Raw genomic sequence first — 113434 nt, forward strand, 5'->3', positions numbered from 1 at the left:
GCACACCTACAACCACCACCGCAGCCACACCGCACTCGGCGGCCACCCACCCATCACCCGCGTCAACAACCCCGCGGGTCAATACACCTAGGGCCTGTTGCCGCTCACGCCCGGGTGCAGGAGTGCAGGATCCTCGCCAGTTCGCGCGGCTGGGAGAACATCGGCCAGTGCCCGGTGTCCATTTCGACGAGCCGCCAGCGCTCGCTCTTGAGCAGGTCGGCCACGTCGTCGTTCGGCTCCTCGCCGTCGAGCAGGCACTTGATGTACGTCGCGGGCAGTTCGCCGAGCGAGCGCTCCAGCACGGCGGGCTCCGTCAGGGTGGCGCCCGGGTGCGGTGTCGAGCCGCTCGCGATTCTGGCGACCTGCTCGCTGTCGAGGCCCTGCCCGTCGAAGTCGGCCGCGTTCAGGGGTGCCCAGTCGCCGCCGCCCTCCTCCAGTGCGGCCTCGAACACCGGCTGGCCCTGCCACCAGAGGGAAGCGAACGACTCTCCGTCGACCGGCACGTTGGCGTCGACGAGCACGATGTGGGCGAGCCGGTCGCCGATGCGCTCGGCGGCCTGGCCGACGGGGATGCCTGCGTAGCTGTGCCCGACGAGGACGACGTCACGCAGGTCGAGGCGTTCGACCTCGTCGACGATGTCCCGTACGTGGGTCTGCTGACCGGCAGGGAGGTGCTGTTTGTCGGCGAGGCCGGAGAGCGTGAGGGGGTGGGCGCCGTGTCCGGCGGCCCGCAGATCTCGCGCCACGTCCTCCCATGCCCAGGAGCCGAGCCACGTGCCTGAAACGAGTATGAAATCCGCCATGGCGGAGAACGTACACGCTCCGGGCGTAATGGGGCAGACCCCACCGGTCATGAGGATGCCCGCCGGATGGTGCGGGGCCTGGCCCGCGCGGGCCACGGACCCGGTCGCGGCGATCGAGCGGGCGACGCGACGGTGGCGGGCCTGGGTGAGGCGACCCACGGCTCTCACGAGTTCTTCACTATGAAGGAACAGGTGTTCCGCCACCTCGTCGCGGAGGAAGGGGTTCAGCACCTTCTCCCAGGAGGTCAGCTGGACGACGGAGCTGCGCTTCATGGGCAACGACGTCAACTACCCCGAACAGGGAGTGGAGTTGTTCGACGGCGTGCGGGAGTACGTGCGCGGCCACGAGCCGGACCTGCTGCCGCGCACCACCGAACTCCACGCGCCACTGCGCCTCCTCACCGACGGCGACACGCACATGGGCCGCCCCCTCGCCGAGCGGAAGGACCTGGACTACTTCGTGGACATGCGCGAGCTGCCCGCGACCACCAGGAAGTGGCTGAGCAGGGCGCGGGAGACCCGCAGCATCGGGTCGGGGTGGGCCGACGGGCCGTACAAGCTCCGCCTCGCGACGTCCCACGACATCCTCATCCACCTGCACGAGGTCACCGCGGCCCACCAGCAGTCTCAGTGACCGAGACCGGCCGTATCAACTATTGACTGCCCCCTACATCCACCACGAGAGTGCCGCTCGTGCACAGCGAAACGACAGCGACATCGAAACAGCAGGTCCGTGCCGCGGGCGGGGACCCGGCCGGGGACGCGAACGGGGACGGCAGCACCGAGAGCATGCGCCGGGTGGCGGTGGCCTCCTTCATCGGGACGGCCATCGAGTTCTACGACTTCTACATCTACGGCACGGCCGCCGCCCTGGTCCTGAACGAGACGTTCTTCCCGACCCTCGACCCGGTCAACGCCACCCTCGCCTCGTTCTCCACCTACGCGGTGGCGTTCGCGGCCCGGCCCATCGGGTCGGTGATCTTCGGGCACTTCGGCGACCGCGTGGGGCGCAAGTCCGTGCTGGTGGCCTCGCTGCTCCTGATGGGCCTCTCGACCGCCCTCGTCGGCCTCCTGCCCGGCTACGGCACGTGGGGCATCTGGGCGCCGCTGCTGCTGATCCTGCTCCGCTTCCTCCAGGGCATCGGGCTGGGCGGCGAGTGGGGCGGCGCGGCGCTGCTCGCGGTGGAGCACGCGCCGAAGAAGAAGCGCGGGATGTACGCGGCGTTCCCCCAACTCGGCCCGTCCGTCGGGTTCTTCGCGGCGACCGGCGTCTTCTGGCTGCTGTCGGCCACGCTCTCCGACGACGCGTTCCGCTCCTGGGGCTGGCGCGTACCGTTCCTGCTCTCCTTCCTGCTGGTCGGCGTCGGCCTGTTCGTGCGGCTGCGGATCAGCGAGACGCCGGTGTTCGCGAAGGTCATGGCGGCGCAGGAGGCGAGCAAGGTGCCCACGCTCGACGTGCTCCGCCGCCACCCGCGCGAACTGCTGCTCGGCGCGGGCGGCATGGTCGTCGCGTACGGCCTCTTCTACACCGCCACGACGTACTGCCTCTCCTACGCCACCGGCACCCTGCACATCTCGCGCAACACCATGCTCGGCCTCTCCCTGGTGGCCTGCCTCTTCCTCGCGGCCGGGACCTGGCTCGCCGCGACGCGCTCCGACGGTGCGGGACGCCGCAGGCTGGTCCTGGTGGGCTCGGCGCTCGCGGTGGTGTGGGGGCTCGTGCTCTTCCCGCTCCTGGACACCGAGCAGCCGGTGCTCGTCGCGCTGGCGATCGGCGGCGCGCTGTTCTGCATGGGGGTGGTGTACGGCCCGATGGGCGCCTATCTGCCCGAGCTGTTCGGGGCGAACGTGCGCTACTCGGGCGCCTCGCTCGCGTACAACCTGGGCGGCGTGCTCGGCGGTGCGGTCTCGCCGTTGGTGGCGACCCGGCTGCAGTCGGCTTTCGGTTCGTCGTCGGTGGGCTGGTACGTGAGCGCGATGGCGGTCGTGTCGCTGCTGTGCGTCCTCGCACTGCCGGAGACACGCGATCGGGAACTCACATGAACCGCGTCCGAATTCCGCGAAATACGCGAAATACGCGCGACGCAAGGCGTACCGACCGAATTTCTCCACACGTCTAGACCACTTTCGACACCTACTCGCGGACGCCGTCGTGTAATTGCGGGGAGCGGAATTCAGCGGCTGAGCCACCAGCGTTCGTTGTCCTTGGACAACGCCTCCCACAAGAGGTTCAACGGGTGCCCGGGACCGCACGAGGCACGGTCGCCGCGCCGCGTGAACACCCCCACGAGCACCTCGGTCCGCGGCCCGACGTCCCCGATGATGTCGAGCCGCCGCAGGCCCCCCGCCTCGGGGAGGCCGCCGTTCTCGGCCGCCTCCCCGATGCCCCGCGTGACCAGCATCGCCCCGCTGACCACGCCCGAGCGCAGCAGCTCGAAGCCGTAGTGCGCGGCCTCTATCTCGGCGGCCACGGACAGGTGCTGGCGGTAGTCGGGGCCGTACCAGGCGGTGAGGAAGCGGGCGATGAGGCCGCCCGCCGAGACCACCAGGGGCAGGCCCGGCAGGGTGCCCGCGGTGACGGACGAGCCCGGCAGGCGCTCCTCGGGCAGGTTCGTGAGCAGCGAGAGGCCGCTGCGGCGCCACTCGATGATCTCGTAGGGGTCGAGCTCGGCCTCCTGCCCCTCGGTCACCACGATGCTGCCGCAGACCAGGTCCAACTCCTTGGCCTGCAGCTTGGCGAAGAGGTCGCCGGTGCGGACGTGGGTGACCTTGAGGTCGACGCCTCTTCGTTCGTACACCTCGCTGACGCGCTCCACGGCGTCGAGGAGGAACCCCAGCGTGTAGCGGGTCGAGCCCACGGAGAGGGTTCTGCCGAGCCGTCGTCTGGCGTCGTGGATGCCCTCCGTCCACTGGTCGAGGGTGCGGCGCGCGAGTTCGACCAGGGCCTCTCCGGTGGGGGTGAACAGGACGTCCTTGCCGCGTCCGCGCTTGAGGACCAGCGCCTCCCCGCACAGCGTCCCGAACGTACGGTTCATCGTGTCCAGTTGCTTCTGCACGCTGGACTGTTCGCGCCCGAGCCGGCGGGCGGCGGCGAGTGCGGTGCCGCTCTCGTGCACCGCGAGCAGCGTGCGCAACTGGTCCATCGTGGTGTCAAGGAGATCCGTGGGGTACTGCTGCGGACCTGATAATTCCATGTGCGAGTTCTCGCTCTCCGGCTCCCTCTTCTTTTACGGCCATGCAGCATAACCACAGCGGGAAACTGATCCGGAGTTCAGCGCAAATTATCTGGGGATTTCTTCCAGAAAACGCTGGATGCGTTCCCGGTACCCGTGGAATGGTCGGATCAATCCCGCTCGTTCAATCATCTCTGCAAGGAGAGTTACGCTCGTGAGCCATTACCAGGCCGCCCCCGCGCCCGTCGCACCGCACGGTGCGGGCGCACCCCCCTCGAGGCGCGCGGCCAAGCGACCCGGCACCCTCGCCGCCCTGTTCTGGACGTCGGTCGTCTCGGCGGTCACCGCCGCGATCGGCGCGGTGCTCGTCTTCGCCGGTGGCGAGGACATGGCCGAGGAGAACATCAACGACGTCATCGCGGAGCACCCGGACGTCGTGGGCCTGCCTTCGGGGACGACCGCGGCCGACATCAAGGCCCTGAGCGGCCCGATGTGGGACGAACTGATCAGCGACCGGGCGGGCACCCTCTCGGCCCGTGCCGGGTTCGCCGTCTTCACTGCGGTCTGTGTGCTCGTCTTCGCCCTCGTCGCCCGCAAGGGCGCGGCGGTCTGGTCGCGTGTCCTGCTCACCGTCTCGGCCGTCGTCGCGCTGCTCCCGCACTTCCTCATCCTCGGTGACTACGAGCCGGATTCCGTGGTCGCGCTGAGCTTCGCCGCGCTGCTCACCGCGGTCGCGGTCGTCGTGCTGTGCTGGCTGCCGCCCGTGAACCGCTGGGCCAGGGAGCGCAGGGCCTAGGACCCGCCCGGAGCCCACGGCATGCCGGACCGGTCCCCCACGGGGGTGGGAACCGGCTCCGGCAGATCGTGCGCGGCATCTGGCCAGGTGGCCCGGGCGGCAGGACCATACCGGCGTGGAGCCCTACTGGGAATTGACCTTCGACGCCGACGGCGACGTCGACACCGCGCAGCGCGCGCAGCTGCTGTCCGGCGCGGAACGTGCCCGCGTCACCGATCTGCTGGTCTTCGCGCACGGCTGGAACAACGAGAAGAAGGACGCCCGGAAGCTGTACGGGCGTTTCTTCGCACCCTGCCAGGTCCTCGCCGGGGCGGGGGTGCGCCTCGGTTACGTCGGGGTGCTGTGGCCCGCCATCCGCTTCCCCGACGAGTCGATCCCCGACTTCGACCCGTCGGCGGCACCCGTCGCCGCGACGCCGCCGGGCGAGCCCGTGCTCGACGCGGCCACCCGGCAGGTGCTCGACCGCGCCTTCCCTGACCACACGGCGACCCTCGACCGGATCGCCGAACTGCTCGCCGAGCGCTCCGAAGTGCCCTCCCAGATTTACGAGTTCGGGCGGCAGGTGCGCGAGCTGGTCTCCCTGCGCGAGTCCCATCCGGCCCGGCACTTCGGCCAGGACACCGGGGCGGGCGAGCCCGCCATGCTCACCGACGACGCGGTCAAGGTCTGCGAGGTGTTCGCCGCCGCACGCGCGGACACCGGGCAGCCCCTCCTCCTGGGCGACCTGCGCCGCAGGCTGTGGGACGGCGCGTACGAACTGCTGCGCCAAGGCACGTACTACGCGATGAAGCGACGGGCGGGCGCGGTCGGTCAGTTGGGGCTCGGCCCGGCGATCGGTCTGCTCGCCGCCGACGTGCCGCGGATCAGGGTGCACCTCATCGGGCACAGCTTCGGCGGCAGGCTCGTCTCGTACGCGCTGCGCGGGATGCCCGCCGACGTGCGCGCGGTGAAGTCGGTGACGCTCCTGCAAGGCGCCTTCTCGCACTACACGTTCGCCGAGCGGCTGCCCCACGACACGTCACGGGGCGGGGCCCTGCACGGGATGCAGAACCGGATCGACGGGCCCCTCGTCGCCTGCTACTCCCACTACGACGACGCCCTCGGCAAGATCTACCCCCTGGCCTCGAAGCTGGCCGGGGACTCCTCCGCCTTCCTGAACCTGTGGGAGCGGTGGGGCGCCATCGGCTACAACGGCGTCCGGGCCGTGGACGGCACCAAACGCATCAAGCTCGGCGAGAAGGTGCCCGCCAAGGGGTGTGTGAGCATCGACGCGGCGTCGGTGGTGCGCCGGGGCGGCCCGCCCTCCGGCGCGCACAGCGACGTGTGCCACGAGGAGCTGGCACGCGTCGTGTTCGCCGCAGGGCGGATCGCCCGGTCCTGAGGGTTTCCGGTCTACCGGTGCCGGGGGAACTCGACGACCTGCTGGTACGTCGGGCGGTTCTGCCACTGGATCGGCTTGTGCGTGATACCGCCCAGCGCCCGGTGGATGACGGAGTCCGCGCACCACTGGTCGCCCGCCTTGCAGGAGTCGTCACCGGGATAGACCTCGGTGGCGGGCTTGGCGACGGCCTGCCCCAGGGTGGCGAGCAGGGCGTCGCGGCAGGCGTCGAGCTTGCCGCCGCCGCAGTAGGTGTCGGCGAGCTCGCCCTTCACCGGCTCTCCGAGGACCTTGCGCAGGTCCTTGTCGGCGTAGCCCCACCAGCCGTACTGGAAGGCCGATCCGGCGTGCGCCCCGGTGGGGCCGTGCCCGGCCGACGGTGCCTCGTCGGTGGCGAGCTGCGAGGTGAGGGCCTCGTACAGCTCCTTGCCGAGGCCCGGCTTGAACTCGGCCTCGACGAGCAGCGGCCACCAGGCGTCCATGATGCGCACGGCGTCGGGGTGGGCGTACGTCTTGGAGTCCGCCGCCGTCTGGTTGCGCTGCGCGCCCGCCTTGCGCCAGGCCTCCAGCTGCTGGACGGCCTTGGCCTGTTGCGGGTCGGTGACCGGCTTGCTGCGCAGCACCTTCAGAAGCTCGGGCAGCACCTGTTCGCCGCGCAGGTCGGTGACGGCCGCCTCGGACATGGCCTGGGTCAGCGAGGCGCGGGTGACGCCGCCCTCCTCGGTGAGCTTCTTGACCCGGCCGTCGAGCAGGTCGCCGCGGTGCACGGCGCTCACGCCGAACCCGGCCGTGCTGAAGTCGTCGGCCTGCTTGTTGTTCCAGGAGATGTAGTAGTCCTGGTTGACGGACTGCGGGTGCTCGGCGGGCGGTGTCTGGGCCGAGGTGTTGTCCGCCGGGTCGAAGTCCCGCCATTCGTAGGCCTGTTGGGCCTTGACCGGCAGGGCGGGGTCGATGCTGTCGGCGCGCTCCGGGTTGGCGCCGCTGTTGTAGTACGCGATGTCGCGCGAGTCGGCGTAGAACCAGTTGAAGGCGTAGCTGATGTGCTGCGCCGCCTTCTTGAACGTCGCGGAGTCCTTGACGTACGAGGGGTCGTTGAGCATCTGGAAGCCGATGATGGAGTCGGCCTCGTGGCGGTAGGTGGAGCGCAGCGAGACGTACGCGACGGGCTTGCCTTCGACGCTCGCGCGGTGCGTGACGATGCCGTACTTCGTGCGGAAGACCTGCATGCGGTAGGAGCCCGCGGCCGTGGAGTCGGCGAGGGTCGGCTTCCAGGCGTTCTTGCGCTCCATCTTCTCCATGGGCGTGCAGGTGCCGCGGTAGAGGTAGCCGGTCGACTGCTTGGTGGGGGCGCCGCCGCCCGGCTCGCAGAGCTCGACGGCGTACGTGTCGGTGATGTCCTGTCCCGCGGACGTGGCCGACCAGGCGTAGTCCTGGCCGCGCCCCAGCTGGACGTACATGCCGACGCCCGCGAAGGAGACGCCGCGCGAGCTGATGCCGGGCCCCTGGAGCTCCTGCTGCATGAGGAGCTGGGGCGCGAAGTAGCCGGTCTGCGGGCCGAAGACGGCGACGGGGTTGCCGCTGGCCGTGTGCTTGCCGGAGACGAGCAGGGCGTTGGACATGCCCTTCTTGTGGCCGTCGGCCTTGAACAGGTCCGACGGCAGGACGCCCTTGTCGTACATGCCCTGCAGCGGCTTGAGCTTCTTCGGCGCCTTCACCGGGTCCTTGGCACCCGTCTTGGCGCCGCCCTCGCGGTCGTAGACGAGCTGTTCGCGCTCGACCGAGCCCGGGTCGGGCAGCGCGGTACCGCGCGCCTTCTCGGGCTTGCCCGCGTACGGGAAGCTCGTGCCGTCGTGGATGGTCTGGACGGCCTCGGGGTCGTTGCGGGCGCGGAAGGACTCCCAGACCTCCGTGCCCTTCTCGACGCCGTACTTCTTCTGGGACTCCAGGAGGGAGAGGGCGGACTCGACCTCTCCGCCGCCGCCGTTGCCGAAGAGACCGCCGACCACCGAGGCCAGGGCGATCATGTCGGTGATCTTGAAGGGCTCGATCTCGCCGACGTTGGTGACCGCGTCTATCTTGCCGGTCAGGACGTACTCACCGGGGAAGTAGCGGCCGTCCTTCGACTTCGTGCGGTAGGCGTTGAGGCCGTCGATGTAGGCCTGCGCGTCCTCCATGGCCTGCTTGCCGCGCTCGCCCTGGGTCGACCTGATGTAGTCGACCTGCTTCTCCAGGTCCTGCTCGGTGTACGGGGCCTGCGGCCAGAACTGCTGCTCCAGACCCTGGTTGGCGAGCGCGCCGCCCGCGAACGAGGTGAGCTGGCCGCGCCCGATGTGCCGGAAGAGGTCGATGAGCCAGAGCCGGTCCTGCCCGGCGGCGAAGCCCGCGCCGAACTCGGTGCCGTAGCGCGTGGTGCCCTTGATGTGCGGGACGCCGTACTTCTTGTCCCGGGTGATCGACACGTCGTCGCGCGGCTTGGTGACGGAGGCGACCTGGTCGCCGGGCACCCCGAAGGAGGCGTCGTTGAAGAAGTCGGTGAGCTTGTCGTCGGTGAGCGACGGATAGCCGGAGGACAGTGCGCTGTACGGGCCCAACTGGTCGTCAGCATGGGCGGGTTGGGTGCCGAAGACCCGGTGGGCGAGGATCTCGGCGAGCGTGGCGTTGCCGCTGGCGCCGGGCGGCAGGACGTCGGCGCACTGGTTCCCGCAGTAGTCGGCTTCTTCGGCGGCCCCGACGGCCTGCTCCCGCGGGGCGGCCGCCGCGCCCGGCAGGGGTGCGAGCAGGGAGGCGCCGAGCGCGAGCGCCGCTCCCGCCGTGAGAGTTCTGAGTCTGACGATGCGTCGTCGCATGGGTGCTCCTCCGGGTGCTGCGGAAGACCGATGCGGCGGAGGCTACTGGCGGGTCGGCGAACCCGAAAGATGAACAAGCGTCGCCTTTTCCGAATCACCACAACGCGCCCCCCGTGCGCCCGCATCACCGCAGCTCAAGCGGGCAGGCGAAAAACGGTCGCGCGATGAGGGAGCCGAATCGCGTGTCGATACGTCTACTCGGCGACGTCGTATCGAACTCGATGGACTCGACTCGACATCGACGCCGGCGAATGCGGAACACGGTTACCAGTACGGAAGTACGTGTGACGGAGGTGCAGGGCGATGGCCGGATTCCGGAGTCTCGCGAGACAGGTGCGTGATCCGAAGAGCGATCTGGCACTGCGGCGGTACTCGCTGCGCAAGTGCCTGGAGAGGTTCGCCCCCTACGGTCACCGGGCGACCTGGGACCATCTGTGCACCCGGGCGGGGTTCGCGCCCGAGGATAGGTCTCCGGACCCGATGCGGCTGGTGGCGGCGCTGAACGAACTGGAAGCCGCACGGGCGGTCTGGCTCTCCTACGAAGCGGACTTCGCGGAGCGCCGCCGCAAGGAGAAGCACGACGGGCTCAGGCGCCCCGGCAGCGTCGACGACTGGCACCGCTGCACCTGGGGCGGGTTCGGGGTCGCCTGGTGCGACGACCCGGACATCCACCCGCACGAACCCCTCGCCGAGGTCCTGAGCCGCCTCATCGCGGCGCTGGAGCGGGCGCCGGGCGCGACCTGCCCCGTCTGCGCGGACACCGCCCTCACCTGGAAGCACGGCCTGGCGCACGAGCCGTCGGCGGGAGCGGTCTGCACGGGCTGCGGCATCGTCGTGCCCGGCCCCGTCCTCACCACCGACGCGGTGGCGCGGGCCCGCGCGAGGCGGCTGCGCCCCCTGGTGTCGGCGTGAGGAGCGCCGCGGTCAGGGCGTGACCACGTCCGTGTGGATGGCCAGCTTGAACTGGGCGTGCATCAGCGGCGTGGCGAGCTTCACGTCTCCCGCGCCGCGTGCCGAGACCTTCAGGCCCAGGGGCGTCCCCGGGTGCACGAACATCTGCCAGAGGTAGGTCCTGTACTGCCCTCCCCTGGTCGGTGCGGAGTCGGTCGTCGCGGTCGAGTCGTACCCCGGGCCCGCGTTCAGCGGGTCGCGGACGTAGCGCGAGCGGTACTCGACCGCCTTCGTGTCCGACTCCCAGAAGACCATCGCGGAGAGCAGGCCCCAGCCCTCGTGGCTGGGCCAGATCAGCCCCGAGCGGGCGTCCGGGTACTCCGACGGGCTGGTGAGGCCCTTCGCCGGGTCGTGCATGTGCCACGGATCATAGGACTCCGCACCCGTGCCGTACGGAAAGCGCACCAGGTGGTAGCCGTCACTGTCGTACTTGACGGTCTGCTTCCCGTGGCGCGCGGCGTCCCACAGCAATGAGCAAATGGCGACGGACATCGACTCTCCCCCGTTCTGTGTCGACGTGCTGGATGCGTACTTCCTTACGTAGAACACACGTTGGTACTCCGCGCCCGTTGCGGCCAGACGTAGCACAGCGAAATTCCGGTGGTCATGCCGTTTTGCCGCACGGCAGAGTGACCGGCGACGACGTACACCGGAAGTTGCCGAGGAGAACAGAGCCATGTCGACGCTGCGCGTCACCGCCGAAGTGCTGACCATCCACGAGCACCCGGGCGCCGACGCCCTCGAACTGGCCCAGGTGGGCCTGTACCGCGCGGTCGTCGCCAAGGGCGTCTACCGCACCGGCGAGAGCGCGGTGTACATCCCCGAGCAGTCGGTGCTGCCCGCCGGGCTGATCGAGGAGCTGGGGCTCACGGGACGCCTCGCGGGCGGCAACCGCGACCGGGTCAAGGCGGTGCGGCTGCGCGGCGAGCTGTCGCAGGGCATCGTGTGCCGCCCGGCCGCGCTCGAGGGCGTCGACCTGGCGGGGGCCGCGGCCGACGGCACGGACTTCGCGGAGCTGCTCGGCGTCACCAAGTGGGTGCCGCCGATCCCGCCGACGATGAGCGGTGACGTGGAGGCGGCGCCCGACCTGCTGCACTGGGTCGACATCGAGAACATCCAGCGCTATCCGGACATCTTCGCGCCCGGCGAGCCGGTCGTCCTGACCGAGAAGCTGCACGGCTCCGCCTGCCTCATGACGTACGTGGCGGGGAGCGGCCGCGTCCACGTCTCGTCGAAGGGGTTCGGGGCCAAGTCCCTGGCCCTTCAGGAGGACCCGCGCAACCTGTACTGGAGGGCGGTGCACGGGCACGGCGTCGCGGCCGTCGCGGCCAAGCTCGCGGAGCGGCTCGGGGCGCGCCGGGTCGGCGTCTTCGGCGAGGTGTACGGCGACGGGGTGCAGGACCTGACGTACGGCGCGGACGGCCGCAGGGACACGCTCGGGTACGCGGTCTTCGACATCAGCGCGGACATCGATGGGCAGGTGCGGTGGTTCGACCCGGCGGAGCTGCTCGACGGTGAACTGCCGCTGGTGCCGCGGCTGTACGAGGGTCCTTACGACACCGACGTCGCCCTGGGCCTCGCGACGGGCCGCGAGTCGGTGTCGGGGCGGGACCTGCACCTTCGTGAGGGTGTGGTGATCAGGCCCGCCGTGGAGCGGTACAGCCAGGTGACGGGCGGGCGAGCCATCGCGAAGGCGGTCAGCCCTGCGTACCTGACGCGCAAGGGCGGCACGGAGTACGAGTGAGCCGCGGGCGGGCGGTGACGACTGAGCCGCGGGCGGGCGGTGACGGCGGGGGACGTCACCGCCGTGGCTTGCGGTCCACCAGGAGCCGGGAACCGCTGTGCCGCTCGCCGAAGACGTCGTCGGGGTTGGAGAGCACGCAGGTGTCCAGGGACAGACAGCCGCAGCCGATGCAGTCCGTCAGGTGGTCGCGGAGCCTGCCCAGCTGTTTGATGCGCTTGTCCAGCTCCGAGCGCCAGCCCTCGGAGAGCCGCGCCCAGTCCTCGCGGTTGGGCGTGCGCTCCTCGGGGAGCGAGTCGAGGGCCTCGCGGATGGTGGTGAGCGGGATGCCCACGCGCTGGGAGGCGCGGATGAAGGCGACCCTGCGGAGCGTGTCCCGGTGGTAGCGGCGCTGGTTGCCGGAGGTGCGGCGGCTGGTGATGAGGCCCTTGGACTCGTAGAAGTGCAGGGCGGAAACGGCGACGCCGCTGCGGTCGGCCAGCTGGCCGACCGTGAGTTCGTGGACCTTCTCCGGTATCTGGGGCACGCCTCAAACCTACTGGCTGGTCCGTTGACACGCGTCGGCACACACCCCATGCTGAGCAAGCGCTTAGTCTGCGTACGTTTCCCCGTACGCTTCTGCATACGTCTAGGAGGCCAGGGACATGGCGGAGCCGAGGATCTTCACGTCGCCCGAGGAACTGCGCGCCGGTGTCGGCGAGCAGCTCGGACCCAGCGACTGGCTGGAGATCGACCAGAAGCGGATCGACCTCTTCGCCGAGGCCACCGGCGATCACCAGTGGATCCACGTGGACGCTGAGAAGGCGGCGCAGGGCCCCTTCGGGGCGACCATCGCGCACGGCTATCTGACGCTGTCGTTGCTCCCCGTCCTGGTGCCGCAGACGATGCGCGTCGAGGGCATGAAGATGGGCCTCAACTACGGCACCGAGAAGGTCCGCTTCCCCTCCCCCGTGCCGGTCGGCTCGCGGCTGCGCGCGACCGCCGTGCTCACGGACGTGACGCCGACCAAGGACGGCGGCGTCCAGGTGACGGCCAAGGTCACCGTGGAGCGCGAGGGCGGCGACAAGCCCGCGTGCGTGGCGGAGTCGGTGTCGCGCTACTACTTCTGAGACTCCCGGGGCCGCGCGCCCACCATCCGCAGGACGAGGTCGGCGTAGAGCGCGCCGACCTCGGCGGGCGTCCGGTGTCCCGCCGCGTTGAACCAGCGGGCCACGTCGATGCAGAGCGACAGCACGGCGAGCGTGGTGCCCGGCACGTCCGGGACGTCGAACTCCCCCGTCCGCACCCCGTCGTTGATGATGTCCCGCACGGCCGCGTCCGACTTGCGGCGCAGCGCGACGATCTCCGTGCGGTGCTCGTCGCCGAGCGCGTCCAGCTCGTACTGCACGACGCGGGCGGTCATGTGGTGGGCGGCGTGCCAGCCGACGAATGAGCGCACGGCCGCCTCAAGCCGCTCGGCGGCGCCGCCCTCGCCGTCCGCGGCGGTCCGCAGGATGGCCAGGGCCTTGTCGTGGCCGATCCGGCTGATGCGGTGGAGCAGCTCTTCCTTCGTCTTGTAGTGGATGTAGAGCGCGGCGGGGCTCATGCCTGCGCGGCCCGCGATGTCCCGGGTCGTCGTCGCGTGATAGCCGCGCTCGGCGAAGGCCTCGACGGCGGCGACCAGCAGCCGCCTGGCCGCGTCGGGGCTGACCTCGCCCCACGGCTGCTCCTCGCCGGGCGTCTCCTCCGCCGTTCCCATGTCCACTCCTTCAGCGTTCCGGAGGGACACCATACCCCTGACGGTGAGCAAGCGCTTAGCGCTCCGGTCAGGGCTTGGCGAACGGGTCGTGCTCGGCGAGCAGCTTGTCGACGCGGGCCTGGTCGACCCTGCTCACGATCTGCACCACCTCCTGCCGGTCCCTGATCACCTTGGCGAGGGTGAACGCGGAGGTCGTCAGATAGAGCACCGCGATGGCGAGGAAGCCCCGCACCCAGGCCGAGGCGTCCAGATAGCCGATGCCGACGGCGACGGCACCGATGGAGACGGCGAAGGAGGCCACGGCCTGGCCGTAGAAGGCGTTGGTGGTCTGCTGCTTGACGGGCGGCTCAGTCATGGACACAGCTTCGGCGGGGGAGGGCCCGCGCCATATCCGCTCAGGTACTCAGGTGCGTACTCAGTGCCGCCGTTCCAGGCGCTCAGAAGGCCGAAATCCCCGTCAGCGCACGGCCGATGACGAGCTTCTGTATCTGGCTCGTGCCTTCGTAGAGGGTCATCACGCGGGCGTCGCGCAGCAGTTTGCCCGCCGGGTACTCGTCGATGTAGCCGTAACCGCCGAAGACCTGAAGGGCGTTGTTGGCGGCGCGCACGGCGGCCTCGGAGGCGAACAGCTTGGCCTTGGAGGACTCCGTGGCGAAGGGCTGCCCCCGGTCGATGAGGTCGGCGACCCGCCAGGTCAGCAGGCGCGCCGCGTCCACGTCGACCGCGATGTCGCTGAGCAGCTCCTGCACCAGCTGGTGATGGGCGATGGTCTTGCCGAACTGCTCGCGCTCGGTGGCGTACCGCACCGCGGCGTCCAGGGCGGCCTGCGCGATGCCGACGCAGCCCGCCGCCACCGACATGCGCCCCTTCGCCAGGGCCGACATGGCCACGGAGAAGCCCTTGCCCTCGGGCGCCATCATGGCCGACGCCGGGACGCGCACGTCCTCCAGGACGAGTTCGGCGGTGGCCTGGCCGCGCAGGCCGAGCTTGCCGTGCAGGGTGCGGCGGGTGAGGCCGGGGGTGTCGGTGGGAACCAGGAAGGCGGAGACGCCCTTGTGCCCCGGAGCGTCACCGGTGCGGGCGAAAAGGAGCACGACGTCGGCCCAGGTGCCGTTCGTGATGAACATCTTGGTGCCGTTGACGACGTACGAGTCGCCGTCGCGCACGGCCCTGGTGGTGAGGTTGCCCGCGTCGGATCCGGTGCCCGGTTCGGTGAGCCCGAAGCACCCGACGTACTCGCCGGAGGTGAGCCCCGGCAGCCACTGCCGCTTCTGCTCCTCGCTGCCCCAGGACGCGATGGTCTTGGCGACCAGGCCGAGCGAGACGGAGACGATGCCGCGCACGGAGGAGTCCCCGCGCCCGAGCTCCTCGGTCACCAGGCAGTACGCGAGGTGGTCGCCGCCCGAACCGCCGTACTCCTCGTCGATGGTGAGCCCCAGGAAGCCGACCTCGCCGAGCTTCTTCACGAGGGCGCGGTCGACGCTCTCCGCGCGGTCCCACTCGATGACGTGCGGAGCGATCTCGCGCGCGACGAAGTCCTCGGCCAGCTCCCGGACGGCGGCCTGCTCGTCGCTGAGCTCCAGGTTCATCGTGGGCACCTCTCCGGTCGGGAACGTGACGTCTAGTTTTAAATTAGCACTGCTAGTTTGTTGCGGCAGCCCTACTATGTGCCGCATGGCCCGACCGCGCAAGCCCCTCCTCAGCCGAGAACGCATCGTCGGGACGGCGCGCGCACTCGTGGACTCCGAGGGGCTCGCGGCCGTCTCGACCCGGCGCCTCGCCGCCGAGCTCGGGGTCAGCGGGCCCTCCCTCTACAACCACTTCCGCACCAAGGACCAGATCCTCGAAGCCGTCGCGGACTCGGTGAGCGCACAGGTCGACCTCTCGATGTTCGAGGCCGCCGACCCGCGGGACTGGCGTACGGCACTGCACGACTGGGCGGTCTCCTACCGGGCGGCCCTCACCCTGCACCCGAACATCGTGCCGGTCCTCGCGCGCGGCCCCGGGCGCAGGCCCGCCGGACTGCGGCTCGCGGACGCGGTGTTCGGGGCGATGGTCGACGCGGGCTGGCCCGCCGCGCAGGCCACGTCGATCGGCGCGCTGATGCGGTACTTCATCATGGGCTCGGCGCTCGGCTCGTTCGCCGGGGGCTTCGTGGACGACGAGGCGGCATACGACCCCGCCGACTACCCGCACCTCGGCCAGGCCCATCTGCTCGCCGACCGGCAGCAGGTCATCGACGAGCGCGCCTTCGAGGTGGGCCTGCAGGCGCTGCTCGACGGGCTTGCGCTGCAGTACGAACAGGTGGCAGCGCGCGCCTGACGGTTCCGCCCCCGCCGGTCCCGACGGTTCGGCGCACACCGACGGGGGCGCGGGCCTTCGCCGCGCACCTCGGCATCGACACCTTCTGAAGCACCTTCTGACTGGGCGCCAGGACCGCTCAGTCCGTGACGATGCGCTCCACCGCGGCCGCGACGAGGGCGTCGCGCTCGGCGTCCGAGAGGAAGTCGGGCAGGGTGAGCTGTTCGACGATGAGCCAGTTGAAGGCCAGGTACAGGAGCTTGACGGCCGTGGCGTCGCCCGGCAGCCCCGAGGCCTCGTGGTACGCGAGGTTGGCGGCGAGGTCGGCCCGGACGCGCTCGGTGAGGACGGCGCGCAGCTCCGGCCGCCGGGTGGCCTCAAGGCGCAGTTCGAGCAGTGCCAGATAGCCCGTACGGAAGCCGCTGACGCGGCCGACGACCTCGCGCATCAGCTCGACGTAGGTCTCCTTGTCCGGCTTGGCGGCGCGCTGTCGCTCGACCTCCGCCGCGTCGGGCGTCAGCCGCTCGTAGACCCGGGCGCCCGCCTGGGTGAGCAGGTCGTCGCGGCTGCTGAAGTAGTTGGACGCCGTCCCTGTGGGCACCCCCGCCTCGGTGTCGACCGCCCGGAAGGTCAGCCCGCGGGCGCCCTCCTTGGCCAGCACCTCGATGGCGCCGTCGACCAGGGCCGCCCGCCGACCGTCATTCCTGCGCACCATTGACACCACTCCATCCGAAGTACTACGTTCCGACCACTACAGCAAGAGTACTACAGGGGGAGTTACCAGATGCGCAAGCTCGTGTACTACATCGGCGCCTCCGTCGACGGATACATCGCGGGCCCGAAGGGCGAGTACGACTTCTACCCCGTGGGCGACCCGGACCAGGCCGCCGAGTACGCCGCCCGGGTCAACGCCCGCTACCCCGAGACCGTCCCCACCGCCCTGCGCCCGCACGTCGGCCTGGCGGACGCCGCCAACCTCCGCTTCGACACGGTCCTGATGGGCCACAACACCTACCGGCAGGCACTGGCCCACGGCACTCCGAGCCCTTACGCGCACCTGCGCCAGTTCGTGCTGTCGAACTCGCTCGCCGCCTCCCCCGACCCGGCGGTGACCGTGACGGGCGGCGACCCGCTCGCACTGGTCCGCGACCTCAAGCGGCAGCAGGGGCAGGACATCTGGCTGTGCGGCGGCGGCCGGGTCGCGGCCGCGCTGCTGCCCGAGCTCGACGAGCTCGTCATCAAGAGCTATCCCGTGGTCGCGGGGTCCGGAATCCCGGTCTTCGACGGGCGGTTCGACCCCACGCGGTTCCGCGTGACGGCCCGCGAGTCGTTCGACAACGACGTCCTGATGACGTGGTTCGAGGCGGCTCGATAGACAGCGGCCCAGTAGATGTAGTCTGCATCCGTCCTGCCGCCCGCCCGGACGGACGAAACAGGGACGTAGCACGGGGGTGGCCGTGGGGCACGCAATAGACACGCTGGACGCCGGTGGCTCAACCGGACGCGGAGGGCGGGCAGTCGGGCCGCGCCGCGCCCGGCTCTTCGTGGCGCAGGTGCTGCGCGGCCAGGCCCAGGTCACCTTCCTGCCGAGCGCCGCCGCGGGCGCCGTCTTCAGCGTGGCGCTCTTCGCGGCGGGCTGGGAGTACGGGGTCTACGGACTGGTCGGCACCGCCGTGGGCACGGCCACGGCACGGCTCCTCGGCGTGGACCACGAACGCGTCTCGCCCGGCCTGGAAGGCTTCAACGCCTGTCTGACGGCGCTCTGTTTCGCGGTCTTCCTGGGCGCGGACCATGTGTCGACGGCTCTGGTCACGGTCGCGGGCTGTGTGGTCGTCACGGTCGTGACGGCGGCCGTGGTCCGGCTGCTCGGCGTCTGGGGCCTGCCCTCGCTCACCCTCCCGTACTGTCTGCTCGCCACCGCGGTGACCATCGCCGCGCCCGGCTTCGGACGGCTCTGGCACACCGGCCAGGGGCAGGCCGCGCTCCCCCTGCCCGCGTCGGGCACGACCGTCGTCGAACCGGCCGAGCTCGCACGGGGGTTCTTCGCAGGCTTCGCCCAGATCTTCTTCATGCCGCAGTGGTACGTGGGTGCCCTGCTGCTGCTCGGCCTCGTCGTCGCCGGGCCCCGCACGGCGGCCGTCGCGTGCCTCGGCAACGCCGTGGGCGTCGCGACCGCGTGGGGGCTCGGCGCGCCCGCGGCGCGGATCGCCGACGGCACGATGGGCTACAACGCCGTGCTCGTGTCCCTCGCCCTGTGCGGCGTCTTCCTGCCCGCCCGGGCGGCGACCCTCACGTACGCGCTCGTGGGGGCCGCCGCGTCGACGGCGCTCGGTCCCGCGGTGTCGGCGCTCTTCGCGCCCTCCGGCGGGCACACCTTCACCTGGCCGTTCGTCCTGACCACGTTCGTGTTCCTGGCCGGGGCCAAGTCCTTTCCGCGGCTGACCGGTTCGGACGACGGGGACTGATCAGAAGACGACCAGCGCCCGGCCGCCCTTGCCCGCGATCATGTTCTCGAAGGCCGCCGGAATGCCGTCGAGCCCGATCCGGTCGGTCACCATGACCCCCAGGTCCAGGCGCCCCGCCCTGATGTGTCCGGCCAGGACGGGCAGGTCCACCGTCGGATCGCAGTTGCCGTACACACAGCCCGACAGGGTCCTGCCCCAGTGGAAGAGCTCCAGGGCGTTGAAGGTGACCTGCTGGTCCTTGCCGCCGATGCCGACGACCGTGGTGCGGCCGCCGCGCCGCGTCGACTCCCAGGCCGTACGGATCGTCACCGCGCGGCCCACGCACTCCACCGCCACGTCCACGCCCTGGCCGCCGGTGAGCTTGCGGATGTCGCGGGCGGTCGTCTCCGACGCCACCACGTAGTCCGTGGCACCGGCCGAGCGGGCCAGCTCCTCCTTCTCCGGGGAGACGTCGACGGCGACGATCTGTCCGGCGCCCGCGATCCTGGCCGCCTGCAGCGTGGCGAGGCCCACCCCGCCGACGCCGAACACCGCGACGCTCTCGCCCTCGCGGACCCGCGCCGAGTGGTGCACGGCGCCGTACCCGGTCAGGACGGCGCAGCCGAGCAGCGCCGCGTCGGTGAGCGGGACGCCGTCCGGCACCGGCAGGACGCAGTGGGCGGCGACCACCGTCTCCTCGGCGAACGCGGCGACGTTCAGACCGGGGTGGAGGCCGCTGCCGTCCTGTCGCCGGGCGTAGACGTCCGCGGCGCCCGCGAGGGCGTTTCCGCAGAGCCACACCTCGCCGATCGAGCAGGCGTGACAACTGCCGCAGGACGGCGCCCAGTTCAGGACGACCCCGGCGCCGGGTGCGACGTGCGTGACGCCCTCGCCGACGGAGACCACGGTGCCCGCTCCCTCGTGACCGAGGACGGCGGGCACCGGCACCCGCATCGTGCCGTTGGTCAGGGACAGGTCGGAGTGGCAGACCCCGGCGGCGGCGAGGCGCACCCGGACCTGGCCGGGCCCCGGCTCCGGCAGGTCGATCTCGGCGATCTCCAGCGGGGAGCCGACGGCGGGCAGGATGGCGGCGCGGACCACGTTCACGTACTCCTTGGGTCGGAAAACTGCACGGACGGCGACGGGCGGGTCAGAACTGCAGGGACTTCGTCTGGAGGTACTCGGTCAGGCCGTGCGCGCCCAGTTCGCGGCCGACGCCCGACTGCTTGTAGCCGCCGAAGGGGGCGAGGGGGTTGAAGCTGCCGCCGTTGATGTCGACCTGGCCGGTGTCCATCCGGCGGGCGAACGCCACCGCCTCCGCGTCGTCGGCCGCCCACACCGCGCCCGCGAGCCCGTACACGGTGCCGTTGGCGATGCGCAGGGCGTCGCCCTCGTCCTCGTACCGGATGATCGAGACCACCGGGCCGAAGATCTCCTCCTGGGCGATGGTCATCTCGGGGGTCACGTCCGCGAAGACGGTGGGCTGGACGAAGTAGCCCTTCTCCTTGGGCGATTCGGGGCCGCCCGCCACGATCCGGGCGCCCTCCTGGACGCCCTTCTCGATGTAGCCGCGCACGCGCGCCTGCTGCTTGGCGTTGACGACGGGGCCGATGCGGTCGCCGTACTTGGCGGCCGCGGCCGCGGCGAGCTCCACCGCCTCGTCGTACCGGTCGGTGTGCACCAGCATGCGGGTCCAGGCGCTGCATGTCTGGCCGGAGTTGGACATGACGTTGGCGACGCCCACGTTGACGGCCTTGGCGAGGTCGGCGCTCGGCAGGATGACGTTGGCCGACTTGCCGCCGAGCTCCAGGGCGACGCGCTTGACGGCCGCGCCCGCGGTGGCGCCGATCTGCTTGCCGACCGCCGTCGAGCCCGTGAACGAGACGAGGTCGACGCCCTCGTGCTCGGCGAGCGCCTGCCCCGCGACCGGGCCGAGGCCGGTGACGAGGTTGAACACGCCTGCGGGCACGCCCGCCTCGTGCACCGCCTCGGCGAAGAGCTGGGCGGTGATCGGGGTGTCCTCGGCGGGCTTGAGGACGACCGTGCAGCCCGCGGCGAGGGCGGGGGCCACCTTGTTGACGATCTGGTGGAGGGGGTAGTTCCAGGGGGTGATCGCGCCGACCACGCCGACCGGCTCCAGATAGACGGTGGAGTTGCCGACCTTCTCCTGGAAGGGGTGGTTCGCGGCGAGCTCGGCGTACGAACCGGAGACCAGGATCGGCACGCCCGCGTGCACGGCCTGCGAGAAGGGCAGCGGCGCGCCCAGCTCGGCGGTGACGGTCTCGGCGACCTCGTCCTTGCGGGCGACGAGCCGGTCGCGGACCGCGCCGATCAGGGCGGCACGCTCGGCGGGCGGGGTGGCGGCCCAGCCGGGCAGGGCGGCGCGGGCGGCACGGACCGCGGTGTCGACGTCCTCCGCGGTACCGGCCGGGACCTGGCCGACCGGCTGTTCGTCGGCCGGGTTCAGGACCGTGATGGTGTCGGTGCCCGCGGCCGGTCGCCAGGCACCGTCGATGTACATCCCGTCGTGGGCCTTCATGGCATTCCTCCAGGTAGACGTCCGCGATACAAACTAGCGCTGATAGTTTTCTGACACCAGGGGCATCAGGGGACCGGGCCCGCGCAGCGCCGTACCGTGCCGTGCCGCCGCGCGCCGCTCCGTGCCGGGCGCCGCTGCCACCTGGTGTGCGCGGCTCCCCTGTGCTGAGGTGCACGGGACCCCGGAACACTCGCGACACGCCCCCCGGAGAGTGACCTTGCAGAGCCTGACCTTCGTCATCGGCACGGGCCGCAGCGGCTCCACCGCGCTGTCCCGCATCCTCAACAGCCACCCTGACGTACTCAGCCTCAACGAGTACATGGCCTCGGTGGGTGAGGCGTCCTTCCCCGAAGGCCCGCTGTCGGGCGCGGAGTTCTGGGAGACCCTCTTCCGGCCCACCTCGTACTTCGCGGGCATGCTCCGCAGCGGAGTGCCGATGCCGGAGTTCCTCTACACCCGCGCCCCCGGCCGGTACGCACCGGAGACCACCGGCATCCCCGCCCTCTCCCTCATGGTGCTGCCGCACCTCACCGACGACCCCGACGGCCTGCTCGACGAGATCCGCGCGGCGGTCGTCGAGTGGCCCGAGCGCGCCGCCGCCGCACACCACGAGGCGCTCTTCGAGTGGCTCGGCGCCCGGTTCGGCCGCACGGCCGTCGTGGAGCGCTCCGGCTACTCGACGGGCTGGGTGCCGCAGTTGCGTACCGCCTTCCCGTACGCGAAGTTCGTGCACCTCTTCCGGGACGGTCCTGACTGCGCCCTCTCCATGAGCCGCCACTCCGGGTACCGCGTGATCAGCCTGCTGCGGGAGATCGGCGAGCTGACGGGCGTCGAGAGCCCCGGCGACCTGACGGCGGAGCAGGTGCGCGCCCTGCCGCCGGAACTCGCGCCGCTCCTCGGCGAGCGCTTCGACCCCGCCCTCGTGCGGGACCGCAGCTACCCCCTGCCGCGGTTCGGCGACCTGTGGTCCGAACTGGTCGCCCAGGGCGTGCGTTTCCTCGACGACCTGCCCGAAGGCCAGCACATGACGCTCGGCTACGAGGACCTGCTCGACGCCCCGCACGAAGAGCTCGCCCGGCTCGCCGCGTTCGTCGGGGTCGAGCCGGATCCCGGATGGCTGGCGGGCGCCTGCGCACAGCTCGACCACGGCCGCCGCGGCTCCGCCCGGAAGCAGCTGACGGACGCCGAGTTCGACGAGCTGCGGGAGCGATGTACCGCGGGCACCCTGGCGCTCCGGGCGGCTGCGCGCCATTCCGGTTGAGCCGCCCGACCGGCTCGACGAGGACTCCCCCGGAGAGGAATCCGACTCCACGTCGAGCCGCGCTCCACCCCTCCTTCAGATGCACGCAAGGCCTCCGACCAGCGCCTCGTCCGCTCAGCGGACGGTGCGGGGGTGCGCGCGGCCCATGCGTCCCGCCCCCGCCCCGAGCTGTTTTCCGGACACACCCCACGCATTCCTCCCGTATTCGATTTCAGATACGTGAAAGACGCATGACAAGGCGTCAACTCTCTTGCTCCGGGCGGGTGGAGCGGCCACGCTACTCATCGCGACGGGAGCGGCACTCACCGCTCCCATCTGTGTGTGCGATCCCGCGCACACCCCCCACAGTCGCGTCGCCCGACTCCGGGCACGCCGCCTATGAGGAGGACTCCCTCGTAATGGCCATGCTTCGCAGCAAGAAGACTGTGATCGCCGCGGCGATCTCGACCGCCACCGCCGCCGCGGTTCTCGGTGCGGTCACCGCCCTGCCCGCCCAGGCCGCCCCCGCCGAGGGCCATGTGATCGCGGCGGGCTCCGCCGACGCGATCAAGGGCAGTTACCTCGTCACGCTGAAGGACGACTCGGGCCTGAAGGCCGCCACGAGCCAGGGCAAGGGCCTGATATCCGAGTACGGCGGCTCGGTGCAGAAGACCTTCAAGTCCGCGCTCAACGGCTACTCCGCGAAGCTGAGCGCGACGGAGGCGAAGAGACTGGCCGCCGATCCCGCGGTCGCCTCCGTCGAGCAGAACCAGAGACTCCACGTCGATGCGACCCAGTCCAACGCCCCCTGGGGCCTGGACCGCATCGACCAGCCGAAGCTGCCGCTGTCCGGCACCTACACCTACCCGGACAGCGCGGGAACCGGCGTCACCGCGTACGTGATCGACACCGGTGTGCGGATCACGCACTCCGAGATCAGCGGCCGCGCGGTGAACGGCTACGACGCCGTCGACGGCGACAACACCGCCCAGGACGGCAACGGCCACGGCACGCACGTCGCCACGACCATCGCGGGCAAGACGTACGGCGTCGCGAAGAAGGCCAAGATCGTGGCCGTCCGCGTGCTCGACAACAACGGCTCAGGCACCACCGCCGGTGTCGTCGCGGGCATCGACTGGGTGACGAGCAACCACGCCGCGGGCGCCCCTGCCGTGGCCAACATGTCGCTCGGCGGCGGCGCCTCCACCACGCTCGACAACGCGGTGAAGAATTCCATCGCCGACGGCGTCACCTACGCGGTCGCGGCGGGCAACGACAACTCCAACGCCGCCAACACCTCGCCCGCCCGCGTCCCCACGGCCATCACGGTCGGCGCCACCAGCAACACGGACGCCAGGGCCAGCTTCTCCAACTACGGCTCGGTCCTGGACATCTTCGCGCCCGGCGTGAACATCAAGGCGGGCTGGAACACGAGCGACACGGCGACCAACACCATCTCCGGTACGTCGATGGCCACCCCGCACGTCGCGGGCGCGGCGGCGGTCTACCTGGCGGGCCACACCTCGGCCACCCCGGCGCAGGTCTCCTCGGCCCTGACGAACGGTGCCACGCCGAACGTGGTGACCAGCCCCGGTTCGGGTTCGCCGAACAAGCTGCTCAAGATCGTGTCGTAACACTCCGCTCCACACGGTCAGCAGTGCCCCGGAGGCGGCCGGCGCCGTCTCCGGGGCGCTTGCGTGCGCCGAGCCCGGCCGCGACGAACAGCAGCCCGCCCAGCATCACGAACGGCGCCGCCACGCCCGCGACACCCGCGATCAGGCCCGCCGAAGCGGGCGCCGCGACCTGCCCGAGCCGGTTGCCGGTGAGCCGCAGCGCGAGCGCCGTGGAGCGCGCGCCGTCCGGCGCTGCCTGAACGACGGTCGTCATGGAGAGCGGCTGGCCGACGCCGAGGCAGAAGCCGAGCACCGCGAGCACCAGCGCGAGGGCCCACACCGGAACGGGCAGCGCGATGCCCGCGCAGAGCAGCCCGGCGAGCATGCAGGTGGAGGTCAACAGGGCCGTCCTGCCCAGGACTCGGATCAGCGGAGTCATCACCAGACGGCAGGCGATGGTGGCGGCGGCCCGCAGGGAGAGCAGGAGCCCGACGGTGGCGGGCGCGATGCCCCGGTGTTCGCCGACCACCGGCAGATAGGCCGTGAGGATGTCGGTCGCGGAGAGCACGGCGAGGCTGATGAAGATGCCCGCGGGCACGCCACGGGTGCGCAGGATCCCGAGGACCGGTACACGCTCACCACGCTCGGGGGCGGAGTGCTGCCCCTTGTGCTCGATGCGCCACAGCGAGGCGAGGGAGACCGCCGCGACCGCCGCAGAGACGAGCAGGGCGAGGGCGCTGGTGCGGTCCATGTCGGCGCCGATCAGGGCACCGGCGGCGATCGGCCCGACCAGCTGGCCGAGGGAAGCGCCGATGGTGAAGTGGCCGAAGTTCCGGTCCTGTTCGGCGGGCGCGGACTGCCGGGCGACGAGCGACTGCGCGCCGATCACGAAACAGAGGTGCCCGAGCCCCATCACACCGCTCCAGGCCGCCATCGCGGCGAGCGAGCCCGCGGTGCCGCTGAGGGCGCAGCCACCGGCGATCAGGACGACGCCGACGGGCAGCAGGGGCGCGCACCGCCCGTGGTCGGTCCTGCGCCCGAGCGGTACCGCCGCGAAGAGCGGAAGCAGCGCGTACACGCCCGCGATGACGCCGATGGCCCGCTCGTCGGCGCCCAGCGCGAGAGCCCGGTAGGAGACGGCGGGCCGCGCCATCGACACCGCCCCCTGCGCGAAGCTGAAGGCGATGACGAGACGGAGCAGCCAGCCCCTGCCACCGGGCCCGGATGACGCGGTCGGCATCAGATGATGCCGAAGAGGATTCCGGCGCCGAGCACGACCAGCGAGGTGAGCACGGCCCATTTGACGGTGAACTTGGTGTGGTCGCCGAACTCGACCTTGGCCATGCCGACCAGCACGTACACGGCGGGCACCAGCGGGCTCGACATGTGCAGGGCCTGACCGGCGATGGAGGCGCGGGCGATCTCCAGGGTGGAGACGCCGTGCGCCTGGCCCGCCTCGGCGAGGACCGGCAGGACGCCGAAGTAGAAGCCGTCGTTGGACATGAAGTACGTGAGCGGGATGGAGAGCAGCCCGGTCACCAGGCCCATCTGCGGTCCCATGCCCTCGGGGATGGCGTCGACGAGCCAGTCGGCCATGTGGTCGACCATGCCGGTGCCCTGGAGCACGCCGGTGAAGACGGCGGCCGCGAAGACCATGCCGGTGACGTTGAGGACGTTCTCGGCGTGGGCGCCGATGCGGGCCTTCTGGTCGGGCATGTGCGGGAAGTTGACGGTGAGGGCGAGCGCGGCGCCGAGCAGGAAGAGCACCGGGATCGGCAGCCACTCCATGATCATGGCGGTGAGCAGCAGGACGGTGAGGCCCGCGTTGAACCAGTAGAGCTTGGGGCGCAGGGTGGGGCGGTTCGGGTCGAGCCCCTGGAAGCCGTCGTCGTCGCTCTCGCTCGCTCCCTCGCTCTCGGGTGCGCCCGCGTCGGTGCCGCCGCCCGCGCCCCCGGTGGTCTTCTTCGTGAGCGACGTACGGCTGTCGCCGTCGCCCCCGGTGCCGACGAGGACCGTCTCCGTCTCCTGCTCCTTCTCCAGGACCTCGTCCAGGGAGAGGATGCCGAGCCGCTTGCGCTCCCGCAGGCCCAGTGCGTACGAGAGGACGAAGACGGCGACCAGGCCCATGGCGAGCGCCGGGATCATCGGGACGAAGATGTCGGACGCGTCGACCTTCAGGGCGGTGGCGGCGCGGGCGGTCGGGCCGCCCCAGGGCAGGGTGTTCATGACGCCGTTGGCGGTCGCGGCGACGCCCGTCATCACGACCAGGCTCATCTTGAGGCGCTTGTACAGCGGATACATCGCCGAGACCGTGATCATGAAGGTCGTCGAGCCGTCGCCGTCGAGGGAGACGATCGCGGCGAGCACGGCGGTGCCCACCACGATGCGCACCGGGTCCGCCTTGCAGAAGCGCAGGATGCCCCGGACGATCGGGTCGAAGAGGCCGACGTCGATCATGACGCCGAAGTACACGATGGCGAACATGAGCATGGCCGCCGTGGGCGCCAGATTGCCGACGCCTTCGAGGACGTAGTCCCCGAGATGGGCGCCCTTTCCGACGAATACGCAGAAGAGCGCGGGGATCAGCACCAGTGCCGCGATCGGCGACATCTTCTTCATCATGATCAGCACCAGGAAGGTGGCGATCATGATGAATCCGAGGATTGTCAGCATGGGGGCTACCTAACGTTCACCATCGAACTCCCACCAGGTCTGGCGGTCCGGATGACGTTAGGACCGGCCATCAAGCGTTAACAAGATGTTGACGCGCGAGCAATAAGCGCAAAACTCCTGGTCACGGCCGTGTGTCGGGGACGTCAAGGAGGATCACGCCGTTGGCGGGTCAGTCCGTCGGCGAGCGCGGGGCGCCAGGAGGCGTACAACTGGCTCTCGCCCACGTGCTGTTGACCGATCCCGTGGACGCACACCACTCGCCCCATGTCCCCCCCTCTGCCCACCGTCGGGTGCGATCACCTCAGTGTCGGGCCCCGCCCCCTCCTCAGTCCAGCGACCGTGCGAAGTAGGCGTGCAGCAGGATCCGTGCCTCGTCGACGAGCGCCGGGTCGCCCGAGGGGACGGCGCGGAAGGCCAGTTGGAGGACCGCGTCGACCGCCTCGACGCCGACGAGGATGGTGCGGCGCAGGGCGGCGTCGAGCGGGCGGTTCAGATGGTCGGCGAGCACGGCGGCCACCCGCTCCGCCACCTGCGAGTTCGCGTCCGGCATCGCGTCCGGCGCGGAGGGGACGCCGAAGTCGACGAGGCCGAAGCCGGGGACGGTGCGCATCATCGCCAGGTACTCGTCGAAGGCCGCGTCGACGGCGCCGCGCCAGTCGCCGTGCTCGACGCCGGCCACACGGGCGGCCACCCGTTCGGCGTACGCGTCGAGGTTGCGGTGGGCCAGCGCGTCCGTGAGCGCCCTCTTGTTGCCGAAGAACCGGTAGACCGAGCCGATCGGGACGCCCGCGCGCTGGGCCACGGCGCGGGTGGTGAGGCCTTCGTAGCCGGTCTCGTCCAGGACGGCGGCGCAGGCGTCGAGGATCCGGGTCAGCCGCTCGGCGCTGCGCTCCTGCACGGGGACGCGCCTCATTGAGGCCGGGGCAGCTGGGACGGCCGGGGCAGCCGGGGGCCTCGGGTCCTTGGGCGGGTTCGGGTGGGGCATCCCGGGAGAGTAGAGCATCGCTCACATTCCCGCTTCCCCTTGCGGAAGGAAAACACGAATCCTACGGTGTTCCATAGGAATCACTGATGAGGGAGCGGTGTGATGAGCGGGGACCACGCAGGTAACGCGGGCCGAGCGGATGCGAACCGGACGGACGCGGACGCCCACGACGCACGCAAGACCGCCGAAGGGCTGACCTACCTCTCCGGCTTCGGTAACGAACACAGCTCCGAAGCCGTGCCCGGCGCACTGCCGCACGGCCGCAACTCGCCCCAGCGCGCACCCCTCGGTCTCTACGCCGAGCAGCTGAGCGGCAGCGCCTTCACCGAGCCCCGCGCGCACAACCGCCGCTCGTGGCTGTACCGCATCCGCCCCTCGGCCGCGCACCCGCAGTTCACGCGCGTCGACAACGGCGCGGTGCGCACGGCCCCCTTCGCCGAGTCGGTCCCCGACCCGAACCGGCTGCGCTGGAACCCGCTCCCCGAGCCCGCGCCCGGCACGGACTTCCTCGCGGGCCTGTGGACGCTGGGCGGCAACGGCGACGCGACCCAGCGCACCGGCATGGGCATTCACCTGTACCACGCCAACTCCTCGATGACGGACCGCGTGTTCAGCGACGCCGACGGCGAGCTGCTCGTCGTGCCCGAGCAGGGCGGGCTGCTGCTGCGCACCGAGTTCGGGCTGCTGCACGCCGAGCCCGGTGAGGTCGCACTCATCCCGCGCGGCGTCCGCTTCCGCGTGGAGCTCCTCGACGCGACCGCCCGTGGGTACGTGTGCGAGAACTACGGCGCCCCCTTCCAGCTCCCCGACCTCGGCCCGATCGGCGCCAACGGCCTGGCGAACGCCAGGGACTTCCGCGCTCCCGTCGCCGCGTACGAGGACGTCGAGGGCCCGGTGGAGGTGGTGAACAAGTTCTGCGGCAACCTGTGGCGCGCGACGTACGACCACTCCCCGCTCGACGTCGTCGCCTGGCACGGCAACCACGTCCCGTACGTGTACGACCTGCACCGCTTCAACGTGATCGGCTCGATCAGCTACGACCACCCGGACCCGTCGATCTTCACCGTGCTCACCTCGCCGTCCGACACCCCGGGCCTCGCGGGCGTCGACTTCGTGGTGTTCGCGCCGCGCTGGCTGGTGGGCGAGGACACCTTCCGTCCGCCGTACTTCCACCGGAACGTGATGAGCGAGTACATGGGCCTGATCGAGGGTGCGTACGACGCGAAGGCGGAGGGCTTCGTCCCGGGCGGCGGCTCGCTGCACAACATGATGTCGGCGCACGGCCCGGACCGCGAGACGTTCGAGAAGGCGTCCGCCGCCGAACTCAAGCCGCAGAAGATCGACGACGGCCTTGCCTTCATGTTCGAGACCCGGTGGCCGGTGACGGCGACGGAACAGGCGGCCGGGGCGTCCCACCTGCAGCGCGGCTACGACGACGTGTGGCAGGGTCTGGAGCGCCACTTCCGTAACTGATTCGGAGAGACCGTGACCGCTTTCGCCCCGGACTCGATCGTCCTGAATCGGAAGTTGCCGCTCTGGTATCAGGTGTCGCAGTCCCTGCGCGCCTCGATACTCGGCCGCACCCCTGACGCCCCGCTCCGGCTGCCCACCGAGGAGCAGCTTGCGGGGCACTACGGGGTGAGCGTGCTGACCATGCGGCAGGCGCTCAAGGAGCTGGAGGACGAGGGTCTCATCACCCGCCACCGGCGGCGCGGCACCTTCATCGAGCCGAGCGCCCGGCGCGGCTCCCCCGTCCGCCTGCTGGGCTCGGTCGACGCGATCGTGGCCCAGCAGTCGGGCATGACCACCCGCCTGCTGGACCACGGCACCACCCCGCTCCCCGGCGAACTCGCCGGGCACTTCCCCGGCGCGGCCGAGGTGGCGACGTACCACCGGCTGCGCAGCGACGAGAAGACGGGCGAGCCGACCAACCACGCCCGCAACTACATCCGGCCCGAACTCGCGGCCCGCATCGACCTGGACGACCTGGTGCGCTGGCCCATGACGAAGGTCCTGCGCGACGTGGTGGGCGTCCGCATCAGCCGCATCACCGACACCGTCGAGGCCACGCTGGCCGACCCGGAGACCGCGCGGCTCCTCGAAGTCCCGCTGCTCAGCCCGATCCTGCACTACACCGGCGTGACGTACGACGAGGAGGGCCGCACGCTGGACGTGGCCCGCATCCACTACCGCGGCGACCGCTTCTCCTTCTCGGTCACGCTCGACGCGACGTGACGGGACCGGGCGGGCACGTCGTACGATGCCGGGCGTGACGCACGACGAAGCGCCGCTGCTCGCGGACCTCATGCCGTGGTCCGTCGCACCGCTCCGGCCGGGCCGCGGGTGGCCGATGGGCCCTGACGCCGCATCCCTGAAGGCCCGTTGGGACACCTTCGTCCGCTCCCGGGGACCGGACCGCGAGGCCCTCTTCCGCCCCACGCGCGCCCGCACCCTGCACACCGCGGTCGCCCAGCTGCCCGGCCACGGCGGCGGAACGGGCCGCCTGGCCAAGGAGACAGGGCCCTGCCCCGAGCCCGTGCGCGTCCTGCACGGCCCCTTCGACGAGCAGTGGCTGATCCCCGACCACCGCCTCCTCGACGTCGCACGGCCCGAGCTGTGGCGGGTGGCGGGCAAGGGGCAGCTCTTCGCCGTCGAGCAGGGGTACGTTCCCGGGGCCGCGGGACCCGCCGTCCTCGCGTCGGGGGTGCTGCCGGACGGCCGCTCCCCGGCGGGGCGGCCGGGGCGGATCCGGCCGCTGTTCCGGCGCCCCGGGGGCCAGGAGCCGAATGTGGCGCCGGGGCTGCTCACCCATCTGTCGGACCTGCTCGGCCGCGAGGTCGCCGCGCGCGATCTGCTGGCGTGGGTGCTCGTGACCGGCACCGGCTCCGCGGCGGGCTGCCGGGTGCCGCTCACCCGCGACGCCGGTGTCTGGGCGCGGGGCGTGGAGCTCGGGCGGCGGCTGCTCTGGCTGCAGCTGCGCGGCAACGGCGAGCGGCCGAAGCTGCCCGGCGGCCGCAGGCCCTACGTCCGGGCGCCGCTGCCCGCCCGGCCCGCCGCCCTGTCGTACGACACCGAGGACGAGGTCCTCCGGGTCGGCGACGAGGGCGTCATCTCGCCGGTGCCGCGGGAGGCGTGGGAGTACGAGGTGAGCGGTGTGCGCGTCGTCGAGCGCTGGTTCGCGCTGCGCACGGAGGCGGCCGAGGCGGGGACGCTGGCGGCCGTCCGGCCCGGCACGTGGCCCCGGGCGTGGACGTCGGAACTGCTCGAACTGATCACCGTGCTCGCCCTGCTGGCAGAACTCGCGCCCGACCAGAAGGAGTTGACCGACTCCCTCGGCTCAGGGATCACCGGGGACGAGCTGCGCGGCGCGGGCGTCCTGCCCGTGCCCGACACCGCGCGGCGGCCCGCGTCCGTCCTCGACCACCACGAAGAGGGCCCCGACGGACAGTTCGCCCTGCTTTAGGGCCCCGGGCTCCAGGGCTCCGGACCCTAGGACTCCGGGCGGAACGAGTCGAGGAGCCTGCGCAGCGCCCGCTCGAAGCTCTCGTCCGCGTCACCGGGCGGCGGCGCCTGCGCCAGCATCCCCGCGAGCCGCGGATACGCCCCGTCCGCCAACTGCCCGGCCAGATAGGCGAACCGGGCCTCCTGCTCCTGCTCCGGCGACCAGGGCAGACCCCTGGTGCGCTCGGCGACGGCGATCTCGTTGGCCACGGACGTCATCGCCGTGCCGTTGACCACGGCGATGAGCTCCATCTTGGTGCCGTAGGGCACGTCGAGGCCCTCCAGGACGCCGAGGCAGTGCTCCAGGTACCGCAGCGCGTTCGGGCTGAGGCCGTAGACCGTCGACATCACGCGCACCATCCACGGGTGCCGGTGCAGGATCACCCGGCTCTGCCGTCCGATGCCGAGCATCCCGGCGTACCAGTCGCCGCCCACCGCCTCCTCGGCCAGCTCGTACTCACCGCTGACCGCGTCGACCATCAGCTCGTACAGGTCCTCCTTGCGCGGCACGTAGTTGTACAGCGACATCGTGCCGCAGCCCAGCTCACCCGCCACCCGCCGCATGGAGACCGCGTCGATGCCGTCCGCGTCGGCGATGCGGACGGCCGCCGCCGCGATGTCGGCCCTGCTGTACGCGGGCTTGGGGCCGCGGCCCGCACGCTCGGGGCGCGCCCAGATCACTTCGGGAGTGGCCGATCGGCCCGCCATTGATCATCACCTCGCCCCCCATGTTAGTTACGTACAGCGTACGCAGTGAGGTACCGTGCGGCACATGACTTCTACGTACGCTGTACTTAGTGAAGGTCTGGAGAAGCGCTTCGGCTCCGGCGACACCGCCGTCAGCGCCCTGCGCGGCCTGGACCTGGCCATCCCCGAGGGCACCGTCTGCGGACTCCTCGGCCCCAACGGCGCGGGCAAGACCACCGCCGTGCGGGTGCTCACGACGCTGCAGACCCCGGACGCCGGGACCGCCCGGGTCGCGGGGCACGACGTGGTGCGGGATCCGGCGGGGGTCCGGCGGCGGATCGGCGTCGTCGGCCAGTACGCGTCGGTCGACGGCGATCTGACGGGCCGCGAGAACCTGCGGCTCTTCGCCCGGCTGCTGCGGGCGCCGCGCGGGCGCGCCGATGAACTCCTTGAGCGGTTCGGACTCGTCGAGGCGGCGGAGCGGCCCGCCCGCACCTACTCGGGCGGCATGCGGCGCCGCCTCGACCTCGCGGCGGGCCTGATCGTCCGGCCCGCCGTGCTCTTCCTCGACGAGCCCACGACCGGCCTCGATCCGCACAGCAGGAACGACATCTGGGAGGCCGTGCGGAAGCTGGCCGGGGAGGGCACGACGGTGCTCCTCACGACCCAGTACCTGGAGGAGGCCGATCAGCTGGCCGACGACATCGTGCTGATCGACGGCGGCCGCGCGGCGCACCGCGGCACGCCCGCGGAGCTGAAGGCGCAGATGGGGAGTTACGCGGAGGTCGTCGTCGCGGAGGGCGCGGCGCTGCCCGGCGCGGCGGCGGTCCTCGACCGGCTGACGGGGGCGGAGCCCGTGCTCGACGCGGAGTCCCGCACCGCGGGGGTCGTCACCCTCGATCCCGCGCTCACGCTGCCCCGGATCGTCCGCGAACTGGACGCGGCAGGGGTTCCCGTCGTCGACGCGAGCCTGCGCCGCCCCTCACTGGACGACGTCTTCCTGCGCCTCGTCCCGTGACCCCGACACCCCCTCACGCCCTCCCCCGACCCCCGGAGATCTCCCCCATGAGCGCCATCCTTCACGACGGCACCGCCATGCTCGGCCGACACCTGCGGCGCACCCGGCACGCGCCCGCGATCCTGATCATGACCCAGACGATGCCCATCGTCTTCCTGCTCTTCTTCGGATACGTATTCGGCAGCGCCCTCGCGATGTCCGGCTCCGACTACCGCGCCTACCTCGTGCCGGGCATGCTCGTCGCGACCGCCGCCAACGGCATCATGACCGGCATGTTCACCGCCGCCCAGGACACCCACCGGGGCGTGATGGACCGGCTGCGGACGCTGCCGATGAGCAGGGCGGCGGTGCCGCTCGGGCAGGCGCTCGCCGATCTGGTGACCACCGCGGTGGGGCTCGTGCCGCTGGTGCTCGTCGGGCTCGCCATGGGGTGGCGGATCGAGGGCGGGCCGTTCGCCGCGGCGGGCGCGTTCGGGCTCCTGATGCTCTTCCGGTTCGCGACCACCTGGATCGGGATCCTGCTCGGGCTCGCCTCGCAGAGCGAGGAGGCGGCGGGCCAGCTGGGCGGCGCGACGTTCATGCTGCCGTTGCTCTCGAACGCCTACATCCCGACCGACGGGCTGCCGTCCTGGGTGCGCTTCGTCGCCGAGTGGAATCCGATCAGCGCGGTGGCGACGGCGGTGCGCGACCTGTGCGGCAACGCTCCCGTCCCGACGGACGCCGCCTGGCCGGTCGCACATCCCGTGGCGGGGGCCGTCCTCTGGTCGCTGGTGCTGCTCGCGGCCTGCGTCCCGCTGGCCGTCCGCCGGTACGCGCACGGCACGCGGTAAAGGGTGCCGGACCTTCCCGCTCCAACTACAGCAAAACCGCACCGACCGGGGGAGTTTGGGCATATCGGCCCAGCGGTCGCTGCGGTTTGGCTGAATCTTTGCGGTGTCAACAGGTGCACACGGCACGGGTGTTGTGTGCGGGGTGGTGGATGACTACGGAGCGGAGCGGAGTGGGGGGAAAGATCCGCCGCGGAGCGGCGGTTCAGTCCCGGGGACCACCCGCGGTCAGCGTCCGCCGAACAGCGAACGCCGCAACCGGCGCAGCGGCGCGAAGAGCGAGACACGGCTCACTCGTGCACCCCTGCTGCTGCGGGCGTGCGCGGCGTCACGTGAGGTCAGCTCACGCATCAGCAGCGTCGCCTCGTGCGCCTCGCGCTGCGGGACGGCGGGGCCGCCCAGCACCGAGAGGTGACGGTCGAGACGCGAGCTGCTCGCGCTGCTGCCACAAGTGATCGCAGGGACACGCGCCCTGCTGCGCACTGTTATCTGTTCCATGTCACTCCCCACCCGTACGAGGGCACCCGGCCCAGGGCAGGTTAACCCTATCGCCCCATCGGTACACGCGTGTATCCCGGTCACAGGATTCACCTACCCCGCAAGGAGGTTGACGATTACTCTCCGAATCCAACTGATTCCAGGGCGAGTTGGACAAACACCCTGACAGTGGGTCGGACGGAGGCCGATCGCCCCGTGGGAGGGCGGCGGCAGCCCGCCCTCCGTGCGACCGGTCCTGGCCGGACGTGGGCTATCTCACGTGCGGTTTCCCTCTCCTGTGCGACGGTGGATGCGGCGGAGACGGGAGGCGGTGACCGGCTCGGGCCCGCACCCCTGCCGGTGCCCTTCGGGGCGTTCGGCGTACGGCAGCCCGCACCTGTTCCCGCACGGCGGGCGGCGCCGGGGCGGAGGCCGCGCACGCCAGGCGTACGGCATCGGCCGTGAGCTGTCGGGCCCGCATTCCGTCATGTCCCGCTCCTCGGCGCGGGGTCCTCGAAGGCGGCCTCCAGGCAGTCCCTCAGCCGAAGCATCCCGTCGCGCATGCGCGTCTTGACCGTGCCGAGGGGCACGGACAGGTGACGGGCCACCTCCCGATAGGTGTAGCCGTCGTAGTAGGCGAGCACGACCGCCTGGCGCTGCAGATCGGTGAGGCTCGCCAGGCAGCCGCGCACCCACTCGCGCTCCAGACGCGCCTCGACCTCCTCCGCGACGTGGTCGAAGGCGGGGCCCTCGCCGCGCCGTGCCGCACGCGCCTCGCGGTCGGCCGCCGCACGCACGCTGCGGACCCGGTCCACGGCCCTGCGGTGCGCGAGCGTGAGGATCCACGGCAGCGCACGGCCGCGTGCCGGATCGAACCGGGGAGCGCTGCGCCACAGCTCGATGAGCACCTCCTGGGTCACTTCCTCGGACTGCGCGCGGTCGCGCAGCACTCTGCGCACGAGCCCGAAGACCTGTCCCGACACCAGGACGTACAGCTCCTCGAACGCCTGCCGGTCCCCCTTCGCAATCAGCGGCAGCAACTCGTCCGCTTCCATCGGCTCCCCCGTCCCCCGACGTCTCCCGGCCGCTCGTGCGGCCGTCCGTGATTCGGCGTGGGGGTCCCGGCGGATGGGAGACGCGGCGGAGCCCGGGGCGGACAGGGGCGGGCGTCGGTTGAAACCCGGGCCAATCCGCCCGTGCGCCCGCCCCGAATGGCCTGTGTCAGTCGGCCTGTGCCAGCCAGTCAGCGACCAGCTGGTCGGCGGTCCTGGCCGGGCCGGGTTCATCAGACGCTCAAGGACGGATGCGATGACAGCACATGCCAGGAGGCGGACGGGGCGGCGCGGCCTCGCCGCGCTGGTCTGCGGCGCACTCGCCGCCGGGGGGCTCGCAGCCGCCGGGGTGAGTGCGCTGGCACCGGGAGCCGCGCAGGCCTCCAGTCACCGGGAGGCCCCGCTGATCTCGGGCCAGCCGCAGTACGACAACACGGACGTGTACGCGTTCGTCAGTCCCGACAAGCCGGACACCACGACACTCGTGGCGAACTGGACCCCGTTCGAGGAGCCCGCGGGCGGGCCCAACTTCTACCCGTTCCCCGAAGACGCCCAGTACGACATCCACATCGACAGCGACGGCGACTCGCAGGGCGATCTGCTCTACCGGTGGACGTTCGACAACAAGGTCAGGAACGGCAACACCTTCCGGTACAACACCGGTCAGGTCACCTCCCTCGACGACCCCGACCTCAACTTCAACCAGACGTACGACATCGACCTGCTGAAGCTGAAGGACCAGAAGGTCGTCTCCACCAAGAAGATCGCCAACAATCTGCCGGTCGCGCCGTCACGCGTGGGCGACGCCTCGATGCCCGACTACAAGAAGCTCCGCGACCAGGCCGTGCGGAAGGTCGCGGGCGGCACGTCGTACGTCGGGCAGGCCGACGATCCCTTCTTCCTGGATCTGCAGGTCTTCGACTCGCTGTACGGCGGCGACCTCTCGCAGGTCGGCAACGACACCCTCAAGGGCTACAACGTGAACACGGTCGCGTTGCAGGTCCCGAGCGCCGACATACGCCAGTCGGAGAAGCAGCCGACGGTCGGGGTCTGGTCGACGACCCAGCGCAAGAACGCCAAGGGCGACTGGACCCAGGTCTCCCGGCTCGGCAACCCGCTGGTCAACGAGCTCGTGGTGCCGCTGCGCGACAAGGACAAGTTCAACGCGTCCGCGCCGTGGAACGACGCGGACTTCGCGCCGTACGTGCAAAAGCCCGAGCTGCCGAAGCTCCTGGAGAAGGTCTACGGCATCAAGGCGCCTGCCGAGCCGAGGAAGGACCTGGTCTCCGTCTTCCTGACCGGGGTGAAGGACCTCAACCAGCCGCCCGATGTGCGTCCGGCCGAGACCCTGCGCCTCAACACCTCCATCAAGCCGACGGCCGATCCCAAGCGGCTCGGTGTCCTCGACGGCGACAACGCGGGCTTCCCGAACGGGCGGCGGCTCGCCGACGACGTCGTCGACATCGAACTGCAGGCCGTGGCGGGTGAACTCGTGGGCGCCAAGAACGACCTGGGTGACGCGGTGAACGCGAACGACCAGACGTTCGGCGGGTCCTTCCCGTACGTGGCACTGCCCACGTCACCGACGCACGCGCCGGCGGCCAAGGGCGGCGGCGACAACACCTCGGCGCGCGGCGAGCTCGGCGGGGCCCCGGTCCCGGCCTCCTCGTCGTCCGACGGGGCCGACGACTCGGTGCTGATCGCCTCCGCGGCGGCCGCGGCCGGGGGCGTGCTGCTGGTCGGGCTCGGTCTCGCGTGGTGGCGGGCACGGAGGCGGGGGGTCGGCAGGACCTCCTGAGCCATCCTCCGGAACGGACGCGGGTCTCCCACGTCCCTCCCGAACGGGCGCGGTCCGCACGTATCCCCCTGCGGGCCGCGCCTCCCCCTCTTCTCGCCTCTTCTCTGCCTCTTCTCTGCCTCTTCTCTGCCTCTTCTCTGTCCTTTCTCTGTCCCTTCTTCTCCGTTCTCCTTCTCGAACGATTGGTCTTGTTCATGGCACGCACCTCCGTACGAAGCGCCGTGGCCGTCGTCGCGCTCGCCCTCGTGCTCACCTCGGGTGCCGTCGTCATCAGCGGCGGCGACGGCGACCGGGCGGCGGGGCGGTCGACGCCCGTCGCCGTCGGGCCCGCCGCGCCGCTCGACGGTCTGCGCGGCGGCGATCTGGACCGGGGCGTGGAAGCGCTCCGGTCCGGGCTGCGCGACCGGCCCAAGGACTTCAGGTCCTGGGCCACGCTCGGCACGGCCTACGTCGAACAGGCCCGCACCCGCGGCGACCCCGCCCTCTACCGCGCCGCCGACCGCGCCCTGGACCGCTCACTGGAGCTGCGCCCCGGCTACGACGCGGCGCTCGCGGGGCGCGCCGCCGTCGCCGCCGCCCGGCACGACTTCCACGGCGCCCTGCGGTACGCCACGGACGCCCTCGCCGAGAACCCGTACGGCGAACGGGCCCTGGCCAGCCGCATCGACGCCCTCGTCGAACTCGGGCGCTACGACGCAGCGGCCCGCGCGGCCGACGAGGCGGACTCGCGGCGGCCCGGCGTCCCCGTCTTCACGCGGTACGCGTACGTACGGGAGCTGCGCGGCGACACCGCGACCGCGCGGCGCGTCCTGGAGCGGGCGCTCGACGATTCGACCGTGCCCGGCGACATCGCGTACGTGTCGACCGCGCTCGGCCAACTGGCCTGGCGCCAGGGCGACTACAAGGCCGCGCTGCGCCACTGCGGGGCCGCGCTGCGGGCGGACGCCACCTACCTCCCCGCCCTGGAGTGCCGGGCCCGCGCGCAGGCCGCGCGGGGCAGGACCGCCGCGGCGATCGCCGGACTGCGCGAGGTCGTCGGACGGCAGCCGCTGCCGGGTCCCGTGCTCGCGCTCGGCGAACTGTACGAGGCGCGGGGCGACAAGGCGCGGGCCCGTGAGCAGTACCGCCTCGTGGACGTGTGGGCCGAGCTGGCCCGTGCGAACGGGGTCGACCCCGATCTGGACACGGCACTCGCCTCGGCCGACCACGGAGACAAGAAGGTCGCGCTCCGGGCGGCTCGTGCCGAGTGGGAGCGGCGCAGGACCGTCCACACCGCGGACGCGCTCGGGTGGGCGCTGCATGTGAACGGGCGGGACGAGGAGGCACTGCGTTACGCGCGGCGTGCCACGGCCACCGGGTTCCGGGAGGCGTCGTTCCTCTTCCACCGCGGAATGATCGAACGGGCCGTGGGCGACAAGAAGGCGGCGCGGAAGTCACTGGCGTCCGCCCTGCGGCTGAACCCCGGCTTCTCGCCGGTGGGTTCGCGCGAGGCACGGGAAGCGCTGCGGTCGCTCGGGGGTGATACCTCGTGAGGCGCTGGGGGCTGCGGGGGCTCTGGGGCGGCGTGGTGCTGGGAGTGGTCATCGCGCTGGGCGCCCTCGGCGGCACCGCGCACGCCCATCCCCTGGGCAACTTCACCATCAGCCGGTACGACGGACTCGTCGCCGAGCCGGGGCGGCTGACGGTCGGCCACGTGGAGGACCTCGCCGAGATCCCCGCCGCCCAGGCGGCCCCCCGCATCCGTGAGGAGGGCCGCGCCCGCTGGGCCCGGCAGCGCTGCAGGGAAGCCGCCGACGACGCCCGCGTCACCGTGGCGGGCCGGTCCGCCGAACTGACCGTGGGCAGCGCGCGGGCCAGGGTGCGGCCGGGCCAGGCGGGGCTCGACACCCTCCGCGTGGAGTGCTCCTTCACCGCTCCCCTGCCCCGGAAGGACGGCGTGACCGTCCAGTTCCGCGGCAGCGTGCAGGACCGCACCGGCTGGCGGGAGATCACCGCCCGCGGCGACCGGATGACCCTCGCCCGCTCCGACGTGCCGGAGAAGTCCGTGTCGCAGCGGCTCACCCGGTACCCGAAGCGGCTGCTCTCCGACCCGCCGGACACCGCGTCCGCGTCGCTGCGGATCACGCCGGGCGGCCCCGCCCTCACGGCCGACCGCCCCGCGGACGAGGACGGGGTCGCTGCCGTGCTGCCTCGTGGCGCCGACCGGTGGGCGCAGGCCCTCACCGGCCTCGTCGGCCGCCATCCCCTCACCCCTGCGTTCGCCGCGCTGGCCCTCGGCACCGCCCTGCTCCTGGGCGCCCTGCACGCGCTCGCCCCGGGGCACGGCAAGACGCTGATGGCCGCCACCGCGGCCGCCCGCGGCCGTGCTTCCGTACGCGACGTGCTGCCGCTCGCCGCATCGGTGACGGTCACCCACACCCTGGGCGTGCTCGCCCTCGGGCTGCTGGTGAGCGGGGGCTCCGCAGCGGCCCCTTCGGTGGTCGCCTGGCTCGGCGTGGCGAGCGGGCTGCTCGTCACGGGCGCGGGCGTGCTGCTCATCCGCAGGGCGTGGCTGCGACGGCGCCTGGCAGGTCACGGGCACACGCACGATCACGGCCACGCCCACGAGCACACCCACGATCACGGTCACACGCACGGACATGCACGCGGGAGCAGCCTGCGCGGCGCGCTCTTCCTCGGTTTCGCCGGTGGGCTGGTGCCCAGTCCCTCCGCCGTCGTGGTGCTGGTCGGCGCCGCGGCGCTCGGGGAGGCGTGGTTCGGGCTGCTGCTCGTGGTGGCGTACGGGGCGGGGCTCGCCGCGACGCTGACGGCCGCCGGGTTCCTCGTCGTGCGCGTGGGTTCGTTCGCGGGGCGGCGCCTGGGGCCGGAGTGGGTGCGTCGGGGCACCGGACGGTTCCTGCCGCTCGGCTCGGCCTGCGTGGTTCTCGCTCTTGGGTGTGGATTGGTGTTCAAAGGGGCCGCAACAGCGCTCGGTTGAGCTACTTTTGTGGAGAATCGCACCGCTGCGGATGGGGGCGCCCCGTGAGCCAGCCAGAGCGCGTGATCGCCGGGCGGTACCGCCTGCTGGCCCCGTTGGGCGAAGGCGGCATGGGCACCGTGTGGCGGGCCCGTGACGAGGTGCTCGGCCGCGAGGTGGCCGTCAAGGAAGTGCGCGCCCCCGCCGGGCTCCCAGCGGACGAGGTCGAGCGGCTCTACGCCAGGCTCGAACGGGAGGCGTGGGCCGCCGCCCGCATCCCGCACCGCAACGTCGTCACGGTCTACGACGTCGCGAGCGAGAGCGGCCGCCCCTGGATCGTCATGGAGCTGGTGCGCGGCCTCTCCCTGTCCGACGTGCTGGAGGCGGAGGGGGCCCTGACCCCGCAGCGGACCGCCCGCATCGGCGCCGAGATCCTCGGCGCCCTGCGCGCCGCCCACGACGCCGGGGTCCTGCACCGCGACGTCAAGCCGGGCAACGTACTGATCGCGAACGACGGCCGCGTCGTCCTGACGGACTTCGGGATCGCGCTGGTCGAGGGGAGTTCGGCGCTGACGATGACCGGCGAGGTGGTCGGGTCGCCCGAATTCCTCGCCCCGGAGCGGGCGTTGGGACACCGGCCGGGTCCCGCGTCCGACCTGTGGTCGCTCGGCGTGCTGCTGTACGCCGCGGTGGAGGGCAGCTCACCGTTCCGCCAGGAAACTCCGCTGAGCACCCTGCGCGCGGTGGTGGACGAGGATCTGCCGCCCGCCACGGCCGCCGGGCCGCTCACGCCGGTCATCGAGGGGCTGCTGCGCAAGGATCCGGACGAGCGGATGTCCGCCGCCGACGCCGAGCGCGATCTGCGGACCGTGGCGGCGGGCGGCACCCCGAGCGCCACCACGGCGCTGCCCTACATGCCGACGACCACGGCCGAGCGCCCGCCTTCCGAGCCGACACCGCCCGGCGCCCTCCCCCTTCCCCCGCCGTCCGGACCCGCGACCGTCGTCGGCACCTCGACGGCCGCGCCGCGCCGGGACCGCCGTGCGGTGATCGCCCTGGTGGCGGGGATCGTCGCGCTGCTGCTCGCCGTGGGCGGGGTCACGTACGCCCTGGTCGGCCGGGGCGACGACGGCAAGGGCGGCGACAGCAACGGCAGCGGTTCGGGGACCGGCGGGTCGAACGGCTCGTCCGGCGGCAAGGACGGGGGCGGCAGTTCGTCGGGGGGTTCGGGCAACGGGTCCGGCGGCTCCAGCGGCTCGTCCGGCTCCACGGACGGGAAGGACAACGGGGGCACCACGGGCGGCGGCAGTGGAGGCAACGGCGGCAGCGGGGGGAACGGCGGCAGCGGAGGCACCACCAAGCCGCCCGCCCAGAGCGTGCAGGCGCACGTCGTGGGCGCCCACACGCAGTACGAGGGAGTGTGTCCGCCGACGGCCGGTCAGGCACCGTCGTTCACGGCGACGTTCACGGTGGGGCGGGTGCCCGCCACCGTCGAGTACCGCTGGGTCACGGCGTCGGGCGAGCCGGGCGACCCCGGCTGGAAGACGCTGTCCTTCTCCTCCGGCGGCGGCAAGACCCGCCAGGTCAATCACGTGGAGACCGCCTACGACCAGGGCGGCGGGACGTATCAGAACTCGATCCACGTCGAGGTGCGCAAGCCCGTGGCGGCGACGTCGAACTCGGTCGCGTACGCGGTGTGGTGCGCGCAGGAGACCCCGACGGGCGGGGCCTCCTACACACCGAACGGGTAGCCGAGGCGGGCGGGGGTCAGGCCGCCGCGGTGAACACGGGGAGGTAGCCACCGGACTGACCGGCGGCGGTGGGGTGGTAGGACTCGCCGATGTTGGTCCAGTTCACGCTGTGCAGCCAGGGGCTGCCCGAGCAGATCTCGTGCCCGGCGAAGGCGGACGCGACGTTGCCGTACGCGAAGCCGTGGTCGGCGGCCCGCTTGGCGGTGGCCGTGTTGAGGTAGTCGGATGCGTCGTTGATGGCGGTCCGCTCACGCTCGGAGAGTCCGGCGAGGCAGCTGCCGCCCAGCTTGTAGAAGCGGGGGTAGCCGAGCACCACCACGCGGGCGGCGGGTGCCTTTGCGCTGATCGCGTCGTAGACCTTGTCGAGGTTGCCGGGGAGCGTGGAGTCGACGTACTGGCGGGCCTGGTTGATGCGGGCGATGCAGTTGCTCTCGGACTGCAGCACGCAGGTGGTCATGACGTCGGCGAAGCCCGCGTCGTTGCCGCCGATGGAGATCGAGACGAGCCCGGTGCCGCTGCCGAGCGGGCCCAGCTGCTTCGCCAGAACATCACCCGTACGAGCGCCCGAGCAAGCCGTGAAGTTGAAGCTGGAGGGTGAATGCGCGGCCGCCCACAGAGCGGGGTAGGCGCGGGTGCTGCGCTTGCAGTCGCCGCTGCCGCTGTCGTAGCTGCCGGAGCCGACGCCCGAGGAGTAGGAGTCGCCGAGGGCCACGTAGCCGGTGGCTGCGGCCGATTGTTCGGCCGACTGGTCTGCGTGAGCCGCTGCGGCGCCGGTGAGCGCGAAGGCGGACGCAAGGAGGAGCGAGGACATGTATGCCGTGATTCGGGACAATTTCATGGAACCTCCCTTAGCAGGATTTCTGCCTCGACTGTGGTAGCACGCACCCCCAGCCGCCGATAGTGTCCATGTCAATGAATTCCTCAACAATCCCCTTTCCCACGTGGGGAGTTCACCTATCCCGGAGGGGTGTGGCGGGGAACATCTGCACACTCCCTCCGCATCTTGACGGGCCGCCGGGGACTGCGCGACATTGAAGCCCGGCATCCGGCGCGTCGGGGGGCAAAGTCGCCAATGCAGACCATCTGGAGCAAGGCACCGTCATCAGACACGGGGCAACAGACCGGACAGGCCCCCGACAAGGACCTGCTGCCGCTGCTCGCCGGGGCGGCCGTCGCCGTGGGCGCCGTCGGCGCGATGCTCGCGCTGATCGATCTGAGCTCACCGCTGCGCGGCCCGTTCACCCTGTTCTTCCTGCTCGCCGCGCCGGGCGCCGCGATCGGCGCCGCGCTGCGCGCGCTCACGCCGTGGGGCCGGGCCGTGGCTTCCGCATCCGGCGCCCTCGCGGTCAATCTGCTGGTCGCGCAGAGCATGCTGGCGCTGCACGTGTGGTCGGTGCGCGGCGGTGTCGTGGCGGTCGCCGTGCTCAGCGCGCTCATCCTCCTGCTCACAGCGGGACGGCAGCTTCGCCGCCGAGCGGCGAGAAGGTGGACCTCCTGACGTGAACATCACCGTGCACCGCCCCGGCGAACTCACCGCGGCCGACCGGGCGGCGTGGACCGCACTGCAGTCCAAGGCGCACCTCGACGGCTCACCCTCGCTCGCCAACCCCTTCCTCTCCCCCGAGTTCGCACTCGCGATCGGTCACGAGCGGCGCGGGGTGCGGATCGCCGTCGTGCGCGAAGAGCGCGAGCAGGCCGCGTTCCTGCCCTTCCAGAGGTCCGTCGCCGGAGTCGGCAGGGCCGTCGGGCTCGGCGTCTCGGACTGCCAGGGCCTTGTCCACCGGCCGGGCTTCGACTGGGACGCGAGGGAGCTGCTGCGGGCCTGTGGTCTCTCGGTGTGGGAGTTCGACCACCTGGTGGGCGGACAGGCACCGTTCGAGGCGAGCGCCTCGGGCACCTTCCCGTCCCCCGTCATGGACGTCGACCAGGGCTACGAGGTCTATCTCGGCCAACTCCGGGCCCAGTCACCGAAGTTCACCCGGACCACACTGGCCAAGGAGCGCAGACTCGGCCGCGACCACGGGCCGGTCCGCTACGTCCACGACGAACGCGACCCCAAGGTTCTCGCCACCCTGATGGGCTGGAAGTCCGCGCAGTACCGCAGGACGGGCCGCAGCGACCGCTTCGCACATGCGTGGATCGCGCACCTGGTGCGGCGGCTCTTCCACACCCGCTCCGACTCGTTCGCCGGGATCCTCTCGGTCCTCTACGCCGGGGACGCGCCGATCGCCGCGCACTTCGGACTGCGCTCCGAGCGGATCCTCGCCTGCTGGTTCCCCGCGTACGACCCGGCGTTCGCGAAGTACTCGCCCGGTCTGGTCCTGCATCTGCGCATGGCCGAGGCCGCCGCGGCCGACGGCATCGTCCAGCTCGACCTCGGCCGTGGCCAGAAGGCATACAAGGACTCCCTCAAGACACGCGAACTCACCGTGTCGGAGGGGTGGGTGGCGCTCCGCCACCCGGTGGCGTTCGGACACCTGGCGAGGCGGATCCCGGTCAGGGCGTTGCGGAACACCGTGCAATCACGACCGGAATTCTTCGAACCTGCCGACAAAATGCTCAAGAGCATGGGTCGAATTCGATCTAGAAGCCGGGAATAAGGCAGTCCGAATATGACCGAATAGATTACTCAAATCATGTGAAACGTGGGACCACGTTCCAGGTCTTGCCATACAGTCTCAATCATCAATACCGTTTCACATCCACCCGCAACGGTCCATCACGCAATGCGATCTAGGGGAGGGCTCAAGATCGCGACGGTGCCGGTGCGGGGCGCGGTAGGGGGGTGCCGTGCTCGGTGACCGCTCTTCGACCGAGTCACGTCCCGCGTTATGCCAGCTCACTCGGCATGCACGGAGATCTATTTCGTCATGCTCAAGTGTGAACCCCCCTTTCGAACCGGATCAATTGACGGACCGCCCGGGGGCGGGCGGTCCACCGGACGAGAGGGACCACCGGACTCATGACTTCGTCTGTGCGCCCGGCAAATGCCGGACAAGACCCGCTGAAAGAGATCGCCAGGAACTACCGTCCGATCTCCACTCACTTGGCGATCACACCGCCGGTGAGTGTGGTCATACCCGCGATGAACGAAGCGGAGAACCTTCCGTACGTCTTCAAGACACTTCCCGACTGGATCCATGAGGTCGTCCTCGTGGACGGAAACTCCACCGACGACACGGTGGCCGTGGCCCGTGACCTGTGGCCGGACGTGAAGGTCGTCCGCCAGCTCGGCAAGGGCAAGGGCGACGCCCTGATCACCGGCTTCGCCGCGTGCACGGGCGACATCATCGTGATGGTCGACGCCGACGGCTCGGCCGACGGCCACGAGATCGTCTCCTACGTCTCCGCCCTCGTCTCGGGCGCGGACTTCGCCAAGGGCTCCCGTTTCGCCAACGGCGGCGGCACGGACGACATGACGCCGATCCGCAAGCTCGGCAACCACGTCCTGTGCTCCGTCGTGAACACCAAGTTCGGGGCCCGCTACACCGACCTGTGCTACGGCTACAACGCCTTCTGGCGGCACTGCCTCGACAAGATCGAGCTCGACTGCACCGGCTTCGAGGTCGAGACCCTGATGAACATCCGGGTCGTCAAGGCGGGGCTGAAGGTCCAGGAGATCCCGAGCCACGAGTACCTGCGGATCCACGGCACCAGCAACCTGAGAGCCGTCCGGGACGGCTTCCGCGTCCTGAAGGTGATCCTCTCCGAGCGCTCCAACCGCGCCAGGCGCGGGGCACGGCGCAAGAGCGCGCGAGGGCTGCCCCTGCGCACCGGGCAGGGAGAGGCGTCTTGAGTCCGGACATCTCCGTCGTCATCTGCGCGTACACCGAGGACCGCTGGGAGGACATCCTCGCGGCGGTCTCCTCGGTGCGCGCGCAGTCACTGACGGCCCTGGAAACCCTCCTCGTGGTCGACCACAACGCCACGCTCCTGGACCGGCTCACCAGGGAGTACAAGGAGCCCACCGAGACCAACACCGTGCGGGTGCTCGCGAACGCGGGCCCCCGCGGCCTCTCCGCCGGACGCAACACCGGCATCGCCGCGGCCCGCGGCGGCATCATCGCGTTCCTCGACGACGACGCCGTCGCCGAGCGGGACTGGCTGCGGCACTTCGCCGAGGGGTTCGAGGACCCACGGGTCCTCGCCGTCGGCGGCCGCACCCTGCCCGCCTGGGAGTCGGGGCGGCGGCCGGTCTGGTTCCCCGAGGAGTTCGACTGGGTCGTCGGCTGTACGTACAAGGGGCTCCCCCGGGGCCGGGTCAGGGTGCGCAACGTCCTCGGCGGGAACGCCTCGTTCCGGCGCACCGCCTTCGACGCGGCGGGCGGCTTCGCCACGGGCATCGGACGGGACGGCGACAAACGCCCGCTGGGCTGCGAGGAGACGGAGTTCTGCATCCGCCTCTCCCGCGCCCGGCCGGACGCGGTGCTGCTCATCGACGACCGCTCAGTGATCCACCACCGGGTGCCCGCCTCACGGGAGCGGTTCCGCTACTTCCGTACGAGGACGTACGCGGAAGGCCTCTCCAAGGCGCTCGTCGCCCAGAGCGTCGGCGCCTCGAAGGGCCTGGAGTCCGAGCGGCGGTACACCACGCGTGTGCTGCCCGCCGGGGTCGGTCGCGGCCTGCGCGACGCGGCGCTCGGCCGCCCGGGCGGCGCGGGCCGCGCGGGTGCCATCGTGGCGGGAGTGCTCACCGCGGCCGGGGGGTACGTACTCGGCACCGTCCGTGCGCGCAGGGGAGGCACCGCGTTCTCGGTGCTTCCGGTGGACGCGAGGAGCGCGGGTGGCGAGGGGGCTGCCGCATGACCACGGAATCCGTGCCGATCCTGATGTACCACTCGGTGGCGCGCGTGCCGAGCGCCGCGACGCACGGGCTCTCGGTGTCGCCCGACGACTTCGAGCGCCAGATGGAGGTGCTCGGCGAGCAGGGGTTCACGCCGCTCACGACCGCACAACTGGCCGCCGTCTGGCGGACGCGGGAAAAAGCACTGCCCGAGCGGCCCGTCCTGATCACCTTCGACGACGGCTATGAGGGCGTGCACCGGTACGCGCTGCCCGTGCTCGCCAAGCACGGCTTCGCGGCGACCCTGTTCGTCTCCACCGGCTGGCTGCGCGGGGAGTACGACACCGGGGGCGCCCTCGACCGCATGCTCGACTGGGACCAGGTGCGCGAACTCGCGGCCGCGGGCGCGGAGATCGGCGGGCACAGCCACACGCACCCCGAGCTCGACCAGCTGTCCGACGACGCGCTCCGGTTCGAGCTGCGGCGCTGCCGCGACATCGTCGCCGACCAGCTGGGCACCCGGCCCGCGTCCTTCGCGTACCCCTACGGCTACTCCAGCCGACGGGTGCGCGAGCGGGTCCGCGAGACGGGCTTCCGCCAGGCGCTCGCCGTCGGCAACGGCCTGGCGCGCCGCGCCCAGGGGCCGTACGCACTGCGGCGGGTGACCGTGCGCCGCAGCACCGGTGCCGAGGAGTTCGAGCGGCTGGTGGCGGGCCGCGCGATCGGCCGCAACTTCGCCGAGGACCGCACCCTCACCAAGGGGTACGCCCTGATCCGCAGAGCCCGACAGGTCCGCCGGAAGGCAATCCGTTCCCGTGTCTGACACGACCACGGCCCAGGCCGGCGTCTCCGGTCCCGCCGACGGCACGGGCAAGCCGCCGTCCGGCAAGTCCGGCAGGCCTCGCAGGATGCGCCTGCCGGGCCGGGGCGGCGGCAACAGCCCGCTGTTCCGCAACGCGTACGCACTGATGCTCAACACCGGCATCTCCGGCGTGCTCGGCGTGGGCTTCTGGCTGGCGGCCGCCCGGTACTACTCGGAGTCGGCGGTCGGCCAGGGATCGGCGGCGATCGCGGCGATGAAGCTCCTCGCGGGGCTCACCGCCGTGACGCTGACCGGCGCCCTCGCGCGGTTCATCCCCGTCGCGGGCCGCGCCACGGGCAAGTTCATCTTCCGTACGTACGCGGGCAGTTCGGTGGCGGTGGCGTTCGCCGCCCTCGTCTTCCTGCTCACGCTCGACCTCTGGGGACCCTCGTACCGCTTCCTGCACGGGCCCGTCCACGGCATCGGCTTCGTCCTCGCCGTCGTGGCCTGGTCGGTCCTGACCCTGCAGGACGGCGTCCTGACCGGGCTGCGCAACGCGCTCTGGGTGCCCGTCGGCAACACCGTCTTCTCGGTGGCCAAGCTGGGCCTGCTCATCGCGATGGCCGCGGCGATCCCCACCGCGGGCGTCTTCGTGTCCTGGGTCGCCTCGATCCTCGTGTCGGTGATCCCGCTCGGCTGGCTGGTCTTCCGGCGCCTGGTGCCACGGCACGTGAAGGCCACCGCGGGGAAGGCGCATCCGCCCACCCTGCGCGAGATCGGCCGCTTCCTCGCCGGGGACTACACCGGCTCGCTCTTCTCGCTCGCCGTGGTCTATCTCGTCCCGGTCCTCGTCGCCTCGCAGGTCAGCTCGGTCGACAACGCGTACTTCTACATCACCACCACCATCGGCGGCACGGTCAATCTGCTCGCCATCAACATGGGCGCCTCGCTGACCGTGGAGGGCGCGCACGATCCGGCGCTGCTCGCCGCCAACACCCGCTCGGCGCTGCGCCGGATGGCGACGATCATGCTGCCGGTGTGCGGGATCCTCTTCCTGGCCGCGCCGATGATCCTGCGCATGTTCGGTCAGGGATACGCGGACGCGGCCACTCCGCTGCTGCGCTGGTTCGCGGTGGGGGCGCTGCTGCGGGTCGTCATGGAGACGTACTTCGCGGTGCAGCGCGCCCAGAGCAAGACCTCAGGGATCGCCTGGCTGCAGGGCCTGTTGTGCGTCCTGGTACTCGGTCTCACACTGCTCCTGCTGCCGCGGATGGGGCTGACCGGCGCGGGCATCGCGGAGATCTCCAGCCTCGCCGTGATCGTGGCCATCGCGGCGCCGAAGCTGTACCGCGTGGTGCGGGCGGCGCCCTCGGACAGGTCCGAGGACACGGCGCCGGACGGGGACCTGGCCGACCTGGGGACGCCGGACACCCCCGCGGAGCAGGTGCGGGCGGGGGCGCAGGCCGCCGGGGCGACGGGCGGGGGCGGAGCCGGGGGCAAGGCGCACAAGGAGCGCCACGGGCCCGCCTGGGCGCTGCGCGAGTCGCTCGACTCGGACACCCTCCACCTCGCCGTGCAGCTCGACTTCGAACACCAGGAGCGCAGGCCCGACGTGCGGCCGGGTCCTGGCACGCCCGCCTCAGGAACGCCCGCGGCGCGGAGCGAGGGGGACGACATGGACCACCGGCCGACCTGGGCACTGAGATCCCCGGCCGGACCGGTGGAGGAGCCCGCTCCCGCCAAGCCGACGTACGCGCCGACACCCGCCCCGACACCCACGGAACTGCTGGAACCTGTGGAGCCGGAAGTACAGGAGAAGCAAGAGGAGCAAGAGGAGCAAGAGGAGCAAGAGGAGCAAGAAGAGCTACGGGGCCCGGCAGAGCCCGCCCCGCGCCGCCACATCCTCGTCATGGCCCTGCTCCTCGCCACCGCACTCGCCCTGTACTGGCTGCCCGTCCTCGGCCTCGGCGAGAAGGACCTGGACGAGATGGGCGGCCTCGGGCTGATCTCCGTGCTGCCCATGCCGACGCTGATCGGCGCCGCCCTCCTGGCCGTCGTGTTCGCCACGCTGCTCTGGATGGACCGGCCGATCAAGAGCCTCCTCCTGCTCACCCTGCTCGCGACCGTGGTGTCGCTGCACGCGCTGCCCGCCGTCATCGAGACCGAGCCGCGGTTCGCCACGGCCTGGCAGCACCTGGGCTTCATGGAGTACATCGACCGGACCGGCAGCGCGGTGCCCGATCTGGACGCGCGCTGGAGCTGGCCCGGCTTCTTCGCCGCGGCCACCTTCGTCGCGAAGGCGTGCGGCGTCTCGGACATGACCGAGGTGATCCGCTGGTGGCCGACGGCCATGCAACTGCTCTACCTGGCGCCGATGTTCCTGCTCGTGCGCTCTATGCGGGCGGCCTGGCGCGCCAAGTGGGCCGGCCTGTGGATCTTCGTCCTGAGCGGCTGGGTGGGACAGGACTACTTCTCCCCGCAGGGCTTCACGTTCCTGCTCTACATCGCCTTCGTCGCCGTGCTGATGGTGTGGTTCCGGGCGCCGCGCATGCTGTGGGCCAAGCGGCGTCCCGGGGAGGTGGAGGTCGAGCCGACCGGCCGCAAGGAGCGGGCCGTGCTGCTCCTGGTCCTGATCGGCCTCTTCGCCGCGACGGTCCCCGCCCACCAGCTCACGCCGTTCGTGATGCTCGGCGTGCTCACGGTGCTCGTCCTGGTCGGCCGCTGCGAACTGCGCGGCCTGCCCATCCTGTTCGGCGTGCTCGTCGTCGTATGGCTCGGCTTCCTCGCCGAACCGTACTGGTCGGGGCACTTCGACGACCTGTTCGGCGGGGTCGGCGGCGTCGGCGGGAACGTGTCCTCGTCGGTCTCCGGGCGCATCGAGGGCGGCAGTTCGACCCACCAGCTCGTGCTGTACGCGCGCGTGGCGATGGCGGGCAGCGTGCTGGCGTTCGCCTGCTGGGGCTGGTGGCGACGGCGCTTCTACAAGTACAGCGAGCGCTCGCTGCTCGTCCTCACCTTCGTGCCGTTCCTGGGCTTCGGCATGCAGTCGTACGGCGGCGAGATGGCCCTGCGCGTCTTCATGTTCGCGCTGCCTGGCGCGGCCCTGCTCGCCGGTCTTGCGCTGTTCCCGCGGGCGGGCATCACGCGGGACGAGCGCGACCGCGACCGGGTGAGCCTCGCGCCGCTGGCCGCGCTGATGGCCGGTCTGGTCCTGATGGGCGGCTTCCTGGTGGCCCGCTGGGGCAACGAGCCCTTCGAGCGGATCCGTCCCGGCGAGGTCGCGGCGATGGACTACCTGTACGAGCACGACGACCCGACGGCGCGGCTGCTCTGGATGAGCAACGACACGGTCGACAACGTCACCCCGTCGATTCCGTGGGGCGCCCGTGACATGGAGAAGCTGGAGTACGTTCCCACGCTCGCGCCCGCCGACCCCGTCCTGGTGTCGGGCCTGGTGAAGTCCCTCAAGGACGCGGGCCCCCACTCGTATCTGATGATCAACCGCAGCCAGACGACCTATCTGCAGATGGACGCCGGATACGCCGCGTCGTGGGAGCCGCGCATCATCCGCCACCTGGACGACCGCAGGGACCTCAGGAAGGTCTTCACCAACGCCGACGCGACCATCTACACCCTGACCAGGCAGCCGGACGGCAGGGCCGCGAAGCCCGATCCGGGGCCCGTCGGGCCGAAGGTGACGTGGACGCCGTGGTCGGTCGTGGGCGGGCTCGCGGCGGTGGCGCTCATCCTGCTGCTCGGGGCGCGCGAGATGGTGCGGGTCGGCGCGGCGCCGAGCGTGCGGCAGCAGCGGTGGCTGCAGGGCAGCTTCTGGTTCTCGCTGCCGCTGCTCGCGGTGCTGCTCGCCTCGCTGATCCAGCGGTTCCTGACGATGGCGTGAGCGGGTGGGGTGAGGTGGGACGGGGCGGCTCAGCGCTTGAGCCACTTCACCTCGTACCCCGCCATGTCGAACCGTCGGCCGTCGATCTTCGCGCTGATCCGCCGGTCGAGGGTGTTGACCACGAGTACGGCCCGGTCGTCGGCGAGGACCCGGACGTTCGGCCGGTCGTCGGCGGCGACGGACACCTTCGCGTACTTCGTGCCGGGGCCGAACTCCTTGCCGAACCGTCCGATGAGCTTCATCATCGGCAGCTCGGCCCCGCCGTCGCGGAGTTGGGTGGCGGACCAGAGGCAGCCCGCGCACTTCGTCCCGCGCTTCTGCGGGTTCCAGTAGAAGCCGCTCGTGGCGCCGCCGCGGACCATCGCCATCAGTCCTGACGCCTGGACGGCGACGCGGTGCGCCTCGGACCAGTCGTCCCGGTCGTCCTGGCCGTCGCCCGGCTCCACGTAGTACTCGGCCCACCACAGCGGCAGGTCGCCGGTCCGCTCGCGCACCCACGTGCCGACGTCCGTGAACTTCTCGGTGGCCCGGAACTCGTCGGGGAGCAGCTCGTCGTCCACGGTGTAGCTGGAGCCGTCGACGACGACGAAGTCGGCGCCCGCCTTGTACTTGTTCCAGTGGTCGAAGGCGTCGATGATCCGCTCATCCATGCGCCCCCACGGGCCCTTCGGCTCTGCCGGGACACCCTCGGTCTGGCGCGGGTCGACGCTGTTCATGACCAGGTAGGGGCCGCCGACCATGATGTCCTTGTCGACCTTCTTGAGCGCCTTGTAGACCAGGTTGTAGAGCTCGGTGTACCCCTCGTAGTCCCAGCGGCCCTTCTCGTTGTTCCAGAAGCCCTTGAACTCGTTCCAGACGACGAAGTGGCGGACGTCGGGATAGCGCTTGGCGACGGTCGCGGCGAGCTCCGCGAAGTCCTTGTAGTGCGCGCGGTCCGGGGCGGTCTCCAGGGACCGCTTGCTCCAGTCCGTCTTGTCCGCGCCGGGTTCGCCGCCCTTCATCCAGTCGGGCGCGCAGCACAGCGTGACGACGGGGATGCCGTCGCTCTCCCGGACGAAGTCCATCCGGCGGTCCATCGCGGAGAAGTCGTAACGCCCCTTCACCGGCTCGGGATTGCCCGCGCCCCAGCCCATGATGTGCTGGATCTGCGGGACGGGCCTGCCCTGGTCCGCGAGCTCGGTGCGGACGCGCCCGACGGCCTTGTCCTCGCCCTCGTCCGCGCTGTACTGGGTGTGGGTGAAGCCCCAGCCCACCTGCGGTCTGGCGTCGCCGGGCGGGACGGCGGGGGTGCCGTGCACCTTGTCCCCGTCAGGAGTGGTGCCCGCGGTGCTGCCCGTGTCACCGGGCAGCGTGTTGACCAATGTGATCACCAGGGTCAGTGCGACCAGACCGACACCGAGCAGGGCGGTGAGACGCCACCGCCGTGCGTCCGCGTTCCACTCATGACGTCCCATCAGCGGCAACAATATCGGGACAAGTCGGCGGTAGGACAGGTTCCGGACGACAGCTCGGTGACAACGGTCTCCGAATCGGGCGCACGGAACACACCGCGGAAAGCGGATGCACAACGGCGTGCGCGTGCCGGATCATGTCGGCATGTCTGCGAACCCACAGGACGCCCTGCCGATCCGGCTCAACGTCGACGACAGCGACTCCCCGTCGGATGTCGTGGACGCCCTCTTCCTCGGCCGTTTCGCGACGGGCGAGCAGCCCTTCTCGCACAGCGCGAACATCGACCGCGTCAAATCGGGTTCCACCCTGCTGCCGCCCGGCGCCGCGGTGCTGCGCGCGGCCCGCGACGACGACCGCAGCGCCACGCTCGCCGAGGGCGACGGCTGGACGCTCCTGGTCTCCCGCTGGAACCGCGGCGCGGACGTCACGGTGACGGCGACCACCGCCGAACTCGCCGAGAAGGTCCTGAAACAGGCCACGGACGGCGCGCAGGACGAGCCCGAACCGCAGCCGGAGAACGTGACCATGGGCTTCTGGTACGTCTCCCCGCGCCGCGGCCCGCACCGCACCACCCGGCAGATCTCGGCCGGTACGTGGGAGGAGGTGCGGACCAACTACACGGCGCCGGTCGCCGACGCCATGGACACGCTGATGAAGACGGTTCCCGAGGACATCTCGGGCCGCCTGCTACTGCTCCACGGCCCGCCGGGCACGGGCAAGACGTCGGCGCTGCGGACGCTGGCGCGCTCGTGGCGGGACTGGTGCCAGGTGGACTGCGTGCTCGACCCCGAGCGGCTGTTCAACGACGTCGGCTATCTGATGGACATCGCGATCGGCGAGGACGACGGGACGGCGAAGGGCCGCTGGCGGCTGCTGCTCCTGGAGGACTGCGACGAGCTGATCCGCGGCGAGGCCAAGCACACGGCGGGCCAGGCCCTGTCGCGGCTGCTCAACCTCACGGACGGCCTGCTCGGCCAGGGCAGGAACGTGCTGGTGGGGGTCACGACCAACGAGGACCTGGAGCGCCTGCACCCGGCGGTGGTCCGCCCCGGCCGCTGTCTGGCCCGCATCGAGGTGGGCCCGCTGACCCGTCCCGAGGCGGTGGAGTGGCTCGGCACGGAGGAGGGCGTGTCCCGCGAGGGCGCCACCCTCGCGGAGCTCTTCGCCCTGCGCCGGGGCACGTCCCCGACGTCGGTGCCCGACCAGCGCGAGGGGGCGGACTCGGGGCTGTATCTGTAAGGCCCGTATCTGTAAGGCCCGTTGCGGGCGGCCGTGCCGCTCCTGCGACGTGGTCTAGCCGGAGGTTCCGTAGGCCGCGCGCAGGGCGTCCCGCACCGCGGCGAGTGCGGCCTCCTGCGAGAGGCCCAGTCTGCGGGCCCGCTCGGCGTAGGACTGCGCCTCGGCCGACGCGGCCTTCGCCGCCGCGTCCCCCGCCGCCGCGACGAACGTCCCGTTCCGCCCCCGGGTCTCGATGACCCCGTCGGACTCCAGCGCCCGGTAGGCCTTGGCCACCGTGTTGGCGGCGAGCCCGAGGGATTCGGCGAGCCCCCGCACGGTGGGCAGCTTGTAACCGGCGGGCAGCGCCCCGGACCTCGCCTGCTCGGCGATCCGGGCCCGCACCTGCTCGTACGGCGCGTCGCCCGCGCCCGCGTCGATGTCGATCTTCAAAGTCACGGGGTGATTGTCCCGCACCCCGCCGCTTGCGGCACCGCTGCGCGCCGTGGCCGCGGAAAAGCCGTGGCTGCGGAAGCGGCCGCGAAAAATGAGGAGCGGCTCGACTCACCCCACGCGTACCGTGCGGCTCCATGACAGTGATCGTCCGAGCCCTCGACCGCGAGGGGCCGAAAGCCGCCGCGGACGACGCGGGTTTCGCCGCCGTACGCCGGGCCTGCGTGCCCGCCATGCTCGCCACCTCCGCCTCGGTCGCCTTCGACCGCGCGCACGCCCATCCGGACTCCGGCTACCGGCAGTTGATCGCGGAGACCGACGGCGAGGTCATCGGCACGGCGCAGGTGGGCATCGCCTACGACAGCCCCGAGCCGGGCCAGGGCTTCGCCAACATCTACGTACATCCCGAGCGGCTCGGCAGGGGCGCGGGGACGCTGCTCCTGCGCACGGCGGAGGAGTACCTCGCGGACGCGGGCGCGCGGACCGTCTACTCATGGGTCCTCGACGAGCCCGCGAACCTCGCCTTCGCCGCCCGCCACGGCTACCGGTCGCGGCGCAGCGCGCACTTCCTCCGCCTTGACCTGGCGCACGGCACGCTGCCGCCCCGCAGCGAGCCGCCCGCCGGAGTCGAGCTGGTAGACGGGTCGGTGTTCGCGGACGACGCGCGCGCGTTGTTCGCACTCGACGCGGAGACGGTGGCGGACGAACCGAGCGACGTGGCCGCCGAGTTCTCGGACTACGAGCACTGGCTCGCCGAGACCTGGCGCCATCCGCTGGTCAGCCAGGAGCTCACCACGGTGGCGCTGGTGGCGGGCCGCCCCGCGGCGTTCAGCCTGGCCCGCGCGGACGGCGCGGGACGCTACTCGTCCAACATGACCGGCACGGCGCGCGCCCACCGCGGCCGCGGCCTGGCCAAGCTCGCCAAGAACGACTCCCTGCACCGGGCCCGCGCGGCGGGCTGCACGGAGGCGTTCACGGGCAACGACGCCGGGAACGGGCCGATGCTGGCGATCAACGAGTGGTTCGGTTACGAGATCTGTGGAACGGAGGTCCGCCATGTCCGCACCCTCGGCTGACGCGTCGGAGTCCCTGGAGGTCGCCCTGGTGAAGGCGGGCCGGACCAAGATCCGCTACCCCGCACGGCTGCTGCACGACGACGGGACCCGCCTCGCCGTCCGGGCGCCCTGGGCGGCTCCCGGGGTCCGTGACTTCGGCTTCGTGCGCTTCGAGCCCGGCGACGTCTTCGTCGAGCACTACTGGCGCGACCGCTGGTACGCGATCAAGGAGGTGTACGCGGGGGACGGGTCCCGCAAGGGCTGGTACTGCGACGTGACCCGCCCGGCCGTCCGCGACGGCGCCGTCCTCACGGTGGAGGACCTGGACCTGGATCTGTGGGTCTCGGCGGACCGCGGGACCGTACTGCGCCTGGACGAGGACGAGTTCGCGGAGAGCGGGCTCGCCGCCGAGGACCCGGCCGCGGCCGCCGCGGCGGTCCGCGCCCTGGACGACCTCGAAGCGCTGGCCCGGGGCGCCGGGTTCGACCTGGACTACTCGGCGACCAGCTCCACTTCATAGCCCCACGCGTCTTCCAGATAGGCCGCGTACCGCCCCTCACCGCCTGCGTGGGGGTGCCGGTCCGCGAAGAGCAGGGCCCATCCGTGGTCGGGCGCGGCGGCCACGAGCCGGTCGAGCACGGCCCGGCCCGCCACGTGGAACGCCAGGTGGTTCAGGCCGGGGCGGTGCCGGTCGTGGCCGCCGGGCCGTAGGTCCGGCGACTGTTCGAGCACCACGTACGCCTCGTCGCGGCGCCAGCTGCGGCCGTGGCCCCAGCGCTGGAACGGCACATGGCCCAGCTCGCCGAGGAGCCACCCCCACGAGACCGCGGCCGCCGCCAGGTCGGGGACCCACAGCTCCACGTGGTGTACCCCGCCCGCCCGCACCGGGGCGAGGGACTCCGGCGCCGTGGTGCGGTCGCCCTCATAGGCCACCGCCTCCTCGTCCGACTGCCAGTGCACGATGAAGCGCTCGCCCGCGCGCCAGGCGGCCAGGCCCGCTCTGCAGTACGCCACCATGTCGTGCGGCAGCGCGGACAGGGGGTGCCAGACGAGCTCGGCGCACTTGTCCGGCTCCGCGTTGACCGGCTCGCCGCCCGCGCCGTGCTCCGCCGAGAAGAACCAGCCGGTGCGCGGCGCCTCGCCGGGGCCGCGGTGCTGGACGACCGCCTCCACGCGCAGGTCGGCGGGGGCGAGGTCGAGCCCGACCTCCTCGCGCGCTTCCCGGATCATGGCCGCGCGGACGTCCTCGCCGTCCTCCACGTGGCCGGAGGGGAGGTGCAGGAGGCCGTCCCCATACCCCGTACCAGAACGGCGGGCGAGCAGGACGTTGTCGCCGCGGCGCAGGATCAGATGGACGTCGACGACCTCGGTGTGCCGGGCCGGGGCGTCCGGCACCACGCCCACCAGCGCATACCGCTCGTCCCCCGGCAGCCGCTCGGAGTGGAGGCGGGCGACCAGGGGTGTCAGGGCCGACACCGGACGGGACATGGGGAGGCCCGCGGGGCGCACGGTCCCCCGCTCGCCTTCGACGAGAACCAGCCTTCCGCCGGGCCGCAGCAGGCCGCACCAGCGCCGCAGGGCGGCCTCGGGGTCCGGCAGCGTCCACAGGACGTCGTGGGCAAGCACGACGTCGAACCGCCGCCCCTGGACCGGCGGCCGGTCCGCGTCGCCGACCGGCACCTCGGTGACGCGGTGGCCGCGGTCGGCGGCGAGCCGGGCGAGGCTGCCGGTGCCGAGGTCGAGGACGTCACCGGGGGCGTCCGGCAGCCAGTCCCGCAACCGGTCGGCCCAGTCGATCGCCTCGTTGCTCGTCATGCCCCGATGGTCGCAGCTGCCACTGACATTCGGCCCTCGATCAGAAAGCGGGCGCCAAGAGGTCTACGACACGCCTTGAATGGACATCGGTAAGGCAGGAAGCAGAAGGCAGGGAGGCCGCCATGCGCCGAGTGACCACACACAAACCCGCCGCCAAGACGGTCAGCCGTCGGGTGCGGGAGCGTCAGGAGGCGGAGGTCAGGCCGCAGGAGAGGCCCGAGGTCCGCAAGGACATCCAGCGGACGTGGTGGCCGGACGGGTGAGGAGCCGCGGATGAGACGCGATCAGCGCTCCTGGAGCCGCTTGCGGTAGTGGATCCGGTCGTACGGCCCGTCCACGCGCCGCTCGACGACCTCGTACCCGTACCGCGGGTAGATCTTCTGGTTCTCCCACATCAGGGCGTTGGTGTAGAGCCGGATCTCGGGGAGCCCGAGGTCACGCGCGTGGGCGTCCACGAAGGAGAGCAGTCGGCGGCCCACCCCCTGCCCCGCGGCATCGGGGTGGACCGCGATCGACTCCAGGAGGAGCCTGCCTTCGTAGGGGCGCGGGACGAGCACCAGGAGACCCACCACGGGGTCCCCGGTGACGTACACGAAACCCGCCGCCACATCGGCCGCGTGGTCGGCCTCCATCGGGCTGGGGACGCGCCCGATGCGTTCGATGTAGCGGTGGTACGCCGCGTCCGTGACCGCCCGCACGGCGGGCACGTCGTCGGCGGTGGCGAGGCGGATGTCCGTGGAACCCTCGATGGTGGTCATGCCTCTACGTCTACGTCACGGCGTCGCGCCCGCACCACCGCCTTCTTCAACAAGGGCCAGGCCACGATCAGGACGATGAGGCCATAGACCGTCGTGGAGAACGGCGTGAGGAGGCCGCTGACGTCGCCGTCGCTGATCTGCAGGGCGCGGCGCAGCTGTTGCTCGGCGTTCGGGCCGAGGATGACGCCGATGACCGCGGGCAGGATCGGCAGTCCGTAGCGCCGCATGCCGAAGCCGATCAGGCCGATGACCAGGAGGATGACGAGGTCGAGCGGTTCGCCGCCGACCGCGTAGGCGCCGACGGCCGCGAAGAAGAGGATGCCCGCGTAGAGGTAGGGCCGCGGGATGCGCAGGAGCTTCGCCCAGACCGGGGCGAGGGGCAGGTTGAGTGCCAGCAGGAGCACCATGCCGACGAACAGCGAGGCGATGAGGCCCCAGACGAGGTCCGGTTCGCGTTCGAAGAGGAGCGGCCCGGGCTGGATGCCGTACTGCTGGAAGGCGGCGAGCATCACGGCGGCGACGGCGGTCGTAGGCAGGCCGAGCGTGAGCATGGAGACGAGGGTGCCCGCGGCCGATGCGGAGGCCGCCGACTCCGGGCCCGCGACGCCCTCGATGGCGCCCTTGCCCCATTCGTCCTTGTGCTTGGAGAGGCGCTTCTCGGTCACGTACGAGAGGAAGGTGGGGATCTCCGCGCCGCCCGCGGGGATGGCGCCGAACGGGAAGCCGATGAGGGGGCCGCGCAGCCAGGACTTCCAGGTGCGCCGCACGTCCTTCTTCTGCAGCCAGGGGCGGCCCACGGGGATCGCCTGCCCGCTGCTGCGGCGCAGGTGGGCGGCGACCCACAGGGCCTCGCCGATGGCGAAGAGCCCCACCGCGACGATGACCACGTCGATGCCGTCGGCGAGTTGGAGCGAGCCGAAGGTGAGCCGCTGCTGGCCCGTCATCTGGTCCAGGCCTACCAGGCCGATGGTCAGGCCGATCAGGAGCGAGGCGAGGCCGCGGATGCGGGACGAGCCGAGCACGGAGGTGACCGCGATGAACGCGAGCACCATGATGGCGAAGTAGTCGGGCGCGCCGATGTCGACGGCGAGGTCGGCGACGGTCGGCGCGAGCGCCACCAGGAGCAGCGTGCCGATCATGCCGCCCGCGAAGTGGCCGATGGCGGCGGCCGCGAGGGCCTGGGCGCCCCGCCCGGCCTTGGCCATCGGGTGGCCTTCCATGGCCGCGACGACGGCGGCGCTCTCGCCGGGGGTGTTGAGCAGGATCGAGGTCGTCGAGCCGCCGAACATCGCGCCGTAGTAGATGCCCGCGAACATGATGAACGCGCCGGTCGGTTCGAGTCCGTACGTCACCGGGAGCAGCAGGGCCACCGCCATCGCGGGGCCGATGCCGGGCAGCACGCCGATCGCGGTGCCGAGCAGGACGCCGACGGCCGCCCAGAGGAGGTTGATCGGGGTGAGGGCGGTGCCGAAGCCGTCCATGAGGGAGGTGAAGGCGTCCATGTCACAGCACTCCCATCAGGGGGCCGCCCGGCAGGGGCACGCCGAGCAGGTTGTTGAAGACTTCGTACGTGACGACGGAGAGCCCGGCGGCGATGAGCGGGTCGCGGTCGAGGTGGCGGCTGCCGAGTGCGTAGGCGGAGCCCCAGAAGAGCAGGGCTCCGGCGATCGGGAAGCCGACCGGTTCGATGAGGACGGCCGTGGCGAGGAAGACGCCCGCCAGGAGCAGGACGGTGCGCCAGTCGGCGGGTTCGGCCAGGTCGATGTCCTCGCCGCCCTCGGCTTCGCCGCGGCCGCCGCGCAGCACGTCGACGGCGAGCAGCAGGGCGACGACGAGCAGCCCGATGCCGACGGCGATCGGCACGGTCTTCGGGCCGATGGGGCCGCGCTGGGCGATCTCGACGTCCATGGTGAGGGCGTCGGTGAGGACGAGGGCGCCGAGGGCCAGGAGCAGTACGCAGACGCCGAGTTCGGAGTGTTCGCGCAGCCAGGAGCGGCTCGGCTGCGGCTCGTGGGGGACGTCGGTGGTGGTCACAGTCCCAGCTCCTTCAGTACCGACACGACGCGCCTGTCCTGGGCGTCCAGGAAGTCGCCGAACTTCTCTCCGGTCAGGAAGGCGTCGTCCCAGCCGTTCGTCTTCAGGGACTTGCGCCACTCGGGCGAGTCGTGGAGCTTCCTGATCAGGCCGGTGAGCTTCTTGCGCTCGGCGTCGCTGAGTCCGGGCGGGGCGACGATGCCGCGCCAGTTGGTGAAGTCCACGTCGTAGCCGGACTCCTTGAGGGTGGGTCCGTCCAGGCCCTTCACCCGCTCGGGCCCGGTGACGGCGAGCAGCCGCAGCTCGCCCGACTTGATCTGGTCGAGGTACTCGCCGACGCCGGAGACGCCGAAGGAGACCTTGCTGCCGAGGATGGAGGCGAGCAGTTCGCCGCCGCCGTCGAAGGGGACGTAGTTGACCTTCTTCGGGTCGATGCCCGCGGCGCGCGCCATCAGCATCGGGGCGAGGTGGTCGGGTCCGCCGGGGGACGAGCCGCCGCCGACGGGCACCTTGCCCGGGTTCTTCTTCCAGGCGTCGACGAGCTGCCCGATGGTCTTGTACGGGGAGTTCTTGGCGACCACGACGACGTCCTGCTCCTCGGTGAGCCGGGCGATGGGTGTGGTGTCGGCGAGCGTCTTGGGCGAGTCGTTGGAGCGGGCCGCGCCGACGACGCCGAGGCCCATGGACATGGCCAGCTTGCCGTTGCCGTGCTCGCCGACGAGCCGGGTCAGGCCGACGGTGCCGCCCGCGCCCGGCAGGTTGAACACCTCGATGTTGTGGGTGAGTTCGGCGTCCTCGGCGTTCTTCGCCGCGGTGCGTGCGGTGATGTCGTAGCCGCCGCCGGGCGTGTTGGGGACCATGAAGCGCAGGCCGGGGATCTGTGTGCCGGTGTCGGCGCCGCTGCCCGTGGTGAGCAGCGGCGGCGCCACGAGCACGAGGAGGGCGGCCCCGAACAGGGCGAGGGGGGTGCGCAGGCGCACGTGTGCCACCACCTGTCGGTCACGTCGGAGTGGGCATGGGTGTGAGGTGGCCCACATGTTGCCCGGGCGTTAACAACCTGTCTCTCTTCCGGAACCAACGGACGTTGTGGTCCTTGTGGTCGCGCCCATAGCCTGCGGCGATGACAAGGGTGCTGGTCGTGGACGACGACTTCATGGTCGCCAAGCTGCACAGTCGGTACGTCGCCGCGGTGGAGGGTTTCACCGTGGTCGGGGCCGCCCACAGCGGCGCCGAGGCGATCGACGCGGCGCGACGGCTCCGCCCCGACCTCGTGCTCCTCGACGTGTACCTGCCCGACATGGACGGCATCGCGGTGCTGCGCGAGCTGCGGGCGGCCGAGGAGCGCGATCCGGCGCGCCGCCCGGTGGACGCCCTGTTCATCACGGCGGCGCGGGACGCGGAGGTGGTGCGGGCGGCGCTGCGGGCGGGCGCGCTGCACTACCTGATCAAACCGTTCAACCGGACGGCGCTGCACGAGCAGTTGCGGCACGTGGCGGCGCTGCGGGCCCGCCTCGACGGCCTCGACGAGGCACGCCAGGAGGACGTGGACCAGCTCTTCGGCACCCGCCCGCCGGGCTCCCGCGAGCTGCCGAAGGGCCTCGCCGCCCACACGGCGGACCTGGTGGAGCAGACCCTGCGCAACCACCCGTCCGGCCTCTCGGCATCGGAGTGCGCGGAGGCGGGCTCCCTGTCCCGCGTGAGCGCCCGCCGCTACCTGGAGTTCTTCGCGGACACGCGCCGCGCCGAGGTGACGCTTCGGTACGGGGGAACGGGGCGGCCGGAGCGGCGGTACCGGTGGGTGGGGTGATCCGCCCCGGCGCGCATTCGCCTGGCTCTCCCCCTGGTTGAGCCTGGCGATCCCTGGCGAATGGTGGCGCTGGGTCGAGCGGGCACCTGGCGCGCCGGTAGGTTCGAGAGGACCGGCGATGTCTCTCCCGGAACGCCCGCCCGGTCGGGGCGGGGCCCAACTCGGTTGGGTACGCAGAGAGACAGGAGCCGGACACGATGGACGGATCAAGGCGGAAGGGCAGGTGCCGCAGGCGCCCCCGGTACGAGTGGGTGCAATTAGCGGCGCTGTCCCTCACGGCTGTCACCGCCATCGCGGGGTGCGTCGAGCGCTTCATGTGACGCATGAGGTGTGAGCCGGACGGCTGGTCGGGCGAATGAGCGAGCCCGGCCGACGGATGCTCGGCCGGACTCACCCGCCCCGCGCACGGGCCTGGCTCCGGGCTGCATTCCCGGAGCCAGGCCCTTGTGCGTGCGCAAGGAGCATTCGGCGCCCCGGCCGCGGGCCTGCGCGGGCGCTCCTGAACGAGATAACCCCATGTCACGGCATGCATCAAGCCGCTACGACCACCCCGTTCGGCAATTTGCGGCTTTTGCCGGTGGCGAATGATCTTGCTAACCCTGGCGTCTGGGTGGCGCGAAAGGGAGAACTCCCAGGTGGCGAACTGCCGGGGGTAGCGAACCCTGGCGTATTGGCGCCCCGGTCGGGCCAATCGCCGGACGCGCGGGACATACGCGTGGTATGGCGTGGCACGGATCCCTTCGGGATCGCACGGATCCGCCCGTAGCTCGTGTAGCGGTCAAACAGGGGCGTCCGAGGACCCAGTCTGAGCCCCCGGTTAGCCCTCCCTTAAAGCGACCATAAGGATCACCATCCCCCGCCCCCAGCAGGGGATTTCGCGGATTTCAGGGGCTAGTTTTCTGGTCGCCGGGGCAGTGACGAACCGTCGGTGCCGCTGGTGATCGGGGGGCCGTGCCGCCCGTTCGCCACCGCCCCGTGTCCCCCCCCCTGAACCGCCGTTTGAGGAGAACCGCCATGTCTGCACGCCGCAAGGTCGCAAGCCTCGCCGCCGTCGGTGTCGCGCCGCTCGCCCTGACCGCCCTTTCGGTCACGCCCGCCGCCGCGCACGGCTCGATGACGGACCCGGTCAGCCGGGTCTCCGCCTGCTTCCAGGAGGGCCCGGAGTCGCCCAAGTCGGCCGCCTGCAAGGCAGCCGTCGCGGCCAGCGGCGCGCAGGCCTTCTACGACTGGAACGGCGTGAACATCGCCAACGCCGCCGGGAAGTCGAAGGAGATCATCCCCGACGGGAAGCTGTGCAGCGCCGGGAACGACAAGTACCAGGGCCTGGACCTGCCGCGCGCCGACTGGCCGTCCAGCAAGCTCGCCGCGGGCAACCACACGTTCCGCTACAAGGGCACCGCCCCGCACAAGGGCTCCTTCGAGCTGTTCGTCACCAAGGAGTCGTACAACCCGTCGAAGCCCCTGAAGTGGTCGGACCTGGAGGAGAAGCCCTTCGTCAAGGTCACCGACCCGAAGATGGAGAACGGCGACTACGTCTTCGACGGGAAGATCCCCGCCAGGGAGGGCCGCCACCTGATCTACTCGATCTGGCAGCGCTCGGACTCCCCCGAGGCCTTCTACACCTGCTCCGACGTCGTCTTCGGCAAGGACAGCGGCGGTTCGGGCGCCGCCGCCCCCGCTCCGGCCGCGTCCGCCCCCACCGACAAGGACATCGCGGCGGGCGCCGACAAGTCCTCCGTCGAGCACCACGGCCACGGGGACACCGACGCCAAGACGGGCGCCGAGGCCACCGGGGCCGCTCCGGCCGCGGACACGGCAGCCGGCGACAACCAGCCCGAGGTGAACGGCGGCGCCGAGAAGCCGGTGACCACGGCGAACGACAACCTCGCCGAGACCGGCGGCGACAGCAACACGCCGTACATCGCGATGGGCGGCGCCGCCGCTCTCGCCGTCGGCGCCGCGGCGATGTTCGCCACGGCCCGCCGCCGGGCCGCCGGACGCCACGGCCGCTGAGCCCCGGCCGAGTCAGCGGAAACGACGCCGGGCACGTGTCAGGACAGGCACGTGCTCGGCGTCGCGTGCTCCGGATCCAGCGCGTTCGCCACCTCGTGGTGGGCGACACGGTCCAGGGTGCCGATCGCGACGTGCTCCGACAGGTCGACGGGGCAGAGGTCCTGGACGGTGACGTTGTGGACGTTCGGACCGTTCAGGAACTGGCTGCGGTACGGGGTCACCACCTCGTCGTACTTGCTGGAGATGACGGTGTAGCGCACGCCGGGCACCGTGTCACCGCCCTCGTTGAGCTTGGTGAGGAAGGGCGATCCGGCGATCTGGTCGGCGAGGCCCGGGGTCTTCGTGGTCAGCAGGTCCTCGATGCCGGGGAAGTACGGCAGCAGCTTGGTGAGGCCGAGCAGGGTGGTGCCGTGGTTGTCGGGGGCGAGACCGATCAGGGCGTTCACCTTGGCGGCGCCGCCGAGGAACTTGAGGTACTGGCGCGGCATCATGCCGCCCTGCGAGTGCCCGACGAGGTCCGCCTTCTTCGCGCCTGTCGAGGCGAGCACCTTGTCGACGAAGACGTCGAGCTGCTCGGCGGACTTGTCGATGGGGCCGAGCCCGTTGAAGAACGGGACGCCCGGCAGCTGGCCGTAGTCCAGGGAGTAGACGCAGTAGCCGCGCTTGACCAGGTAGGGCGCGAGGACGAGCCAGTTGTCGACCGAGTTGCCGAACGTGCCGTGCACGAGGACGACCGGGCGGGGGTGCGCGGCGGACGGCTTGCAGTCGTAGTCGTTCCAGCCCCGCGACGTCGTCGCCGTCGAGGCCTGCGCCGTGTCGGCCGCGGCCGTCGCGGCGGGGGTGAGGGTGGCCGCGCCCGTGACGAGCAGGGCGGCGGCGAGCGCACGCAGCGCTCGTCTCCAGGGCAGCATCGTGTGATCTCCTTGCGGCTCAAGGGAGTTGCGATGGCGGAATGCAGTGCCGTGATCCGGATCACCAGATGTTGCGTGCACGACAAGCTACGCGCGAGTAGTGCAAGAGTGAAGTTACGCGTCGGTAAAAGTTCCAGCGATCACTGGCACGGTCGCTCCACGCCTGGTCACGCTATGCCGCATCACGCCACCCCGGGTCACGCCACGCCGCATCACGCACCCCGCGTCACGCCGCCAACGTCCCCGGCACGATCGCGCCCGGACCGAACTTCGCCCGCGCCCGGTCGGCGACCTCCTCGATGCGGCGGGTCTTCTCGTCCACCGGATCGAACGACAGCTGGTGGGTGGCGTGCTCGGCGGGGGCCAGGCCCTCGGCGCGCAGGGAGAGGGCGCGCACCCGGGCCCGCTGGAGGCCCAGCGCCTCGTACATGCGGTACGCGGTCTTGGCCAGCTCGGTGGAGTGGGCGGTCTGTTCGGGGAGGGCCTTGGAACGAGTGGTCGTGGACCTGTCGGCGTACCGCACCGTGAGGACCAGCGTGCGGCACACCTGGTCCTCGCCGCGCATCCTCGCGCCCAGCTCCTCGGCGCCGGAGAGCAGCGCGCGGCGGTGCCGGAAGGGGTCCAGCTCGTCGCGGGGGAAGGGGCGCTCGACGGAGAGCGAGCGGGCGGCGGCGTTCGGCACGACCCGGGCGCGGTCGACGCCCCGCGCCTTCTCGCTCAGCTCACGGCCCGCGCGGGCGCCGACGAGCCGCTGCAGGGTGGACAGGGGCGCGGCGCCGACCTTTCCGAGGGAGTCGAGGCCGTACTCGCAGAGGGTGCGGGCGGTGGCGCGGCCGATGCCTGGCAGCTCGCCGACCGGCCGTTCAGCGAGGAACTCCCGTACGCCGTCCGCCCCTTCGGGCACCGAGCGGGTCACGCCGGGGGCCGCGCCGCGCGCGGCCATCCGCGCCAGCATCGGCCCGGGCCCTGCGCCGACCGCGCACTCCACCCCGTACAGCGCGAGCGCCCGCACCCGGATCAGCGCGGCGAGGTCGACGGCGCTCCGGCCGAAGTACCGCCGCGCGCCGCGCACGTCGACGAGGGCGGCGTCGGGCGGGAGCGCCTCGACCTGCGGCGTGAACTCACCGAGCAGGTAGAGGAGTTGGGGCAGGGCAGCTTCGTACATCGGAGGCAGCAGGAAGCGGACGTAGAGGGTGGTGATTGCGTCGTTCATCCCGCGCTCCCAGGGCTCTGATGCCACAACTTCCTTGTCGCCGCGGTTCCTTCACCCGCTGGACGCAGGTCTGCCCAGGGGTGCATCTCGTAGCCGTTGGCCATGCGGATGCGACGACCACCGGCCGGGTCCTCCCCCTTCTCACCCTTCTCGTCCTTCTCCCCCTTCTCATCCTTCTCATCCTTCTCCTCCGGCTCCGCCAAGCGCAGCGCCACCGCGTCGAGGCCGCCCTCCGCGCGCACCTCCACCAGCTCCGCCAGGTTCCAGGCCGCCGCGCCCACCACGCTGAGGCTGCGCGGTCCGCGACGCTGCACCACGCCCCGTACGAGCAGCAGCCAGGAGTGGAAGACGGTGTGCGCGCACCGCTCATGGGCGTCGTCGAAGAAGGCCAGGTCCACCAGGCCCGTGCCGTCGTCAAGGGTGGTGAAGATGACGCGCTTCCCGGAGCGGATCGGCGGGGTCTGCGTGGCGGCCTTGGCGCCCGCGACCAGGACGGTCGCGCCGTGCTCGGCCTCGCGCAGACGCCGGGCGCTGAACACGCCCAACTCCGCCAGGAAGGCCCGGTGGTCGCCCATGAGGTGGCGCGAGGAGTCCATGCCGAGGACGCCCAGTTCGGCGCTGAGCCGCTCCGCGTCGTCCAGGTCGGGCAGACCCGCGGGCGCCGTCCGCCGCCCGCCCGCCAGCGGCAGTTGGGCGCCTGCCGCACCCCGCGCGCCGCGCCGCAGCTCGGCCAGGTGGAGCTGCAGGTCGCGGCGGTTGGCGCCGAACGCGTCGAGCGCGCCGACCTGCGCGAGCCGCTGCGCGACCGGCTTGGAGGGCCTGGCGCGCTCCCAGAAGTCGACGAGGGAGGCGTAGGGCTGCCCGTCGGCGATCCGGGCGGCCTCGGCCTCGCTGATGCCGTGCACGTCGGAGAGCGCGAGCCGCAGCCCCCACCGGTCCGGAGCTCCCTCGGAACCGGACACCAGTTCGATACGGTGAGCGACCGCGGACCGGTTCACGTCCAGGGGCAGGATCGGCACCCCCCGCCGCCGCGCGTCCGCGAGCAGCAGCCGCTTCGGGTACATCCCGGGGTCGTGCGTGAGCAACCCGGCGTAGAACGCGGCCGGGTGATGGGCCTTCAGCCACGCCGACTGGTACGTCGGCACGGCGAAAGCGACCGCGTGCGCCTTGCAGAAGCCGTACGAGCCGAAGGCCTCGACGATCCCCCAGGTGCGGCCGATGGTCTCCGCGTCGTACCCCCTGGCCGCCGCGTGCTGCGCGAACCAGAAGCGGATCCGGCCCTGCGACTCGGGGTCGGAGAGCCCGCGCCGCACCCGGTCCGCCTCGTCGCGCCCGCAGCCGGTCATGATGTCCACGATCCGGATGACCTGCTCGTGGAAGACGACGACGCCGTACGTCTCCTTCAGCGGTTCGGTGAGGTCGGGGTGCGGGTAGCGGACGGGCGCGCGGCCGTGCCTGGCCTCGATGAAGGGCCGCACCATGTCGGCGGCGACAGGACCCGGCCGGAACAGCGAGATGTCGACCACCAGGTCGTGGAAGGTCGCGGGCTGCAGCCGCCCGACCAGGTCCCGCTGGCCCGGCGACTCGATCTGGAAACACCCCAGCGTCTCGGCGGACTTGATGAGCCGGTACGTCGCCGGGTCGCCCGGCGGCACCTGGCGCGGGTCGTCGAGGTCCACGGCGGCGCCCGTGGCCCGCTCGACCTCCGTCACCGCGTGCGCCATCGCCGACTGCATCCGCACGCCGAGCACGTCCAGCTTGAGCAGGCCGAGGTCCTCGACGTCGTCCTTGTCGAACTGCGACATGGGCAGCCCCTCGCCGCTGGTCGGCACCACGGGGGTGCGGGCGAGCAGCGAGGCGTCGGAGAGCAGCACCCCGCACGGGTGCATGGCGACACCGCGCGGCAGCGCGTCCAGCGCCTCGACGAGGTCCCACAGACGGCCGCGGTCGCCCAACTCCTCCGCTATCTGCCGCAGTTCGGGCAGTTCCGCCATGGCGGAGCGGGCGTCACGGGCGCGGATGTGCGGGAAGGCCTTGGCGATCCGGTCGATGTCGGCCGGGTCCATGGACAGGGCGGCGCCCACGTCGCGCACGGCATGGCGGACCCGGTAGGTCTCGGGCATGGCGACCGTCGCGACCCGCTCGGTCCCGAAGCGGCCGATGATCGCGCGGTAGACCTCCAGACGGCGGGCCGACTCCACGTCGATGTCGATGTCCGGCAGGACGTGCCGCCGCTTGGACAGGAACCGCTCCATGAGCAGCCCGTGCTCGACGGGGTCGGCGTGCGCGATGCCGATGAGGTGGTTGACCAGGGACCCGGCGCCCGAGCCGCGCGCCGCGACCCGGATGCCCAGGTCGCGCACGTCGTCGACGACCTGGGCCACCGTCAGGAAGTAGGAGGCGTAGCCGTGGTGGTCGATGATGTCCAGCTCGTGGTGCATCCGTTCCCAGTACGCGCGCCGGGAGTCGTAGCCGCGCAGCACCATGCCCGCCGCGGCCCGCGAGGCGAGGACGCGCTGCGCGGTGCGGCGCCCCGCGCCGACGAGGTGCGGTTCGGGGAAGCGTACGGAGCCGATGCCGATGTCATCCTCGGGGTCGACGAGACATTCGGCGGCGGCCGCCCCGGTCTGTTCGACGAGGCGGTGGGCGGTGTCGCGGCGGAAGCCCGCGGCCTCGACGACGCGTTCGGCGACCCCCAGCATGTCGTCCGCGCCCTTCAGCCACCGCTCGCCGCTGTCGAGTTCCTTGGTCGGGTCGACGGGGACGAGGCGGCGGGCGGCGTCGAGGACGTCGGCGACGGGGCCCTGGCCGGGGTCCGCGTAGCGCACGGCGTTGCTCAGGACGGGGCGCACGCCCTGCTCGGCGGCGAAGCCGACGGTGCGCGCGGCCAGCCGCAGGGAGCCGGGGCCCGTGCCCTCGCGGCCGTGCCAGACGGACTCCAGGCGCAGCGCGTCGCCGTACCGCTCGCGCCAGGGGGCGAGGAGGCGGGCGGCCCGGTCGGGGCGGCCCGCGGCGAGCGCGCGTCCCACGTCGGATGCGGGGCCGAGCAGCACGGTCAGGCCCTCGCCATGGTTCTCCTGCCAGGGCAGGACGGGCCCGCCGCCGTCGGCACCGCCGGCGCGATGCGCGGCGGTGACCAGGCGGCAGAGCGTGGCCCAGCCGGTGGCGCCGTCCCTGGCGAGGAAGGTGACGCGCGGGGTCGACTCGTCGATGAAGGCACCGCCGCGCACGGGGGCCCGGCGCCGCTCGCCCCTGGCCGGGGCGGGCTCCCCCACCGCGAGCTCGGTCCCGAACAGCGGCCGCACGCCCGCCTTGGCGGCGGCCTTGGCGAACCGGACGGCGCCCGCGAGGGTGTCCCGGTCGGTGAGCGCGAGGGCGTCCATGCCCCGCTCGGCGGCGCGCTCGGCGAGCCGCTCCGGGTGCGAGGCGCCGTACCGCAGGGAGAATCCGGAGACGGTGTGCAGATGCGTGAACCCGAGCACACGCACCTCCTGAAACCCTGAACCGATCCGATCTCACATCCCCCGCCTCCACCATAGACCAGTTTCGAACTTACGTACGACACATACGTTCGATTCACTCGCAAGGGCTGTTCCAGCCACCCGGCACGTCGTCCGTTCGGCCCATCCCACCTGCGCAAACGCCCCGCACACCGGAGCGTGGAGGCATGAGGTTCGCCGACGAATTGAAGAGCGCCGTCACCCCGCGAGCAGCCCTGCTCGTCATCGGCGTACTCGCCCTGCAGCTGCTGTTCATCGCCTCCTACGTAGGGGCCCTGCACAACCCGAAACCGACAGACGTGCCCTTCGGGGTCGTCGCCCCCGGGGCCGCGGCCGAGCAGACCGCCGACCGGCTGAAGAAGCTCCCCGGCGACCCGCTCGACCCGCGCGTCCTCAAGGACGAGGCCGCGGCCCGCCACCAGATCATGAACCGCGACATCGACGGCGCCCTGCTCGTCGACCCGCGCGGCACGACCGACACCCTCCTGGTCGCCTCCGGCGGCGGCACCGCCCTCTCCAGGACCCTCACCACGCTCGCCACCGACGTCGACGCGGCCGAGAAACGCACGGTGAAGACCGTCGACGTGGCCCCCGCGTCGGGCCAGGACTTCAACGGGCTCTCGTCCTTCTACCTGGTCGTCGGCTGGTGTGTCGGCGGCTATCTGTGCGCGTCGATCCTCGCGATCAGCGCGGGCTCCCGGGCCTCCAACGTGCCGCGCGCGGTCATCAGGCTCGGCACCATGGCGCTCTACTCGATCGTCGGCGGGCTCGGCGGCGCGATCATCATCGGGCCGATCCTCGGCGCCTTGCCCGGCAGCGTCATGGGCCTGTGGGGTCTCGGCGCCCTGGTGATCTTCGGGGTCGGCGCGATCACGCTCGCCCTGCAGTCGCTCACCGGCATCGTGGGCATCGGCCTTGCCGTCCTGCTCATCGTCATCGCGGGCAACCCGAGCGCGGGCGGCGCCTTCCCGCTGCCGATGCTGCCGCCGTTCTGGGAGGCGATCGGGCCCTGGCTGCCGCCGGGCGCGGGCACCTGGGTGGCCCGCTCCATCGCGTACTTCGAGGGGAACTCGGTCACCCGGCCGCTGCTGGTCCTCTCCGCCTGGGCGGTCCTCGGCGTCGTCGTCACCCTCGCCCTGTCCGCCCGGCGCAGGACGGCGCACAACGGCTCGATCGACCTCAGCGGCACCAGCTACGGCCAGGGCGGCAGCCACCTCGCATGACGTGCGCGCACCCCGTCGCGAGGAGCATTGTCAGACCCGGGTGCGAGGCTGAGACGCATGATCCGCACACTCGCCGTCGAGAACTACCGCTCCCTGCGCAAACTGATCGTCCCGCTGGACCGGCTGAACGTGATCACGGGGGCGAACGGCACAGGCAAGTCCAGCCTGTACCGCTCCCTGCGGCTGCTCGCCGACTCCGCCACGGGCGGCGCGGTCGCGGCCCTGGCCCGTGAGGGCGGCCTGCCGTCCGCGCTCTGGGCGGGCGAGCGGAAGGCCGAGCCCACGGGGTTGAAGCTCGGCTTCGCGGGCGACGAGTTCGGGTACGCGGTGGACTTCGGCCTCCCCCAGTCCAGCGGTTCGGGCCCGCACGGCGCGCCGTCCCTCTTCCAGCTCGACCCCGAGATCAAGCGCGAGTCCACCTGGGCGGGCCCCGTCCTGCGGCCCGCGGCGCTGCTCTGCGACCGCGCGGGCCCCGCGGTGCGCACCCGCACGGCCGACGGCGGCTGGCACCGCGCCCAGGGCATCCGTCCGTACGACAGCATGCTGAGCGAGTTCGCCGACCCGCAGCTGGCACCCGACCTGCTGCGGCTGCGCGAGCTGATCCGCTCCTGGCGGTTCTACGACCACGTGCGCACCGACGCCGACGCGCCCGCACGCGCCGCCCGGATCGGCACCCGCACCCCGGTCCTCGCCCACGACGGCGCGGACCTGGCCGCCGCCCTGCAGACCATCCGCGAGATCGGCGACGACACGGCACTGGACGACGCGGTGGACGACGCCTTCCCCGGCAGCCGGGTCCGCGTCGTCGACAACGGCGGCCGGTTCGAGCTCCAGCTGCACCAGCACGGGCTGCTGCGCCCGCTGGGCCCCGCCGAGCTGTCCGACGGCACGCTGCGCTATCTGCTGTGGACCGCCGCGCTGCTCACCCCGCGGCCGCCCGCGCTGCTCGTCCTGAACGAGCCGGAGACGAGCCTGCACCCGGACCTCCTGCGCCCGCTGGCCGACCTGATCGTGACGGCGACGAAGGACACGCAAGTCGTCCTGGTGACCCATGCCCGCCCTCTCGCCGAGGCGGTGGCCAAGGGGGCGGCCCGCCACCGGGTCGACGTCAACTCCATAGAACTGACAAAGGAGTCGGGCCGAACAACGGTGGCGGGCCGAGAGAGCTTCCTGGACGAGCCCCTGTGGTACTGGCCCAAACGATGAGGCGCCCCCTTAAGGGGCGCTTCATCAGGGGCGCGGGGAACTGCGCGACAAGCCACAGCGAACCCGCAGACGGCAACCCGGATCAGGCCCCTCCCCCGTCCCCGTAATACGCCTGCCGCATCAACCGCTCCATCTCGGAGAGCATCGGCATCCGCGGATTGGCGGGCGCGCACTGATCGGCGTACGCGTTCATCGCCTGCTGCGGCAGCGCCGCGAGGAAGGCCTCCTCGTCCACGCCCTCCTCGGCGAAGGACGCGGGGATCCCGCACTTGGCGCGCAGCTCCTCGACCGCGCGGGCGTAGGACTCGACGCCCTCCTCGGGGGTCGCGGCCGGGAGGCCCAGCATCCGGGCGATCTCCTGGAAGCGCTCCGGCGCCCGGTAGACCTCGGCCTTCGGCCAGGGCGTCGCCTTGCCGGACACCGTGCCGTTGTGCCGGATGACGTGCGGCAGGAGGAGCGCGTTGGTGCGGCCGTGGGCGACGTGGAACGTGTTGCCGAGGGTGTGCGCCATGGCGTGCACCAGGCCGAGGAAGGCGTTGGCGAAGGCCATGCCCGCGACGGTCGATGCGTTGTGCATCTTCTCGCGCGCCTCGGGGTCCTCCGCCCCGTTCACGACGCACCGCTCCAGGTTCCCGAAGATGAGCTTGATCGCCTGGAGGCAGAGCCCGTCGGTGTAGTCGTTCGCGTACGCCGACACGTACGCCTCGGTGGCGTGGGTCAGCGCGTCGAAGCCGGAGTCGGCGGTGACGGTCGCCGGGAGCCGCATCGGCAGGACGGGGTCGACGATCGCGACGTTCGGGGTGAGCGCGTAGTCGGCGAGGGGGTACTTCTGCGCGGCCTCCGGGTCGGAGATGACCGCGAACGGGGTGACCTCCGAACCGGTGCCCGACGTGGTCGGGACGGCCACCAGCTGCGCCTTCTCCCCCAGCCCCGGGAACTTGAACGCCCGCTTGCGGATGTCGAAGAACTTCTCCTTGGTGTCCGCGAACTCGACCTCCGGGTGCTCGTACATGAGCCACATGATCTTGGCCGCGTCCATCGGCGAGCCGCCGCCGAGGGCGATGATCGTGTCCGGTCCGAAGTCCCGCATCAGCGCGGCGCCCGCCCGCACCGTCGAGAGCTCCGGGTTGGGTTCCACGTTGTCGATGACCTGGACGGTGACGGCGTCCGGGCGGGCCGCGAGGATGTCGGTCACGCGGGCGACGAAGCCGAGCTTCGACATCGTCCTGTCGGTGACGATCGAGACCCGCTTGATGCCGTCCATCTCACCGAGGTAGCGAAGCGCGTTGCGCTCGAAGTAGATCTTCGGCGGGACCTTGAACCACTGCATGTTGTTGTTGCGCCGTCCGATCCGCTTGATGTTGACCAGGTTGACCGCGGAGACGTTGTTCGACACCGAGTTGTGTCCGTACGAGCCGCAGCCGAGGGTGAGTGAGGGCAGGAAGGAGTTGTAGACGTCGCCGATGCCGCCGAAGGTGGAGGGCGCGTTGACGATGACGCGGACCGCCTTGACGCGCCGGCCGAACTCCTCGGCGAGCTCCTCGTCCTCGGTGTGGATGGCGGCGCTGTGCCCGAGTCCGTGGAACTCGACCATCCGGGCGGCCAGTTCGAGGCCGTGCTCGGTGGTTTCGGCCTTCAGGAGGGCGAGGACCGGGGAGAGCTTCTCGCGGGTGAGCGGCTCGCCCTCGCCGACCTCGGCGCACTCGGCCACGATGACCGACGTGCCCTCGGGGACCTCGAACCCGGCCTGTTCGGCGATCCACCGCGGGGACCTGCCGACGACGGCCGCGTTCAGCTTGGCGCCCGAGCAGTTGTTGGCGAAGGCGGTCGTGCCGAAGACGAACTCCTCCAGCTTGGTCTTCTCGGCCGCCGTGACGACGTACGCACCGAGCCGTTCGAACTCCGCGAGCCCCTCGTCGTAGATCTCCTCGTCGAGGATGGCGGCCTGCTCGGAGGCGCAGATCATGCCGTTGTCGAAGGCCTTGGAGAGCACGATGTCGTGCACGGCCCGCCGCAGCTTGCCGCTCCGGGTGACGTACGCGGGCACGTTGCCCGCGCCGACGCCGAGCGCGGGCTTGCCGCAGGAGTAGGCGGCCTTGACCATCGCGTTGCCGCCGGTGGCGAGGATCGTGGAGATGCCCTCGTGGTGCATGAGGAGGCCGGTGGCCTCCATCGAGGGCTCCTCGACCCACTGCACGCAGTCCTCGGGCGCGCCCGCCTCGACCGCCGCGTCCCGCACGATCCGCGCGGCCTCGGCGGAGCAGCGCTGGGCGCTCGGGTGGAAGGCGAAGACGATCGGGTTGCGGGTCTTGAGGGCGATGAGCGCCTTGAAGATCGTGGTGGAGGTCGGGTTGGTCACCGGGGTCATCGCGCAGACGACGCCCACCGGTTCGGCGATCTCGGTGACGCCGTTCAGTTCGTCGCGGGAGACGACGCCCGCGGTCTTCAGGCCGCGCAGCGAGTTGACGACGTGCTCGCAGGCGAAGAGGTTCTTGACGGCCTTGTCCTCGAAGAGGCCGCGGCCGGTCTCCTCGACCGCCTGCCGCGCCAGCTCGCCGTGCTGGCTCAGCGCGGCGAGGGAGGCCTTCTTGACGATGTGGTCGACCTGCTCCTGGTCGTACGCCGCGAACCTGTCGAGCGCCGTCAGCGCCCTCTCGACCAGTCCGTCCACCATCTCCTTGGCCTGCATGGCGGGCACTCCTTCGTTGAGAGCTTTTCGCTACGCCTCCAATTCCACACCTGCACGCCCCACAAAAGACGCCGAAAAGGGCCCCACCCGCCGGGCAGAAGGTCCTTTCGGGGAATCTGAACCCTCCCGTAAACCAGCTCTGACCTGCATGAAACTCAAGGGACTTTGGACCCTTGCGCGCTTGTGAAAGTTTTCACAAGGAATCCCAAAAAAGCCCCGCCCCCACATTTGCGAGGGCGGGGCTCCAAGCGTCCCGCAGGCTCAGCCGATTTCCGCGCCGTAGGCCGAAAGGGCCTCCGGAACCGGCTGGAAGAAGGTCTCGCCACCGGACGAGCAGTCGCCGCTGCCGCCCGAGGTGAGACCGAGCGCGGTGTCGTCGGCGAAGAGCGCGCCGCCGCTGTCGCCGGGCTCGGCGCAGACCGTGGTCTGGATCAGACCGTCGACCTGGCCCTCCTGGTAGTTGACCGTGGCGTCGAGCGCGGTGACGTCACCGTCGTGGACCTGGGTGGTGCTGCCGCTGCGCTGCACCTTCTGGCCGACCGTGGCGTCCCCGGCCTTGCTGATCGCCTGGGTGCCGCCGTAGAGGTTCACCTCGCTCGGGTGCGCGGTGTCGGCCGTGTACTTGACGATGGCGTAGTCGTTGCCCGGGAAGCTGGACTCCTCGGTGGCGCCGATCTCCTGGCCGCCCTGCGAGTCCGACCAGCTCTTGACCGCGTTGCCGCAGTGCCCGGCCGTCAGGAAGTACGGCTGGCCGCCCTTGACGACGTTGAAGCCGAGCGAGCAGCGCGAACCACTCCCCCAGATCGCGTCGCCACCGGCGATGAAGGGCTTGTACTCGCCCTTGCTGTGCTTCAGTTCGACCTTGCCGCCGAGGCTCTTCACGATCGAGTCGACCTTGTCGAGCTTCGCGCCCTTGACCGTGCGGTCGGCCGTCACGACGACCTTGTTGGTGGCCGGGTCCATCGCCCACGAGGTGCCGGGCACGGCCGCCTTGTCGTCGAGCGTCGCGCGGGCGCTCTTCAGCTCGGCGAGGGAGTTCTCGACGATTCTGGCCTTGCCGCCCGCCGACTCGACGGCGTCCGCCGCGCTCTCGTTCAGCACGTTCACGACGAGGGTCTTGGCCTTCGCGTCGTAGTACGTGCCCGCTGCGTCCGCGCCGAGGTCCTTGCCCAGGGACGAGGCGAGCTTTCCGGCCTTCGCCACGGACAGGGTGTCGGGGGTGGGGGTGGGGGAGTTCTCGCTCGCGTTCGCAGTCTGGAAGGTGACTCCCGCGGCGACCAGCGCGGCGATGCCCGCGCCTGCCACGGCAACACGCCGCTTGGGTATGCGTCGGTGCTTCAAAGCTCACGACCTCCTGTGGGGGGATCGACCCGTCCGGCGTGGGGGCCTGACGGACCGCGAGGCTTACGCGGCACGGAATTGCCACGCTGAAGTAGCCGCGTCCATGCCAAGTTGGCCCGGCTAACTATCCCGATGCATTCCGGTAGCACACAAGGTCTACTTCAGGTCGCGCGCACGAGAACTCCTGTGCGCCCCCTGTGAGTCGAGTGAGCCAGGTCACGCCACGTCGGTTCCCGTTGCAAACACCCCGCGCAAGGAACGATCGTCGGTCTGTAAGGTCTAGTCCTGTCCGGATTTCACTCCTCCGGATGGCCCCGGCTCTCCGACTTCCGCGTCCCGCGCTCCGGAATCCGGCAGCTTCACGGGCTCCGCGCGCGCCACGGAGGGCGCCTCCGCGTGATTCCCCTGCGCCTGCGGCTGTTGCTGTTGCGGCTGTTGCTGAGGCTGCTGCGGTATGGCCTGCTGGGCCCGCTCCAGGAAGCGGAGGAGCTCCACGGGGAAGGGCAGGACGAGGGTGGAGTTCTTCTCGGCGGCGACGGCCACCACGGTCTGCAGCAGCCGGAGTTGGAGGGCCGCGGGCTCCTCGGACATCTCGTGGGCGGCCTCGGCGAGCTTCTTGGAGGCCTGCAGTTCGGCGTCGGCGTTGATGACGCGGGCGCGCCGCTCGCGGTCGGCCTCGGCCTGGCGGGCCATGGACCGCTTCATGGTCTCGGGCAGCGACACGTCCTTGATCTCGACGCGGTCGATCTGCACGCCCCACCCGATCGCCGGGGAGTCGATCATCAGCTCCAGACCCTGGTTGAGCTTCTCGCGGTTGGACAGCAGGTCGTCCAGATTGCTCTTGCCGATGATGGAGCGCAGCGACGTCTGCGCCATCTGCGAGACCGCGAAGCGGTAGTCCTCCACCTCCACGATCGCCTCGGCGGCGTCCACGACCTTGAAGTAGATGACGGCGTCGACGCGCACCGTGACGTTGTCGCGCGTGATGCCGTCCTGGGCGGGCACCGGCATCGTCACGATCTGCATGTTGACCCTGTTGAGCCGGTCCACCATCGGCACGATCATGGTGAACCCCGGTCCACGCACGTTGCGTTGGAGCTTTCCGAGCCGCAGAACCACACCGCGTTCGTACTGTTTGATGACGCGCGCCGCCGCCATCGCGTAGACCGCTCCGAGCGACCCGAGGGTCACCCCCACCGCCACCAGCTCCTCGACCATACCGGCCCCCCAGGGTCCGAATTGGGCGTGTTGCGCGCTCCCTTCGAAGGTAGCTCGCCCCCCGGGCAAGAGCGAGCCCCCGCCCGGTGTCCGGACGGGGGCCTGTGGCGGTGGAGCTTCGGCGGCAACCGCCGTATCAGTGGCCGCTGACCGTGGCCACTGTCGTGTCAGTAGACGCTGACGTTGTACGCGCGCAGCGCCTCGGTGACCGGCTGGAAGAACGTCGTGCCGCCCGACGAGCAGTTGCCGCTGCCGCCGGAGGTCAGACCGAGGGCCGTGGAACCCGAGTACAGCGGGCCGCCACTGTCGCCGGGCTCGGCGCAGACCGTGGTCTTGATCATGCCGTAGACGACGTCGCCGCCGCCGTAGTTCACGGTCTGGTTCAGCGCGGTGACGCGGCCGCTGTGCGTGCCGGTCGTGGAACCGCGCCGGGTGACGTTCTGCCCGACGGTGGCGTCGGCGGCGCGGGTGATGTCCTGGCTGCCCACGGTGCCGGACTTGGTGACGGAGGTGTTCGTGTACTTCACGATGCCGTAGTCGTTGGTCGGGAAGCTGGAGCCCGACGTGGTGCCGAGCACGGTGGTCTTCGCCGAGTTGGACCACCAGGTGGTCGCCCCGTCGGTGCAGTGACCGGCGGTCAGGAAGTAGTAGGTGCTGCCGTTGCGCACGTTGAAGCCGAGCGAACAGCGCCAGCTGCTCGCGTAGATGGCGTCGCCGCCGGAGATGTACTTCTGGAACGTGCCCGGTGTGCGCTCGATCTTCAGTGCGTCGGCGTTGGGCCCTGCCGCGTCCTTGAGCTCGGCGATCTCGGCCTTGGAGACCGTGCTGTCGGCGGTCACGACGACTTGGTCGGTCTTCGGGTCGACGCCCCAGGCGGTGCCCGCGACATCGGCACCGAGGAGGGCGTCACTGGCCTGTTCCAGCTGTGCCGCGCTGAAGGCCGCCGCGCCGTCCTGTGCGGTGGCCGCGGGCACGGCCAGCGCTCCGGCGGCCACGAGTCCGGTGGCCACGGCCAGCAGACGGGTGTGTCTCGATATGCCACTGCGGGAAGTGGTGCGCTTGATCCTCACGTTTGTTCCTCCCGAGGGAAGTCAGTGGGTCCTTGTGGGTTGAGGACCCGTGAGGCGCAGCCAAAGAGACAGCCCTGATTCCGCATACGCCGTGCTCCTGACAAGCGCTGCTCGGGAGTATTGAGGGGCGGGGACGAGCCGCACAAGGGCGCCTTTCGGCCGTCGACCGATCCATGTCGGCCAGCCCCGGTGGGTCGTACCTCTCGTACGCCACCGGGGCTCGCTCCACTTCTCCGGGTGCGCCGGCACCCGTTCGAGTGCTCTGACGTCTCAGTGGTCGCGAAGGTTCCGCTCGCCCGCCGCGATCTCGCTGAGCAGGGTGTTGCCGGGCGGTGGGAAGGGGCAGATGAAGTGGTCGGCGAAGGCGCACGGGGGCAGCAGCGCGCGGTTGAAGTCGACGGTGGTGCGGCCGTCGGCGTCGGGCGCGGCGGGCCGCAGGAAGCGGAAGCGGTAGCTGGAGAGCCCGCTTGAGGCGTCCGCGAAGACCGCCCACAGCGACCCGTCGCCCTCGACGCTCACCTGGAGGGTGTGCTCGACTCCCCCGAGCCGGAAGGAGAGTTCACCGCCGAGTCCGAGCCCGCGCTCCTTGCCGTCCGCGTTGCCGACCGTGACGGTGCGGTCCTCGTCGTACGGGGTGAAGCGCCCCGGCACGGCCCACCGGGCGTCGTACGCGGTGGCGTCGATGCCCCGGAAGACGCGGCGCGCGGCGGCGTCCGGGTCGAAGTCGCGCACCGCCCAGAGGCCCTCGCGCCGGAAGACGACGAGACGCCGCCCGGCGAGCGCGACCCGGGCGTCGGCGACCGGGCCGCTGTCGGCACCGAGCCGGACCTCTCCGGTCAGGGGCTGCCCGTCCACGATGAGGCCTTCGTCGGGGCGCGCGGCCAGGACGACCGCGTCGGGCGTCTCCACCCAATGCCCGGGGATGCCTGGAAGGTGTCCCTCCGGATAGTCGGCGAGCCAGTGCGTGCCGGTGAGGGCGAGCGGCCCGTAGGGGGCCGACACCGTCTCCGTCCGCTGCTCGTGCCAGTGCTTCCAGTCCTGTGCGGCGTCCGTCATAGTGATCAACCCTTCCATACGGGCTCGCGCAGCCCGAGATGGGAACGGAGTGTCGTGCCCTCGTAATCCGTCCGGTACGCGCCGCGCTCCTGGAGCAGCGGCACCACCTTGTCGACGAAGTCGTCGAGCCCTCCGGGGGTGAGGTGCGGCACGAGGATGAAGCCGTCGGCGGCGTCGGTGCGCACGGACTCCGTCAGATCGGCGGCGACCTGGTCCGGGGTGCCGATGTAGGACTGCCGGGCCGTGGTCTCGATGACGGTCTGGCGGATGGAGAGCCCCTTGGCCTCGGACAGGGCCCGCCACTTCGCGGCGACGGCGAAGGGGTCGGTGATCTTCACCCGGCCCTGGACGAGCTCCGAGTCCGGGTCCGGGTCGATGTCGGGCAGCGGCCCGTCCGGGTCGTACGCGGAGAGGTCGACGCCCCAGACCTGCTCCAGGGCGAGGATCGCGTTCTGCGGGGAGATCTGCGCGCGGCGGATCCCGGTGGCCTTCTCCTGCGCCTCGGCGGCGGTGTCGCCGAGGACGACGGTGACCCCGGGCATGATCTTCAGGTCGTCGGCGGAGCGCCCGTACTTCGCGAGGCGGCCCTTCACATCGGCGTAGAACTCCCGTCCGGCCTCCGGCGTGCCGTGCCGCGTGAAGATCACGTCGGCGGCGGACGCGGCGAACTCCCGCCCCTCCGGCGAATCGCCCGCCTGGATCACGACGGGGTGCCCCTGCGGGGAGCGCCGCACGGGGAACTCGCCCTCGATCGAGAAGTGCCGCCCCCGGTGCGCGAAGGGCCGCGGCCTGCCCTCCGGCGACCAGGAGTCCCACAGTTCGCGCGCCGTCGCCAGGAACTCGGCGGCGCGGGTGTAGCGGTCGGCGCGGTCGAGGTAGCCGCCGCGCCGGAAGTTCTCGCCGGTGAAGGCGTCCGAGGTGGTGACCACGTTCCAGGCGGCGCGGCCCGCGCTCAGGTGGTCGAGCGAGGCGAACCTGCGGGCCAGCTCGAAGGGTTCGTTGAAGGTGGCGTTGACGGTGCCCGCGAGGCCGAGCCGCTCGGTGACGGCGGCGAGCGCGGTCAGGACGGTGAGCGACTCGGGCCGCCCGACGACGTCCAGGTCGTGGATCTTCCCCTTGTGCTCGCGCAGCCGCAGCCCTTCGGCGAGGAAGAAGAAGTCGAAGAGGCCGCGCTCGGCGGTGCGGGCGAGCGACGTGAAGGACGAGAAGTCGATGTGCGAGCGGGAGCCGGGGTCGGACCAGACGGTGGTGCTGTTGACCCCGGGGAAGTGGGCGGCCAGGTGCACCTGCTTGGGTCGCTGTGTCATGCGGACTCCCCCGTGAGCGCGGCGTATCGGTTGGCGGGCCGGGCGAGCCCCAGGTGTTCGCGGAGCGTGCTGCCCGGATAGAAGGTGCGGAACAGGCCGCGGTGCTGGAGCAGCGCGACGGTGCCGTTGACGAGCCGCTCCAGGTCACGGCGCGGCTCGGCGGGCGTGAGGTGGAAGCCGTCGACGGCGCCCGCGCGGTGCCAGCCCGCGATCAGCTCCGCCAGGTCGACGGGCCCGCCGCGGTAGGCGGGACCCTCCGCGGTGGGCAGCGGTCCGCCGCCGTGCCCCGGCTCCGCGGCGTGCTCGCCGCCGCCGAGGTCCACGTCGAGGGCGGCGAACACGAGGAGCGTCCGCGGGTCACGGCCGAACCGGGCGGCCAGGCCGCGCAGTTCGGCCCGGGCGGCAGCGGCCCGTTCGGCGGACGCGGCGCGCACGAGGGCGACGTCCGCGTACCGGGCCGCGGTCTCGCGGGCCTGCGGCGCGGTCGCGTCGACGACCCGCACCGGGTGGCCCTGCGGCGGCCGCGGCACGATGGAGGGCCCGCGCACCGAGAACGAGCGGCCCGCGAAGTCGGCGTAGTGCAGCTTGTCCCGGTCGATGAAGCGGCCGGTCGCCACGTCCCGTATCTCCGCGTCGTCCTCCCAGCTGTCCCACAGCCGGGCGGCGGCGTCGGCGACCTCACCTGCCTCCTGCCACAGCTCCTCGCGCGGCGCGGCACGGCGCCGCCCGAAGAGCCGGGCCTCGGCCTCGGTCGCCGACACGTCGAGCGCCCAGCCGGCCCGCCCGTGGCTGACCCAGTCGAGGGTGGCCACGGCGGCCTGCACGTGGAACGGCTCGGTGTGCGTGGTCGTGACGGTCGGCACGAGGCCGATGCGTCCGGTGCGGGGCGCGATCCTCGCGGCCACGGCGAGCGCGTCGGGCCCGGGGCGCGCGAAGGAGTCCCCGAGCGTCACGAAGTCCAGCGCCCCGCGCTCGGCGAGCAGCGCCGACTCGGCGTAGGCGTCGGCCTCGTAGGCGTCGGGGGCGCCGGTCCTGTCGATGGCGACGGCGAGGTGGAGCGGGCCGCGGCCGGTCGCCGCGTCCTGGGTGGGGTGCGAGGCAGTCATGCGAGGGCTCCTAGAGGACCTTGGAGAGGAAGGCGCGCGTGCGGTCGTGGCGCGGCCTGTCGAGTACGTCGGCGGGGGCGCCCTGTTCGACGACGCGGCCGTCGTCCATGAAGACGACGGTGTCGGCCACCTCGCGGGCGAAGCCGATCTCATGGGTGACGACGATCATCGTGGTGCCCTGCCGGGCGAGGTCCTTGATGACGTCGAGGACCTCGCCGACGAGTTCGGGGTCGAGGGCCGAGGTCGGCTCGTCGAACAGGAGCAGCTTCGGCTCCAGGGCGAGCGCGCGGGCGATGGCGACGCGCTGCTGCTGTCCGCCGGAGAGCCGCTCGGGGTGGACGTCGGCCTTGTCGGCGAGGCCGACCCGCTCCAGGAGCTCGCGGGCGGCCCGCTCCGCGGTGGCACGCGGCCGTTTGAGCGCGGAGACCGGCGCCTCGACGATGTTCTCCAGCACGGTCAGGTGCGGGAAGAGGTTGAAGTTCTGGAAGACGAAGCCGATCCGGGTGCGCTGCTTGAGCACATCGCGTTCGGGCAGCTCGTACAGCTTGTCGCCGGAGCGCCGGTAGCCGATGAGGGAGCCGTCGACGGAGACCTGTCCCGCGTCGACCTTCTCCAGGTGGTTGATGGTGCGCAGGAGGGTGGACTTGCCGGATCCGGACGGGCCGAGGACGACGGTGACCTCGCCCCTGCCGACCCGCAGGTCGACCCCCTTCAGCACCGGCAGGGAGCCGAAGGACTTGTGCACGGAACGGACTTCGACCATGGGGTCGGCGCTGGGGGCTTCACTGGACAGGGGCATGGGCTCGTCGGGTTCCTCGGGTCGTGGCGGTGCGCAGGAAGTCGAGTACGGCGCGTGCGGTGGCGTCGTTCTGCCGGAAGGTGGGGCTGTTGGTGCGCGGCCGGGTGAAGGCGCCCGCGCCGCGCGCGTCGGTGTGCGGGCCGAGCGCGAAGCGGCGCGGATGCGGCACGCCCGCCCGGTCGAGAACCCGTCCGTCGGCCGGGTCGACGGCGAGGAGCCCCGCGGCGGTCGACGCGGCGCCCTCGGCGTGCAGGGCGCGCAGCAGCGGGTCGCGGGTGCGGGCGAGGGTGGGCTGCGGCAGCCGCGCCTCGACGAGCGCGCGGGCCTCGGTGACCTGTCCCGGCAGGGTGGGGCTGTGGGCGCGGAACACCCCGTCCTCGGCGGTGACCTGTACGTCCGCGCCGAGGAACCGCACCACTCCGGCGCGGGAGAGGGCGAGCAGCTGCCTCAGCCGGGGTCCCGGCGGCCCGGACGCGAGGTAGCTGAAGAAGCCGTGCCACCACGTCCCCACGTCGCCGAGCCGCACCAACTGCCCGTACACGGAGAGCAGTCCGAGGAAGACGGCGAGGTCGGGGCTGTGTGCGGGGTCGTGGCGGCGGGCGAGGTCGTCGGCGATGTGGCCGCGCAGCCCGTCCTGCAGCGCCGCGTACGAGGTGTAGCGCACCCCGGCCAGGGGGTGGTCGAGTGCCGTGAGGTCGAGCCGGTCGGCGGGGTCGGGCACGGCGGAGGCGACGAGGGCGTCCAGTTCGGGGCTGCCGGGGTCGCAGGCGGCGTACTTCTCGTCGAAGTCCGTCCAGGCGGTCCTGGTGCGCTGGGGGTGCGCGGTGAAGAGGCGGTGGTAGTGGGCGAAGCCGAGCTCCTTCTCGACGAGCGGCCAGACGTCCCGCCGGAAGTCGAACCCCCCGGGCCTCGCGAGGAGTCCATCGATCTCGTCAGGTCCCAAGTAGCGCGGCAGCGGCGGCCGTTCGCCCTCAAAGTCGTAGCCGATCTTCGAGTGGTAGGGGACGCCGCGCCGCGAGCCGACGTACAGGACGGGCTCGCGGCCCGAGGGGTGGTACGTGTCCCCTTCGTACCGTCCGCCGCGGCCCTCGGTGAGCAGCACCATCAGGTCGACGAAGGCCAGGCCGAAGCCGCGCACGATGACGGGTGCGCCGGGCGCGAGCCGGGACAGATCGCTGTCGGCGGTGAAGTCGGGCGGCAGATGTACGAGCCCGGACCGTTCCGCGTAGGCGGCCAACTCGGCCTGCTCGGCGTCGAGTTCGGCGTCCAGGTGTCCCATGGCCAGGATGACGAGGTCGGCGGCGATGGGCTTGTCGAAGCCCTCGACGGTCACCTCCTGGCGGGAGCCGTGCGCGCCGGTGACGCGCAGCGCCCTGCGCCGGTGGTGGTGGACGACGGCGCCCTCGGGCAGGGCGGCGACGGCCTTCTCGTACACCCAGCGCAGATACGCGCTCTGTTCACGGCGGCCCAGGAAGGACCGTCCGTCGTGGCCGGTCCACTCGTGCAGGGCGGGGCCCGGCAGGACGGGGCCCGCCACCTCCACCGTGGCGTCGGTGAACATCGTGACGTCCTGGGCCTGCGAGTTCATCCAGAGCAGCGGCGACTGGTCGTGGCGCCAGATGCGGCCGCCGCCCGGCGGGTAGGGGTCGACGAGGTGGATGTCGAGCCCCGGACCGTCCCCGTCGTACAGCTCGGGGGCGTTGGCGGCGAGGCGCTCCAGGATGCCGGTGCCGCGCGGGCCCGCGCCCACGATCACCAGGGAGCGCCTCACCGGGCACGCTCCGAACCCCGCGCATAGTGCCGCTCGACGTAGTACTGGCCGACGCTGAGCACCGAGGTGACCACGACGTACCAGATGGTGGCGACCATGAGCAGCGGGATGACCTGGTAGGTGCGGTGGTAGACGAGCTGCACGGAGTAGAGCAGGTCCTGCACGGCGATGACGGAGACGATCGAGGTGCCCTTGAGGGTGCCGATCAGCATGTTCCCGGCGGGCGGCACGATGGACCGCATGGCCTGCGGCAGGATGATCCGCCGCCATCTGCGCCACCGCCCGAGGCCCAGCGACTGCGCGGCCTCGGTCTGCCCGCGGCCGACGGAGAGGATCCCGCCGCGCACCACTTCGGCGGCGTAGGCGGCCTCGTGCAGGGTGAGCCCGATGACGGCGATGGTGACCGGGCCGAGCAGGTTCACCGTCTTCACGCCGAACAACTGCGGGTACAGCGCCCCGATGTTGAACCAGAAGAGCAGCTGCACCAGGATCGGCATCGACCTGAAGAACCAGACGTATCCGCAGCTCACCGCCCGCAGCACGGGGTTGGCGGAGAGCCTGCCCATGGCGAGGAGCGTGCCGAGGGCGAAGCCGAGCACCATGACGAGGGCGGTCAGCCAGAGCGTGAGCCCGAGCCCGCGCAGCACGGACGCCGAGGTGAAGTAGTCGCCGACGACGTCCCACTGGAACGCCTCGTTGCGTACGACGGAGTTGGCGACCAGCGCGAGCAGGACCAGGACGGCGACGGCCGCCGTCCACTGTCCCGCGCGGGGGCGGGGCACGATGCGGGGCGTGTCGGGGAGCTCGGGAGGATCCCGGGGCTCGGGGGCGGTTGCCACTTTGGCGAGGGTCTCGGAAGACATGCGGAAGGCTCCGTGGATACAGAAGATCGAACACGGGTGATGCCTTCACACGGACCGAGCCCCTCAGCACGATCCGCCTTGAGATTACGGTGCGCCGCACGCGCGCTGTCAAGGCTGTCCAGGATGTGAGCCCTACGTCTCACGGCAGTTGACGCGGAAACGGATGCCTGTTCCACTTGGCCCATGCATCCGCAGCAGTGGCTGGTCACGCGCTCCCACATCGACTTCGGTCGAGTGTGGTCGGCGTCTTGTTGATGTCTCTCTGAGCCGACCCCCTGCGCTTCACGCACCCCTGAGCCAGCTCCGCGTCCGCTGAGCCCGCTCGCCCTGTCCGGGTCGGCACCCTGCGCTCTCCGCAAACACGACGCCCGTGCACCCGCACGCCGTCGCTCCCGCCTTCACACGCGTACGCCGCCGCCCCTGCCTCATGGGCGCACGGCACCCCTCCCCTCGTACGTCCGCTTCGCCCTTGCCTTGCCCTGCCCTGCCCTGCCGAGCTGGAGACCGTCACACCATGAGCAAGCCCCCGCATTCCCGCCGCATCCCTGCGGCCTTCGCCCTGATCACCGCGGCCGCCCTCGTACTGACCGGCTGCGGCTCCGGCGACGCCGCGGACACCGCGGGCGGGGCCGCCCCCGCGGGCAGGAGTGCCGAGATCCCGACCGCGGACGTGGTCTCGTCGGTCCGGAAGGACGAGGCCGCGGCGAAGCTGCTGCCCGCGGACGTACGCGACCGGGGCTCGCTCTCCATCGCTTCCTCCGTCGGCGGCACCCCGCCCGGCGCGCTCTACCTGGAGGACGGCAGGACGATCGTCGGCCAGGACATCGACTTCGCGGACGCGGTCGCAAGGACCCTCGGCCTGAAGCTGAAGCGGGAGGCCGCGAGCTTCGAGGCGATCCTGCCCGCCCTGGGCAGCGGCAAGTACGACCTGGGCACGGGCAACTTCGGCGTGACCGACGAACGCCGCAAGACCATCGACTTCGTCACGTACATCAACGACGGCCAGGGGTTCGCCGTCCGCAAGGACAGCGACCTGAAGAAGGTCACCGGCTTCGAGCAGCTGTGCGGCCTGAACGTGGCGACCGGCGCGGGCACCACCTTCGAGGTCACCCTTGAGGACAACAAGCACGTCTGCGAGGACGCGGGCAAGAAGCCCTACAGCGTGAAGACGTACGCCGAGCAGGGCGCGATCTGGGCCGCGCTGCAGCAGGGCCGCGCCGACGTGGTGATGTCCACCATCAACGGCCTGCGCTACGCCGTGAAGCAGCAGGAGGGCCTGAAGTTCCTCGGTGAGTACCGGCGGCTCGACGTCGGCTTCGCCTTCAAGAAGGACACGAAGCTGGCGCCCGCGTTCCGGGCCGCGGTCGACCGGCTGATCAAGGACGGCACGTACGACCGCATCCTGAAGAAGTGGGGGACGCAGGGCTCCGCGATCGAGAAGTCGCAGATCTCGCCCCCGGAGATCAAGAGCTGACGCACGATCACGGCCCTGGCGGACGGCCACGGTCCTGACGGTCGGTCACGCGTCCCGGCTAGAGCCCGCAGTCGCAGCAGGAGCAGCACTCGCAGATGCCGCAGCAGCCACAGTCGCAGTCGCAGTTGTTGCAGCAGCCCTCGCGCTTCTTGCGGGACCAGGGGCCTTCGTAGTGGTCGGCGCAGCACATCTTGCAGGTGCAGCAGAGCCCGATGGCGACGGCACACCCCGCCCAGAAACCGCGCTTGCCGGGCTTCGGGGGCTGCGGCTCGAAGGCGGGCCCACCGCCGAAGCCACCGGGCCCTCCGGGGCCGACAGGCCCTCCGGGACCACCGGGGGCCCCGCCGCCGTACGGATTGCCACCGCCGTACGGATTGCCGTTCCCATACGGATTGCCGTCCCCGTAAGCCCCGCCCTGCGGCGGAGCACCGTACGGGCCACCACCCTGCGGCGGCCCGAAGGAGCCGCCCTGATGTGCCGTCACCTCATGTGCGTGCCCGCACGCGTCGGTGCCGAAGGCCCGGTCGATCGACCTGCCCAGCTCGTGCGCGAGCAGCAGGTGCGCCAGCTTGCCGTCGGTGAACTCGGCGTCGCGCAGTGCGAGCCGGATGCCGTGCAGCGCGTCGTCGGCAAGACGCCGCGCCTCGGCCGGCGAGGTGCCGGTCGCGGTGAGCGGGTTCCACGCGCCCGACGCGGCGTCAGCTTCCTTGTCCTCCACGGCGTCGAGCAGGTGCGCGAGCCTACCGAAGAGGCGACCCGCCTCGGCGAGCGGCGCCGCGTTGCCCGGCCGCCCGGCGAGCACGGCGGTGTGCGCGAAGGCCGCGGCGGTCGCGGTCTCCGTCGGCTCGGTGACCGCGAGCAGCGAGGTGCCGGGGCCCGCCAAGGACTCGATTCCGGCCTGCCGTTCGACGGCGTCGACCAGGACCGCCGTGTCGAAGCCCACAGCGGCGCCGGTCCGCGCGCCCGCCTTGTCCCAGTTCCTGGCCACGCGCCGGGCGGCGACGGCCACCGGCCTGCGCGCCAGGATCCCGTCCCCGTCGACGACATGGTCACGGACCTTGGCCGACGCGAGCACCAGCGAGACGGCGGCGGCGAGCCGCGCACCCTCCCCCTGGGCCACGGAGGCGGTCCGCATCCCGCGCAGCGGGCAGGGCCCCGCGGTGCGCCGCCACCCGGTCGACCGCTCGGCCTGAGCCTCCGTCAGAACCGAGATGATGAGCCCGTCGTAGTTGGTCACGACGCGTGCGAACTGCCCGTGGTCACCGCGCAGCGCGAGGCAGAGCCCGCACAGGTGCGCCATCCACTGGGTCTTGAGCCCTTCGCCGAGGCGATGGCTGCAGGGCCTGACGATTCCGAACAAGACGACTCCCCCGAGAGGCCCGTATGTGATCAACCCCGGCATCGTAGCGAGGGTCCCGTTCACCCGTACGCACCGGCCGTCACCCATACGCCGTGAAGAATCATATTTCACTCACTGTCAGCAGCCGTACACAGCACGACCCTTGGAGCGCACCGCACATCAGCGTGTTGACTCTGCACCAGTACCGTCACGAAAACCCCGCGCGGCGACTATCCACTTGGCGCATCATCCGCATCATGGACGACGATAGGGATGCGGAATTCAGGGAAACCGCTGCGAGAGGAGGCGTCCATGGGATCGGTGCGCAAGGCGAGTGCCTGGCTTGGCCTCGTCGACGACAACAACGACGAGCGTTACTACGACGACGGCTACGAAGACGACCGGACTGAGGGACCCGACCAGCCGGAGGCCTGGGTCACGGACCCGCGCGTGCGGGTGGCGAGCGAGCCTGCCCCGGATCAGGAACACCGGATCGGGACCGTGACCCCGGACAGCTTCCGGGACGCGCGCCGCATCGGTGAGCTCTTCCGGGACGGCGTCCCGGTCATCATGAACCTCACGGCCATGGAGCCCACCGACGCCAAGCGCGTGGTCGACTTCGCGGCAGGCCTCACCTTCGGCCTGCGCGGTTCGATCGAGCGCGTGGCCACGCGGGTCTTCCTGCTGACGCCCGCCGACACGCAGATCGTCAACGGCGAGGCCGGAAGCCGCGCGGCGGACGGCTTCTTCAACCAGAGCTAGGGGCAGGGCTGCTCACCGGAAGGCGTCGAGGCCGGTGAGCGCCTTGCCCAACACCAGCTGATGCATCTCGGACGTGCCCTCGTAGGTGAGCACGGACTCGAGGTTCGTCGCGTGCCGCATGACGGGGTACTCCAGCGAGATCCCGTTGGCGCCCAGGATGGTCCTGGCCGTGCGGCAGATCTCGATCGCCTCGCGGGCGTTGTTGAGCTTGCCGAAGCTGATCTGCTCGGGACGCAGCCTGCCCGCGTCCAGCCGCCGCCCCAGGTGGTGGGCGAGCAGGATGCCCTTGTGCAGCTCGACCGCCATGTCGGCGATCTTGGCCTGGGTGAGCTGGAAGCCGCCGATGGGCCGGCCGAACTGCTCGCGGCTGCGCGCGTAGTCGACGGCCGCCTCGAAGGAGGAGCGGGCCGCGCCCATGGCGCCCCAGACGATGCCGTAGCGGGCGTGGGAGAGACAGCTCAGCGGGCCCTTGAGGCCGACGACCTCGGGCAGCACGGCGTCCGCGGGCAGCCGCACCTCGTCGAGGACCAGCTCGCTGGTGACGCTCGCGCGCAGCGACCACTTGTGCTTGATCTCGGGTGCCGAGAATCCCGGTGCGTCGGTCGGGACGACGAATCCCCTGATGCCTTCGTCGGTCTGCGCCCAGACGACGGCGACCCCGGCCACCGTGCCGTTCGTGATCCACATCTTGCGGCCGGTGAGGACCCAGTCCGTCCCGTCCTTCTTGGCGTGCGTCCGCATGGACGCGGGGTCGGAGCCGTGGTCCGGCTCGGTCAGCCCGAAGCAGCCGATGATCTCTCCGGCGGCCATGCCCGGCAGCCACCGCTGCTTCTGCTCCTCGGAGCCGAACCTCCAGATGCCGTACATGGCGAGGGAGCCCTGCACGGAGACGAGGGAGCGGATCCCGGAGTCGGCGGCCTCCAGCTCCAGACAGGCGAGGCCGTACTGCACGGCGCTGGCGCCCGCGCAGCCGTAGCCCTGCAGCGACATGCCGAGCGCTCCGATGGAGCCGAGCTCGCGGGCCAGCTCCCGGATGCCGGGCAGCTCGCCCCTCTCGTACCAGTCGGCGATGTGCGGCAGGACCCGGTCGGTGGCCCAGGTCCGGACGGTGTCACGGATCGCGAGGTCCTCGGGGTCGAGGAGGTCGTCGATGCCGAGGGGGTCGGCGGGGTCGAAGGGCGGCAGAGGGGTGCGGGCACTTGCGGACATGCGGGCCTCCGGCGACACAAAACTAGCAGTGGTAGTTAGCTACGGCTCGCGCTGACGTTACGACGCAGTCTCCCCCACGTCCAGAGCCCCCGGGCCCCCGCCAGGGCGGCTTCCAGGAGCGCAGGGAACTGCGGCCGCCTCTAGGGGCGCGAGGAACTGCGCGACCAGCCACATCCGGCCCGCACCCGAAGAAGAACCCACCCGGACGGGGTTCAGACGTCCACGGACGAGCTGACGCCGACCCCCGCGGGGTCCCGAGGCGCAGGCACCCCCTGCTCAGCCCGCGCCGCAGGCGCAGACGCAGACACCCCACACTCCATCCCCCGCGGCAGCTTCAACGCCGCGACCGCCCCGAGCAGCAACAGCCCCGCACTGACCAGCAGAGTCACATGCAGCCCGTGCACAAAGGAGTCCCGCGCCGCGCTCCGCAGCGCATCCCCCGCCCCGCCCCCGACCCGCGAAGCGACCTCGTACGCCTCACCCAGCGAGTGCCCCGCCGCGGCGCTGTCCGCTGCCGACACCCCGTGCACCGAGGAGAGCCCCGGCGCGTACGCCGCGTTCATGACGCTGCCGAGCAGCGCGATGCCGATACCCGCACCCAGTTGGTAGGAGGTCTCGCCGATCGCCGCCGCGCCACCCGCCTGGGACAGCGGCGCCTCGCTCAGCATCGACTCGTACGCACCGAAGAGCGTGGTCTCCAGGCCGAAGCCGAGCAGCACGAAGCCGATGAGGAGCAGCACGTCGTTGGCCTGGCCGCCCATGCCGGTGAGCAGCACCACGGCGAACGCGGTCAGACAGAAGCCCGCGCAGACCATCGCGCGCGGCCCCAGACCGCTGAGCATCTTCGAACCCGCGAGGCCCGCGGCCATCGCGGCGATGGTGAGGGGCAGCAGCCGCAGGCCCGTCTCCAGCGGGGAGAGGCCGAGCACCAGCTGGAGGTACTGCGCGGCGATCAGCTCCAGCCCCACGAGGGCGAGCATGGCGAGGACGATGCAGCCGACCGACGTGCTGAACGCGGGCCGCGCGAACATCGACAGGTCGACCAGCGGGTGCGTGCGCCGCCGCTGTCGGCGCACGAAGCCGACGAGCAGGGCGCCACCGCCGCCGAGGGCGAGCAGGGTCGTGAGGCCGAGCGGGTCCTCCCCGCTGCCGAGCCGTTTCACCGCGAGGACGAGGCCGAAGAGCCCGGCCGCGGCCATCAGCGCGCCGACCACGTCCCACGGCCCGTTCCTGTCGCCGGTCGACTCGGGCAGCAGCCAGCGGCCGATGGGCAGGCTGATCAGCATCAGCGGGATGTTTATCAGGAAGACCGAGCCCCACCAGAAGTGCTCAAGGAGGAACCCGCCGAGCAGCGGCCCGACGGCCGCGCCCACCGCGGCCACCGCGCTCCAGAGGCCGATGGCGACGGCCCGCTCGCGCCGGTCGGGGAAGACCTGGCGCAGGATCGACAGGGTCGCGGGCATGATCATCGCGCCGCCGACGCCGAGCAGCGCGCGGGCCGCGATGAGCACCTGCGCGTTGTCCGCGAGGGCCGCGATCGCCGAGGCGACGCCGAAGAGGGCGTATCCGAGGAGGAGGACGCGTCTGCGGCCGACGCGGTCGCCGAGCGTGCCGAAGAGGATGAGGAGCGAGGCGCAGACCAGTGGATAGATGTCGACGATCCACAGCAGTTCGATGGCGCCGGGCTTCAGGTCCTCGGTGACCGCGGGCACCGCGACGTGCAGCACGGTGGCGTCGACGGCGACCAGCAGCAGGCTGACGCAGAGGACGACGAGCACGACCCAGCGGTTGGCCCCGGCACCGGCCCCGGATCCCCGACGACCCTGCGATGCTGCGGCCGTGGTCGTCCCGGACATGTGCGTACCTCCCAGTGGTCCCTCGCATCGGCGGCCTGCGGGATGTGAACTCCCTGCTCCGGCTCCACGGACAAGGCGAGTGAGCCGTCAGAGTACGCGAGACCTCGCCCGTGACGCGTGGCGGACCTCTCACGGTTGTACGGATGTGATGTGGCGTGCGCCACGCCCCTGACCTTCGACCACGCCCCACGGCGGCGCCCGGTTCCCCCTACGGCCGATAATCGGGCTCGTGACCGATCTTGATCAACGCCTTTCGCCACCCCCGGCGGGCCATGTGCTCCGTCGCGCGGCGCCGGCGCTCCTCGTGTACGCCGGGGTGCGTGCGCTGGGCGTCGCCGTGCTCGCGGTCTGGGGCGCGGCGGCGGGCAAGAGCCCGCACACGCTGCTGACCGCCCGCTGGGACTCGCTCTGGTACACCCGCGTCGCCGAGCACGGATACGGCTGGGAAGTGACGCTCCCGGACGGCAGCGTCCACTCGAACCTCGCGTTCTTCCCGCTGCTGCCCTGGCTGGAGCGGCTCGTCTCGGCGGTCGGTCCCTTGTCGTACGCCGACGCGGGCCTGGTGGTGAGCTGGCTCGCGTCGCTCTTCGCCGCCGCCGGGATCTTCGCGATCGCCGACCACCTCTACGGGCGCCGGGCCGGGATCTGCGCGGCCGCACTGTGGGCGGTGCTGCCGGTCGGCATCGTGCAGTCGATGGCGTACAGCGAGTCCCTGTTCACCGCGCTCGCCGCCTGGTCGCTGTACGCGGTGCTCAGGGGGCGCTGGGTGACGGCGGGCGTGCTCGCCTCCTTCGCGGGGCTGACCCGCCCGGTGGGCGCGGCGGTGGTCGCCGCGATCTGGGCGGCGGCCGCCGTGCAGATGTACCGGGAGCGGCGGACGGACCTGCGCATGCTCCTCGGCGTCGTCCTGGCCCCGCTGGGTGCCGCGGCCTATGTGCTCTGGGTCGGCCACCGCACCGGCGGCGGTCTCTTCGGCTATCTCGACGTGCAGGCGGGCTGGGGCAACGGCTTCGACTTCGGCTATGCCTTCGTGCGCTTCATCGGGGAGAAGTTCACCTCGGTCCCCGGCGCCCTCGCGGGCCTCGGCCTCATCGTCGGTGTCGGCCTGGTCATCTGGCTGTACGTCCTGTGCGTACGCCGCAAGCAGCCCCTGCCGCTGCTCGTCTACTGCGGGATCGTCGTCGTGCTCGCCCTCTGCGCGGCCGGTTACTTCGGCTCGAAGCCGCGGCTCCTGATGCCCGCCTTCCCACTGCTGCTGCCGGTCGCGGTGGCGCTCGCCCGGCTGCGTACGTCCAGGTCGGCGGCGGTCCTCGGGGTGGTGGCCGTGGCGAGCGCGGTCTACGGGGCGTTCTGGCTGCACGGCTCGGGCCCGCCCTGATCCCGTCATGATCATTTCCAGGCCCCTCGGTGATCGAACGGGAAATTCCGCACCAGGACCCGGTGAACGAATTCATAAGGGGCATAAAACTGCGCCGGAAATGATCAACCAATTGCGTAAGCCGGTCGGTGCGGAATAAACAAAACTCGGGAATAAACCCCGTCCTGAGATCAATCCCACATCACATCGTCATCACAAAGCCACTGATTCGGCCTAGTGCCGCACTCACTCGCTGTAACGTCGATTGGGTGCGTACCGAACGAAACCTCACCCGTCTTGACCGGGTCTTCGCCCGGCTGGACCGTGAGCCGGAACGACCGACCCACCTCGATGTGCCGAGGATGAGCCGGCACAGGGTCGTGCTCTTCAGCGCGACCCTGGCCTTCTACCTGGCCATCGTCGTCGCTGTGCTCGTCACCTCGTGGCTGGTGCGGTTCGACTGGCAGGTCATGTTCTTCCGGCCCTACCAGCAGTGGCCGGAGATCCACGCCTTCCTGGACTACTGGGTCGTGCTCGGCCAGCGCGGCCCGACGGCCGTGATGGTCGCGGCCTGGCTCGGCTGGCGCTCCTGGCGGCAGCACACGCTGCGCCCGCTCCTCATGTTCGGCGCCGCCCTCCTCCTGCTCAACATCACCGTCGGCGCCGCCAAGATCGGCATGGGCCGCCTCGGCCCGCACTACGCGACCGCGATCGGCTCGAACGAGATGTGGCTCGGCGGCGATATATTCCCTTCCGGTCACACCGCCAATGCCGTCGTGACCTGGGGAATCCTGGCCTACCTCGCCTCCACCCCGCGCACCCGCCGCTATCTGTCGGCCCTGTCCGCGGTGGTCTCGCTGAGCGTCGGCCTCACCACCGTCTACCTCGGTACGCACTGGCTGAGCGACGTCTTCCTCGGCTGGGCCGCGGGCCTGCTCATCCTGCTCGCGCTGCCCTGGTGCGAGTCGCTGATCGCCCGGGTCGAGGCCGTGATCTTCAGCGTCCGCGAGGCCTGGCGGGCCCGCCGCACCGGCATCATCACGGTGCCCGAGCCCTCGCCGGTCGGCGCCGCCGCGATGGTCCCGCAGCGCTCCGCCCCCGACGGGGACGCGCCGGTGCGCGAGCCGGTCTCGGCCGCCCGCGGCGCACGCCCCTCGGCCTACCTGGCGCCCGGACCGCACACGGCCCGCTCCGAGCGGACCCCGGTCACCCCGGCGGGCAGCCGCCGCCCGCCGCACCCCGACCGCGTGTCGCGCGGCACCCCGTCGGCCCGCCCGGTGGCGGGCGGCTGACCCACCGACGGCGGGGGCCGGTACGCACAGCCCATCCCCCGCACCGCGAAGGCCCCGGTTCCTGATCGGAACCGGGGCCTTCTGCTGTACGGCCGTGGCGCGGCTCAGCCCTTCCAGCAGCGCGCCACCACGCCGTCCTTGACCTCGAAGTTCAGCCGCCCCGCGAGGTACTCCATCGTGATCATCGCGCCCGGCTGCAACGACCTGACGGTGGACCAGCCGCGCTCGCGCGCCTGTCGCTCGGCGCCGTCGGCCTGCAGGCCGACGTAACCGTCCGGGCTGTCCTGGGGTTCTGCGGGAGGGGTCGGGATAGGTGCCATGCCCGCCACGTTAGGCGGCACGGGCCCGGCGGGGAAGGCCGGGAGGCGTACACCATGGGTCACCGGTACCTCTCCGGTCACGCTTTCGTCACAGGATCACGACGTGCGTTTCGGTCGAACTCCGTCACACGTACGGGCGGTTCCGGACTTGTACCGACGTAATTCACGGGTGTCCTCACGTCACTCGGAAGGGTTCTCCCCCACTCCCGGAAAATAGTGGTCCGAATAGGATCGCGACCCTTTAGGAGGACCCCCCGCATTTCCGAACCCCGGCCGTCGCGCGGGAGGTGACGAAGCGTGGGGGAATTCGCCATTCCGGCACGCCCCCTGTCGGAGCCGGGGCGACGCGAGCATCATGGGTGGGCTTCGAACAGGCTTCGGGCGGGCCCGGGACGCGATGGCGAAGGGGCGGGCGATGGGGACCGAAACGGCACGGGCGGCAGAGCGACCGGTGCGGGATCGGCGCCCCGGCCGGATCATCGTGGACTGGCTGACCACCACGGACCACAAGAAGATCGGTCACCTCTACCTGATCACGTCGTTCGTCTTCTTCCTGTTCGCCGGGGTCCTTGCCCTGCTGATGCGGTCCGAACTGGCCCGTCCCGGGCTGCAGCTGATGAGCAACGAGGAGTTCAACCAGGCCTTCACCATCCACGGCACGATCATGCTGCTGCTCTTCGCGACGCCCACGTTCGCGGGGTTCGCCAACGAGATCATGCCGCTGCAGATCGGCTCGCCCGACGTCGCCTTCCCGCGGCTGAACATGCTCTCGTACTGGCTGTTCCTCTTCGGCGGCCTGATGGTCCTCGGCTCGCTCCTGGTGCCGAGCGGGCCCGCGGCGTTCGGCTGGTTCGCGTACGCGCCGCTCAACAGCGTGGAACGGTCGCCCGGCGTCGGCGCCGACCTGTGGATCATGGGGCTCGCGCTCTCCGGCTTCGGCACGATCCTCGGCTCGGTCAACTTCCTGACCACCATCATCGGGATGCGGGCGCCCGGCATGACGATGTTCCGCATGCCCATCTTCACCTGGAACGTGCTCTTCACGTCGATCCTGGTGCTGATCGCGTTCCCCGTGCTCGCCGCCGCGCTGCTCGTCCTTGAGGCGGACCGGCAGCTCGGCTCGCTCGTCTTCGCCCCGGAGAACGGCGGCGCGCTGCTCTGGCAGCACCTCTTCTGGTTCTTCGGGCATCCCGAGGTCTACATCATCGCGCTGCCGTTCTTCGGCATCATCACGGAGATCATCCCCGTCTTCAGCCGGAAGCCGATCTTCGGCTATCTGCCGCTGGTCGGCGCGACGACGGCCATCACCGGCCTCTCGATAGTCGTCTGGGCGCACCACATGTTCGCCACCGGCGCGGTCCTGCTGCCGTTCTTCTCCTTCATGTCCTTCCTCATCGCCGTCCCGACGGGCGTGAAGTTCTTCAACTGGACGGGCACGATGCTCAAGGGCTCGCTGTCCTTCGAGACACCCATGTTGTGGGCCGTCGGCTTCCTGGTGAGCTTCCTCTTCGGCGGCCTCACCGGCGTCCTGCTCGCCTCGCCGCCCATCGACTTCCACGTCACCGACACGTACTTCGTCGTCGCGCACTTCCACTACGTCGTGTTCGGCACCGTCGTCTTCGCGACCTTCGGCGGCTTCTACTTCTGGTGGCCGAAGCTGACCGGCAAGATGCTCGACGAGCGGCTCGGGAAGATGCACTTCTGGACGCTCTTCGTGGGCTTCCACACGACGTTCCTCGTCCAGCACTGGCTGGGCGCCGAGGGCATGCCGCGGCGGTACGCGGACTATCTGGCGGCGGACGGCTTCACGGTGCTCAACACCATCTCGTCCATCGGGGCGTTCCTGCTCGGCCTCTCCACGCTGCCGTTCCTCTACAACGTCTGGAGAACCGCGAAGTACGGCAAGAAGGTCGAGGTCGACGACCCCTGGGGCTTCGGCCGCTCCCTGGAGTGGGCGACCTCCTGCCCGCCCCCGCGGCACAACTTCGTCACGCTGCCCCGGATCCGCTCGGAGTCCCCGGCGTTCGACCTGCACCATCCCGAGTACGCGGCGTACACGGCTCAGGACCCGCAGACCGAGCACCCCGGTCCAGGGCCCGGCTGAGCAGGTCCCTGGACGCCGCGATCCGTTCGGTGAGTCCGGCGGGCTCGACGACCTCGAACTCCATGCCCATGAACAGCACGTGGAAGACCATCACGTCCAGGCTCGTCGCACCCGTGCGCAGCAGACAGGTCTCCGCGGTCTCGGCCTCCAGGGTGCCGTCGGCGGGCGCGATCCGCTGGGCCGCCTCCGCCATCGGCACGAAGAGCCTGACCACCGCATGTGCGGCGTACGCGCGCGTGGAGACGCCCCGCTGGACGTAGGCGGCGAGGTCGTCGGCCGGTGGGGTGCGCGGGGTGAAGCGCGGGCCGTGCGGCGGCCGCGGTTCGATGCGGTCCGCGCGGAACGTGCGCCAGTCCTCGCGGTCGAGGTCCCAGGCCACGAGGTACCAGCGGCGCTCGGTGCAGACCAGGCGGTGCGGCTCCACCGCCCTGCGGGTGGAACTGCCCTCGTGGTCGCGGTAGTCGAAGCGCAGGCGCTCCGAGTCCCTGCAGAGGTCGGCGAGTCCGGTGAGGACCGCCGGGTCGACGCCCTGCGGCTGCGGGGCGCGCAGCATCGGCACGGTGAACGCGTTCAGGGCGCCGACGCGGCGGCGCAGCCGGTTCGGCAGCACCTGTTCGAGCTTGGAGAGCGCCCGGACGGAGGTCTCGCCGATGCCCTCGATGCCCTGCCCCGCGGCGGTCCGCAGCCCGACGGCGACCGCGACCGCCTCCTCGTCGTCCAGGAGCAGCGGCGGCAGTTCGGCCCCCGCGCCGAGCTGGTAGCCGCCACCGGTGCCGGGGCTGGCGTTCACGGGGTAGCCGAGCTCGCGCAGCCGGTCCACGTCGCGACGGACCGTGCGCGGGGTGACGCCGAGCCGGTCGGCGAGGTCCGCGCCGGACCAGTCGCGGTGGGCCTGCAGCAGGGAGAGCAGGCGGAGCAGTCGTGCCGAGGTCTCCAACATGGACGTGATTGTGCCGGTGATCGAGGACAGCTGCTGTCCTCGGCGTCAGCCGACCGGGCGGACCCGCACGGACAGATCGTTGTCGAGCGTGTAGTACGGGCCCGCCTCCAGCGTGCCGTGCTCCTCCGTCGCGCACGGCACCACCGGATACGTGAAGATCGCCTTCTTGTCCGGGACGTCGTCCAGGATCCGGGCGAGCCGCACCCGCGGACCGCTCTCACCGTCCGGCCGCAGCCACAGGTCCCAGGGCCCTGCGCCGCTCTCGGCGAGCGGGCCGTACCGCAGCGCGAAGGAGAACGCCGGTCCCTCGGCGGTGACGTCGGCCCGCAGGACGCGGTCCGGCTCGTCGCGCCGGACCGCCTCGACGTACGCGGCGTCGGTGAGCGCGGTGCCGTACACCCGGCCCTGCACGGTCATGGCGGTGCCGGTGATCTCCAGCTCGCCGGTCTCCGCGTGCGGCGCGCGCCGCCAGCTGCGCACCGAGAGGTTGCCCTGCTTCGTCGCGTACGGGATGCGCACCGCGACATGGCCGCGGCTGCCGCTCGGCGCGCGGTCGACCAGCGAGCGCAGGTCGTTCACGCCCGGCATCAGGCGCCGCGGCTCGCCGCCCGCGACCTGCGCGTACGCGTTCCAGCGGCCCTCGGCGAGCTCGACGCTGCTGGGCAGCGCGGCCCGCAGTCGGCCGTCGCCGGACGGGGTGAGCGGCAGCCGCACGACGTCCTCGGCGGAGTCGGCGTCGGCGTCGCGCAGGCGCAGCAGGAGGTGGGCCACCTCCTGCGCGCCCGGCTCACCGGGGTCCGTGACGTCGAACGTGAGCCCCCCGGCGGAGTCCGCGATGCAGTCGGCACGCGGCGCCTCCGACGCCTCCTGGTCGTCTCCGGCGTGCGACGCCTGCGAGGTGGCCAAGGCCGTCATGCGGTCGATCCCTTCGTCTGTGCGCGGCCGAGATCCCGCACGGCGTACGCGCCCCCGAGCAGCGCGCCTCGTGTGCGGTGCAGGGAGCCGCGCATCCGGCCCCCCAGCGAGCTGCCCCGGGCGAGCATCCCGGTGAACATGTCGTCGTAGCGCTCGGCGATGCGTTCCGGGTCGAAGCGCTCGGAGTCCTGGAGCGCCGCGCCCGCCATCCGCTGCCGGAGCGAGTCGTTGTTGATCAGTTCGAGCAGTCCGCCCGCGATGGCGTCGGCGTTGCCCACCTCGACGAGCCGCCCGTCGACGCCGTTGTCGATGATCTCGCCGGGTCCGTGCGGGCAGTCGGTGGCGACCACGGGCAGCCCGCAGCGCATCGCCTCGACGATCGTCATGCCGAAGGACTCCAGGCTGGAGGTGACGGCGGCGATGGAGCCCTTGGCCCACTCGGGCTCTATCGGGTGGGCGGGGCCCATCAGGAAGACGTGGTTGTACAGGCCGAGCTCGTCGATCAGGGCGCGCAGCTTGTCCTTCTGCTTGCCGCCGCCGTAGATCCGCAGCCGCCAGTCGGGACGCTCGCGCCGCACCTTGTCGAAGGCCCTGATCAGCAGGTCGTACCGCTTGACGGGGGCGAGCCTGCCCGCTGCCACGACCCACTTGTGGGAGCCGTCGGCGGGCTCGATGCCGGGCGCGGGCACGGGGTTCGGCACGGCCTGGACGTGTACGCCGGGCAGCCGCATCTTGCGGGTGTACGCGCGGGCGTCGGCCTCGGTCGTCGTGGTCAGGACGTCGAGGCGCGGGTAGACGCTGCGCAGCTGGCGGCGGAGTTCCTTGCTGTGGCTGTCGAGCGTGAGGTGCTCCTGGCCGACGCGCAGCGGCCCGCGCGCGGTCTGGCGGGCGAGGTGCACGTTGAGCCCGGGCCTGGTGCCGATGACGACGTCCGCGTCGATCCCGGTGAGGTGGTCGGCGATGCGCCGGTCGGTGAGGGCGCTGTACTGCTCGTAGCGTCCTTCGGCGCTGGGGAACGTACGGGCGGGGCGCAGGTGCTCGGGGTCTTCGCCCTCGTACCCGGCGGTGCCCTTGCGCAGGTCGACGAGGTGGCGCAGTCGGACGCGCTGGTCAGGCGCGAAGACAGGCTCGTCGCGGTGCCGGAAGACGGATACAACCTCGACATCATGCTGCTGGGCCAGCGTGTTCGCCAGGTTGTACGTCGTCCGGATCGTCCCTCCGATTCCGTACGCGTTGTGAATAAGGAAAGAGATGTGCATGCGTCCCCGTATTCCGCGCTTCCTTGCGGACAGTCCCCCTCGTCCGCCTACCGCAGGGTTAGACGGGGATTCCTGGCCAAGGGTTGGGTTTCCTCACCATCCTGTTCCCGAACGGATGCGTGATCGGTAGCCACGGATGGGAACCTTTTTGCGATGGCGTGCATCAAGGCTGGTAGGCGAGCTGAGGGACGACGAAGCAGTTGTCGTTCATGTCGCCCCCTTGAGTGACCCAGCCGTCACCGTCCCGCCACCGGACGACGGACACACACGTCCTGCGCGTCCCCGGCGGCTCCGGCCGCCGCTCGAACGCCACGGGCACCAGCAGCCCCCGCGCGGAGTACGGCTCGTCCCGCCCCATGAAGCGGTCCACGCACGCGCGCGTGACCTCCCCGCCGCTGCCGCTCAGGCAGGACTTCGCGGCGTCGGTGAACCACATGGCGGCGGCCCAGCCCTCCAGTTCCCACTGTGAGAGCGCCTTGCCGCGCAGGGCCGCGCGAAACTCGCGTACGGCCGGGTGATCGGTGTCCTCGTAGTTCCTGCTCGACCCGGTGGCCCACAGGGCGTTGCGGCAGCGGGGCGCGTCCTTGTAGTCGTCGCCGACGGTCGAGGTCCAGTTCTGCACGTTGGTGACCTTGGCGGTGACCTTCGCGCCGACGTCGTCCATCGCCTCGCACAGCCGGGCGTTGCCGTGCGTGTCCATCGCGTCGAAGACCAGATCGGCGCCCTGCTCCTTGAGGTCGGCCGCGGCGGCCCGGAAGTTGGGCAGGGCGAAGTCGACCTGTTCGGTGACCACCTTGTAGCCCTCGGCCTTCAGGCCCCGGGTGACGAGCCGTGCGTACGCGGCGGACGCGGCCTGGTTGTAGGAGACGACGGCCGCGGTCCGCGCGCCCTGCTCCCGCTTGAAGTAGCGGTAGACCTCGGTCCCGCCGTACAGCTTGCCGCCCCAGCCCGGCGTGCCGTTGCGCGGGGCGAGGCTGCCGTAGATCCCGTAGAGATGCGGGTACGTGTCGTACGCCGGGCCGATGGGCTGTCCCCCGATGTCGGGCACGCCCGCGCGCGAGACACGGGCCGCTCCCGCGTAGTCCAGGGAGGCGGTGGCGACGAGCGCGACGACCTTCTGCTCCTCGACCAGCTTGCGCACGCAGTCGTTGTTGCCGACGCCGCTGCCACCGTCGTCGCAGGTGCGCACCTCGACCTTGCGGCCCCCGATGCCGCCGTGCGCGTTCAGCCGGTCGAAATAGGCCCGGGCCCCGTCGCGCGGCCCGGTGAACGCGGCCCCGCCGACCGGGCTGGTCGCGCTGGTGATGATGCCGACCCTGACCGGCGCTCCCCCTGCGGGGGCCGACGCGGTGCCGCGCCGCTCGAAGTCGCTCTCGGGCAGGCGGCTCCCGCAGGCAGCGCCCGCCATCAGGGCCGCGACGACGAGCAGCGTTTCAGCAGCCCGGACCGGGCGACGCATTGCCGCTCAGCTTCACCAGGGCGCAGAGGGTCTTGACGGAGACCTTCCAGGTGTCGTCCTCGTTGACGGACGTGCCCGAGGCGTCGGGCAGCGCGGTGGCGCCCTTCAGCGTCAGCGCGTACGTCACGTCGGCCTCCGTCGCCGAGCCGAACTCGACCTTCGTCACGTCCGCCGCGACCTGCTGCCCCCGCTTGTCACCGCTGAAGCTCTCCAGAACGTCGCGCATCCCGGCGCCGTTCTCCAGGACGGTCTCCTTCTCCTTCAGCGACGTCTTCGGGTCGAAGAACTTCTCCCAGTTCTCCGTGACCTCTTTCTTCGCGGCCGCCGGGTCGGCGGGGGCGGACGCGGATGCGTCGTCGCCCTTGTCTGCCGGGTCCGTGGTCTTCTCCATGGACGGCTCGGGCGGCGTGGCTCCGTCCCCGCCCCCGCTGTCGTCGCCGCAGGCCGCGATGGCCGGTCCGATCAGCAGGACCGCGGCGGCCGCCAGCGCCGCGCTCCGCGCCCTGCCCCGCCCGTGGTACGTCCCCCGCCTTGGGCTGCTCCCGAGAACCATCTGGCTCACCACCGGGTATCGGTCCGGGCCGTGCGGGCCCGGAGCTTTCAGGGTCGGCTTCCAGAAGGCATAGTGCAATCCATCGGCTGACATGGACAGCCCACCGACGTTACTGATGTGACCGACGACGTGTCCCAGGGGGCCTCGATGCGGGCGGATCGGACAGCTCGGACGGCCGGTGCGTCCGGTCCCGCACGCCTGCGTGCCGTGCACCCCATGCTGTGGGCCGCCTTCGCGTCGCTCGCCGCGGGCGCGGTGCTCTGCGTCATCGGCTGGTACGGCGTCTCCGGGGAACGGTTCGCCGAGCGGCAGCTGCCCTACCTCGCGTCCTGCACGGTGCCGGGCGCCGCGTTGATCGTCACGGGCGCGCTGCTCCTCACCCACGGCAGGAGCGTCCTGGCGGCGGCGCGCGTCGAGGAGCTGTACGGACTTCTGGTGGCGACGGAGCCCGTGGCGGCCGGGGAGCGGGCCCCGGGCCCCGCGGCGGGCGGCGGCACTCCCCTCATGGTCCCCGGCGGAACGCTCTGGCACCGCGCGGACTGCCCGCTGGTCGCGGGGAAACCGGAGGCGGTCCCCGCCGACGCCACGGTCCTGTCGGCCCAGGCCCTCGCCCCCTGCCCCATCTGCGAACCACGGCGCCCTCCGGAACCCGACGGTCCGCCGTCCGGCCCCGCGTCGGCCCCGGAGCACTGACCCGGTGTCATCGCTGAGCTACGACCTCACGCTGGCCGGGCTCTCGGTCGGCAGCGCGGCCGCCCTCACCGGCATCGGACTGATCGTCACGTACCGCGCGACCGGCGTCCTCAACTTCGCCCACGGCGCGATCGCCATGCTCTGCGCCTACGTCCTGCGCCAGCTGACGGTCGCATGGCACTGGCCCCTCCCCCTGGCCGCGGCGGTCACCCTGCTCCTGGTCGCGCCCGGCATCGGCCTCCTCCTCGACCGCGCGGTCTTCCGTCCGCTGGCGGTGCGCGGGTGGGGGTCCGCCCAGGGGACCGGCTCCGGGGGCGACCCGGCGCAGACCCTGGTCGCCTCGATCGGCCTGTTCGTCCTGCTCGTCGGCGGGGCGGCCCTCCTCTGGGGCCCGGGCGCCCGTGACGACGCGCCCGAGCTGCTCTCCGCCGACCCCTGGGGCCAGCTGGGCGCGGCCGTCGCCCTCGCGCTCGCGGTGGCCGCGCTGACCCGCTGGACCCGCTTCGGCGGCGAGCTGCGCGCGGTCGTCGACAACCGCGGCCTCGCCGTGCTCTCCGGCATCGACGCGGACCGGGTGGCCGCGGCGGGCTGGGCCTTCGGTTCGTTCACCGCGGGCCTCACGGGCGTCCTGCTCGCCCCCTTCGTACGTCTCGATCCGTACGGCATGCCGCTGCTGGTCATGGAAGTGGTGGCGGTGGCCGTGGTGGCCGGGATGCGGAGCCTGCCCGTCGCCGTGGCGGTCGCCCTCGGCCTGGGCGTGGCGCAGAGCCAGCTCACTCGCCTGCACCCCGGTGGCCGGACCGAGCAGCTCCTGCAGACCGCGAGCGCCAACCTCTTCGTGATCGCCCTGCTGGTCGCGGCGCTGATCCTGCCGGGCGTCGGCACCAAGGACGCGCTGCCCCGCACCGCGACGGCCCGCGTCCCGACGCCCTCGGGTGCCTGGATCGTGGCGGCGGTGCTCTTCCTCCTGCCGCTCGGCTTCGCGGGCCCGGACCTGACGACCGCGGTCCAGGTCCCCGCCCTCGCGGTGATCCTGCTCTCGCTGGTGATCGTCACGGGCCGGGGCGGCCAGATCTCGCTCGGCCAGGCGGCGTACGCGGGCCTCGGCGCCCTCTTCACGGCCCTCATCGCGGCAGGCCGTTTCCCCGGCCTCCCCGAACTCCCGCACCTCCCCGCCCTGACCGTGGCGGTCCTCCTCGTCGCGCCCCTGGGGCTCCTCACCGGCTGGCCCGCGATCAGCCGCCACGGCCTGGCCCTGGCGCTCGCGACCTTCGCGGTCGGCGTGGGCGTCAGCCGCTTCGTCTTCACGCAGCCGTACGCGACGTCGGGCCTGACCCTGGACCGCCCCGCGGGCTTCTCGGGCGACCGCGCGTACTACGTCCTCGAACTCGTCCTGCTGGCCGGGGCGTCGGTCCTGGTCACAGCGTTGCGCCGGGGCCGCACGGGGCGGGCGCTCGCGGCGATGCGGGACCACGAGGCGGGCGCGGCGGCGGCGGGGGTGCCAGTCCCGGCCCTCAAACTCGGCGCGTTCGTCACTGGGGCGGCGCTCGCGGCACTCGGCGGCGGCATGCTCGCGCTGGGTCAACGGGCGTTCGACGCGGGGTCGTACGACCCCGTCCGCGGTCTGCTGTGGTTCGCCGCGATCGTGGTCCTCGGCTCGGACAGCGTCCTCGGCGCCCTGGCCGCGGCGGCCCTCCTGGTCGGCCTGGACGCGGGGACGCGCGGCGGTGTGGCGGCCGCCCTGATCGGTCTCCTCGCGGTCCTGATCGGCCGCTTCCCCGGCGGCCCGTACGACGCGCTGCGCGCCGCCACGCGCAGACTCCGCCGCACCCCGCGCCTCACCACCGCGGGCGAGAGGGCCCGCGCGTCCCTGTCGACCGCGGGCCCAGCCGCCCCCGCCCACGGCCCGCCACCGCCCCGGCAGGAGGCTCCCCCACCGGCCCGGCCCCGCCCCCGGCAAGCCGAACCACCAACCCCCCACCCCACCCTCACCGCCCACCACATCACCCTCGCCTACGGCGGCTTCACCGCCCTGGACGGCGTGAGCCTCAGCGTCCTCCCCGGCCGCATCACCGCCGTGGTGGGCCCCAACGGCGCGGGCAAGAGCACCCTCTTCCACTGTCTGGCAGGCACCCTCCACCCCTCCGCCGGGCGCATCACCCTCGGCTCCAGGGACATCACCGCACTGCCCGCGCACGCCCGCACCCGTACCGGCATGGCCCGCACCTTCCAGCAACTGGCGGTCTTCCCGTCGCTGACGGTCGCGGAGAACGTCCGGGTGGGGGCGGAACAGGGCAAAGGAACAGGGAACACCCGGGACGCCACCGCCCGGGCCCTCCGGCTCCTGGATCTGACGGCCCTTCGCGCCCGGCCCGCGACCGGCCTCTCCACCGGCGCCCTCAGACGCACGGAACTGGCGAGAGCCCTCGCGGGCGGCCCCCGCACCCTCCTCCTGGACGAGCCTGCCGCGGGCCTGGACGCCTCCGAAGTGGCGGCGCTCGCCACGCTGTTGCGTGCCCTCGCGGCCGACGGCATGGCTCTCCTCGTCGTCGAGCACGACCTCGACCTGGTCGCGGGCCTCGCCGACACCGTGCACGTGATGGCGGCGGGCCGCATCGTGACGACGGGCCCCGCGGGCCAGGTGCTGGAAGGGGCCCCCTGAGTGCACGGCATCGAACTGCGCGGCGCCCGCGTCCACTACGGCCCCCTGGAGGCCCTGCACGGCATCACGCTGGCAGCCCCCGCCACCGCCCTCACCGTCCTCCTCGGCCGCAACGGCGCCGGGCGGACCACGGCCCTGCGCGCCCTGGCAGGCACGGTCCCCCTCTCCGCGGGCGCGGTCGTCCGCGACGGGCGGGACATCACGCGCCGCCCGGCCCATGAACGGGCCGCGGACGGCCTCTGTTTCGTACCGGACCGCGGAGCGGTGTTCCCCTCCCTCACCGTCGCGGAGAACCTCGGCCTCGCACACACCGCGGGCGACCACGCACGCGCGCTGGACGCCTACCCCGAGCTGCGCCCCCTGCTGCACCGCCGCGCGGGCACCCTCTCCGGAGGCGAGCAGCGCATGCTGGCCCTCTCCAGGGCCCTGCTGTCGGACGCCGGGGTCGTCCTCGCGGATGAGCCGACCCAGGGCATGTCACCCGCCGTCGCGGCACGGACCTACGCACTCCTCGCCGGGCTCGACGCCTGTGTGGTCCTGGCCGAACAGCGGCTGCCGCCCGGCCTGCGGGAGGGCGCGGGCCGGACGGCGGTCGTGCACGAACTGCGCCGGGGCGCGGTCGTGTTCAGTGGAGAGCCGGGAGAGCTCGGGTCTGCCCGGTCGCGGTACGCCCCGGGATGACGAGGAGCGTGCCGACGCCGAGCCGTTCGGGGCGGCTCCCGACCTTGTCGCGGTTGGCCTTGTACAGGGCCTGCCAGCCTCCCTTCACGTCGTAGCGGCGCGCGATCGAGCTGAGCGTCTCCCCCGGCTTCACCTTGTGGACGCGGCGGTCGAACCGCTCGATGCGCACTTCCTTGGAGCAGACGGGCCAGGCGCCCCAGCCCTGGGTGCGCAACACCCTCTCGGCGACCTTGATCTGCTCCTCCCGGGTGGCGAGATCGGCGCGCGGCGCGTACTTGAGCCCGCCGTGCCCCTCCCAGGTGGGCTGCCAGAACTGCAGTCCTCCGTAGAAGCCGTTGCCCGTGTTCGTCTGCCATCGGCCATTGCTCTCGCACTCGGCGAGGCAGTGCCACGGCCCCTTGTCCAAGGAGCAGTCGTACGGCCTGGAAACGGCGCCCGACGGCTGCGGCGGAGCCGCGGACGCGGCGCCCGACGGCAGCGCCACCGCCGCGAGGATCGCGCCGACGACCAGGGGCCCCAGGGATCCCAGGGACCCCAACGCCACGGACCGGACACGCTTGATCGACTTCGGGTGCATCGGGTCACGCTAGGCGGCTCCGCGGCGGGCCCGTGGCGTGCCGCGCCGCCGCGGAGCCGACCCCCACCCGGTCGGACGATCGGATCAGACGCCCAGCCGCTGCCCCGGCACGATCACGTCCGGGTCACCGCCGATGACCCGCTGATTGGCCGCGTACACCCGCTGCCAGCTGGTTCCGTGCCGGGCCGCGATGCGGCTGAGGGTGTCGCCCTGCCGGACGGTGTAGTTGCCGGGAGCGCCGCGCGAGGCCCCCCGGTCGGAGCGGTCCGCGGTGCTGCCGGGCCGCTGCCCGACCGCCTTGGGTGCGGGCTTCGCCGTCCTGGGCGCGGGCTTCGCGGCCTTGGGCACCGGCGCCGCGGCGGACGGCGCGCTGCCGTACGCACCGGCCCGCGCCGAGCAGCTGGGCCACGCGCCCCACCCCTGCGCTCGCTGCACCTTGGCGGCGACGGCGATCTGCTGCGCCTTCGACGCCCTGTCGGCGGTCGGCGCATAGGCCCCGCCGCCGTACGCGCGCCACGTACCGGCGGAGAACTGCAGTCCGCCGTAGTAGCCGTTGCCCGAGTTGATCTGCCAGTTTCCGCCGCTCTCGCACCGTGCGATGCGGTCCCACACTCCGCTGTCCGCGGCACCGGCCTGGCCGGTCGCGGCAAGCAGGCCGAGCGGGGCCAGGAGTGCGGCCCCTCCGATCACTGCCATGGTGCGCGTGTTCCTGGGACGTGCGGACATGAATTTCCCTCTCGCAGGACCCGGGCTCCCCCTGGCCGTACGGGCCCCTCACGCATCCGGCGCCTGGGGTCCGTCCGGCCCCGCCCGCCGGTGTCGGTGCTTGAGCTGGCTGGTGCGACCGGCGGACGTACCCGAGCGGTGCTCGCTGCACACGGCGGTGGAATCTAGAAGTCCTCCCGTCCCGTATCAACCAAGTCCTTGTCATTCCAGGCCAGTTGGGCGTTACCCGCGGTATCAGCGAGTTTCGGCCACCCACTTCATTCGCCGATATCCGGATTTAGTGACCGCGCCGGTAAGTGATCTGTGACTCAGCTCACCACTCCAACCTCCGTGCACGCAGCACTTGTTGGCGCGGAGTGACAGATTCCGCCGCCCGATTCACCCTCCGCTGCGGATGGTTCAATTCCGTTCGTCTTCGTGCGTGACCTGCGCCACTGATCCGCCGTTGAGCCTTAAGAGCCGGACACCGTCCGGCCCGCCACAACCTCCCCATGCACCCCAGATGACGATCCCGAGGAGCCACCCGTGCCGCGCATGCTGGACGTCAGCGACGACGTACGCGCCGAGATCGGCGACGAAGAAGCCGACCGGCTGCTCGCCGGAGACAACACCCCGGGCAGCTACGACTGCACGTCCTGCCGCACCCCGGGCGACGCGGAACAGGAGCGCACCAGCACCGTCCTGTTCGTCGGCGACGAGACGGCCGTGCTCGCCTTCGCCCACGCCACCTGCCTGCCCTCCCAGATCGTCACGGTCTCCGAGGAGCAGCTGCAGGGCGCCGTCCGTTCGATCACCGGCGACGACGGCTCGGGGTCGTCCGACGCGCCGAGCCAGGCCGTGCTCGGCGTGACCAGCGGCCTCGTCCTGATCGAGGGCGAGCTGCGCCCCGCCCTGGTCGTCGAGCCGACCGGGGCCATCGCCCGCCCCGGCGCCGCGCAGAGCGGCGGCGACGAGTTCCTGCCGCTCCTGATCGAGCAGGGCTTCATGCCCGTCACCTCGCTCGACTCCGTGCCGCCCGCGCTGCCCGGCTGGTCGGTGCTGCTCGCCATGGGCCAGTTGCACGCCATCCTGCAGCCCGGCGCCACCGGCAGCTCCCCCGTCGCCTGGTGGCAGGCGCACCACCCGCTCCAGGTCACCGAGGACTGGCGGACCGCGGCCAACAAGACCCAGACCGTGCTGCTCTTCGCGGCCCCCGTCGGCTCCATCGGACGGCAGCCGCGCGAGGACATGCTGCGGGACGCGCTGGACAAGGCGGCGACCCACGGCCGCCTCGTCGCGAGCTCGCTGCCGCTCGCCGGGACCTGAGCGGCCGCTGGTCGGCGAGGGCCGCCCCGGACCCCGAATGCGCCGGTCACACTCCTGCCGGACGGGGAAAGCGGCGCGGCCCCCGCATCCGCACGGCGCCCGTTTCGTTGGCACATACGTGCATCCATACGACCCCTCCCCCCGCCACCGGTCGGCGTACCAGAGCCCCATCCCGTCCATGCGCACCGCGCAGGACTCGCCGGGCAGCCACTCGGCCACACCCATCTACGACGCGCTGTACTCGGAGTACCTCAGGGCCTTCAGGGCCCTGCCGGGCGACCGGAGCGGCGAGGAGGACCTGGGATTCACCGCCTTCGGTCCGGGGCCGTACGGCATCCAGCACCGCGTCGACGGACGGCACGACCCCCGCTACGGCCAGTTCCACGTGTCCCGCTACGGGCAGTACGAGCACCACGCCACGGGACACCACCAGTTCCCCGCGGCCCTGCCGCCAGGATCGCGCGGCGGACGCTGAGCTCGCCCGCCCGGACAGCCGAATGCCCGGCCTCCCCACGACGGGGGCCGGGCATTCGGCTTGCGTACGAAGGCGCCCGCGGGCGGCCCTACTTCTTGCGGCCGCGCTTCTCGCGCACCCGCACCGAGACGTGGATCGGCGTGCCCTCGAAGCCGAACTCCTCGCGCAGACGGCGCTCCAGGAAGCGGCGGTAGCCCGCCTCGATGAAGCCGGAGGCGAAGAAGACGAACCGCGGCGGCTTGGTGCCCGCCTGCGTGCCGAAGAGGATGCGGGGCTGCTTGCCGCCGCGGACCGGGTGCGGGTGGGAGGCGACGATCTCGCCGAGGAACGCGTTCAGACGCCCGGTCGGCACGCGCGTCTCCCAGCCCTCCAAGGCCGTCTCGATCGCCGGGACCAGCTTCTCCATGTGGCGCCCTGTGGTCGCCGACACGTTGACGCGCGGGGCCCACGCCACCTGGGCGAGCTCCGTCTCGATCTCCCGCTCCAGGTAGTAGCGGCGCTCCTCGTCGAGGGTGTCCCACTTGTTGTACGCGACGACGATCGCGCGGCCCGCCTCGACGGCCATCGTCACGATGCGCTGGTCCTGGACCGAGATGGACTCGGAGGAGTCGATGAGGATCACCGCGACCTCCGCCTTCTCGACGGCGGCTGCGGTGCGCAGCGAGGCGTAGTAGTCCGCGCCCTGCTGGAGGTGGACGCGCTTGCGGATGCCCGCCGTGTCGACGAACTTCCAGGTCACGCCGCCCAGCTCGATGAGCTCGTCGACCGGGTCGCGGGTGGTGCCCGCAAGCTCGTTGACGACCACGCGGTCCTCGTTGGCCACCTTGTTCAGCAGCGAGGACTTGCCGACGTTCGGACGGCCGATCAGCGCGATGCGGCGGGGGCCGCCGATGCCCGCGCCGAAGGTCTGCGCGGGGGCCTCGGGCAGCGCCTCAAGGACGGCGTCCAGCATGTCGCCGGTGCCGCGGCCGTGCAGCGCGGAGATGGGGTGCGGCTCGCCGAGGCCGAGGGACCACAGGGCGGTGGCGTCGGCCTCGCCGGACGGGCCGTCGACCTTGTTGGCGCAGAGCACGACGGGCTTGCCCGCCTTGCGGAGCAGGCGCACGACGGCCTCGTCAGTGTCGGTGGCGCCGACCGTGGCGTCGACGACGAAGACCACGGCGTCCGCGGCCTCGATCGCGTACTCCGCCTGGGCGGCGACGGAGGCGTCGATGCCGAGCACGTCCTGCTCCCAGCCGCCGGTGTCGACGAGCTTGAAGCGGCGGCCCGACCACTCGGCCTCATAGGTGACGCGGTCGCGGGTCACGCCGGGGCGGTCCTCCACGACGGCCTCGCGGCGGCCGATGATGCGGTTCACCAGAGTCGACTTGCCGACATTGGGGCGGCCGATGACGGCGAGCACGGGCAGCGGGCCGTGGCCCGCCTCCTCGATGGCGCCCTCGACGTCCTCGATGTCGAAGCCCTCTTCGGCGGCGAGCTCCATGAACTGTGCGTACTCGGCGTCGCCGAGCGCCCCGTGGTCGTGCTCGGCGAAGCCGTCGCCCTCGGGCTGGATCTGGTCGTTCATGAAGTCCGTACCTCGTCGTTCATCGTGGTGATCGGTGCACCGGCCTGCGTATCGGGTCGGGGCACTACTTGATAAGTCTCGCTCAGCGCCCGGTCAGGCGCCTGGCGTTTTCCAGGTGGGCGGTGAGGCTGCTCTGGATGCGCACGGTCGCCTCGTCGAGCGCCTTGCGCGTGCGCCGCCCGCTGCCGTCGCCCGCATCGAAGGGGTCGCCGAAGACGACGTCGACCCTGCTGCGGAGCGGGGGCAGCTGCTTTATCAACCGTCCGGGACGCTCGGTGCTTCCCAGCACCGCGACCGGCACGATCGGGGCGCCGGCCCGCACCGCGAAGTACGCGAGCCCGGCCCGCAGCGACGCGAAGTCGCCCTCTCCCCGGGTGCCCTCCGGGAAGATGCCGAGGACGCCGCCCTGCTCCAGGACGCCGACCGCCCGGGTGATGGCCGTGCGGTCGGCGACCGAGCGGTCCACCTTCAGCTGGCCGATCCCGTGCAGGAACGGCCCGAGCGGCCCGATGAACGCTTCCTTCTTGATCAGGAAGTGCGTGGGCCGGGGCGCGACACCCATGACCATCGGCCCGTCGACGTTGTGCGAATGGTTGACGGCCAGGATCACGGGGCCGGTCGCGGGCACCCGCCAGGCACCGAGCACGCGCGGCTTCCACAGGCCGTACATGAGGCCGACGCCGATCCTGCGGCCGACCTCGGCACCCCGCTCGGAAGCCGCCCGATCGGCGGGAGCCTCGCTCACTTCGCCGCCCGCTTCTCCTCGACGAGGGTGACGACGCACTCGATGACCTGCTGGAGCGTGAGCTCGGTGGTGTCGACCTCGACGGCGTCGCCCGCCTTGGCCAGGGGGGACGTCTTGCGGCTGGAGTCGGCCGCGTCCCGCTTGATCAGGGCTTCCTGGGTCGCCTTGACGTCGGCGCCCTTGAGCTCGCCGGAGCGGCGGGCGGCGCGCGCCTCGGGCGACGCGGTGAGGAAGATCTTCAGGTCGGCGTCGGGCAGCACGGTCGTGCCGATGTCCCGGCCCTCGACGACGATGCCCTTCTCGGCCGAGACCGCGATGGAGCGCTGCAGCTCGGTGATGCGGGTGCGCACCTCGGGGACGGCGCTGACGGCGCTGACCTTGGAGGTGACGTCGGTGGTGCGGATCGGGCCCGCCACGTCCGTGCCGTCGACCGTGATGGTCGGGGCTGCCGGGTCGGTGCCGGAGATGATCTCCGGCTTGCCCGCGACGGCGGCGATGGCGGTCGGGTCGGTGAGATCGATGCCGTTGTGCACCATCCACCAGGTGATGGCCCGGTACTGGGCACCGGTGTCCAGGTAGCTGAGGCCGAGCTGGGCGGCGACAGCCTTCGAGGTGCTCGACTTGCCCGTGCCGGACGGTCCGTCGATGGCGACGATCACGGCTGCCGGGGCGGCGGTTTCGGCTGTTTCCACGGGGCTGTGGGCACCTTTCGCTGTACGCGGGCCAGGGAAGCGGGGCGCGAACGCGCCCCGCACAAGGTTACTGGCTCGCACGCCCTGCCCCGACAGCCCCTTCGCGGGCCCGCTACTGCCGGATCGACCAGCCCCGCTCCCGCAGCGCCGCCGTCAGCACCGGCACGTACTTCGGCTCGACCATCAGCTGCACCAGGCCCGCCTGCTGCCCGGTCGCGTGCTCGATGCGCACGTCCTCGATGTTGACGCCCGCGCTGTCCGCGTCGGCGAAGATGCGGGCCAGCTGACCCGGCTGGTCGCTGATGAGCACCGCGACGACCTCGTACGCGGCCGGGGCCGCGCCGTGCTTGCCCGGCACCCTGACCTGCCCCGCGTTGCCGCGCCGCAGCACCTTCTCGACGCCGGCGGCGCCCTCGGTCCGCTTCGCGCCGTCGGCGGACTGCAGGGCGCGCAGCGCCGTCACCGTCTCGTCGAGGTCGGCTGCGACGTCCGCGAGCAGGTCGGCGACCGGTCCCGGGTTGGCCGAGAGGATGTCGATCCACATCCGCGGGTCGGAGGCGGCGATCCGCGTGACGTCGCGTATGCCCTGGCCGCACAGCCGTACCGCGGACTCCTCGGCGTGCTCCAGGCGGGCCGCGACCATGCTGGAGACCAGGTGCGGCATGTGCGAGACGAGGGCGACCGCGCGGTCGTGGGCGTCGGCGTCCATGACGACGGGCACGGCCCGGCAGAGGGCGACGAGCTCCAGGGCGAGGTTGAGCACCTCGGTGTCGGTGTCCCGGGTCGGGGTGAGCACCCAGGGCCTGCCCTCGAAGAGGTCGGCTGTGGCGGCCAGCGGGCCGCTGCGCTCGCGCCCCGACATGGGGTGCGTGCCGATGTACGGGGTCAGGTCGAGGCCCAGCGCCTCAAGGTCGCGGCGCGGGCCGCCCTTGACGCTCGCCACGTCGATGTAGGCGCGCGCGGTCCCGCGGCCCATCACGTCGGCCAGCGTGGTGGCGACGTGCGCGGGCGGCACGGCGACGACGCACAGGTCGACGATGCCCTCGGGCGCCTCGTCCGTGCCTGCGCCGAGCGCGGCGGCGGTGCGGGCCTGTCCCGGGTCGTGGTCGTCGAGGTGGACGGTGACGCCGCGGGAGGCGAGGGCCAGGGCCGCGGAGGTGCCGATCAGGCCGGTGCCGATGACGAGGGCAGTTCTCACTGGGCGATGTCCTTGCGGAGTGCGGCCGCGGCACCGAGGTACACATGCGTGATCTCGGAGCGGGCCCGGTCGGTGTCGATGTGCGCGAGGACGCGGACGACCCGGGGCAGGGCGCCCTCGATGTCCAGCTCCTGCGCGCAGATCAGCGGTACGTCGACGATGCCGAGTCCGCGGGCGGCGGCCGCGGGGAAGTCGGAGTGCAGGTCGGGCGTGGCCGTGAACCAGATGCTGATCAGGTCGTCCTGCGTCAGCCCGTTGCGTTCGAGGACGGCGGTGAGCAGCGCACTGACCTGCTCGCCCATGTGCCCGGCCTCGTCCCGCTCCAGCTGGACGGCACCCCGGACCGCTCGTACCGCCACGTCACTGCCCTCTTGTCTCGCGTTGTCCCGCGTACGCCGTGGATGAGCGTCAAGCCTATCCAGCGTGCGGCACAGGAGTGCGCGGCGCCCGTCTGCCGAGACGGGCGCCGCGCACCATACCGGGGTGGGTCAGAGCTGCTGCTGCCTGATCAGGTCCTCGAGCGACCCGGAGGGCACCTGGCCCTCGGGGGTCAGCTTGTCGACGGCCTGCGGCAGCACCTGAGCGATCTCGTTCGCGGCCTGCTCAGGGGAGACTCCGGCCTCCTCGG

100 protein-coding genes (1 of these 100 cut by a window edge) are annotated in these 113434 nt (G+C 71.7%); 45 read left to right on the plus strand and 55 right to left on the minus strand.

Going from position 1 to position 113434, the window contains the following annotated elements; genetic code table 11:
• Positions 1 to 104: 104 nt before the first annotated feature.
• Positions 105 to 803 carry an alpha/beta fold hydrolase gene (locus AC068B_RS35010; RefSeq protein ID WP_478675652.1) on the minus strand — a complete coding sequence of 233 codons (699 nt, stop codon included), beginning with the start codon at positions 801 to 803 and terminating at the stop codon, positions 105 to 107.
• Between the two features lie 271 nt (positions 804 to 1074).
• Between AC068B_RS35010 and AC068B_RS35015 the strand changes: the two genes are divergently transcribed.
• Positions 1075 to 1437 carry a hypothetical protein gene (locus AC068B_RS35015; RefSeq protein ID WP_478675544.1) on the plus strand — a complete coding sequence of 121 codons (363 nt, stop codon included), beginning with the start codon at positions 1075 to 1077 and terminating at the stop codon, positions 1435 to 1437.
• A 155-nt stretch (positions 1438 to 1592) separates the two neighbouring features.
• Positions 1593 to 2846, plus strand: coding sequence for an MFS transporter (locus AC068B_RS35020; RefSeq protein WP_468568185.1), 1254 nt, complete (start codon positions 1593 to 1595; stop codon positions 2844 to 2846).
• A gap of 131 nt (positions 2847 to 2977) precedes the next feature.
• Here the strand turns inward: AC068B_RS35020 and AC068B_RS35025 are convergent, their stop codons facing one another.
• Entirely contained in the window at positions 2978 to 3997 is a 1020-nt protein-coding gene (locus AC068B_RS35025) for a LysR family transcriptional regulator (RefSeq protein ID WP_478675545.1), read from the minus strand.
• Between the two features lie 193 nt (positions 3998 to 4190).
• Here AC068B_RS35025 and AC068B_RS35030 point away from each other — a divergent pair, with 193 nt between their 5' ends.
• Together AC068B_RS35030 and AC068B_RS35035 are read left to right on the plus strand one after the other, a co-directional pair.
• Positions 4191 to 4772, plus strand: coding sequence for a hypothetical protein (locus tag AC068B_RS35030; protein ID WP_478675546.1), 582 nt, complete (start codon positions 4191 to 4193; stop codon positions 4770 to 4772).
• Between the two features lie 115 nt (positions 4773 to 4887).
• Positions 4888 to 6153, plus strand: a complete 1266-nt coding sequence (locus tag AC068B_RS35035; RefSeq protein ID WP_478675547.1) for a serine-threonine protein kinase — start codon at positions 4888 to 4890, stop codon at positions 6151 to 6153.
• A gap of 11 nt (positions 6154 to 6164) precedes the next feature.
• Here the strand turns inward: AC068B_RS35035 and AC068B_RS35040 are convergent, their stop codons facing one another.
• Positions 6165 to 8996, minus strand: coding sequence for a penicillin acylase family protein (locus AC068B_RS35040; protein WP_478675548.1), 2832 nt, complete (start codon positions 8994 to 8996; stop codon positions 6165 to 6167).
• A 303-nt stretch (positions 8997 to 9299) separates the two neighbouring features.
• Between AC068B_RS35040 and AC068B_RS35045 the strand changes: the two genes are divergently transcribed.
• Positions 9300 to 9908 (plus strand): hypothetical protein, encoded by a 609-nt coding sequence (locus AC068B_RS35045; protein ID WP_478675549.1) that lies wholly within the window; start codon positions 9300 to 9302, stop codon positions 9906 to 9908.
• Between the two features lie 12 nt (positions 9909 to 9920).
• Here AC068B_RS35045 and AC068B_RS35050 read toward each other — a convergent pair whose 3' ends face one another.
• Positions 9921 to 10439 carry a hypothetical protein gene (locus AC068B_RS35050; protein ID WP_478675550.1) on the minus strand — a complete coding sequence of 173 codons (519 nt, stop codon included), beginning with the start codon at positions 10437 to 10439 and terminating at the stop codon, positions 9921 to 9923.
• Between the two features lie 184 nt (positions 10440 to 10623).
• Between AC068B_RS35050 and AC068B_RS35055 the strand changes: the two genes are divergently transcribed.
• Entirely contained in the window at positions 10624 to 11691 is a 1068-nt protein-coding gene (locus tag AC068B_RS35055) for an RNA ligase (ATP) (protein WP_478675551.1), read from the plus strand.
• 55 nt (positions 11692 to 11746) lie between these two features.
• Here AC068B_RS35055 and soxR read toward each other — a convergent pair whose 3' ends face one another.
• Positions 11747 to 12214: a redox-sensitive transcriptional activator SoxR gene (gene soxR, locus AC068B_RS35060; protein ID WP_468567968.1), complete on the minus strand. Its 468-nt coding sequence runs from the start codon at positions 12212 to 12214 to the stop codon at positions 11747 to 11749.
• 118 nt (positions 12215 to 12332) lie between these two features.
• On the opposite strand from soxR, the gene AC068B_RS35065 reads away from it, so the two are divergent.
• On the plus strand, positions 12333 to 12797 hold the full coding sequence (locus tag AC068B_RS35065; protein ID WP_478675552.1) for a MaoC family dehydratase: 465 nt from the start codon (positions 12333 to 12335) through the stop codon (positions 12795 to 12797).
• On the opposite strand, the gene AC068B_RS35070 is transcribed toward AC068B_RS35065, so the two are convergent.
• From AC068B_RS35070 to AC068B_RS35080, 3 genes are all read right to left on the minus strand, one after another.
• Positions 12788 to 13426, minus strand: a complete 639-nt coding sequence (locus AC068B_RS35070; RefSeq protein ID WP_478675553.1) for a TetR/AcrR family transcriptional regulator — start codon at positions 13424 to 13426, stop codon at positions 12788 to 12790. The two genes, AC068B_RS35065 and AC068B_RS35070, sit on opposite strands and share 10 nt — an antisense overlap.
• A gap of 67 nt (positions 13427 to 13493) precedes the next feature.
• Positions 13494 to 13781: a YiaA/YiaB family inner membrane protein gene (locus AC068B_RS35075; protein WP_356258034.1), complete on the minus strand. Its 288-nt coding sequence runs from the start codon at positions 13779 to 13781 to the stop codon at positions 13494 to 13496.
• Between the two features lie 82 nt (positions 13782 to 13863).
• On the minus strand, positions 13864 to 15015 hold the full coding sequence (locus AC068B_RS35080) for an acyl-CoA dehydrogenase family protein (protein ID WP_478675554.1): 1152 nt from the start codon (positions 15013 to 15015) through the stop codon (positions 13864 to 13866).
• 85 nt (positions 15016 to 15100) lie between these two features.
• On the opposite strand from AC068B_RS35080, the gene AC068B_RS35085 reads away from it, so the two are divergent.
• Positions 15101 to 15748: a TetR/AcrR family transcriptional regulator gene (locus tag AC068B_RS35085; protein ID WP_478675555.1), complete on the plus strand. Its 648-nt coding sequence runs from the start codon at positions 15101 to 15103 to the stop codon at positions 15746 to 15748.
• 118 nt (positions 15749 to 15866) lie between these two features.
• Here the strand turns inward: AC068B_RS35085 and AC068B_RS35090 are convergent, their stop codons facing one another.
• Entirely contained in the window at positions 15867 to 16442 is a 576-nt protein-coding gene (locus tag AC068B_RS35090; RefSeq protein ID WP_478675556.1) for a TetR/AcrR family transcriptional regulator, read from the minus strand.
• A gap of 69 nt (positions 16443 to 16511) precedes the next feature.
• Here AC068B_RS35090 and AC068B_RS35095 point away from each other — a divergent pair, with 69 nt between their 5' ends.
• Both AC068B_RS35095 and AC068B_RS35100 read left to right on the plus strand, forming a co-directional pair.
• On the plus strand, positions 16512 to 17102 hold the full coding sequence (locus AC068B_RS35095) for a dihydrofolate reductase family protein (RefSeq protein WP_478675557.1): 591 nt from the start codon (positions 16512 to 16514) through the stop codon (positions 17100 to 17102).
• Between the two features lie 82 nt (positions 17103 to 17184).
• On the plus strand, positions 17185 to 18192 hold the full coding sequence (locus AC068B_RS35100) for an urea transporter (protein ID WP_478675558.1): 1008 nt from the start codon (positions 17185 to 17187) through the stop codon (positions 18190 to 18192).
• Here the strand turns inward: AC068B_RS35100 and AC068B_RS35105 are convergent, their stop codons facing one another.
• Both AC068B_RS35105 and AC068B_RS35110 read right to left on the minus strand, forming a co-directional pair.
• Entirely contained in the window at positions 18193 to 19272 is a 1080-nt protein-coding gene (locus tag AC068B_RS35105) for a Zn-dependent alcohol dehydrogenase (protein ID WP_478675653.1), read from the minus strand.
• A 49-nt stretch (positions 19273 to 19321) separates the two neighbouring features.
• Positions 19322 to 20710, minus strand: coding sequence for an aldehyde dehydrogenase family protein (locus tag AC068B_RS35110; protein ID WP_478675559.1), 1389 nt, complete (start codon positions 20708 to 20710; stop codon positions 19322 to 19324).
• Positions 20711 to 20921: 211 nt separating this feature from the next.
• Between AC068B_RS35110 and AC068B_RS35115 the strand changes: the two genes are divergently transcribed.
• Both AC068B_RS35115 and AC068B_RS35120 read left to right on the plus strand, forming a co-directional pair.
• A complete protein-coding gene (locus tag AC068B_RS35115; RefSeq protein WP_478675560.1) occupies positions 20922 to 21971 on the plus strand; it encodes a sulfotransferase in 1050 nt (349 codons plus the stop codon).
• 398 nt (positions 21972 to 22369) lie between these two features.
• On the plus strand, positions 22370 to 23584 hold the full coding sequence (locus AC068B_RS35120) for a S8 family peptidase (RefSeq protein WP_478675561.1): 1215 nt from the start codon (positions 22370 to 22372) through the stop codon (positions 23582 to 23584).
• Here the strand turns inward: AC068B_RS35120 and AC068B_RS35125 are convergent.
• From AC068B_RS35125 to AC068B_RS35135, 3 genes are all read right to left on the minus strand, one after another.
• Positions 23568 to 24803 (minus strand): MFS transporter, encoded by a 1236-nt coding sequence (locus tag AC068B_RS35125; protein ID WP_478675562.1) that lies wholly within the window; start codon positions 24801 to 24803, stop codon positions 23568 to 23570. The genes AC068B_RS35120 and AC068B_RS35125 overlap by 17 nt on opposite strands.
• Entirely contained in the window at positions 24803 to 26236 is a 1434-nt protein-coding gene (locus tag AC068B_RS35130; RefSeq protein WP_478675563.1) for a CitMHS family transporter, read from the minus strand. Before AC068B_RS35130 ends, AC068B_RS35125 begins: the two co-directional genes overlap by 1 nt.
• A gap of 325 nt (positions 26237 to 26561) precedes the next feature.
• On the minus strand, positions 26562 to 27149 hold the full coding sequence (locus AC068B_RS35135) for a TetR/AcrR family transcriptional regulator (protein ID WP_478675564.1): 588 nt from the start codon (positions 27147 to 27149) through the stop codon (positions 26562 to 26564).
• Between the two features lie 174 nt (positions 27150 to 27323).
• Between AC068B_RS35135 and hmgA the strand changes: the two genes are divergently transcribed.
• From hmgA to AC068B_RS35150, 3 genes are read left to right on the plus strand one after another with little or no spacing between them, the layout of a single operon-like run.
• A complete protein-coding gene (hmgA, locus tag AC068B_RS35140; RefSeq protein ID WP_478675565.1) occupies positions 27324 to 28694 on the plus strand; it encodes a homogentisate 1,2-dioxygenase in 1371 nt (456 codons plus the stop codon).
• A 12-nt stretch (positions 28695 to 28706) separates the two neighbouring features.
• A complete protein-coding gene (locus AC068B_RS35145) occupies positions 28707 to 29456 on the plus strand; it encodes a GntR family transcriptional regulator (RefSeq protein ID WP_468567999.1) in 750 nt (249 codons plus the stop codon).
• Positions 29457 to 29481: 25 nt separating this feature from the next.
• Positions 29482 to 30684: a type ISP restriction/modification enzyme gene (locus AC068B_RS35150; protein ID WP_478675566.1), complete on the plus strand. Its 1203-nt coding sequence runs from the start codon at positions 29482 to 29484 to the stop codon at positions 30682 to 30684.
• A gap of 26 nt (positions 30685 to 30710) precedes the next feature.
• Here AC068B_RS35150 and AC068B_RS35155 read toward each other — a convergent pair whose 3' ends face one another.
• Positions 30711 to 31430 (minus strand): TetR/AcrR family transcriptional regulator, encoded by a 720-nt coding sequence (locus AC068B_RS35155; RefSeq protein ID WP_478675567.1) that lies wholly within the window; start codon positions 31428 to 31430, stop codon positions 30711 to 30713.
• A gap of 64 nt (positions 31431 to 31494) precedes the next feature.
• Here AC068B_RS35155 and AC068B_RS35160 point away from each other — a divergent pair, with 64 nt between their 5' ends.
• Positions 31495 to 32427 carry an ATP-binding cassette domain-containing protein gene (locus tag AC068B_RS35160; protein WP_478675568.1) on the plus strand — a complete coding sequence of 311 codons (933 nt, stop codon included), beginning with the start codon at positions 31495 to 31497 and terminating at the stop codon, positions 32425 to 32427.
• A gap of 47 nt (positions 32428 to 32474) precedes the next feature.
• Entirely contained in the window at positions 32475 to 33257 is a 783-nt protein-coding gene (locus tag AC068B_RS35165; protein ID WP_478675569.1) for an ABC transporter permease, read from the plus strand.
• Between the two features lie 225 nt (positions 33258 to 33482).
• Here AC068B_RS35165 and AC068B_RS35170 read toward each other — a convergent pair whose 3' ends face one another.
• On the minus strand, positions 33483 to 33752 hold the full coding sequence (locus tag AC068B_RS35170) for a hypothetical protein (RefSeq protein WP_150166078.1): 270 nt from the start codon (positions 33750 to 33752) through the stop codon (positions 33483 to 33485).
• A gap of 464 nt (positions 33753 to 34216) precedes the next feature.
• Positions 34217 to 34861, minus strand: coding sequence for an ECF RNA polymerase sigma factor SigK (gene sigK / locus AC068B_RS35175; RefSeq protein ID WP_478675654.1), 645 nt, complete (start codon positions 34859 to 34861; stop codon positions 34217 to 34219).
• Between the two features lie 178 nt (positions 34862 to 35039).
• Here sigK and AC068B_RS35180 point away from each other — a divergent pair, with 178 nt between their 5' ends.
• The 4 genes from AC068B_RS35180 to AC068B_RS35195 all read left to right on the plus strand — a co-directional run bounded on the left by AC068B_RS35180 (position 35040) and on the right by AC068B_RS35195 (position 41288).
• Entirely contained in the window at positions 35040 to 36581 is a 1542-nt protein-coding gene (locus tag AC068B_RS35180) for a DUF4331 domain-containing protein (protein ID WP_478675570.1), read from the plus strand.
• 194 nt (positions 36582 to 36775) lie between these two features.
• Positions 36776 to 38113 (plus strand): tetratricopeptide repeat protein, encoded by a 1338-nt coding sequence (locus AC068B_RS35185; RefSeq protein ID WP_478675571.1) that lies wholly within the window; start codon positions 36776 to 36778, stop codon positions 38111 to 38113.
• On the plus strand, positions 38110 to 39558 hold the full coding sequence (locus AC068B_RS35190; RefSeq protein ID WP_478675572.1) for a HoxN/HupN/NixA family nickel/cobalt transporter: 1449 nt from the start codon (positions 38110 to 38112) through the stop codon (positions 39556 to 39558). The genes AC068B_RS35185 and AC068B_RS35190 overlap by 4 nt, the downstream gene beginning before the upstream one ends.
• Before the next feature lie 44 nt (positions 39559 to 39602).
• Positions 39603 to 41288, plus strand: coding sequence for a serine/threonine-protein kinase (locus AC068B_RS35195; RefSeq protein WP_478675573.1), 1686 nt, complete (start codon positions 39603 to 39605; stop codon positions 41286 to 41288).
• Positions 41289 to 41304: 16 nt separating this feature from the next.
• Here the strand turns inward: AC068B_RS35195 and AC068B_RS35200 are convergent, their stop codons facing one another.
• A complete protein-coding gene (locus tag AC068B_RS35200; protein WP_478675574.1) occupies positions 41305 to 42126 on the minus strand; it encodes an SGNH/GDSL hydrolase family protein in 822 nt (273 codons plus the stop codon).
• A 234-nt stretch (positions 42127 to 42360) separates the two neighbouring features.
• Between AC068B_RS35200 and AC068B_RS35205 the strand changes: the two genes are divergently transcribed.
• The 6 genes from AC068B_RS35205 (at position 42361) to AC068B_RS35230 (ending at position 50771) form a co-directional block, all read left to right on the plus strand.
• Positions 42361 to 42786 (plus strand): hypothetical protein, encoded by a 426-nt coding sequence (locus AC068B_RS35205; protein ID WP_478675575.1) that lies wholly within the window; start codon positions 42361 to 42363, stop codon positions 42784 to 42786.
• A 1-nt stretch (position 42787) separates the two neighbouring features.
• Positions 42788 to 43888 carry a GNAT family N-acetyltransferase gene (locus AC068B_RS35210; protein WP_478675576.1) on the plus strand — a complete coding sequence of 367 codons (1101 nt, stop codon included), beginning with the start codon at positions 42788 to 42790 and terminating at the stop codon, positions 43886 to 43888.
• A 362-nt stretch (positions 43889 to 44250) separates the two neighbouring features.
• Entirely contained in the window at positions 44251 to 45084 is an 834-nt protein-coding gene (locus AC068B_RS35215; protein ID WP_478675577.1) for a glycosyltransferase family 2 protein, read from the plus strand.
• Complete coding sequence (locus tag AC068B_RS35220) at positions 45081 to 46094, plus strand: glycosyltransferase family 2 protein (RefSeq protein WP_478675578.1); 1014 nt, start codon at positions 45081 to 45083, stop codon at positions 46092 to 46094. Before AC068B_RS35215 ends, AC068B_RS35220 begins: the two co-directional genes overlap by 4 nt.
• Positions 46091 to 46894, plus strand: coding sequence for a polysaccharide deacetylase family protein (locus AC068B_RS35225; protein WP_478675579.1), 804 nt, complete (start codon positions 46091 to 46093; stop codon positions 46892 to 46894). The genes AC068B_RS35220 and AC068B_RS35225 overlap by 4 nt, the downstream gene beginning before the upstream one ends.
• Positions 46887 to 50771: a lipopolysaccharide biosynthesis protein gene (locus AC068B_RS35230; RefSeq protein ID WP_478675580.1), complete on the plus strand. Its 3885-nt coding sequence runs from the start codon at positions 46887 to 46889 to the stop codon at positions 50769 to 50771. The genes AC068B_RS35225 and AC068B_RS35230 overlap by 8 nt, the downstream gene beginning before the upstream one ends.
• A 29-nt stretch (positions 50772 to 50800) precedes the next feature.
• Here AC068B_RS35230 and AC068B_RS35235 read toward each other — a convergent pair whose 3' ends face one another.
• The gene (locus tag AC068B_RS35235) at positions 50801 to 52225 is read right to left on the minus strand and encodes a GH39 family glycosyl hydrolase (protein WP_478675581.1); all 1425 of its coding nucleotides are present in this window, start codon (positions 52223 to 52225) and stop codon (positions 50801 to 50803) included.
• A 142-nt stretch (positions 52226 to 52367) separates the two neighbouring features.
• On the opposite strand from AC068B_RS35235, the gene AC068B_RS35240 reads away from it, so the two are divergent.
• A complete protein-coding gene (locus AC068B_RS35240; protein WP_478675582.1) occupies positions 52368 to 53462 on the plus strand; it encodes a DUF5925 domain-containing protein in 1095 nt (364 codons plus the stop codon).
• A 54-nt stretch (positions 53463 to 53516) separates the two neighbouring features.
• Here AC068B_RS35240 and AC068B_RS35245 read toward each other — a convergent pair whose 3' ends face one another.
• Entirely contained in the window at positions 53517 to 53897 is a 381-nt protein-coding gene (locus AC068B_RS35245) for a GntR family transcriptional regulator (protein ID WP_478675583.1), read from the minus strand.
• Positions 53898 to 54028: 131 nt separating this feature from the next.
• Here AC068B_RS35245 and AC068B_RS35250 point away from each other — a divergent pair, with 131 nt between their 5' ends.
• Together AC068B_RS35250 and AC068B_RS35255 are read left to right on the plus strand one after the other, a co-directional pair.
• Complete coding sequence (locus tag AC068B_RS35250) at positions 54029 to 54967, plus strand: N-acetyltransferase family protein (protein WP_478675584.1); 939 nt, start codon at positions 54029 to 54031, stop codon at positions 54965 to 54967.
• Positions 54948 to 55466, plus strand: a complete 519-nt coding sequence (locus AC068B_RS35255; RefSeq protein ID WP_478675585.1) for a ribonuclease FAU-1 family protein — start codon at positions 54948 to 54950, stop codon at positions 55464 to 55466. Before AC068B_RS35250 ends, AC068B_RS35255 begins: the two co-directional genes overlap by 20 nt.
• Here AC068B_RS35255 and AC068B_RS35260 read toward each other — a convergent pair.
• Positions 55439 to 56761 (minus strand): NUDIX domain-containing protein, encoded by a 1323-nt coding sequence (locus tag AC068B_RS35260; RefSeq protein WP_478675586.1) that lies wholly within the window; start codon positions 56759 to 56761, stop codon positions 55439 to 55441. The genes AC068B_RS35255 and AC068B_RS35260 overlap by 28 nt on opposite strands.
• Before the next feature lie 122 nt (positions 56762 to 56883).
• Here AC068B_RS35260 and AC068B_RS35265 point away from each other — a divergent pair, with 122 nt between their 5' ends.
• Complete coding sequence (locus AC068B_RS35265) at positions 56884 to 57024, plus strand: hypothetical protein (protein ID WP_356257942.1); 141 nt, start codon at positions 56884 to 56886, stop codon at positions 57022 to 57024.
• A 21-nt stretch (positions 57025 to 57045) separates the two neighbouring features.
• Here AC068B_RS35265 and AC068B_RS35270 read toward each other — a convergent pair whose 3' ends face one another.
• Genes AC068B_RS35270 through AC068B_RS35285 form a run of 4 tightly spaced genes read right to left on the minus strand, consistent with a single transcriptional unit; the run spans position 57046 to position 60533 of the window.
• On the minus strand, positions 57046 to 57519 hold the full coding sequence (locus AC068B_RS35270; RefSeq protein ID WP_478675587.1) for a GNAT family N-acetyltransferase: 474 nt from the start codon (positions 57517 to 57519) through the stop codon (positions 57046 to 57048).
• A complete protein-coding gene (locus AC068B_RS35275; RefSeq protein WP_478675588.1) occupies positions 57516 to 59021 on the minus strand; it encodes a tripartite tricarboxylate transporter permease in 1506 nt (501 codons plus the stop codon). Before AC068B_RS35275 ends, AC068B_RS35270 begins: the two co-directional genes overlap by 4 nt.
• 1 nt (position 59022) lies before the next feature.
• On the minus strand, positions 59023 to 59553 hold the full coding sequence (locus AC068B_RS35280; protein WP_478675589.1) for a tripartite tricarboxylate transporter TctB family protein: 531 nt from the start codon (positions 59551 to 59553) through the stop codon (positions 59023 to 59025).
• A complete protein-coding gene (locus tag AC068B_RS35285) occupies positions 59550 to 60533 on the minus strand; it encodes a Bug family tripartite tricarboxylate transporter substrate binding protein (RefSeq protein WP_478675655.1) in 984 nt (327 codons plus the stop codon). The genes AC068B_RS35280 and AC068B_RS35285 overlap by 4 nt, the downstream gene beginning before the upstream one ends.
• A gap of 140 nt (positions 60534 to 60673) precedes the next feature.
• Here AC068B_RS35285 and AC068B_RS35290 point away from each other — a divergent pair, with 140 nt between their 5' ends.
• Both AC068B_RS35290 and AC068B_RS35295 read left to right on the plus strand, forming a co-directional pair.
• Positions 60674 to 61360 (plus strand): response regulator, encoded by a 687-nt coding sequence (locus AC068B_RS35290; RefSeq protein ID WP_356257927.1) that lies wholly within the window; start codon positions 60674 to 60676, stop codon positions 61358 to 61360.
• A gap of 1014 nt (positions 61361 to 62374) precedes the next feature.
• On the plus strand, positions 62375 to 63373 hold the full coding sequence (locus AC068B_RS35295; RefSeq protein ID WP_478675590.1) for a lytic polysaccharide monooxygenase: 999 nt from the start codon (positions 62375 to 62377) through the stop codon (positions 63371 to 63373).
• Positions 63374 to 63411: 38 nt separating this feature from the next.
• Here the strand turns inward: AC068B_RS35295 and AC068B_RS35300 are convergent, their stop codons facing one another.
• The 3 genes from AC068B_RS35300 to AC068B_RS35310 form a co-directional block, all read right to left on the minus strand.
• Positions 63412 to 64284 (minus strand): esterase/lipase family protein, encoded by an 873-nt coding sequence (locus tag AC068B_RS35300; RefSeq protein ID WP_478675591.1) that lies wholly within the window; start codon positions 64282 to 64284, stop codon positions 63412 to 63414.
• A gap of 226 nt (positions 64285 to 64510) precedes the next feature.
• Positions 64511 to 65485, minus strand: coding sequence for a DNA polymerase Y family protein (locus AC068B_RS35305; RefSeq protein WP_478675656.1), 975 nt, complete (start codon positions 65483 to 65485; stop codon positions 64511 to 64513).
• A gap of 8 nt (positions 65486 to 65493) precedes the next feature.
• On the minus strand, positions 65494 to 68979 hold the full coding sequence (locus tag AC068B_RS35310; RefSeq protein ID WP_478675592.1) for a DNA polymerase III subunit alpha: 3486 nt from the start codon (positions 68977 to 68979) through the stop codon (positions 65494 to 65496).
• 185 nt (positions 68980 to 69164) lie between these two features.
• Here AC068B_RS35310 and AC068B_RS35315 point away from each other — a divergent pair, with 185 nt between their 5' ends.
• On the plus strand, positions 69165 to 70220 hold the full coding sequence (locus AC068B_RS35315; protein ID WP_478675593.1) for a DUF3533 domain-containing protein: 1056 nt from the start codon (positions 69165 to 69167) through the stop codon (positions 70218 to 70220).
• Between the two features lie 57 nt (positions 70221 to 70277).
• Complete coding sequence (locus AC068B_RS35320; protein ID WP_478675594.1) at positions 70278 to 71426, plus strand: AAA family ATPase; 1149 nt, start codon at positions 70278 to 70280, stop codon at positions 71424 to 71426.
• Between the two features lie 82 nt (positions 71427 to 71508).
• On the opposite strand, the gene adhE is transcribed toward AC068B_RS35320, so the two are convergent.
• The 10 genes from adhE to AC068B_RS35370 all read right to left on the minus strand — a co-directional run bounded on the left by adhE (position 71509) and on the right by AC068B_RS35370 (position 84646).
• A complete protein-coding gene (gene adhE, locus AC068B_RS35325) occupies positions 71509 to 74115 on the minus strand; it encodes a bifunctional acetaldehyde-CoA/alcohol dehydrogenase (protein ID WP_478675595.1) in 2607 nt (868 codons plus the stop codon).
• 261 nt (positions 74116 to 74376) lie between these two features.
• Positions 74377 to 75456 carry a S1 family peptidase gene (locus tag AC068B_RS35330; protein ID WP_478675596.1) on the minus strand — a complete coding sequence of 360 codons (1080 nt, stop codon included), beginning with the start codon at positions 75454 to 75456 and terminating at the stop codon, positions 74377 to 74379.
• Between the two features lie 279 nt (positions 75457 to 75735).
• Positions 75736 to 76674 carry a slipin family protein gene (locus tag AC068B_RS35335; RefSeq protein WP_478675597.1) on the minus strand — a complete coding sequence of 313 codons (939 nt, stop codon included), beginning with the start codon at positions 76672 to 76674 and terminating at the stop codon, positions 75736 to 75738.
• A 167-nt stretch (positions 76675 to 76841) separates the two neighbouring features.
• The gene (locus AC068B_RS35340) at positions 76842 to 77744 is read right to left on the minus strand and encodes a S1 family peptidase (RefSeq protein ID WP_356257842.1); all 903 of its coding nucleotides are present in this window, start codon (positions 77742 to 77744) and stop codon (positions 76842 to 76844) included.
• Positions 77745 to 78014: 270 nt separating this feature from the next.
• Positions 78015 to 78800, minus strand: a complete 786-nt coding sequence (locus AC068B_RS35345) for a DUF1684 domain-containing protein (protein WP_478675598.1) — start codon at positions 78798 to 78800, stop codon at positions 78015 to 78017.
• A 5-nt stretch (positions 78801 to 78805) separates the two neighbouring features.
• Positions 78806 to 80107, minus strand: a complete 1302-nt coding sequence (locus tag AC068B_RS35350) for an NtaA/DmoA family FMN-dependent monooxygenase (RefSeq protein WP_478675599.1) — start codon at positions 80105 to 80107, stop codon at positions 78806 to 78808.
• A complete protein-coding gene (locus tag AC068B_RS35355) occupies positions 80104 to 81213 on the minus strand; it encodes an LLM class flavin-dependent oxidoreductase (RefSeq protein ID WP_478675600.1) in 1110 nt (369 codons plus the stop codon). Before AC068B_RS35355 ends, AC068B_RS35350 begins: the two co-directional genes overlap by 4 nt.
• Positions 81214 to 81223: 10 nt before the next feature.
• Positions 81224 to 82012 carry an amino acid ABC transporter ATP-binding protein gene (locus AC068B_RS35360; RefSeq protein ID WP_478675601.1) on the minus strand — a complete coding sequence of 263 codons (789 nt, stop codon included), beginning with the start codon at positions 82010 to 82012 and terminating at the stop codon, positions 81224 to 81226.
• Positions 81996 to 83783 (minus strand): FAD/NAD(P)-binding protein, encoded by a 1788-nt coding sequence (locus AC068B_RS35365; protein ID WP_478675602.1) that lies wholly within the window; start codon positions 83781 to 83783, stop codon positions 81996 to 81998. Before AC068B_RS35365 ends, AC068B_RS35360 begins: the two co-directional genes overlap by 17 nt.
• Positions 83780 to 84646 (minus strand): amino acid ABC transporter permease, encoded by an 867-nt coding sequence (locus AC068B_RS35370; RefSeq protein ID WP_478675603.1) that lies wholly within the window; start codon positions 84644 to 84646, stop codon positions 83780 to 83782. Before AC068B_RS35370 ends, AC068B_RS35365 begins: the two co-directional genes overlap by 4 nt.
• 514 nt (positions 84647 to 85160) lie before the next feature.
• On the opposite strand from AC068B_RS35370, the gene AC068B_RS35375 reads away from it, so the two are divergent.
• Positions 85161 to 86120, plus strand: coding sequence for an ABC transporter substrate-binding protein (locus tag AC068B_RS35375; protein ID WP_478675604.1), 960 nt, complete (start codon positions 85161 to 85163; stop codon positions 86118 to 86120).
• Positions 86121 to 86178: 58 nt separating this feature from the next.
• On the opposite strand, the gene AC068B_RS35380 is transcribed toward AC068B_RS35375, so the two are convergent.
• Entirely contained in the window at positions 86179 to 87480 is a 1302-nt protein-coding gene (locus tag AC068B_RS35380) for a DUF5685 family protein (RefSeq protein WP_478675605.1), read from the minus strand.
• 291 nt (positions 87481 to 87771) lie between these two features.
• On the opposite strand from AC068B_RS35380, the gene AC068B_RS35385 reads away from it, so the two are divergent.
• Positions 87772 to 88221: a cell division protein SepF gene (locus AC068B_RS35385; protein ID WP_356257816.1), complete on the plus strand. Its 450-nt coding sequence runs from the start codon at positions 87772 to 87774 to the stop codon at positions 88219 to 88221.
• A 12-nt stretch (positions 88222 to 88233) separates the two neighbouring features.
• Here AC068B_RS35385 and AC068B_RS35390 read toward each other — a convergent pair whose 3' ends face one another.
• Together AC068B_RS35390 and AC068B_RS35395 are read right to left on the minus strand one after the other, a co-directional pair.
• Positions 88234 to 89430 (minus strand): acyl-CoA dehydrogenase family protein, encoded by a 1197-nt coding sequence (locus AC068B_RS35390; RefSeq protein ID WP_478675606.1) that lies wholly within the window; start codon positions 89428 to 89430, stop codon positions 88234 to 88236.
• Positions 89431 to 89642: 212 nt separating this feature from the next.
• Positions 89643 to 91286, minus strand: a complete 1644-nt coding sequence (locus tag AC068B_RS35395; RefSeq protein ID WP_478675607.1) for an MFS transporter — start codon at positions 91284 to 91286, stop codon at positions 89643 to 89645.
• A gap of 229 nt (positions 91287 to 91515) precedes the next feature.
• On the opposite strand from AC068B_RS35395, the gene AC068B_RS35400 reads away from it, so the two are divergent.
• Together AC068B_RS35400 and AC068B_RS35405 are read left to right on the plus strand one after the other, a co-directional pair.
• On the plus strand, positions 91516 to 92664 hold the full coding sequence (locus AC068B_RS35400; protein WP_478675608.1) for a mannosyltransferase family protein: 1149 nt from the start codon (positions 91516 to 91518) through the stop codon (positions 92662 to 92664).
• Positions 92665 to 92912: 248 nt separating this feature from the next.
• On the plus strand, positions 92913 to 93935 hold the full coding sequence (locus AC068B_RS35405; protein WP_478675609.1) for a phosphatase PAP2 family protein: 1023 nt from the start codon (positions 92913 to 92915) through the stop codon (positions 93933 to 93935).
• Between the two features lie 104 nt (positions 93936 to 94039).
• Here the strand turns inward: AC068B_RS35405 and AC068B_RS35410 are convergent, their stop codons facing one another.
• A complete protein-coding gene (locus AC068B_RS35410; RefSeq protein ID WP_356257804.1) occupies positions 94040 to 94255 on the minus strand; it encodes an I78 family peptidase inhibitor in 216 nt (71 codons plus the stop codon).
• Between the two features lie 415 nt (positions 94256 to 94670).
• Between AC068B_RS35410 and ctaD the strand changes: the two genes are divergently transcribed.
• Positions 94671 to 96359 carry an aa3-type cytochrome oxidase subunit I gene (gene ctaD / locus AC068B_RS35415; RefSeq protein ID WP_478675610.1) on the plus strand — a complete coding sequence of 563 codons (1689 nt, stop codon included), beginning with the start codon at positions 94671 to 94673 and terminating at the stop codon, positions 96357 to 96359.
• Here ctaD and AC068B_RS35420 read toward each other — a convergent pair.
• The 5 genes from AC068B_RS35420 to AC068B_RS35440 all read right to left on the minus strand — a co-directional run bounded on the left by AC068B_RS35420 (position 96244) and on the right by AC068B_RS35440 (position 101485).
• Complete coding sequence (locus AC068B_RS35420) at positions 96244 to 97299, minus strand: helix-turn-helix transcriptional regulator (RefSeq protein ID WP_478675611.1); 1056 nt, start codon at positions 97297 to 97299, stop codon at positions 96244 to 96246. The genes ctaD and AC068B_RS35420 overlap by 116 nt on opposite strands.
• A 45-nt stretch (positions 97300 to 97344) precedes the next feature.
• Positions 97345 to 98214: a hypothetical protein gene (locus AC068B_RS35425; protein WP_478675612.1), complete on the minus strand. Its 870-nt coding sequence runs from the start codon at positions 98212 to 98214 to the stop codon at positions 97345 to 97347.
• Entirely contained in the window at positions 98211 to 99473 is a 1263-nt protein-coding gene (locus AC068B_RS35430; protein WP_468568095.1) for a glycosyltransferase family 4 protein, read from the minus strand. The genes AC068B_RS35425 and AC068B_RS35430 overlap by 4 nt, the downstream gene beginning before the upstream one ends.
• Before the next feature lie 163 nt (positions 99474 to 99636).
• Positions 99637 to 100932 (minus strand): ABC transporter substrate-binding protein, encoded by a 1296-nt coding sequence (locus tag AC068B_RS35435; protein ID WP_478675613.1) that lies wholly within the window; start codon positions 100930 to 100932, stop codon positions 99637 to 99639.
• The gene (locus AC068B_RS35440; RefSeq protein ID WP_478675614.1) at positions 100907 to 101485 is read right to left on the minus strand and encodes an MTB12 C-terminal domain-containing protein; all 579 of its coding nucleotides are present in this window, start codon (positions 101483 to 101485) and stop codon (positions 100907 to 100909) included. The genes AC068B_RS35435 and AC068B_RS35440 overlap by 26 nt, the downstream gene beginning before the upstream one ends.
• A 147-nt stretch (positions 101486 to 101632) precedes the next feature.
• On the opposite strand from AC068B_RS35440, the gene AC068B_RS35445 reads away from it, so the two are divergent.
• The 3 genes from AC068B_RS35445 to AC068B_RS35455 are packed head-to-tail and all read left to right on the plus strand — an operon-like array spanning position 101633 to position 105521.
• Positions 101633 to 102178 (plus strand): hypothetical protein, encoded by a 546-nt coding sequence (locus tag AC068B_RS35445; protein ID WP_478675657.1) that lies wholly within the window; start codon positions 101633 to 101635, stop codon positions 102176 to 102178.
• Positions 102179 to 102182: 4 nt separating this feature from the next.
• Positions 102183 to 104840, plus strand: coding sequence for an ABC transporter permease subunit (locus AC068B_RS35450; RefSeq protein ID WP_478675615.1), 2658 nt, complete (start codon positions 102183 to 102185; stop codon positions 104838 to 104840).
• Positions 104841 to 105521, plus strand: coding sequence for an ATP-binding cassette domain-containing protein (locus AC068B_RS35455; RefSeq protein WP_478675616.1), 681 nt, complete (start codon positions 104841 to 104843; stop codon positions 105519 to 105521).
• Here AC068B_RS35455 and AC068B_RS35460 read toward each other — a convergent pair.
• Together AC068B_RS35460 and AC068B_RS35465 are read right to left on the minus strand one after the other, a co-directional pair.
• Positions 105466 to 106098: a LysM peptidoglycan-binding domain-containing protein gene (locus AC068B_RS35460; protein ID WP_478675617.1), complete on the minus strand. Its 633-nt coding sequence runs from the start codon at positions 106096 to 106098 to the stop codon at positions 105466 to 105468. The two genes, AC068B_RS35455 and AC068B_RS35460, sit on opposite strands and share 56 nt — an antisense overlap.
• Before the next feature lie 84 nt (positions 106099 to 106182).
• Positions 106183 to 106824: a LysM peptidoglycan-binding domain-containing protein gene (locus AC068B_RS35465; protein WP_478675618.1), complete on the minus strand. Its 642-nt coding sequence runs from the start codon at positions 106822 to 106824 to the stop codon at positions 106183 to 106185.
• A gap of 525 nt (positions 106825 to 107349) precedes the next feature.
• On the opposite strand from AC068B_RS35465, the gene AC068B_RS35470 reads away from it, so the two are divergent.
• Together AC068B_RS35470 and AC068B_RS35475 are read left to right on the plus strand one after the other, a co-directional pair.
• A complete protein-coding gene (locus AC068B_RS35470; RefSeq protein WP_478675619.1) occupies positions 107350 to 108129 on the plus strand; it encodes a hypothetical protein in 780 nt (259 codons plus the stop codon).
• A gap of 178 nt (positions 108130 to 108307) precedes the next feature.
• Positions 108308 to 108604: a hypothetical protein gene (locus tag AC068B_RS35475; RefSeq protein WP_478675620.1), complete on the plus strand. Its 297-nt coding sequence runs from the start codon at positions 108308 to 108310 to the stop codon at positions 108602 to 108604.
• An 88-nt stretch (positions 108605 to 108692) separates the two neighbouring features.
• Here the strand turns inward: AC068B_RS35475 and der are convergent, their stop codons facing one another.
• From der to AC068B_RS35505, 6 genes are all read right to left on the minus strand, one after another.
• Positions 108693 to 110171, minus strand: a complete 1479-nt coding sequence (gene der / locus AC068B_RS35480; protein WP_478675621.1) for a ribosome biogenesis GTPase Der — start codon at positions 110169 to 110171, stop codon at positions 108693 to 108695.
• Between the two features lie 82 nt (positions 110172 to 110253).
• The gene (locus AC068B_RS35485) at positions 110254 to 110955 is read right to left on the minus strand and encodes a lysophospholipid acyltransferase family protein (protein WP_478675622.1); all 702 of its coding nucleotides are present in this window, start codon (positions 110953 to 110955) and stop codon (positions 110254 to 110256) included.
• Positions 110913 to 111608 carry a (d)CMP kinase gene (gene cmk / locus AC068B_RS35490; protein ID WP_356257771.1) on the minus strand — a complete coding sequence of 232 codons (696 nt, stop codon included), beginning with the start codon at positions 111606 to 111608 and terminating at the stop codon, positions 110913 to 110915. Before cmk ends, AC068B_RS35485 begins: the two co-directional genes overlap by 43 nt.
• A 112-nt stretch (positions 111609 to 111720) precedes the next feature.
• Positions 111721 to 112806 carry a prephenate dehydrogenase gene (locus AC068B_RS35495; RefSeq protein WP_478675623.1) on the minus strand — a complete coding sequence of 362 codons (1086 nt, stop codon included), beginning with the start codon at positions 112804 to 112806 and terminating at the stop codon, positions 111721 to 111723.
• Positions 112803 to 113165, minus strand: coding sequence for a chorismate mutase (gene aroH, locus AC068B_RS35500; protein ID WP_356257766.1), 363 nt, complete (start codon positions 113163 to 113165; stop codon positions 112803 to 112805). The genes AC068B_RS35495 and aroH overlap by 4 nt, the downstream gene beginning before the upstream one ends.
• A gap of 129 nt (positions 113166 to 113294) precedes the next feature.
• Positions 113295 to 113434, minus strand: partial view of a YidB family protein gene (locus tag AC068B_RS35505; RefSeq protein ID WP_478675624.1) — the final stretch only. Its footprint extends 289 nt past the window's final position; 140 of the gene's 429 nt are visible here — the last part of the coding sequence; the start codon falls outside the window, past its right edge; it ends in the stop codon at positions 113295 to 113297.

Source organism: Streptomyces sp. NPDC042371, from assembly GCF_056437465.1.

Bases quoted from the DNA above. Each gene is read 5' to 3' on its own strand.
- AC068B_RS35010 (WP_478675652.1), bottom strand. From the start codon at position 803: ATGGCGGATTTCATACTCGTTTCAGGCACGTGGCTCGGCTCCTGGGCA.
- AC068B_RS35015 (WP_478675544.1), top strand. From the start codon at position 1,075: ATGGGCAACGACGTCAACTACCCCGAACAGGGAGTGGAGTTGTTCGAC.
- AC068B_RS35020 (WP_468568185.1), top strand. From the start codon at position 1,593: ATGCGCCGGGTGGCGGTGGCCTCCTTCATCGGGACGGCCATCGAGTTC.
- AC068B_RS35025 (WP_478675545.1), bottom strand. From the start codon at position 3,997: ATGGAATTATCAGGTCCGCAGCAGTACCCCACGGATCTCCTTGACACC.
- AC068B_RS35040 (WP_478675548.1), bottom strand. From the start codon at position 8,996: ATGCGACGACGCATCGTCAGACTCAGAACTCTCACGGCGGGAGCGGCG.
- AC068B_RS35045 (WP_478675549.1), top strand. From the start codon at position 9,300: ATGGCCGGATTCCGGAGTCTCGCGAGACAGGTGCGTGATCCGAAGAGC.
- AC068B_RS35050 (WP_478675550.1), bottom strand. From the start codon at position 10,439: ATGTCCGTCGCCATTTGCTCATTGCTGTGGGACGCCGCGCGCCACGGG.
- AC068B_RS35055 (WP_478675551.1), top strand. From the start codon at position 10,624: ATGTCGACGCTGCGCGTCACCGCCGAAGTGCTGACCATCCACGAGCAC.
- AC068B_RS35065 (WP_478675552.1), top strand. From the start codon at position 12,333: ATGGCGGAGCCGAGGATCTTCACGTCGCCCGAGGAACTGCGCGCCGGT.
- AC068B_RS35070 (WP_478675553.1), bottom strand. From the start codon at position 13,426: ATGGGAACGGCGGAGGAGACGCCCGGCGAGGAGCAGCCGTGGGGCGAG.
- AC068B_RS35075 (WP_356258034.1), bottom strand. From the start codon at position 13,781: ATGACTGAGCCGCCCGTCAAGCAGCAGACCACCAACGCCTTCTACGGC.
- AC068B_RS35080 (WP_478675554.1), bottom strand. From the start codon at position 15,015: ATGAACCTGGAGCTCAGCGACGAGCAGGCCGCCGTCCGGGAGCTGGCC.
- AC068B_RS35085 (WP_478675555.1), top strand. From the start codon at position 15,101: ATGGCCCGACCGCGCAAGCCCCTCCTCAGCCGAGAACGCATCGTCGGG.
- AC068B_RS35090 (WP_478675556.1), bottom strand. From the start codon at position 16,442: ATGGTGCGCAGGAATGACGGTCGGCGGGCGGCCCTGGTCGACGGCGCC.
- AC068B_RS35095 (WP_478675557.1), top strand. From the start codon at position 16,512: ATGCGCAAGCTCGTGTACTACATCGGCGCCTCCGTCGACGGATACATC.
- AC068B_RS35110 (WP_478675559.1), bottom strand. From the start codon at position 20,710: ATGAAGGCCCACGACGGGATGTACATCGACGGTGCCTGGCGACCGGCC.
- AC068B_RS35120 (WP_478675561.1), top strand. From the start codon at position 22,370: ATGGCCATGCTTCGCAGCAAGAAGACTGTGATCGCCGCGGCGATCTCG.
- AC068B_RS35125 (WP_478675562.1), bottom strand. From the start codon at position 24,803: ATGCCGACCGCGTCATCCGGGCCCGGTGGCAGGGGCTGGCTGCTCCGT.
- AC068B_RS35130 (WP_478675563.1), bottom strand. From the start codon at position 26,236: ATGCTGACAATCCTCGGATTCATCATGATCGCCACCTTCCTGGTGCTG.
- AC068B_RS35135 (WP_478675564.1), bottom strand. From the start codon at position 27,149: ATGAGGCGCGTCCCCGTGCAGGAGCGCAGCGCCGAGCGGCTGACCCGG.
- hmgA (WP_478675565.1), top strand. From the start codon at position 27,324: ATGAGCGGGGACCACGCAGGTAACGCGGGCCGAGCGGATGCGAACCGG.
- AC068B_RS35150 (WP_478675566.1), top strand. From the start codon at position 29,482: ATGCCGGGCGTGACGCACGACGAAGCGCCGCTGCTCGCGGACCTCATG.
- AC068B_RS35155 (WP_478675567.1), bottom strand. From the start codon at position 31,430: ATGGCGGGCCGATCGGCCACTCCCGAAGTGATCTGGGCGCGCCCCGAG.
- AC068B_RS35160 (WP_478675568.1), top strand. From the start codon at position 31,495: ATGACTTCTACGTACGCTGTACTTAGTGAAGGTCTGGAGAAGCGCTTC.
- AC068B_RS35165 (WP_478675569.1), top strand. From the start codon at position 32,475: ATGAGCGCCATCCTTCACGACGGCACCGCCATGCTCGGCCGACACCTG.
- AC068B_RS35170 (WP_150166078.1), bottom strand. From the start codon at position 33,752: ATGGAACAGATAACAGTGCGCAGCAGGGCGCGTGTCCCTGCGATCACT.
- AC068B_RS35180 (WP_478675570.1), top strand. From the start codon at position 35,040: ATGACAGCACATGCCAGGAGGCGGACGGGGCGGCGCGGCCTCGCCGCG.
- AC068B_RS35185 (WP_478675571.1), top strand. From the start codon at position 36,776: ATGGCACGCACCTCCGTACGAAGCGCCGTGGCCGTCGTCGCGCTCGCC.
- AC068B_RS35200 (WP_478675574.1), bottom strand. From the start codon at position 42,126: ATGAAATTGTCCCGAATCACGGCATACATGTCCTCGCTCCTCCTTGCG.
- AC068B_RS35205 (WP_478675575.1), top strand. From the start codon at position 42,361: ATGCAGACCATCTGGAGCAAGGCACCGTCATCAGACACGGGGCAACAG.
- AC068B_RS35215 (WP_478675577.1), top strand. From the start codon at position 44,251: ATGACTTCGTCTGTGCGCCCGGCAAATGCCGGACAAGACCCGCTGAAA.
- AC068B_RS35225 (WP_478675579.1), top strand. From the start codon at position 46,091: ATGACCACGGAATCCGTGCCGATCCTGATGTACCACTCGGTGGCGCGC.
- AC068B_RS35235 (WP_478675581.1), bottom strand. From the start codon at position 52,225: ATGGGACGTCATGAGTGGAACGCGGACGCACGGCGGTGGCGTCTCACC.
- AC068B_RS35240 (WP_478675582.1), top strand. From the start codon at position 52,368: ATGTCTGCGAACCCACAGGACGCCCTGCCGATCCGGCTCAACGTCGAC.
- AC068B_RS35250 (WP_478675584.1), top strand. From the start codon at position 54,029: ATGACAGTGATCGTCCGAGCCCTCGACCGCGAGGGGCCGAAAGCCGCC.
- AC068B_RS35255 (WP_478675585.1), top strand. From the start codon at position 54,948: ATGTCCGCACCCTCGGCTGACGCGTCGGAGTCCCTGGAGGTCGCCCTG.
- AC068B_RS35260 (WP_478675586.1), bottom strand. From the start codon at position 56,761: ATGACGAGCAACGAGGCGATCGACTGGGCCGACCGGTTGCGGGACTGG.
- AC068B_RS35265 (WP_356257942.1), top strand. From the start codon at position 56,884: ATGCGCCGAGTGACCACACACAAACCCGCCGCCAAGACGGTCAGCCGT.
- AC068B_RS35270 (WP_478675587.1), bottom strand. From the start codon at position 57,519: ATGACCACCATCGAGGGTTCCACGGACATCCGCCTCGCCACCGCCGAC.
- AC068B_RS35275 (WP_478675588.1), bottom strand. From the start codon at position 59,021: ATGGACGCCTTCACCTCCCTCATGGACGGCTTCGGCACCGCCCTCACC.
- AC068B_RS35290 (WP_356257927.1), top strand. From the start codon at position 60,674: ATGACAAGGGTGCTGGTCGTGGACGACGACTTCATGGTCGCCAAGCTG.
- AC068B_RS35295 (WP_478675590.1), top strand. From the start codon at position 62,375: ATGTCTGCACGCCGCAAGGTCGCAAGCCTCGCCGCCGTCGGTGTCGCG.
- AC068B_RS35300 (WP_478675591.1), bottom strand. From the start codon at position 64,284: ATGCTGCCCTGGAGACGAGCGCTGCGTGCGCTCGCCGCCGCCCTGCTC.
- AC068B_RS35315 (WP_478675593.1), top strand. From the start codon at position 69,165: ATGAGGTTCGCCGACGAATTGAAGAGCGCCGTCACCCCGCGAGCAGCC.
- AC068B_RS35320 (WP_478675594.1), top strand. From the start codon at position 70,278: ATGATCCGCACACTCGCCGTCGAGAACTACCGCTCCCTGCGCAAACTG.
- adhE (WP_478675595.1), bottom strand. From the start codon at position 74,115: ATGCAGGCCAAGGAGATGGTGGACGGACTGGTCGAGAGGGCGCTGACG.
- AC068B_RS35335 (WP_478675597.1), bottom strand. From the start codon at position 76,674: ATGGTCGAGGAGCTGGTGGCGGTGGGGGTGACCCTCGGGTCGCTCGGA.
- AC068B_RS35345 (WP_478675598.1), bottom strand. From the start codon at position 78,800: ATGACGGACGCCGCACAGGACTGGAAGCACTGGCACGAGCAGCGGACG.
- AC068B_RS35350 (WP_478675599.1), bottom strand. From the start codon at position 80,107: ATGACACAGCGACCCAAGCAGGTGCACCTGGCCGCCCACTTCCCCGGG.
- AC068B_RS35355 (WP_478675600.1), bottom strand. From the start codon at position 81,213: ATGACTGCCTCGCACCCCACCCAGGACGCGGCGACCGGCCGCGGCCCG.
- AC068B_RS35360 (WP_478675601.1), bottom strand. From the start codon at position 82,012: ATGCCCCTGTCCAGTGAAGCCCCCAGCGCCGACCCCATGGTCGAAGTC.
- AC068B_RS35370 (WP_478675603.1), bottom strand. From the start codon at position 84,646: ATGTCTTCCGAGACCCTCGCCAAAGTGGCAACCGCCCCCGAGCCCCGG.
- AC068B_RS35375 (WP_478675604.1), top strand. From the start codon at position 85,161: ATGAGCAAGCCCCCGCATTCCCGCCGCATCCCTGCGGCCTTCGCCCTG.
- AC068B_RS35385 (WP_356257816.1), top strand. From the start codon at position 87,772: ATGGGATCGGTGCGCAAGGCGAGTGCCTGGCTTGGCCTCGTCGACGAC.
- AC068B_RS35390 (WP_478675606.1), bottom strand. From the start codon at position 89,430: ATGTCCGCAAGTGCCCGCACCCCTCTGCCGCCCTTCGACCCCGCCGAC.
- AC068B_RS35395 (WP_478675607.1), bottom strand. From the start codon at position 91,286: ATGTCCGGGACGACCACGGCCGCAGCATCGCAGGGTCGTCGGGGATCC.
- AC068B_RS35410 (WP_356257804.1), bottom strand. From the start codon at position 94,255: ATGGCACCTATCCCGACCCCTCCCGCAGAACCCCAGGACAGCCCGGAC.
- ctaD (WP_478675610.1), top strand. From the start codon at position 94,671: ATGGGGACCGAAACGGCACGGGCGGCAGAGCGACCGGTGCGGGATCGG.
- AC068B_RS35420 (WP_478675611.1), bottom strand. From the start codon at position 97,299: ATGTTGGAGACCTCGGCACGACTGCTCCGCCTGCTCTCCCTGCTGCAG.
- AC068B_RS35425 (WP_478675612.1), bottom strand. From the start codon at position 98,214: ATGACGGCCTTGGCCACCTCGCAGGCGTCGCACGCCGGAGACGACCAG.
- AC068B_RS35430 (WP_468568095.1), bottom strand. From the start codon at position 99,473: ATGCACATCTCTTTCCTTATTCACAACGCGTACGGAATCGGAGGGACG.
- AC068B_RS35435 (WP_478675613.1), bottom strand. From the start codon at position 100,932: ATGCGTCGCCCGGTCCGGGCTGCTGAAACGCTGCTCGTCGTCGCGGCC.
- AC068B_RS35440 (WP_478675614.1), bottom strand. From the start codon at position 101,485: ATGGTTCTCGGGAGCAGCCCAAGGCGGGGGACGTACCACGGGCGGGGC.
- AC068B_RS35445 (WP_478675657.1), top strand. From the start codon at position 101,633: ATGCGGGCGGATCGGACAGCTCGGACGGCCGGTGCGTCCGGTCCCGCA.
- AC068B_RS35460 (WP_478675617.1), bottom strand. From the start codon at position 106,098: ATGCACCCGAAGTCGATCAAGCGTGTCCGGTCCGTGGCGTTGGGGTCC.
- AC068B_RS35465 (WP_478675618.1), bottom strand. From the start codon at position 106,824: ATGTCCGCACGTCCCAGGAACACGCGCACCATGGCAGTGATCGGAGGG.
- AC068B_RS35475 (WP_478675620.1), top strand. From the start codon at position 108,308: ATGCGCACCGCGCAGGACTCGCCGGGCAGCCACTCGGCCACACCCATC.
- der (WP_478675621.1), bottom strand. From the start codon at position 110,171: ATGAACGACCAGATCCAGCCCGAGGGCGACGGCTTCGCCGAGCACGAC.